81 protein-coding genes, 1 tRNA gene, 1 other RNA gene and 1 pseudogene are annotated in these 81,345 nt (G+C 51.9%); 35 read left to right on the top strand and 49 right to left on the bottom strand.

Going from position 1 to position 81,345, the window contains the following annotated elements; translation table 11 throughout:
- Positions 1–192 precede the first annotated feature (192 nt).
- Together HED65_RS20525 and yjdI are read right to left on the bottom strand one after the other, a co-directional pair.
- A complete protein-coding gene (locus HED65_RS20525) occupies positions 193–465 on the bottom strand; it encodes a GNAT family N-acetyltransferase (protein ID WP_114979952.1) in 273 nt (90 codons plus the stop codon).
- A gap of 10 nt (positions 466–475) precedes the next feature.
- Positions 476–706: a 4Fe-4S mono-cluster protein YjdI gene (yjdI, locus tag HED65_RS20520; protein ID WP_014071635.1), complete on the bottom strand. Its 231-nt coding sequence runs from the start codon at positions 704–706 to the stop codon at positions 476–478.
- A 178-nt stretch (positions 707–884) separates the two neighbouring features.
- Between yjdI and HED65_RS20515 the strand changes: the two genes are divergently transcribed.
- The 6 genes from HED65_RS20515 to HED65_RS20490 all read left to right on the top strand — a co-directional run bounded on the left by HED65_RS20515 (position 885) and on the right by HED65_RS20490 (position 7,933).
- Positions 885–2,525, top strand: a complete 1,641-nt coding sequence (locus tag HED65_RS20515) for an ATP-binding protein (protein WP_114979951.1) — start codon at positions 885–887, stop codon at positions 2,523–2,525.
- The gene (locus HED65_RS20510) at positions 2,509–3,204 is read left to right on the top strand and encodes a response regulator (protein ID WP_114979956.1); all 696 of its coding nucleotides are present in this window, start codon (positions 2,509–2,511) and stop codon (positions 3,202–3,204) included. The genes HED65_RS20515 and HED65_RS20510 overlap by 17 nt, the downstream gene beginning before the upstream one ends.
- Before the next feature lie 168 nt (positions 3,205–3,372).
- A complete protein-coding gene (locus HED65_RS20505) occupies positions 3,373–4,461 on the top strand; it encodes an ABC transporter substrate-binding protein (RefSeq protein WP_114979950.1) in 1,089 nt (362 codons plus the stop codon).
- Positions 4,462–4,543: 82 nt separating this feature from the next.
- On the top strand, positions 4,544–6,313 hold the full coding sequence (locus HED65_RS20500) for an ABC transporter permease (RefSeq protein ID WP_114979949.1): 1,770 nt from the start codon (positions 4,544–4,546) through the stop codon (positions 6,311–6,313).
- Entirely contained in the window at positions 6,306–7,376 is a 1,071-nt protein-coding gene (locus HED65_RS20495) for an ABC transporter ATP-binding protein (RefSeq protein ID WP_114979948.1), read from the top strand. The genes HED65_RS20500 and HED65_RS20495 overlap by 8 nt, the downstream gene beginning before the upstream one ends.
- A gap of 158 nt (positions 7,377–7,534) precedes the next feature.
- Positions 7,535–7,933 (top strand): KPN_03583 family lipoprotein, encoded by a 399-nt coding sequence (locus HED65_RS20490; protein WP_114979947.1) that lies wholly within the window; start codon positions 7,535–7,537, stop codon positions 7,931–7,933.
- Between the two features lie 58 nt (positions 7,934–7,991).
- Here HED65_RS20490 and HED65_RS20485 read toward each other — a convergent pair whose 3' ends face one another.
- The 3 genes from HED65_RS20485 to HED65_RS20475 form a co-directional block, all read right to left on the bottom strand.
- Complete coding sequence (locus HED65_RS20485) at positions 7,992–8,591, bottom strand: outer membrane beta-barrel protein (protein WP_114979946.1); 600 nt, start codon at positions 8,589–8,591, stop codon at positions 7,992–7,994.
- 99 nt (positions 8,592–8,690) lie between these two features.
- Entirely contained in the window at positions 8,691–9,320 is a 630-nt protein-coding gene (locus HED65_RS20480) for a helix-turn-helix domain-containing protein (RefSeq protein WP_114979945.1), read from the bottom strand.
- A 53-nt stretch (positions 9,321–9,373) separates the two neighbouring features.
- Positions 9,374–10,537, bottom strand: coding sequence for an OmpP1/FadL family transporter (locus HED65_RS20475; RefSeq protein ID WP_114979944.1), 1,164 nt, complete (start codon positions 10,535–10,537; stop codon positions 9,374–9,376).
- Positions 10,538–10,867: 330 nt separating this feature from the next.
- On the opposite strand from HED65_RS20475, the gene HED65_RS20470 reads away from it, so the two are divergent.
- Positions 10,868–11,680, top strand: coding sequence for a LecA/PA-IL family lectin (locus HED65_RS20470; RefSeq protein ID WP_114979943.1), 813 nt, complete (start codon positions 10,868–10,870; stop codon positions 11,678–11,680).
- A gap of 338 nt (positions 11,681–12,018) precedes the next feature.
- Here HED65_RS20470 and HED65_RS20465 read toward each other — a convergent pair whose 3' ends face one another.
- Positions 12,019–12,363 (bottom strand): putative T6SS immunity periplasmic lipoprotein, encoded by a 345-nt coding sequence (locus HED65_RS20465; protein WP_114979942.1) that lies wholly within the window; start codon positions 12,361–12,363, stop codon positions 12,019–12,021.
- 565 nt (positions 12,364–12,928) lie between these two features.
- Between HED65_RS20465 and HED65_RS20460 the strand changes: the two genes are divergently transcribed.
- Positions 12,929–13,738, top strand: coding sequence for a DUF4225 domain-containing protein (locus HED65_RS20460; protein ID WP_114979941.1), 810 nt, complete (start codon positions 12,929–12,931; stop codon positions 13,736–13,738).
- Here HED65_RS20460 and HED65_RS20455 read toward each other — a convergent pair.
- Positions 13,735–14,049, bottom strand: a complete 315-nt coding sequence (locus tag HED65_RS20455; protein WP_114979940.1) for a hypothetical protein — start codon at positions 14,047–14,049, stop codon at positions 13,735–13,737. The two genes, HED65_RS20460 and HED65_RS20455, sit on opposite strands and share 4 nt — an antisense overlap.
- Positions 14,050–14,863: 814 nt before the next feature.
- Here HED65_RS20455 and HED65_RS20450 point away from each other — a divergent pair.
- Together HED65_RS20450 and HED65_RS20445 are read left to right on the top strand one after the other, a co-directional pair.
- Entirely contained in the window at positions 14,864–16,090 is a 1,227-nt protein-coding gene (locus tag HED65_RS20450; RefSeq protein WP_114979939.1) for a tyrosine-type recombinase/integrase, read from the top strand.
- A gap of 48 nt (positions 16,091–16,138) precedes the next feature.
- A complete protein-coding gene (locus tag HED65_RS20445) occupies positions 16,139–16,747 on the top strand; it encodes a hypothetical protein (protein WP_114979938.1) in 609 nt (202 codons plus the stop codon).
- Positions 16,748–16,769: 22 nt separating this feature from the next.
- Here the strand turns inward: HED65_RS20445 and HED65_RS20440 are convergent, their stop codons facing one another.
- From HED65_RS20440 to HED65_RS20405, 8 genes are all read right to left on the bottom strand, one after another.
- Complete coding sequence (locus tag HED65_RS20440) at positions 16,770–16,985, bottom strand: hypothetical protein (RefSeq protein WP_114979937.1); 216 nt, start codon at positions 16,983–16,985, stop codon at positions 16,770–16,772.
- Between the two features lie 62 nt (positions 16,986–17,047).
- Entirely contained in the window at positions 17,048–18,064 is a 1,017-nt protein-coding gene (locus HED65_RS20435) for a major capsid protein (RefSeq protein ID WP_048994113.1), read from the bottom strand.
- A gap of 18 nt (positions 18,065–18,082) precedes the next feature.
- The gene (locus HED65_RS20430) at positions 18,083–18,427 is read right to left on the bottom strand and encodes a hypothetical protein (RefSeq protein ID WP_114979936.1); all 345 of its coding nucleotides are present in this window, start codon (positions 18,425–18,427) and stop codon (positions 18,083–18,085) included.
- A 702-nt stretch (positions 18,428–19,129) separates the two neighbouring features.
- Entirely contained in the window at positions 19,130–21,325 is a 2,196-nt protein-coding gene (locus HED65_RS20425) for a tape measure protein (RefSeq protein WP_114979935.1), read from the bottom strand.
- A complete protein-coding gene (locus HED65_RS20420) occupies positions 21,325–21,750 on the bottom strand; it encodes a hypothetical protein (RefSeq protein WP_114979954.1) in 426 nt (141 codons plus the stop codon). The genes HED65_RS20425 and HED65_RS20420 overlap by 1 nt, the downstream gene beginning before the upstream one ends.
- Positions 21,751–21,863: 113 nt before the next feature.
- A complete protein-coding gene (locus HED65_RS20415) occupies positions 21,864–22,337 on the bottom strand; it encodes a hypothetical protein (RefSeq protein ID WP_114979934.1) in 474 nt (157 codons plus the stop codon).
- 44 nt (positions 22,338–22,381) lie between these two features.
- Positions 22,382–23,536 (bottom strand): DUF6945 domain-containing protein, encoded by a 1,155-nt coding sequence (locus HED65_RS20410; protein WP_114979933.1) that lies wholly within the window; start codon positions 23,534–23,536, stop codon positions 22,382–22,384.
- Positions 23,537–23,777: 241 nt separating this feature from the next.
- The gene (locus tag HED65_RS20405; RefSeq protein ID WP_039263133.1) at positions 23,778–24,224 is read right to left on the bottom strand and encodes a hypothetical protein; all 447 of its coding nucleotides are present in this window, start codon (positions 24,222–24,224) and stop codon (positions 23,778–23,780) included.
- 2,109 nt (positions 24,225–26,333) lie between these two features.
- Between HED65_RS20405 and HED65_RS20400 the strand changes: the two genes are divergently transcribed.
- Positions 26,334–26,543: a hypothetical protein gene (locus HED65_RS20400; RefSeq protein ID WP_114979932.1), complete on the top strand. Its 210-nt coding sequence runs from the start codon at positions 26,334–26,336 to the stop codon at positions 26,541–26,543.
- A 40-nt stretch (positions 26,544–26,583) separates the two neighbouring features.
- Here HED65_RS20400 and HED65_RS20395 read toward each other — a convergent pair whose 3' ends face one another.
- The 3 genes from HED65_RS20395 to actS all read right to left on the bottom strand — a co-directional run bounded on the left by HED65_RS20395 (position 26,584) and on the right by actS (position 28,841).
- Positions 26,584–27,267 carry a hypothetical protein gene (locus HED65_RS20395; RefSeq protein WP_114979931.1) on the bottom strand — a complete coding sequence of 228 codons (684 nt, stop codon included), beginning with the start codon at positions 27,265–27,267 and terminating at the stop codon, positions 26,584–26,586.
- Positions 27,268–27,943: 676 nt separating this feature from the next.
- Positions 27,944–28,017: transfer RNA gene (locus HED65_RS20390), tRNA-Gly, on the bottom strand.
- Positions 28,018–28,097: 80 nt separating this feature from the next.
- A complete protein-coding gene (gene actS / locus HED65_RS20385; RefSeq protein ID WP_114979930.1) occupies positions 28,098–28,841 on the bottom strand; it encodes an amidase activator ActS in 744 nt (247 codons plus the stop codon).
- 164 nt (positions 28,842–29,005) lie between these two features.
- On the opposite strand from actS, the gene idi reads away from it, so the two are divergent.
- Positions 29,006–29,548: an isopentenyl-diphosphate Delta-isomerase gene (gene idi / locus HED65_RS20380; protein ID WP_114979929.1), complete on the top strand. Its 543-nt coding sequence runs from the start codon at positions 29,006–29,008 to the stop codon at positions 29,546–29,548.
- Between the two features lie 37 nt (positions 29,549–29,585).
- Here idi and lysS read toward each other — a convergent pair whose 3' ends face one another.
- The 5 genes from lysS to xerD form a co-directional block, all read right to left on the bottom strand.
- Positions 29,586–31,103, bottom strand: a complete 1,518-nt coding sequence (gene lysS, locus HED65_RS20375; protein WP_028016946.1) for a lysine--tRNA ligase — start codon at positions 31,101–31,103, stop codon at positions 29,586–29,588.
- 9 nt (positions 31,104–31,112) lie between these two features.
- Positions 31,113–32,211, bottom strand: a protein-coding gene (prfB, locus tag HED65_RS20370) for a peptide chain release factor 2 (RefSeq protein ID WP_096151315.1) whose coding sequence is annotated in 2 segments (ribosomal slippage) — positions 31,113–32,135 and positions 32,137–32,211 — 1,098 coding nt in all. Because the reading frame shifts where the segments join, the coding sequence is not laid out codon by codon here.
- Positions 32,212–32,301: 90 nt separating this feature from the next.
- Positions 32,302–34,035, bottom strand: a complete 1,734-nt coding sequence (gene recJ / locus HED65_RS20365; RefSeq protein WP_114979928.1) for a single-stranded-DNA-specific exonuclease RecJ — start codon at positions 34,033–34,035, stop codon at positions 32,302–32,304.
- Between the two features lie 5 nt (positions 34,036–34,040).
- A complete protein-coding gene (gene dsbC, locus HED65_RS20360) occupies positions 34,041–34,754 on the bottom strand; it encodes a bifunctional protein-disulfide isomerase/oxidoreductase DsbC (RefSeq protein ID WP_114979927.1) in 714 nt (237 codons plus the stop codon).
- 28 nt (positions 34,755–34,782) lie between these two features.
- Entirely contained in the window at positions 34,783–35,679 is an 897-nt protein-coding gene (xerD, locus tag HED65_RS20355; protein WP_114979926.1) for a site-specific tyrosine recombinase XerD, read from the bottom strand.
- Between the two features lie 101 nt (positions 35,680–35,780).
- Here xerD and fldB point away from each other — a divergent pair, with 101 nt between their 5' ends.
- Complete coding sequence (gene fldB, locus HED65_RS20350; RefSeq protein ID WP_114979925.1) at positions 35,781–36,302, top strand: flavodoxin FldB; 522 nt, start codon at positions 35,781–35,783, stop codon at positions 36,300–36,302.
- 6 nt (positions 36,303–36,308) lie between these two features.
- Here the strand turns inward: fldB and HED65_RS20345 are convergent, their stop codons facing one another.
- Positions 36,309–36,719, bottom strand: coding sequence for a protein YgfX (locus HED65_RS20345; protein WP_114979924.1), 411 nt, complete (start codon positions 36,717–36,719; stop codon positions 36,309–36,311).
- Positions 36,700–36,966, bottom strand: a complete 267-nt coding sequence (gene sdhE, locus HED65_RS20340; protein ID WP_010435322.1) for an FAD assembly factor SdhE — start codon at positions 36,964–36,966, stop codon at positions 36,700–36,702. The genes HED65_RS20345 and sdhE overlap by 20 nt, the downstream gene beginning before the upstream one ends.
- A gap of 294 nt (positions 36,967–37,260) precedes the next feature.
- Here sdhE and ygfZ point away from each other — a divergent pair, with 294 nt between their 5' ends.
- Positions 37,261–38,241: a tRNA-modifying protein YgfZ gene (gene ygfZ, locus HED65_RS20335; protein ID WP_114979923.1), complete on the top strand. Its 981-nt coding sequence runs from the start codon at positions 37,261–37,263 to the stop codon at positions 38,239–38,241.
- 84 nt (positions 38,242–38,325) lie between these two features.
- On the opposite strand, the gene trhA is transcribed toward ygfZ, so the two are convergent.
- Positions 38,326–38,985, bottom strand: a complete 660-nt coding sequence (gene trhA, locus HED65_RS20330) for a PAQR family membrane homeostasis protein TrhA (protein ID WP_114979922.1) — start codon at positions 38,983–38,985, stop codon at positions 38,326–38,328.
- A 265-nt stretch (positions 38,986–39,250) separates the two neighbouring features.
- On the opposite strand from trhA, the gene HED65_RS20325 reads away from it, so the two are divergent.
- Both HED65_RS20325 and bglA read left to right on the top strand, forming a co-directional pair.
- Positions 39,251–39,982, top strand: coding sequence for a MurR/RpiR family transcriptional regulator (locus HED65_RS20325; RefSeq protein WP_114979921.1), 732 nt, complete (start codon positions 39,251–39,253; stop codon positions 39,980–39,982).
- Positions 39,983–40,098: 116 nt separating this feature from the next.
- Positions 40,099–41,532, top strand: coding sequence for a 6-phospho-beta-glucosidase BglA (gene bglA / locus HED65_RS20320; protein ID WP_114979920.1), 1,434 nt, complete (start codon positions 40,099–40,101; stop codon positions 41,530–41,532).
- A 32-nt stretch (positions 41,533–41,564) separates the two neighbouring features.
- Here the strand turns inward: bglA and HED65_RS20315 are convergent, their stop codons facing one another.
- The 8 genes from HED65_RS20315 to HED65_RS20280 all read right to left on the bottom strand — a co-directional run bounded on the left by HED65_RS20315 (position 41,565) and on the right by HED65_RS20280 (position 51,594).
- Positions 41,565–42,308 carry an SDR family oxidoreductase gene (locus HED65_RS20315; protein ID WP_114979919.1) on the bottom strand — a complete coding sequence of 248 codons (744 nt, stop codon included), beginning with the start codon at positions 42,306–42,308 and terminating at the stop codon, positions 41,565–41,567.
- A 70-nt stretch (positions 42,309–42,378) separates the two neighbouring features.
- Positions 42,379–45,252, bottom strand: coding sequence for an aminomethyl-transferring glycine dehydrogenase (gene gcvP / locus HED65_RS20310; RefSeq protein ID WP_114979918.1), 2,874 nt, complete (start codon positions 45,250–45,252; stop codon positions 42,379–42,381).
- A gap of 124 nt (positions 45,253–45,376) precedes the next feature.
- Positions 45,377–45,766, bottom strand: a complete 390-nt coding sequence (gene gcvH / locus HED65_RS20305) for a glycine cleavage system protein GcvH (RefSeq protein ID WP_114979917.1) — start codon at positions 45,764–45,766, stop codon at positions 45,377–45,379.
- 23 nt (positions 45,767–45,789) lie between these two features.
- Complete coding sequence (gene gcvT / locus HED65_RS20300) at positions 45,790–46,884, bottom strand: glycine cleavage system aminomethyltransferase GcvT (RefSeq protein WP_049004941.1); 1,095 nt, start codon at positions 46,882–46,884, stop codon at positions 45,790–45,792.
- A 396-nt stretch (positions 46,885–47,280) separates the two neighbouring features.
- Positions 47,281–48,483: an FAD-dependent 2-octaprenylphenol hydroxylase gene (gene ubiI, locus HED65_RS20295; protein WP_114979916.1), complete on the bottom strand. Its 1,203-nt coding sequence runs from the start codon at positions 48,481–48,483 to the stop codon at positions 47,281–47,283.
- Between the two features lie 12 nt (positions 48,484–48,495).
- Positions 48,496–49,674 (bottom strand): 2-octaprenyl-6-methoxyphenyl hydroxylase, encoded by a 1,179-nt coding sequence (gene ubiH / locus HED65_RS20290; protein ID WP_114979915.1) that lies wholly within the window; start codon positions 49,672–49,674, stop codon positions 48,496–48,498.
- Positions 49,671–50,984, bottom strand: coding sequence for a Xaa-Pro aminopeptidase (pepP, locus tag HED65_RS20285; protein ID WP_114979953.1), 1,314 nt, complete (start codon positions 50,982–50,984; stop codon positions 49,671–49,673). The genes ubiH and pepP overlap by 4 nt, the downstream gene beginning before the upstream one ends.
- 31 nt (positions 50,985–51,015) lie before the next feature.
- Entirely contained in the window at positions 51,016–51,594 is a 579-nt protein-coding gene (locus HED65_RS20280) for a YecA/YgfB family protein (RefSeq protein WP_028016963.1), read from the bottom strand.
- Between the two features lie 168 nt (positions 51,595–51,762).
- On the opposite strand from HED65_RS20280, the gene zapA reads away from it, so the two are divergent.
- From zapA to HED65_RS20265, 3 genes are all read left to right on the top strand, one after another.
- Positions 51,763–52,092, top strand: a complete 330-nt coding sequence (zapA, locus tag HED65_RS20275) for a cell division protein ZapA (protein WP_006811891.1) — start codon at positions 51,763–51,765, stop codon at positions 52,090–52,092.
- 41 nt (positions 52,093–52,133) lie between these two features.
- Positions 52,134–52,317: non-coding RNA, 6S RNA (gene ssrS, locus HED65_RS20270), on the top strand.
- A 25-nt stretch (positions 52,318–52,342) separates the two neighbouring features.
- The gene (locus HED65_RS20265; protein ID WP_114979914.1) at positions 52,343–52,939 is read left to right on the top strand and encodes a 5-formyltetrahydrofolate cyclo-ligase; all 597 of its coding nucleotides are present in this window, start codon (positions 52,343–52,345) and stop codon (positions 52,937–52,939) included.
- Between the two features lie 41 nt (positions 52,940–52,980).
- Here the strand turns inward: HED65_RS20265 and serA are convergent, their stop codons facing one another.
- Both serA and rpiA read right to left on the bottom strand, forming a co-directional pair.
- Complete coding sequence (gene serA / locus HED65_RS20260) at positions 52,981–54,213, bottom strand: phosphoglycerate dehydrogenase (RefSeq protein ID WP_114979913.1); 1,233 nt, start codon at positions 54,211–54,213, stop codon at positions 52,981–52,983.
- Between the two features lie 267 nt (positions 54,214–54,480).
- The gene (gene rpiA / locus HED65_RS20255; protein ID WP_003860091.1) at positions 54,481–55,140 is read right to left on the bottom strand and encodes a ribose-5-phosphate isomerase RpiA; all 660 of its coding nucleotides are present in this window, start codon (positions 55,138–55,140) and stop codon (positions 54,481–54,483) included.
- Positions 55,141–55,267: 127 nt separating this feature from the next.
- Between rpiA and argP the strand changes: the two genes are divergently transcribed.
- Positions 55,268–56,161: a DNA-binding transcriptional regulator ArgP gene (gene argP / locus HED65_RS20250; RefSeq protein WP_008499727.1), complete on the top strand. Its 894-nt coding sequence runs from the start codon at positions 55,268–55,270 to the stop codon at positions 56,159–56,161.
- Between the two features lie 41 nt (positions 56,162–56,202).
- Here the strand turns inward: argP and HED65_RS20245 are convergent, their stop codons facing one another.
- The 7 genes from HED65_RS20245 to tkt form a co-directional block, all read right to left on the bottom strand.
- Positions 56,203–56,925 (bottom strand): oxidative stress defense protein, encoded by a 723-nt coding sequence (locus tag HED65_RS20245; protein WP_114979912.1) that lies wholly within the window; start codon positions 56,923–56,925, stop codon positions 56,203–56,205.
- A gap of 93 nt (positions 56,926–57,018) precedes the next feature.
- Entirely contained in the window at positions 57,019–57,654 is a 636-nt protein-coding gene (gene argO / locus HED65_RS20240; RefSeq protein WP_021242063.1) for an arginine exporter ArgO, read from the bottom strand.
- Positions 57,655–57,799: 145 nt separating this feature from the next.
- Complete coding sequence (locus tag HED65_RS20235; protein ID WP_114979911.1) at positions 57,800–58,654, bottom strand: small-conductance mechanosensitive channel MscS; 855 nt, start codon at positions 58,652–58,654, stop codon at positions 57,800–57,802.
- A gap of 187 nt (positions 58,655–58,841) precedes the next feature.
- On the bottom strand, positions 58,842–59,921 hold the full coding sequence (gene fbaA, locus HED65_RS20230) for a class II fructose-bisphosphate aldolase (RefSeq protein WP_028016969.1): 1,080 nt from the start codon (positions 59,919–59,921) through the stop codon (positions 58,842–58,844).
- Between the two features lie 92 nt (positions 59,922–60,013).
- Entirely contained in the window at positions 60,014–61,177 is a 1,164-nt protein-coding gene (gene pgk / locus HED65_RS20225) for a phosphoglycerate kinase (protein ID WP_114979910.1), read from the bottom strand.
- A 49-nt stretch (positions 61,178–61,226) separates the two neighbouring features.
- Positions 61,227–62,246, bottom strand: a complete 1,020-nt coding sequence (epd, locus tag HED65_RS20220; protein ID WP_114979909.1) for an erythrose-4-phosphate dehydrogenase — start codon at positions 62,244–62,246, stop codon at positions 61,227–61,229.
- A gap of 341 nt (positions 62,247–62,587) precedes the next feature.
- On the bottom strand, positions 62,588–64,579 hold the full coding sequence (gene tkt / locus HED65_RS20215; RefSeq protein ID WP_049004948.1) for a transketolase: 1,992 nt from the start codon (positions 64,577–64,579) through the stop codon (positions 62,588–62,590).
- Between the two features lie 272 nt (positions 64,580–64,851).
- On the opposite strand from tkt, the gene loiP reads away from it, so the two are divergent.
- On the top strand, positions 64,852–65,610 hold the full coding sequence (gene loiP, locus HED65_RS20210; RefSeq protein WP_021242066.1) for a metalloprotease LoiP: 759 nt from the start codon (positions 64,852–64,854) through the stop codon (positions 65,608–65,610).
- 86 nt (positions 65,611–65,696) lie between these two features.
- Here the strand turns inward: loiP and speB are convergent, their stop codons facing one another.
- The 4 genes from speB to yqgG all read right to left on the bottom strand — a co-directional run bounded on the left by speB (position 65,697) and on the right by yqgG (position 69,183).
- Entirely contained in the window at positions 65,697–66,617 is a 921-nt protein-coding gene (gene speB / locus HED65_RS20205; protein WP_025757725.1) for an agmatinase, read from the bottom strand.
- A 211-nt stretch (positions 66,618–66,828) separates the two neighbouring features.
- A complete protein-coding gene (gene speA / locus HED65_RS20200; RefSeq protein ID WP_114979908.1) occupies positions 66,829–68,805 on the bottom strand; it encodes a biosynthetic arginine decarboxylase in 1,977 nt (658 codons plus the stop codon).
- A gap of 8 nt (positions 68,806–68,813) precedes the next feature.
- The gene (yqgB, locus tag HED65_RS20195) at positions 68,814–68,945 is read right to left on the bottom strand and encodes an acid stress response protein YqgB (protein WP_127312443.1); all 132 of its coding nucleotides are present in this window, start codon (positions 68,943–68,945) and stop codon (positions 68,814–68,816) included.
- Between the two features lie 94 nt (positions 68,946–69,039).
- Complete coding sequence (yqgG, locus tag HED65_RS23060) at positions 69,040–69,183, bottom strand: small protein YqgG (protein ID WP_431603072.1); 144 nt, start codon at positions 69,181–69,183, stop codon at positions 69,040–69,042.
- A 425-nt stretch (positions 69,184–69,608) separates the two neighbouring features.
- On the opposite strand from yqgG, the gene metK reads away from it, so the two are divergent.
- From metK to ruvX, 8 genes are all read left to right on the top strand, one after another.
- A complete protein-coding gene (gene metK / locus HED65_RS20185; protein WP_114979907.1) occupies positions 69,609–70,763 on the top strand; it encodes a methionine adenosyltransferase in 1,155 nt (384 codons plus the stop codon).
- Positions 70,764–71,121: 358 nt separating this feature from the next.
- Positions 71,122–72,519, top strand: a complete 1,398-nt coding sequence (galP, locus tag HED65_RS20180; RefSeq protein ID WP_114979906.1) for a galactose/proton symporter — start codon at positions 71,122–71,124, stop codon at positions 72,517–72,519.
- 59 nt (positions 72,520–72,578) lie between these two features.
- A complete protein-coding gene (locus HED65_RS20175; RefSeq protein ID WP_114979905.1) occupies positions 72,579–73,076 on the top strand; it encodes a SprT family zinc-dependent metalloprotease in 498 nt (165 codons plus the stop codon).
- Positions 73,077–73,170: 94 nt separating this feature from the next.
- Positions 73,171–73,878 (top strand): deoxyribonuclease I, encoded by a 708-nt coding sequence (gene endA / locus HED65_RS20170; RefSeq protein WP_114979904.1) that lies wholly within the window; start codon positions 73,171–73,173, stop codon positions 73,876–73,878.
- Between the two features lie 52 nt (positions 73,879–73,930).
- Positions 73,931–74,662, top strand: a complete 732-nt coding sequence (rsmE, locus tag HED65_RS20165; protein WP_114979903.1) for a 16S rRNA (uracil(1498)-N(3))-methyltransferase — start codon at positions 73,931–73,933, stop codon at positions 74,660–74,662.
- A 19-nt stretch (positions 74,663–74,681) separates the two neighbouring features.
- Entirely contained in the window at positions 74,682–75,629 is a 948-nt protein-coding gene (gene gshB / locus HED65_RS20160) for a glutathione synthase (RefSeq protein WP_114979902.1), read from the top strand.
- Positions 75,630–75,716: 87 nt separating this feature from the next.
- Entirely contained in the window at positions 75,717–76,277 is a 561-nt protein-coding gene (locus HED65_RS20155; RefSeq protein ID WP_028018381.1) for a YqgE/AlgH family protein, read from the top strand.
- Positions 76,277–76,693, top strand: a complete 417-nt coding sequence (ruvX, locus tag HED65_RS20150; RefSeq protein WP_114979901.1) for a Holliday junction resolvase RuvX — start codon at positions 76,277–76,279, stop codon at positions 76,691–76,693. The genes HED65_RS20155 and ruvX overlap by 1 nt, the downstream gene beginning before the upstream one ends.
- On the opposite strand, the gene HED65_RS20145 is transcribed toward ruvX, so the two are convergent.
- Entirely contained in the window at positions 76,687–77,685 is a 999-nt protein-coding gene (locus tag HED65_RS20145) for a type IV pilus twitching motility protein PilT (protein ID WP_114979900.1), read from the bottom strand. The genes ruvX and HED65_RS20145 overlap by 7 nt on opposite strands.
- A gap of 17 nt (positions 77,686–77,702) precedes the next feature.
- On the opposite strand from HED65_RS20145, the gene HED65_RS20140 reads away from it, so the two are divergent.
- The 6 genes and pseudogenes from HED65_RS20140 to HED65_RS23055 form a co-directional block, all read left to right on the top strand.
- Entirely contained in the window at positions 77,703–78,404 is a 702-nt protein-coding gene (locus HED65_RS20140; RefSeq protein ID WP_114979899.1) for a YggS family pyridoxal phosphate-dependent enzyme, read from the top strand.
- Between the two features lie 21 nt (positions 78,405–78,425).
- Positions 78,426–78,992: a YggT family protein gene (locus HED65_RS20135; protein ID WP_028018384.1), complete on the top strand. Its 567-nt coding sequence runs from the start codon at positions 78,426–78,428 to the stop codon at positions 78,990–78,992.
- A complete protein-coding gene (gene yggU, locus HED65_RS20130; RefSeq protein WP_114979898.1) occupies positions 78,989–79,285 on the top strand; it encodes a DUF167 family protein YggU in 297 nt (98 codons plus the stop codon). Before HED65_RS20135 ends, yggU begins: the two co-directional genes overlap by 4 nt.
- Before the next feature lie 3 nt (positions 79,286–79,288).
- Complete coding sequence (locus HED65_RS20125; protein ID WP_114979897.1) at positions 79,289–79,882, top strand: XTP/dITP diphosphatase; 594 nt, start codon at positions 79,289–79,291, stop codon at positions 79,880–79,882.
- Positions 79,875–81,017 carry a radical SAM family heme chaperone HemW gene (gene hemW, locus HED65_RS20120; protein ID WP_114979896.1) on the top strand — a complete coding sequence of 381 codons (1,143 nt, stop codon included), beginning with the start codon at positions 79,875–79,877 and terminating at the stop codon, positions 81,015–81,017. The genes HED65_RS20125 and hemW overlap by 8 nt, the downstream gene beginning before the upstream one ends.
- Before the next feature lie 54 nt (positions 81,018–81,071).
- Positions 81,072–81,251: pseudogene (locus tag HED65_RS23055) on the top strand (hypothetical protein); the annotation flags it as partial.
- Between the two features lie 10 nt (positions 81,252–81,261).
- On the opposite strand, the gene HED65_RS22805 reads toward HED65_RS23055, so the two are convergent.
- On the bottom strand, positions 81,262–81,345 hold an 84-nt coding region (locus HED65_RS22805), incomplete at its 5' end, for a hypothetical protein (protein ID WP_223256819.1).

Here is an 81,345-nt window from a genome sequence, read left to right as displayed (position 1 = left end):
AAGCTCTTTTCGTCCCCCATTGGGACCCCCTTTTGATTTCTTGTTTCTCTCTTGCAGTTGCCAGACCGCAAGTTGTTTTAACAAATCAAAAGGGGTTTTTATAACTGGCTTAAAGCTGAAAGCTTTCCGGAACCCCCAGCCTAGCTGGGGGTTTTCTGTGCACAAAAAAACACCGGCCATCGCCGGTGTTATTTACGCCAGAATATCGTCATATTCCCGCGTATTATCAAACTCATGTTTAGCAAACGGACACAGCGGAATAATTTTACGGTTCTCACCGCGCATCTTCTCCACCACTTTCGCCACCAGCTGTTTGCCAACGCCCTGCCCTTTCAGGCTCGGATCGACGTCGGTGTGCTCAATAATACTCAGGTGCTCGCCGGTCGGTACGAAGACAATCTCCGCGACCTGATTTCCGTGAGCATCGTTCACGTAAAACTTGTTATGGCCTTCCAGAATATCCATGGTTCCTCGCTTATTTTTGGCGATACTTCAACGCACCGCTCGGGCAGGTATCAATCACACGTATCACTGTTTCAACGTCCACTTCATCCGGAATGATCCACGGTTTACGTTTCAGGTTAAACAGCTTAGCGCTTCCGCGTACACAGTTACCTGAGTGTTTACAGATCCCGGTGTTGAAGTAAACATCAATTTTCTCGCCGGTATAGGCCCGGTAACCTGCATCCAGTAGTTCTTTATCCATGACATTGCCTCTGTAATTATTCTGGTATGAAATGAAGCATAGCCTTACGAGATCCTGATGGCTATAACGCCGAAAACGAAAATCCAGGTCACAACTCTTTTCATGCCAGATTGCGTCCCCCTATTACGCATGTCAGGCTCCGCAAATGTCTCACGTTTAAATGGCTATCGCAGGTTGAATGAAACGCAGACTCTCTTTTCAGGTAAAGCTTTTTTTAGCGCTGGTGTGCTTCTCCTGCCTGCTGTTAGTTTTGTTGGGAACGATCCTGTTTCATTTTATTGACCGCCAACTCCATCACGATCTTGGCCAGCGAGCCCGGGTTCAGGCCAGTCAGATCGCGCTGATGCCAGGTCTGGCGACAATGGTTGCGGCCAGAGATATCCCCGGTATCGCCCGGCTAATCCAGCCGCTGCGTGCCGAAAGCGATGCCAGTTATATTGTGATTGGCGATACCCGGGAGCAGCACCTCTATCATTCAGAATCCCCGGAGCGCATCAATTTACCGATGATCGGTGGGGATAATGCGGAGGTATTAAAAGGAAAAACCATTATTTCCGTGCGTCAGGGTGGAATTGGCGTGTCGCTACGCAGTAAAGCGCCCATCTTCAACGCGCAGCATCAGGTGATTGGGATTGTCTCAGTCGGCTATCTGACCTCGTATATTGCCAATATTAACGCCCGCATTCTCTGGCAATCCGGGTTATACGGTATTGGCCTCCTGTTGTTGCTGTTTATTTTCTCCTGGCTGTTTACCCGCAATCTTAAAAAGCAGATGTTCCGGCTTGAACCGAAAGATATCGCTCAGTTGGTCTTGCAACAAAGAGCATTGCTGGAAGCAATGTATGAAGGAATTTTTGCCGTCAATGAAGAGAAGCAGTTGATTCTCATTAACCGCGCCGCACGAGAAATGCTGGATATTCGGCAAAGTGAGAAAGAACTTATCGGCAAACCACTGGAAGAGGTTCTGCAAACCTCTCCGGGATTCCTGTCTCAGCGCTACGCTTCAGTGAGCAGCGGCAGCCATGACCAGATTGCGGTGCTTAATCAGCGGGAGGTGATCGTTAACCGCGTGGGGATTGAGGTAGAACCGGGTGTCGAGAGTGGTTGGGTATATAGTTTTCGCGACAAAAATGACATTAACACACTCAGCAGTCAGCTCAGTCAGATCAAGCGCTATGCGGATAACCTGCGCATTATGCGCCACGAACAGCTGAACTGGACCGCCACGCTGGTGGGCTTGCTGCAGATGAAACACTATGACGAGGCGATCCGATACATCCAGTTGCAGTCAGAAGGTGCCCAAAAAGTGCTGGACTTTGTCTCGGCCCATTTTGCCTCTCCGGCACTGTGTGGGTTGCTGTTAGGGAAATATGTCAGCGCACGTGAAAAAGGCATTGAACTGCTGTTTGATCCCGCTTGCCAGCTCACCCGCATGCCGGCCGCCATCAACGAAACGGAGCTAATGTCCGTGATCGGTAATTTGCTGGATAACGCCGTGGATGCCACCCTGAAGGCCTCCGTGCACGCCCCGGTGGAGATCTACATTTCTGACCGCAACCAGGAGCTGCTGATTGAGGTGGCCGACAGGGGCTGCGGGGTGGATGATGCACTGAAACCGCATATTTTCCGCCATGGTTTCAGCAGTAAACCAGAAAGCGAGAACGACATTGTGGGTACAGAGCACGGTATTGGCCTGTTTCTGGTGGCAGGCTATATCGAGAAAGCGGGCGGCAGCATAGAGATCGCCGACAACACGCCACAAGGCACTATTTTTTCTGTGTTTATTCCGAATGGGCAACAGCATGACCCGAGCACTTGATGTTGTGATAGTTGAAGATGAACCGCACCTGGCGGAGCTGCATCGTGAGTACATAGAGCAGAATTTTCACTTACGTGTGGTGGGCATCGCCGCGTCGATTGAGCAGGCCTGTAACCTGATTAGTGAGCATCAGCCGCGGCTGATATTGCTGGATAACTATCTCCCGGACGGTAAAGGCGTGGAGTTAATCGACAACCCACTGCTGAAAAGCTACGAATGCTCGGTGATCTTCATCACCGCCGCCAGCGATATGCAGACCTGCAGCCATGCCATGCGCAGCGGTGCGTTCGACTACCTGATTAAGCCCGTCTTTTTCCAGCGTCTGCATGCCTCCCTTGAGCGGTTTATGCGCTTCATCCATACCGTGCAGCAGGTGAAGGTCGTCGACCAGCATGCGCTGGATCGCCTGTTTAATCTACCTGCCGCGGAATCCTCTCTCACCCCGTCGACGAAAGGTATTGAGCCCCAAACGCTGGAACGGATGAAACAATTTTTCGCCGATAATCCCGACAGTGCGATGTCGGTGGAAGAGGTCGTGGAGAACGTCGGGATCAGCAAAACCACGGGACGTCGCTATCTTGAATACTGCGTGGAAAGTGGGTTAATCAGCGTCGAGATGCTGTATGGCAACATTGGTCATCCACGAAGGTTATACCGCAAAGCCCCCGATAAACCGTAATCCGCAACCGTTCACAGGCTAACGTTCGCGGATTTTATGGTGTTAATTGCTGAAACGACGGCAACAATCACACTTCGGAATCATTGCCCGCTTCACCCTATTGTGGGTGGAGCCCACTGCGCTATGTTGACAATTAGTTCCTCAAATGTAACTAAAAGGTTAACTATAATGTCGAACACATTCCGAATTTCTCTGATTACCGCTACTGTACTGTTCTCTGCTTCTGCACTGTCTGCCTTGCCGCAGGGCTATCCTGCTGAGTATCAAAACGTTGTCAATGGCGCAACGAAAGAGGGCAAGGTTGTCATTTACTCCACCACCGACATCAAAGCTGCCGGGCCGCTGATCCAGGGCTTCGAAAAAACCTACCCGGGCATTAAAGTTGAATACAACGACATGAACAGCACCGAGCTGTACAACCGTTTCATCAGTGAACAGGCCTCCGGCGGTGTAAGCGGCGACGTAGTCTGGAGCTCCTCCATGGACACTGGTCTGAAGCTCGCCACCGACTACGCCATGGAGTACAAATCGCCGGAGCAAAGCCAGCTGCCGAAATGGGCGGTCTGGAAAGACAAGGCATACGGCACCACCTATGAGCCGGTGGTCTTTATCTACAACAAACGCCTGATCCCGGCCGGCGACGTGCCCGATTCTCACGCCGCGCTGGCGAAACTGATTGCCAGTCAGACGGACAAATTCAAGGGCAAAGTCACCACCTATGACATCGAGAAGTCGGGTCTGGGCTTTATGCTCTCAGTGCAGGATCACAACGCCGATCCTAATTACTTTAAAACCCTGGCTGACGTCGCCAAAGGTGGTTTATCAGTACAGTCGTCTACCGGCACCATGATGGAGCGCGTCTCCTCCGGTGAAAACCTGATCGGCTTTAATATCCTCGGATCTTATGCTGAAGCACGTGCGAAGAACGATCCGTCGCTCGGCATTTCCTATCCAAAAGATTACACCCTGGTGCTGTCGCGTGTGTCGTTCATCAGCCAGCAGGCACAAAACAGTAATGCGGCAAAACTGTGGCTCGACTATGTGCTGTCTGAGCAAGGGCAAAACATTCTGGCGAACCAGGCAGACATTCCGTCCATTCGTAATGATATCGAAGGGAAAAATGATATCGACGGCCTGACCAAAATCCTCGGCAACGCGCTGAAGCCGATCCCGGTTGATGAAACGCTGCTGGAATACCTGCAGCCGAAAAAACGCCTGGAGTACATCAAAGAGTGGCGTACTGCCGCCGGTAAATAAGCGTCTGAGCGCGGTGCAGGCCGCCGCGCTCCAGTTCATCGACTGAGTTCGTTTTTCTGGGCTGCAACACCAGGGATACCCCATGAATACATTACGCAGAAAGTGGCAAAGCCTGCCGCGAGGCATCGTCGTGCTGATAACCGCCCTGGTTATCTACACGCCGCTGTCGTTTATCGTGATACAGAGCTTCCTGTCCGCCCCGTTCTTTTCTCCGTCAAAAGAGTGGAGCTTTGAATCATTTGATTTTATTTTCACCGACCCTGATTTTTATAAGGCCCTGAAAAGTGGTTTTATTCTCGCCTTCGGGCTGGTTTTTATCTCCATTCCGCTGGGCGGCGTGCTGGCATTTCTGATGGTGCGTACCGACCTGCCCGGTCGCCGGTTGATTGAGCCGCTGATCCTGGTCCCGATTTTCGTTTCACCGATGGTACTGGGCTTCGGCTACGTGGTAGCCGCGGGTCCGGTGGGTTTTCTCTCCCAGTGGGCGGAAGCGCTGGTTGGCTTTGTGCCGTGGAATATCTACGACATGTCGAGCATTGTGGTCATTGCCGGCCTGACGCACGTCCCGCACGCCTATCTGTATATTTCGTCAGCGCTGCGTAGCGTAGGCTCCGATGTAGAAGAGGCCGCGCGCACCGCGGGTGCGTCGCCCTGGCAGGTGATGACCTCCGTCAGCCTGCCGATGGTGCGCCCGTCCATTCTGTACGCCACTGTGCTGCTCTTCTTCCTGGGGCTGGAAGTGTTCGGCCTGATGCTGGTGCTCGGCGACCCGGAAGGCAACATGGTGCTGGCGACCTATCTCTATAAGCTGACGAACAAGATGGGTACCCCATCCTATCACCTGATGGCGGCGGTTGCCGTGGTGCTGATCTGCATCACCATCCCGCTGGTGATGCTCCAGCGACGCCTGATGCGCACCGCCAACCGCTTCGTCACCATGAAGGGCAAAGCTTCTCAGGCCCGTGCGTTACCGCTGGGTAAATGGCGCTGGGTTGCTGGCGCGGTGATTGCCTTCTGGCTTACCGTTACCATCGGTGTTCCACTGCTCGGCGTGGTATTGCGTGCGTTTATCTCTAACTGGGGCGTCGGCGTTTCGTTGTGGGATGAGCTCTCTCTGAACACCTTCCGCACCATCTGGGCGCAGCCCAACCTGCTGCGCGCCATCATCAACTCCATGGCGATTGGCGTGATTGGCGGTGCGCTGGCGGTAGTCTGCTACCTGTTTGTCGGCATTGCCATGCACCGCAAACCGGACAACACCACGCGCTTCCTGGATTACAGCGTGCTGGTGCCACGCGCCGTGCCAGGCCTGCTGGCGGGGCTGGCATTTTTGTGGGTGTTCCTGTTCCTGCCGATGTGGCTGGATAACGCGCTGAAATCCGGCTGGCTTTCCGGGTTTGCCTGGACCGACTGGATGCGCGAAAACGTCATCGTCTGGCTGCGTTCGCTGCGCAGCACCATTTTCAGTGTCTGGCTGGCCTATACCGTGGTGTGGATGGCTTATGGACTCAGACTCATCTCCTCAACGCTGTTGCAAGTGGGACCGGAGCTTGAAGAAGCGGCGCGCAGCACCGGGGCAACACGTGGCCAGATCACCCGTCACGTTACTATTCCGCTCTCCCGCTACGGTCTTATCGGTTCCTGGCTTCTGATGTTCCTGATCTTTGAACGCGAATACTCAACGGGTGTGTACCTGCTTTCACCCGGGACGGAAACCATCGGCTCGATGCTGGTTTCCCTCTGGGCTGCGGGTGCCATTGATATCGTGGCGGCGCTCTCTTTCATTAACATCCTGCTGGTCGTGGTAGGTCTGGGCATTGCCCTTCGTTTCGGAGTCAAAATACATGATTGAATTAGCGGTTGACGATCTGCACTTAACCTACGGCGACAATCCTGTTTTAAAAGGGGTCTCCATGAACCTGAAGCGCGGTGAGGTTGTTTCCCTGTTGGGGCCCTCCGGTAGCGGCAAGACCACCCTGCTGCGTGCGGTGGCGGGTCTGGAGAAACCCACTCAGGGTTCGATTGTCATTGGCAAAAACAAAGTTTACGACGGCACACCGCGCAGCGAGATCCCCGCGGAAGAGCGTAACCTGGGCCTGGTGTTCCAGTCCTATGCCCTGTGGCCGCACAAAACCGTGTTTGAAAACGTGGCTTACCCGCTCAAACTGCGTAAAGTCCCGGCCAAAGAGATCCAGCAGCGCGTGCAGGATGTGCTGGACCAGCTTGGTCTGGGTCATCTGGGTAAACGCCACCCGCACCAGCTCTCCGGCGGACAGCAGCAGCGCGTGGCGATAGGTCGGGCGCTGGTCTATAACCCACCGGTAATTTTGCTGGACGAACCGCTTTCTAACCTCGACGCCAAGCTTCGCGAAGAGGCCCGTGTGTTCCTGCGTGAGCTGATCATCAAACTCGGTTTATCCGCGCTCATGGTGACGCACGACCAGAACGAAGCGATGTCCATCTCCGACCGTATCCTGTTACTCAATAACGGTAAAATTGAGCAACAAGGCACACCTCAGGAGATGTATGGCTCACCCAAAACGCTGTTCACTGCTGAGTTTATGGGTAGCAATAACCGTCTGCACGGTAAGGTCACCGAAGTACGCGACGGCAGAGCGCGTATCGAAGGAAAAGGCTGGGTGCTGTGGGGCCAGGCCGGTGAAGGGGTGCAGAGTGGTGCTGAGGCCACGGCGGTGATCCGCGTCGAGCGTGTGGCGGTGGTCGACGGTCCAGGGGAAAATCAGCTTGAACTGCCGCTGCTCACCAGCATGTATCTCGGCGACCGTTGGGAATATTTGTTCCGTACGACGGGGGATGATTTTGTGATCCGAGCGTATGGGCATGAGGTTCGCGACCCGCAGCACTGCCATCTTTCGCTGCCTGAGAAGCATGTTTGGATCTTCCCGAAAGGGTGATAAAAAAGGCTGCGCAATGCAGCCTTTTTTGCAACTCCAGTTTGTATTTTCCGTTTCATTATCCATCGCTATTACGTTTAAAAATAAACAACTTTAACCTGAAGCTGCCATCGTTGTTTTAGATAATACCTACCTCATTTATCCATTCAGAGTTCCCCATGAATAAACTCTCGCTATTAGTGGTTGTTTTCAGCCTCGGTTCATTAACCGCATGCAGTCATTCCCAGCCAGATAAAGTTGAACAAATAAACCATCTAAATATCCCGTTAGTCCTTCCCGGTGAAAAACCACCGATGGTGCAGACCTCACACATTGCCGCGCTTTACCAGAGCAACAAACAGCAGATTGATAAACTAACGAATAACATTAAAGTGAGGTATTTACAGGATGCGACAGCGAGAGATATTTTTACTGAGGACAGTCCCATCCAGCCAGTTTATGCCTCTCTGACAAAGCTGGAACAGTTAGAGATGGTCAACGAGCAATATCTGAAAGATAAAAATGAGGCTGGTCTGAGTACTATTAATGTCCTGCTTCAACCTTTAATGAAAGGATAAACGTCAAAAGCCCGACTACGCCATAGCCGGGCTTGTATTAGTGAAATGCGGGTAAATATTAGTCGTGCTGTCCAAAGCGGTAAGTTACCCCTGCCGTAACGGAACTTACGTCACTGCTCACCCCGATCTGGTTCGCGTTACCTACATTACTGACCCACTGATATTCCAGGCGCCCCGCCCAGTTTTTGTTGAACGCATACTCCGTCCCCACAGCCACAAGCGGACGTACACCGGTTTCAAAGCGATTGTGACCACTTACATCAGACTCAGCACGATACCCCATCGCACCGGCTCGGCCATAAAGATCCCAGTTGTCCGTCATGGCGTAGCTGGCTTTTAAGGACATTTGCAAACCCTGAGCCTTCATTTGCGCGCCTGCGCCATGCTGCCCTTTGATCTGCATATTACCTAAGTAATCGTAGCCACCCTCAACAGCAAGCCAGGGTGTAATTTGGTAACCGGTATAAACACCGCCACCGACATTATCCTGATCAAAGCTGTTATTGGCGTCGTGTGCTTTAGCTCCAGTGTTGGTGTCAAAATAATGTGACCAACCGAATTTAGCACCGCCATACCAGGTACCTACATCGGCTGCCGCAAATGCGGTGGTTGCGGTAAATGCGTTAGCAAGAATTAAAGCGACAAGTATCTTTTTCATAGAAAATCCCGTTTACACTGTTGAATGTTTTTCAGTAAACAAACAATAGCGGTAAACGAGATGGTGGTTAATTGATTTTATGTTTAATTTTAAACTTCACTAAAATGACTCTGGTAAATTACCAAGAGTTAATAAATATCCGCCGCGTTTAAAAGAGATGTATTCTCCTTGTTTAAGGGCTGATAAGACATTGAGAATACTACTACGGGATAATAGTGTACGGTCCTGAATATAGTCAAGAATTGTCGTGCGCATACGCGCCTCTTCAGGCAGTAATATCATCTCCTGCAGATGGTTACGAATAACAGAATAGGTTCGCTGCTGAACAACCTGAGCATCGCGATAAATTAAATAGGCCGTGTGATATGAAAGCAATGCCGACACATCTTCCCATACCCCCTCCTCACGAAAAAGATCGGCGGCCTGTTCTGCATCAACACGCAAGATGGTTGATTCTGTTTCAGCGCGAAGAATATGCCCCTGAGTGGGCTGGATCATCTCTGCAATACCAAACAGATGAGGCTCGTAAACCGTGACCAACAACAAACCATCCTGGGCACGAAGTATGGACAGTTCGCCCTCCAGAAACAGGTACATTTGCTGGCGACCTTTATATGCCCAGGTGATCCGTTTACGTGGGATAACTTTTACTTGTTCAGCAATCGGTTCGAGGATCGCGGTCAGTCGTTCAATGGATTTTTCCGGTCGAACAGGCGGTAAAATATGCATAGTACAACCTTCTAACATGGGATAATTTCCAGTATAGACCAACGATAAACTGCTCAAAATTGATAGCTATAGTTGACGCTGGCAAACCAGAGATGGGGGTGATCGTAACTTCCCGCGAAGGCAGACGGCGAGCTCACCTTTGATGACTGCATATGAAGGTACTCTACTGCGATACCGATATTGCTGGCCGGAGAGATCTGATACTGTGCCCCCGTCCCGAAGCGCCACTCGTCGCCAGTGGGAAGTGTCATGGCCACATCATCCTGACGACGATAAGGTGAACTGTCAAATGCCACGCCAGCATTCAGACGCCATTGTGCCGTTGGCCGGTATTGCACGCCCAGCGCACTATGCCAGGTATCTTTCATGCGGTTAGCCTGGTTTACTTTCCGTCCGTTCACCGTCACCTGCGGTGCGCCAAACTGGCTCCAGTCCTGCCAGCCGAGATCGGCCATCAACGACCACTGCTGATTCACATCATGCACGACGCTGAGCATAAGTTGCTGCGGTGCACGGACCTGGGCTGAGAGCGGCAGAGTGTCTCCACGTACTTTACCGTTAATATTGAAACCGTAGTCGGTTTGGCTATTCCAGGTGATCCCGGCACGCGTCTGCCCGGACAACTCCATGAGTAGCCCCAGACGATAGCTCATGGCCCAGTCATGATCATGCTGCTGGCGATCATTATCGTTAACGTTACGGGTCAGCGACAAAAAACCGTAATTCACATTGGCAGATGCACCGATTGAAAGCCTGTCGTTCAGTTTGTACGCCAGAGAAGGACTGAGGGTCATCGCTGCCATTGTGCTCTTTTTGATCAGCCTGTCACCCGCCCAGTTACCATAATCGATCCCCAGACCATAGTTGCCATAAAGCCCGATCCCGGCATAGAGATTGTCGGTCACTTTTTGGCTGTAAAAGGCGCTGGTATTCGGGAAGGTTTTCATCACATCACCAGGACTACGCTGCGCGGTGTTATTCAGTTGGTAGTCGATAGACCCATCCATCACCTGTAACCCACCAGTGAACATGTGATCCGGTAACTGTGTCATACCCGCCGGGTTGGTCATTATCGTTGAGGCATCCTGGGCGCGAGCAGCCTGCCCTGCCCCGGCCAGAGCGGTATCCTCGGTACCTGTTTCATAAAAATAGAGGCCGCTGGCATGGGTGCAGGAACTCACCAGCAGGCCCACACTCAGTAATATTCGTATTTTCATATCTGACTCGTTAAAGATAAACAACGCGGAAGGTATATCAGCGAATAAAGAACGAGTAAAAAGAAAGCATGTTTATTTTTGAATTTTGCCCGTTTCATGATATATGGGGTATCTTATTAAGATTATTCTTAATATCGTAAAAAATAGTTGTTAGTTTTTAATAAATTAAAAAATAACAATCAAAATTATCATTTTTATAATTTTGAATTCTATATACACCCTGACTATTCTCATTCGAGCCGTTAACTGACGGAGAATCACAAATAAACACATTCCGTATGGATAATTTTCAATGGCGAATTTATCCGCCAAATGTCACAGGAGTCAGACATGAGCACTAATTTAATCTGGTCAGGAAAAGTGGAAGCAAAAAATGCCGAAGCGATAAATACCGGCATTACTCTTAAACCAGGAGAGATCATTACCATTCTGGCCAGTGGTTGGGCCAAAAATGGGAGTGAAACTTTTGCTCTGACCGCACCACAAGGTCGTATTCCCCGGGAAGGTGAAACGCTGGCAGTTCGCAACCCTTCGCTGCTTGCACGGATTGGTAAAGAAGAATATCCAGTTGGCAACCATAAATATCGCTGGTCAGTTCCTGCGGAAGGTGCACTGTCACTGATTTTTGCAGACGGTAAAGACCAGTATAAAGACAACTCCGGTGAATTCAGTGTTGAAGTATATCGTGAGGCGGATATTACAGCAGCACCATCAGAACCATATGAAGATTTAACCAACTTTGAACGTGATAACTGGAATAACTGGCAGGCGGGACCGGCCGGGCACGATCTCTACCTGGTCGATACCAGCACGAGAGCGGTAGAATTCATTACCAAACCTGGCAAAAACCATGCCGGAGAGATCCTCAAAAAGACACTTTCAGGTCTTACCGCCGGGCATGAATATACCTGGACGGTGAAAGTTGCGCGCATTATCGGAAAATATGAAGCACCAAAAATTTCGCTCCGGGCGGATGGCAAAGATATTTCCGCACCGCTGGAACTGAAGCAGGCGAATGAATGGGTAACCCTGAGTGGAAAATTTAAAGCCACGGGCAGTAATGCACAACTCGTTATTGTTAGCCATGTTGCGGCAAGTATGGGCAACGATTTCCGAATTAAAGAGCTTAAAATTAAGGGTTAATTGCTAATTTAGCGGACGGCTATTCAATGGAAATACAGAATAGTAGATTTTTCTTCGCAAGGCGATAGATGGTTTGAAAAATTGTGTAGCACATATGATGAACATATGTGCTACACCAACAGGCAATAAACACACTCTATTACTCTTTATTATGTTCCCTATCTTCTCACTGTCAGCGACCGTCTGGAACAAGACGCGTCTCAATAAATGCTATTCTGAAAACATAACATCATTGTTGCCACGACTCTGAATCACCACAGGTTTAACAGACAACTCAAAGTCATTTATGCATTGCCTCCCACCGGTAGATGAGCCTGCCCTCTTGTTTGGACAGCCCCTTATCCTTTAGGATAAGAAAAATCAGCAGTGATTAAATGTGACACTGATTTATCAGACTGGACTTCATATGCGATGCTATATCGTTTTCCAGAAGTAAACTTAAATCCGAACACAGGAAGACACTCACCTTTAGGTACATAAACAGGCTTGTCATCAAAAACATTGTGAAAAGAGTCGCTTTTATCGCTGTTGATTTGAATCGCGGTAATCCGTTCCTGTGGTTCCAGTGGCGACACCACACAAACATGATTGTCTTTGATAAATGTCTTTGTAGATTCTCGATCTACCATTCTGTCACCAGGCCCAGGGCATCCCGTTAAGAGAAATACGACACCCAGCAACATACCTACTCCTCTGTACATCCCCATTCACTCAGCTCTCAATAGTAAGACCATTTACTGATCCCATAAACCAGCAGTACCCAGTAAGCTTTTCTTGAACCAGTCTATAAGTATATTCAGCAACCCAGCTAAAAGTACCCCTATTCTTACCTATTGCTCATGTTGATGTTGCCACTAATGCTCTAGTTCATGGATGAAAATATCTTTATCTTCAATGAAAACCAACTTTGCAGAAAAGTCTTATCTGTACATAGACTCTCTGTACCATAACTCCTCGTTGGGAGTCATCGCGGATGATAATGATGATCTGTTCGTCGGAAAATGGCTTCTTAATAGGGATGTCCTCATGTGTCTTATGAAGACATTGCTAACATCGCGGTGTATTAATCAACGGGGAGCAGGTCAGTTTGAAACGTCGGACAATGAAAAATAGAGAATTGCCGCGTGGAGTCTCAGAGTTTGATTATGTGTTCGTTCCGCTAAAATCAAACGTTGGGAAAGCATTTCCTGTTGTTTTCGACTTTATTGCACGTAAAATGACCAGACACATTTTGGGAAGGAGTCTTTAATGGATATCGCGCTGCTCAACAGGGGGTGGAACAGAACATGGTCAGATACCATGGTGAATCTGGAAGCCCGGAAACTCGTCGAAACAGCAAACCGGCTGTCAGCATTCTATTTGCAAGATGGTCTTACACGTATCAAGTTTGTCGAAGAGATAAAACAGGTTGTAGAGAAAGAATTTGAAACCGCACGACGAGCTAAAACCGATGAAGAATGCATTATATGCATCAAAAATCTGCGTGCCGAAACGGATAATCTGCACGAACAAGAACGTCTGTTAAGAACCAGAGCCGCACAGCTTTACGCGAAAATCGAGTTTGTTAAGGAAAATAATAAAATCGTCGGTTATGTTATATCCGCTGTAAATGTGGTGCTATCAGGCGTGGTTCTCTTTGGTGGCTTTATGATGTTATCCACTATGGGGCCGATTGGTATGCTGGCTGGGGCAGTCCTGATTGCCGATGGAATGAACGGATTAACGAAAGAAGTGCTCAACTTTGATCAGCCTGCAGGACATAAACCCTCGCAAGGTATCATTGCTGACTCCGCGATGCATACGGCCCAGTTCATGGGATTTAATCCTAACACGGGCTTGGCTCTCTATAATGGTGTTACTCTTGGCGCCAGTGTGTATAGCATTGTAGGACTCGCTCGAAAAACTGGAGCCTGGAGATTATTCCGCTGGCTTCCACACGATTACTATCGCAAAGTCAGCACAATGAGCACTCCTAAACTAACAATGAAGATTGTCGGTTATGGTGTTAAAGCAAAAGTGATTTTCGACCTATTGACAACAGAAAATGGAACCAGTTAATCCTTGATAGTTTTTCGGTAACGCCAGGATTTATAGGAAATTACCGGCGGCTGTGCGAAAGAGATAATGGCAACCCCAAAGATCATCGCCAACCCCCATGCAACTGCTCTATCAGGTGAGCTGAAGATGATAAGTAACAGTAGGATAAAGGCACACACAGCCACCACTCCCACCAAGGTAATAAATCGCCTGGCGAGGTCATTTATGGCCTCTCCAAGCGTTCCTCCATATTTTTCAATATTGCTTTTTATCTTCTGCAATTCGGGCTGCGTAAACCCTGAACGTAACAAAGCCTCATCAGTTACTTTCATATCGTGTCGTCCCTTATCTCCCTGGAGTGTTTTCTCAATCGCTGATTGTGCAAGCAATCATACTGATGAACTTTACAGCAATCCAGCCGAAACTTTTCGGCATATTACATCTCCCCCCTTTCTTATCTTCTGGATGATGCCAAGACATTGAGACGATATAAGGTTAACGATCACATGATGTTTGTGCTATTTAACAGATTTCAGGCAATAGCAGCCATAAAGCCCCGTTAGCGGTACAAGCAACAAGCGGAGCGTAGCGACTTCATCAGGCCAACCCAGTTGGTTTCGCTTTTCGAAAGTCACCAGTGACCAAATTAGATTGTCAGAGGGATCACACCTTATCAGGATGCCCGTGTACTTTTCGGAGCGTGAGCGAAGCGCTGGCAGAGCCTGCATGTTGTGTGCAGGTACGTTTACCACTATTCACCTGTTTACGTGGCTCACAGGCCACACATCGGGCTTAAATGCGTGTGATCAATCTGTTCGGGAGTTATGCCAGGTATGGGGCTTTTTGTTCGTTGTTTTGCTGTCGCGGTAAGAACCTGGAACCTCCGCCAGCGTGATGATATGCACCCTTGTACCACAGACCAATCACGCGACAGATGCGGGCGTAGAACAATGGGTAGTTTAAGTTGTACCTGCTAAAGTGGGGGATCGTAACTAACTGATAAATCATAATCAGTTGATTTATCGGGAGATTGGAGCGGGCGAAGGGAATCGAAGAGGCCGACTCTAAGCACCGGAAAGGACAAGGCAAACAGACGTTTACGTAAATCCACGGTAACTAGTAGCGGTAGCTTACTAGGTTAAGACCATGACGATCAAGGGCAAAGGAACAAATTATCTTTACGTAAACAGTGACGGGATTTATATCATCCAGCTTCATATTCCCGTTTACATGCGCCACCTCTGGAACGGTCGCAAGATGCTTAAAAAATCAACAGGCACTCGCGATCTTGTGTTGGCTCGTAGGTTTCGTGATCAGTACCTGATGGAGTTCAGAAGGCTACAGGCGCAATTCAACCCAAATGCTTATCTTCTCAAGATTCAGTCAGCCATTACCGATCTACGTTTCGTTGGTGCTACATCTACTAATCTCGTTCCAGATTTTCAGACAGCCACCAAAGGGAAACCTTCAACGCCAAAGTTAAAAGACCTTTGCGACGAATACATGAAGGTGTATTCAGACAGGCGGAGCTATTCCACTTTGCAAAAGTCTGCCCGTGCTGTCGAGGCGTTTACGAAATCCATCAAAAGACCAGCGATTACAATTGGCGGTATTGGTCGCCGTATGGTGACGGAGTTCCTGGAGGCTAACCAAGGCAAGTTTTCACCTCAAACGTTGCAGAACTGGCTAACCTCTTTGGGGAGTCTGTACGAGTTCGCCAAACGTCGATATGACGCAATCCCGGACAGTAACCCGTTTCACGGTCATAACCTCGAAGCACGTCGCACGATAGAGAGTTATCAGCCGTTTGAACCTGAACAATTGCAAACACTTGTCAGAGAAGCGGATAACGTTCTACGCGATGTCATACTGATTGGGCTGTACTCAGGCATGAGGTTAGACGAAATCGCCAGCATTAAGCGGGCGGAGATTGTGATGATGGAGGGTGTACGGTGTTTCTTCGTAAGCAAGTCTAAGACGCTTGCCGGGGTGCGTTATGTTCCAATCCACTCTCTACTGATCGGCATTGTTGATAAGCATCTGGCAAACAACAGCGGTGAATATCTGCTGGAACAGTCAAACAAAATCATTCGTAAGGATGGCAAGCGGGGTCCATGGTATAGCCAAAAGTTCACCCGGCTGCGTGATAGCGTTTTGCCAACAGCTACAGATCGGCAATGTTTCCACAGCCTACGGGGAATGTTCATCACCTGCTTAGACCGTGCGGGGGTGCCAGAACAACGGATCGGTGCTATCACCGGACACACCGAACAGAAAGCGAAAACCGAAGCATTCAGAACCTACAGCAAAGGCGCGGGGATGAAGGAACTATCGGAGTATGTGGAGTTAGTGAGTTACGGTAATATAGAGTAAAAACAAGGGGCAAGCCCTGCCCCTTTCACAACGGGAGAGTTAAGAAGTATGGACCTACAAGCATGGGATAACGTTATCTCTATCGCTTCGAATGCAGTCACAGCGCTGGGTGTGGTTGGAGGGGTAGTTTTTGGCGGTTCGAAACTGAAAGACTATCTTGATGTAAAAAAGAATGATGTTGCTTTTCAGACAGCGTTAGCATTATATGATGAATTTGGTGCGCTACGTAAAAAGCATCTTAAAATAAGAGTTAACTTTAATGTGGTTCTAAATCATATGGATGAATCATTTGATGGACAGCATCCAATAACAGCAACGAAGTATTTCGAATTACAACGATTAGGGATTGATTGTATTGATGATTCTCTTTCAATAACTCGCCTATTAATCAAAGCAGATAACTTCAACACATTATTTAATGAAGAACTGCATGATAAAATTATAGAAATTACATATCTTACCAACAGCATAACTGAGAACCTGGACTCGTTTTTCAACTTAACCCTTAATTCTTTGAAAAATAAAATAGTACAAGATACTGATATTGATAATGCTCATATTTTATGCGAAGAATACGAAAAATTAACATCAAAATGCCATGAACTTTGCTCAGAAATAAGGGGGATTAGATTCAAGGATTTTTGTAAATTCGCATAAAAAAGGCCGGGTTGCCCCAGCCTCATTTGGTTTTGATTTTTCGTTGTCGCTTTTCGTTCAAATAGTACCTAATAGCACTGTCGAATCCGTGGTTTTGAATGCGGTCAAGTAGGCTGGAGCGACTACACTCAAGCCGACGCGCCAATGCTGACATGTTGATAATCGCATCATCGCCCTTGCCATCTAGAATCCACTGCATCAGCGGCATGTTACCAGTACCGATCAAAGCTAATTTCATATGTATCTCCTTTCCTTTGCCTCGCCAGCAGCGGGGGCAATGCGCCCCCAACATCTGCTGTCTTACGCTGCGTCGTCCATAGTGATCTTCAGAACGAAGTCCGGACGCATTGGGATCTGAATCTGTGATAACTCACTGACCACCTCATAGTTCATGAACTTATCACGCAGAACGTAATGGTAAGATGGATAAACCGGACCATTAGCAACTTCAGCATGACGGCTCGCCGGAGTCTGGTAAGTCATATACGGAGACAGGTCACCTTCTACGATGTTGGAGAATGTCGCCAGCATGTAGCCTTCACCATCTGCAATGCCGTACAGCGGGTCATCTACCTGTACCACGGTTACGCGCCCAATGTTATATCGGTCATATGCACCCAAAGTGTCAGGGAAAATGATATCGCGGGACGTGGCTTGGAATAATGCTGCCTGATATGCGGTTGGGTTCGCCTGAATAGCGGCGAATAACGAAGGTGAAGCTAGCAGATAAACCTGTTTAATGCTGGAAGACCAACCACCCAGATTTTTCTTCAGCAGAGTGACAGCATTCTGCATCTCAGTAATAACGTTGGCACTGGTGCCAGTCTTCACGGTTGTTGTTGGCTGGCTAATGCCCCAGAAGGTTTGCCAGTTCAGATCAGGGCCTTCGCGTAGGTGTGTCGCCTCTACGGTATTGTGAAGCAGACTCTGCGCCATTGCATATTCAACGTCACGGCGGGTTTGCAGGTAGTGCTTCAGGGTATGATTAGCAACAACATCTTCAGCGGTCATTTGACGGTTTGTTCCCGGCTGACGTTTCCCCTGCCAATCCTGGCTAGTGATGGTTGAGCTGTAAACATGAAGTGGAGCCTGAACAGTCACGTTAGCCGCTTTAGGGAAGTTTAGACCGGACATTTCAGAACCATAACGGGCAACAGATTTAGTCACTTCACGCTGCACATCTTCCAGGGTATCGAGCGCAATGATTTGCGTGTCGCTTGGACGGCTGGTAAAAATCCCCAGGCTGGACAGAAGGAACCCCTCGCCGCTTGGCTTCACGAACTGACCTGAAAGGTTAGTAAAATCACTTAATTTCATATAGTTATCTCTCCTTGATTAGATTGCGGTGTTTGCATCAGCAATGCGGTTGCCTTGCTTAACAAGGGCAGCGTATGCAGCATCTTTTGCAGCAGCCGCTACAACCAGACCAGATGGGTTGAACACGCATTGGGTATCACTGATAACAAGGCTACGGACATCACCTGCAATTTGGTTTTGCAGTGCAACAGCACAGTTATCAGCATCGGCTGCAACGTATGCCGCGCCAGTGGTCGGGTTAATCACATCACCACAAGTCACGTCAGCAGCCAGATCAAGGATCACGGTGCGCTTATGAAAGATCGGTGAATCGGTATAAACCAATACATCCTGTGGGGTTTTGCTTTCGTATTCGAATGCCATATTTTGTATCTCCATACAGTTTTTATAATCCGGCGAATATGCCGGGTAGAGTTGAAAAAATACCGTCCATCGGACGGCATTCTTCTATTCGTATTCCCAACAGAAAAAGAGCCGGAGGCAGGAAAACGCCTGCCCCGGTTGGTAGATCATCGGAGATGATGAAATTCACCCGTTTACGGGTTAGCAACATGCGTTGCTAATCGCTTCACGATGGTGTTTTCTGATGGAGAGATTTGGAAAGCATGATCGGTAAGTCACGCTTCAGGAATGAGGGAGCACAGCAGCGGGAGACCTCATATCTTCGCTGCCGCACTCAATGCCAGTTTTCGTCTGGCAAGACGGCCTTCCGAGGATGAAAGGGCTTGGCAAATCCCCGATCCAAGGTCGGAGAAAATTCTTCTACACCCGTTTACGGGTTAGCAACATACGTTGCTAATCGTTCTACGATGCTTTTCTGATACAGCCAGCGGCAATGGCCTAACCTTACCGTGAGAGGGTGCGGATATTGGCTGTATGAGAAAAGGCGCTCTGGGAAAAGCGCACTTTGATTCCTAAGGAGAAGGGAATAACATTTGGCCGTTGTAATTCACCTTGTATATTATTTTATCATGGGATTATTTCTTTTGCAACAAATTTCACGGAAAATATTGACTTCTCGATAAATTTGATATATGAGCGGCAGATTCGCCGCCAATATATTAATTAGCCAGAAACCCCAAGGATGAGATTAGTATTTCTTCTATCCTGCTCTTCGACTTCGGCCTTAATAGCATCGCTGAACTTGCTATCATCAATGCTGAGTTTAACCTCGTTGGTGACAGTCAGATCGGCCTTACCTTCTAGGCTTAACGGCTTGCCAAGGTTCATGCCATACGCAAGATTATCAATTCCTGGTAGCTGTGCCATGCCTGCGGTAGCTGGCTGCAATCCTGGCAAAGTATTCATGCCCGAAAACGCATTGGTGAAACCTTGGGCATGATCAGCAAAGAAGTTTTTGATATCAGTCCAAAGTGTTGGCCTATTATTGTTGGCCTGCACCCTCTTCATAAAGGCATCAGGATCAGCCTGAATCTCATCGAGACGATTGTTGAGACTTACGCCAGCAATGATTGCAGGAAGACCGATTGATAAGCCGCCACCTTTACCGCCTTTAGCTGGTTTGCCGTCTTTCCCTGGTTTGGTGTTGTCGGTTCCTGGGTTGGCAATGCCACCAAGAGCACCGATCCCGGCAAGAGTACCAAGCAGACCTTTCAACGGATTCGCGAAGCTGACAAGCCACCTCAACGCGCCAGCCAACTTGAAGACCGCACCAGTGAAGATCGCAATTCCTGCCGCATACGCTGCTGTATTGCCGAATCCCTCGAATGTCTTGGACAATTGAGGAACATACTTTTTGATCAGCGCTTCAATGAGAATGAAGCTGTTATAGACCGTGTAACCAGCATCAGTGAAACCTTTAATCACGTTGCCTGCAATGGCTCCCAGCGTCTTAAATGCATCCTGGTTGCTGTCAATTGCATCTGTCAGACCGTTAAACGTATCGGTAAGCTGACTGCCGAAGCCCGATTCAAAGAAATTCTTCTGTGCAAGCTGCATCGTTGTACGCAAGCGCATCATAGCAACACGGTTAGATTTCAGTGACTTCTCGAAAGCTCCGCCCTTCTGTGCTGCCGCTTTGAACTCATCACCAACAAGGGGAAGAATATCCTTCGCCAGCAGTTCACCGTTTTTCATCATTGCCATGAGGTCTTTTTCGGTAAGGTCCGTCCGGCCTTTTAGCTTATTCAATGCCTTGACGAAGATCCCGACTGCGTTTGGTAAAGCGTCCCCGAGCTGACCTTTTAACTCCTCAGCCTGCACTGTGCCTTTAGCGTACATCTGATTAAGCGCGAGCAAGGCGCGGCTCTGCTCCTCTCCAGTGGCCCCTAATACGGTTCCGTACTGGCTGACACCCTCAAACAGGTTTTTGATCTGGCTGTCGGTCGCCTTGCCAGCGGCTGAGGCGTAGAACTTAACGAAGTCTTTCGATGTCTGTTGCAGGTCAAGACCGAGGGAAAGCGCCTGTTTCTGGAGATACGCCATTTCCTGAGTGGCTTTCTTACTGTCGCCTGTCACCGCCTGGAGACCAGAGGCCATTGATTCGAAGTCTTGCCCGGTCTGCATGATGGTTTTGCCGATACCAATAGTGGCCCCAATGGTGATCGCTGTGCCAGCATGATCAAGAAGGGATGTATCAAGGCCCGTCACTTTAGCTTTAACTGGGAGCGTTATCGGCTTTTTGATTAGCCCGCCCTGCTGTCTCAGCCCGTGCTGTAGCTTGCTCACCCTGGCGTTGTACTCTCCAAGTGCCATTGAACCAGCATGATATTGTTTCGTTAATTGAGCGAAGTCGCTGATTGCTTGCGCTCGCTGGCGTGGTGTCAGGTTGTAACCGTTGGTGGCAGTGCTAAAGCGAATACTTTTGGTGCGGATCTGCTGAGTGCGTTTCTCTAGGCCGGCCTGTTCACGCTGTGCTCTGATTGCCTTACTGAGACCACGGACACTTTTAGGAACCAGACCGCCCGCTGCTGGGTTACGTGCTGCAATCGCAGCCATACGTTGAGCATGGCGCTGTTCGTTGGTCGCCATACGTGCATTGATAGCACTTTGTTTCTGAGCCTCAGCGGTTAATCGCTGATTGAGCTTCAATCTCTGCGTTTCTGCTCGCGCCTGCTGTAGCTGGGTCTTGCCGTTGGCTTGTTGTAGCTTTCGTGTCGCCTGGTCGAAAGATTTTCCCGCTGACTCCGCATATTTTTTCAGGCTATTGATTTTGTTGCGGGCGCGGTTGAAGGAGTTTTGATCGACCTGCCAGGAGACTGTATTAATCAGGCTGGAGACAATCTTATTGGTCCCACTCATCACACCCCCTGCTGCTTGATGATATTGCCGTAACGATCAGGATCGGATTTTGCGAGTGCAGCAGCCGCTGCTTTAGCTTTCGCCAGCATTTCAGGATCGATGTGGTCAGCGGTATGTGAGACAACCGGACGGCTATCAGCGCCCAAAGATTTTTTAATCCGTTGTTCAGCACCAAAGGTGTCTCGCATTGGCGAGAGGGCTTCGCCCCGTTTACCCGTGGGTGTGTCAGCCGGGGCTGATTTGAGCAATTCTAACCCGTTAGCGGGTTTGCCTTCGGCAAATCTCCTTCGGAGATATTCCGGATGTTGATCCAGAAAGTTATCGGTGACGTTCTTCAGATTGTCCCGCGCCTTTTCTAATGCATACTGTTCTGCTGACATGTCATGTATAGCGGCAAAAATCCGATCTCGGATGCTTAGTGTCATTTTATGGTATCTCCAGAGTAGGATTAGCCCGCCGATCAGGACGTGACGAAGCGCCAGCCAGACCACGGGCAGGAAAAAGATGTAATTAAGGGTCAAGTTTCCCCGTCAGGGTGTTAGTAGTGCAGGCGTGGTGAACGTCGCTGTGGGTTCTTCTGTTTTCTGGCGACCGTTTCCCGATAGGCCACAAACAACGGATCAGTATGATCCGGCATTCGAGATGCCATTTCCTTTTCGGTTATTCCTTCACGCTTAAGCAGCGTTACCACAGTGAAAAGGGGCAATTGAAGGTCAGCACAGATTTTTGCCAGCATTGCGCCGCTGTCGAAATACATTCGGGCCATTCGCTTAGTAGCGTACTGACTTGTATTGCTTATCTTGCGACAACGAGGATTCCACGAGTTATCGTAAAGGCCTTTTACCAGGTCATACGGCAAGCGTAGGAGTAGCGCCGTTTTGCCTGGGGTGTAACCGTGAACGAGCATTTTTTTAGCAGTCTCGATCAACGAGGTATCACGAGAGCGGGATTTGTAAAAACGGGACAAATCGGGGGTTTCAGCCTTTAGGCCGTTGCATTCAACATTGTTCAATTCTTCTCCGTATCATCAAAAAGGTATGGTTCTCTAGAAAAATCTCATACAGGTTCAGATTTTGGCAGTAAGTGCACAGGGATGTATTCGGGCAAAGCCGCCTCGATCCAAACGGGGATACTGCGCTGGATCTCCTCTTCAGACTTTCCTTCCCGATGTGCCTGGTAAGCCTGAGCCATCGCATAAGCAAACCCGTATTTTTTAAGAGTTCCATCATCATTACGCTTGGGAGCTTCACCACGACTCAGGCCATTGATAAACTCTTCAGTGACCACTCTGTTTTCATCGAAAATCGTTATCTGATTCAGTGCTTCAAAATAATGCTGGTCAATCAGAGCAGCGATCCTGTCAACATCAGTTTCACCGTGTTCCTTGCCGTACTCCATAAATCCGAAATCACCGGGACCATTTTCACGCCAGCACTTCAAGGAGTCGAGGTCAGCTATCTCGGGGGATTCTTGTTTTTTGACTTTTGGAACTGGGATAACATTTCCACCATTCACCGCATCATGAGCGGAAACATCATCGCTGCTATCACTAGCAGGCTGTGAAAAGCCAGATCGCTGTTCAGGATCATCCTCGGCAGATGCAGAGGCCACACTATCAGCCTGTTGCACGGGTTTACTCTCTGAGTAAATCGCCGTGGGCGACATACCAGGGGATTGCTGTTCGTGCTCTTGCTTCTGTACGCCATCTTCTCTCTCCTCGATTTTTGGCTGTGCTGCTTTTTTCGTCTTTTTAGTTTTCAAACCACTGACACGAACATGATCGTAAGACGGCTGACCGTTCGGCAATTCCTGATAGATGAATTCCAGGTTGTGGGCGATATCGATAAGCTGTTTAACAAAATATTCACAAGCGTGACCTGACTTCTTCGCCTTGGGCGTTTTCCAGTCAATAAGACCCAGCGCCTTAAGATCCTTCTTCACTTTCTTGAAGGTTGATTTAGAAACATCATTCTTGATAGCAAGGTTTTCATCTGAATCGTAGAAGTGACCAGTTGACCTACCAGCCGCAATGTTTTTCGGATTCGTCAGACCACGAAACTGATCTTCCAGATAGGCATAAATTATTCTGTGGTCGTTCGTTACTCTGATCACTTCACCTGTACTTTTTACGGCCATTGTACGAGCGTCCAAGCGCTTAGGAATAATGCGTGATGGTTCCTTGATAACGTTAGTTTCTACTGTCTCGGTCATTGTTCTCTCCTTCAATGGGATTCTTCATGTTGGTTCGGATGCGTTCGGCCTCGGCATCCACGAGTCTGTTAATGAACGTTGCTACAGGTATCCCAGTTCGGCGGCATTCCTGCATAATTGCGTCCATCGTTGAATTACTGAATGTCAGTTTCATCCAATTGCCCTCCTCGTTTTGGGTACAAAAGAAACCTCTCCAGTGGTCACCAAGAAGGCGAACCGGATCAAGTTTTGTTCAGTGTTGTTAGACTGCGGTTGCGGTCGGGAAGTCACCCGCACAGGTGTAACCGTAAGATTCCAAGCGCTCTACACCATCAGTGGCGACCAACAGCATAATTACCTGCTCTGGTGCCAGGTCCAGATTGAGGTTTTCACGGTATAGAGTGCGGTAGCCTTGGAGCACTGGTGCCAGGATTTCAGTCAGGCTGTGACCCTCGGCGTATTTCTCGCTTAGCGGCTTAAGCACCGTTTTAAACGCTCGCGCCTGCTTCGCCTTCTTCCGTTCCTGTCTCAGAATTTGCAAGCAGACGGCGACCTGTGGGAAGCGAGCATGTACAGCATCCGCGCCACCATTTCTACTAATGAAGGCCCATAATGCGGACTTGGTGTATTTGCCGTTCAGGATGAGATCAGCGATCTGCTCGCCTGTCATAGTGGTCAGGTCGAGACGTTGGGATTTTGGTTTATTCATTGGGTTCTCCGTTTCTGTTGAAAGAATTATTCGCGGAGGTTCTATTTGTAACCCATTTTGTATTGCCGTGAGATTGACAAGAGATGTCGTGATGACGGCAAAATTATTCGAGGATTCGTAGGTAAATCATCACCCTACTAGGATCTATTGTATCAGATCACTTTGAAAATAGCAATCATTATCATTTATGTTTTTATAATACATAATAATCATTATCACATTATCAGCAAAAGAAATCTTTGCCAATAGGGCTAAATCGCTCTATAACGCATTCTGCGGGGACTCGTCGTTATAGCAGTACCATCGTGTTACCCACACCATTTAAACGCCGTAGAGAGGCGCTGAGGAAGTCAGTTAGACAACCCGCGCCGCCCCGGAGTGAACCGGACAGATGCGAGGCAGTCCTCTACGCCGTGCTCCGATCCACATTGACTGACGCGCCTTGCGGCTTGTCTCCCACACAGTGCATCGTTACACGCTGTTGCCGCAGGCTGTCGGGTTACCCGAGTCGCAGAGCGTAGCGAGGGGTTAACGAGGGTTAGAAGGTCACGAGATGACGGGTCTGTTCACGTCATCGAATAGAGCTTCTTACCACCAGATATGTGTAAACGGGCCAAGCCTGTCCACCAACTGGCAACACCAACCAGTTAAACGCAGGTTTAACCCTGCCTTTGAACTTGGTGGTTTAAAGATCTTATTAAAGATTAGGATCTTATCGTAGAGGTTTATTTATTTTCTTCTTGGTGGTCGTCTGACGACCTTATAAATCCCATTCTACGGTTGTCTGACGACCTTAGAAAATGGTTATTAGGTTGTCTGACGACCTTAAAAACCGTGCTGGTAGCACCGGGTGAGAATTTTCCAAGTCATCCACGCGACCAACTTCTAGTTTGATGCGTCCGCGTCATGCTCCAATGGCACAACCAACGGCAACACCTGAGGCGGTCCAGACACCTGATCCGCTTCGAGAATTGATCATCTCCCTCCCCCGCTTTCATCTGAAAGTACCGACCATTCTCCGCGCTGGCTGAAGATTGGCAACCCTATACTGGTTTTCTGTCAAAATTTGGTGGATGATCTTTACCATTGGCTATCCTGTAAACAAAATAGATTAAATGCACCTCAAATAGCCTATAATCCGTAGTTAATCATGCTAAAGCGGTCGCTAAACGTACAAATCACAAGTCTGTACCTATGGGCGTTATGGTGTGTTGCATGCAGCGAAGCCAGTAATGGTGCGGCCTAGGCAAATCCGCCAATTGAATGGGTGCTAAACACAAACCAATTTCTGAACCATCTTTTCACAAAAAATAAAAAATACACATAAAAACCAAAACAGATGCCCTCTGGTGGCTGCTGTATCGCGCTGTGGGATGTCGTGGATTATCGGTGTGTTAGTTTACATATGGTGGGAGATAACGCCGTAGAGCAGCGCTGAGAGCGTATGCTGGGCTATTGGTGGGTTGGCTGTTTACATTGTTGTGGGAAATGGCACGAAACAGTGGCGGTCAGGCTCGGTGAATATCACCAGGTGATGGCAGACCTTCAGCCCGTTGTGGTAACGTCGGTATAGTGGCTTTGTGTCTGCTGGTAAACAGAAAAAAGTGCTTTTATGGCGTTTGACACACTGGCAGCCTCAAAGGCCTGAAACCTGAAATTGTGTGGTGACCAGGCAAACTCATCCAAAATCCTTGAACAAGAGAACTCACCTCGAATCCTCCTGAATGCTTTCCTTCTGTTGGTGAAATCGCTGTTGTGTACCCAGCTTCGCGTCAACGTTCCGAAAAGTAATACCTGACCATTCCAGTCAAGTACTTATAAGATACAATATGTTAAATGGCTGTACAATTAGTGAACACAGGCACTTCAAAACATCAAGTTATCTCTCTTGCGTCAGCCTAAAGCAGCATTGTGTAGCTGCACTGCTTGTTGCAGTGAGGCGTGTCGCTGAAGGCATCACGTAGAGATATTTGGCGAAGAAAAGCGCTTTTCACCGAGGGCCTGGGCTGACGGTCTAGCAGATCACCAACAGAGCTGGGGATATTTTCAACAGGAGAATGTAAACTTGGAGGATAAAGAGCCGGGACACTTACGGGGCAGGTTGTGGAAATGAAGAAAATTTTACTATTTGTTGTGGCACTGCTGCCGCTGGCGGCTCATGCAGGAAAAATCACCATGAGCAACCCCGATGAACAAGAGTTAAAGGGCGGGAAGCGGCTTTGTACTTATGAAAACAGCATTTATCTGTTTACGCTGGTGACGCGCTCGCAGTCCTGCCCGTATTCGAAGACGTTCTCAACCTGGGACAACGAAAAGTAGCCAGTCAATAATATTGACTGGCTGGACTATCTACAGAAAGTTAACCTTCAGCCTCTAACGGTTCATAATCGCGCCAAGACTCATCAGGCCATATAAAGCATTCAGTGCTATCATCTAACAACACTAAGCCAGCACGACCTGCCTTTGCAAAAATGAACTTACCTTTAACATTTAAGGTATGTCCGTTATACATCCGATCCCCCTCAGGATCGTATTCGCCTGAGAGCGTACCAGTATCTGCAATTGACCATTCATCAACTGAAGCCCAGAGATTGCCACTGGTTTCAAGCTTATAATCCATGTCAGGAGGATAGTCGAAGTAAGCGTTACTCTCATCCATCGCCCCTGATTCTCCTGCTTCTTGATATATTGCTTCTTCGAGCAGTTCCCGAACCTTATCATCATAAAAATCCTCTACGGACTCAAATACGGGTACAGGCATCCCTGACTTTAGTTCCAAGACACAAATGCGGAAAATTTCATTGGTGAGAAGAAACTTACTCGCTCTTTCTGTACCCATCGGTAGATTCAGCACCACAAATTCAGCATCAGAGAATTCATATTCTTGTGAGGCTTCTTTTCCTTCCTGGATGAGTGCCGCATGACTGGCATACCCTAAAAGAGCAGCAATCACCTCGTGAAGGTGAGAACGTTTCAACGTGGTATTACTGACTTCAGGATGTTGGGAAATGTTGTAGCAGATAGATTGGATAGCAGCATTCATGATAAACCACTCCGACGTATCAGATCACTTGGCAATCATTTAAGGTTTGGTATTGGACATTTTGTTACCCTCAACCATTTGCCAGATCCGACACTATGAAGAAGGTTTAAAATCAATGTGGGGGTACTGCTACCTTTTTTAAGCTGTCCAAAACTTAGGCGGGTGCCTAAGTTCACTATACCGCCTAAGAAATAAAATGCAATAGCAGCCATTTAGCGCCGTGTTGGGCATACCTACATTAAGCGCCGAAGGCGTATCATCAGTTTGTCAGTTAACCGTTCTCTTATCGAGTACCGATCATTTATGGCTCGGTGAACACCACGGCAGAGCCAGCCCCTTTCCCGGACTGGTTAGGCTTCCCAACATTTGCTCGTTTATCCGTGGCGTGTCATCACGACAGGCTCTAACGGGACACCGCGCTAAGTGTGGAACGATTAAAAGTTTCAGGAATGGTTTACAGCCGTAGTGAAAGGCTTTGTTTTCTTGTTGGACTATCGCGGTAAGACACTGGAACGACCGCCAGCGTTTTGATAAGCTTCCTGATCACTACTCACCAAATCGCGGTAGTTACCAAGGTAGAACGTCGAGAGGGTTCTCAACAGCGCTTACTGAGCGCCTCCCTCTAAGCACCGGAAACGTAACGATTTTTTAGCTGATTTTTAGCGTAAAAAATCGCTGGAGCGGGCGAAGGGAATCGAACCCTCGTATAGAGCTTGGGAAGCTCTCGTTCTACCATTGAACTACGCCCGCTTTGAGGTGCGTAAGGCATTATAGACCTTACGCCTCTTCATACAAGCCTCTTCACAACTAAATGGCGATTAAATAATCACTTAGCACTTCGGTTTGCTGCCAGGAGCCGGAAGATAACGCTGCGGATCGATGGCCGTCGCCTTATAGCGGATCTGGAAGTGCAATTTCACTGAATCTGTTCCGGTGCTACCCATGGTGGCAATTTTCTGCCCTGCTTTGACGTTCTGCCCGTTGTTAACCAGCATCGTGTCGTTGTGAGCATAAGCCGTGATGTAATCTTCACCATGCTTAATCATGATCAGATTGCCGTAACCGCGCAGCTGGTTACCGACGTAAACCACCTTCCCCGCCCCGGATGCATAAACCGGCGTACCGCGTGCAGCAGCAATATCAATGCCTTTGTTACCGCCCTCTGACAAGGAATATGGCAGCACCACTTTCCCACTAGCAGGCCAGATCCAGCAGCGTTGACCGACCGGTGGCCAGGACGACTGCGGTACCGCGTAAGACGGCGTCACTTTGGCAGTTTTGCCCTTCGACGAGGATTTTTTACCAGAAGACGATCCACCGCTAACCTTCAGTTGCTGTCCCACCTCAATGGTGTATGGCGGAGAAAGCTTATTCAGCCGCGCCAGATCCTTCACGCTGGTCCCCGTTGAGCGCGAAATCCGATACAGCGTATCCCCGCGCTTAACGGTATAGACCGAACCGGAATAGCTACCCATATCCGAAGATTTGCTCCCTGAACAACCTGCCAGCAATAGCGTTAGCGTCAGGCAAATAATGGCGGTGATGGGGTTTCTCGTCAGGCTTCCTGCAAACAAAACAGATCCTCGATCAGCGTGAATGACGCTCTATGATAACAGTCCGGAGAGATATGGGTCAGCCCTTTTCCGCTCTGTGGAACAAACCGTTCCTGTAAGAATGCCGTATAATGCTGCTCTGCTGATGGTGCAGAACCATCCGCATCGTTGGTACTGGAGCATGAATGAGTATTCAAGAACACGTTATTTTGGTAAATGACCAGGGAATGGTGATTGGCACTCAGGAAAAGTACGCCGCTCACACCTCGCATACCCCACTGCATCTGGCTTTCTCCTCCTGGCTGTTTAACGCCAAAGGCGAATGTCTGGTGACCCGACGCGCGTTAAGCAAAAAAGCCTGGCCAGGTGTCTGGACTAACTCCGTGTGCGGACATCCGCAATCGGGTGAAGAGACGGAGCAGGCTATTATCCGACGCTGCCGCTATGAGATCGGTGCCGAAATCACCGATATAACCCCTGTCGCATCAGAGTTTCGCTACCGCGAAACTGATCCTTCCGGGATCGTGGAAAACGAAGTCTGCCCGGTATTTGCTGCCCGCATCACCAGTAAAGTGACGATAAACGAAGATGAAGTGATGGAGTATCAGTGGGTTGAACTGGACACGTTATTCAGCGCGCTTGACGCGACGCCCTGGGCCTTTAGCCCCTGGATGGTCATGGAAGCGACGACCGCCCGCGAAAAACTCAAAGCCTTCGCAGCGCAATAAAAAAGCCCCTTTCGGGGCTTTTTAACAACTTAACGACTTATTTCACCGGGCGCATCGCCGGGAACAGGATCACGTCACGGATGGTGTGGCTGTTAGTGAACAGCATCACCATACGGTCGATACCAATACCCAGACCAGCAGTTGGTGGCAGGCCGTGTTCCAGTGCAGTTACGTAGTCTTCGTCGTAGAACATTGCTTCGTCATCGCCTGCCGCTTTCGCGTCAACCTGATCCTGGAAGCGCTGAGCCTGATCTTCCGCATCGTTCAGCTCGCTAAAGCCGTTGCCGATTTCACGGCCACCGATGAAGAATTCGAAACGGTCAGTGATTTCCGGGTTCACGTCATTACGACGCGCCAGCGGAGAAACTTCAGCCGGGTATTCGGTGATGAAGGTCGGCTGAATCAGGTGCGCTTCGGCCACTTCTTCGAAGATCTCGGTCACGATACGGCCCAGACCCCAGCTCTTCTCAACCTTGATACCGATGCTTTCCGCGATTGCTTTCGCAGAGTCGAAGTTATCCAGATCAGCCATGTTGGTTTCCGGACGGTATTTCTTGATCGCTTCGCGCATGGTCAGTTTTTCGAACGGCTTGCCGAAGTCGAACACTTCTTCACCGTAAGGTACCTGCGTGGTACCCAGAATATCCTGAGCCAGGGTACGGAACAGAGATTCGGTCAGTTCGATCAGATCTTTGTAATCCGCATACGCCATATAGAGTTCCATCATGGTGAACTCTGGGTTATGACGAACGGAGATACCTTCGTTACGGAAGTTACGGTTGATTTCGAACACGCGATCGAAACCACCGACCACCAGACGCTTCAGGTACAGTTCCGGCGCGATACGCAGGTACATGTCCAGGTCCAGGGCGTTGTGATGGGTGATGAACGGACGTGCAGAAGCACCGCCAGGGATCACCTGCATCATTGGGGTTTCCACTTCCATAAAGTCGCGGTTAACCATGAACTGGCGGATACCAGCCATGATCCGGGAGCGAATTTTGAAGGTATTGCGGGATTCATCGTTAGAGATGAGATCCAGGTAACGCTGACGATAACGCGCTTCCTGATCCTGCAGGCCGTGGAATTTGTCCGGCAGCGGGCGCAGCGCTTTGGTCAGCAGACGCAGTTCGGTACAGTGGATAGACAGTTCACCGGTCTTAGTTTTGAACAGTTTACCTTTCGCGCCCAGGATATCGCCCAGGTCCCACTTTTTGAACTGCTCGTTGTAGATGCCTTCTGGCAGATCGTCACGGGAAACGTACAACTGAATACGGCCGCCAACGTCCTGTAAGGTCACGAAAGAGGCTTTACCCATGATACGACGGGTCATCATACGGCCTGCCACTGACACTTCTACGTTCAGAGCTTCCAGCTCTTCATTCTCTTTACCGTCGAAATCAGCGTGCAGTTGGTCTGAGGTATGGTCACGACGAAAATCGTTCGGGAACGGTACGCCCTGCTCACGCAGTGCTGCCAGCTTCTCGCGGCGGGTTTTCAGTTCGTTGTTAAGATCGACTACCGCATCAGCGCCCTGTGCTTGTTGTTCAGACATGTTGGTTCCTCATAACCCTGCTTTCAAACTTGCTTCGATAAATTGATCCAGGCTGCCATCCAGCACCGCCTGCGTGTTGCGGGTTTCAACCCCGGTACGCAAGTCTTTGATGCGGGAGTCATCGAGGACATAAGAACGGATCTGGCTGCCCCAACCGATGTCAGACTTGTTATCTTCCATCGCCTGTTTCTCAGCATTTTTCTTCTGCATCTCCAGTTCATAAAGCTTCGCTTTCATCTGCTTCATGGCCTGGTCTTTGTTTTTATGCTGGGAACGGTCATTCTGGCATTGCGTTACCAGCCCGGTTGGAATGTGGGTGATACGCACCGCAGATTCTGTACGGTTAACGTGCTGACCACCCGCGCCGGATGCGCGGTAAACGTCAATACGCAGGTCAGCCGGGTTAATTTCGATATCAATATCTTCGTCAACTTCCGGGTAAACGAATGCGGAACTAAAGGAGGTATGACGACGGCCGCCGGAGTCGAACGGGCTCTTACGTACCAGGCGGTGAACGCCGGTTTCAGTACGCAACCATCCGTAGGCGTAATCGCCAATGATTTTGATGGTCACGGATTTCAGACCCGCAACTTCACCTTCAGATTCTTCGATAATTTCGGTTTTGAAGCCGCGCGCTTCTGCCCAACGCAGATACATACGCGTCAGCATACTGGCCCAGTCCTGCGCTTCAGTACCGCCAGAACCGGCCTGAATATCGAGATAACAGTCAGCGCTGTCATATTCACCGGAGAACATACGACGGAACTCAAGCTGCGCCAGCTTCTCTTCCAGAACGTCGAGTTCTGCCACGGCTTCGTTAAAGGTTTCTTCGTCGTCGGCTTCTACGGCCAGCTCCAGTAAACCGGAAACATCTTCCAGCCCCTGAGCCATTTGATCCAGCGTATCTACGATAGCTTCGAGAGAGGAACGCTCTTTACCCAGCGCCTGTGCACGCTCAGGTTCGTTCCAGACGTCAGGCTGTTCAAGCTCGGCGTTTACTTCTTCAAGACGCTCTTTCTTGGCATCGTAGTCAAAGATACCCCCTAAGAACGTCAGAGCGCTCCGTGAGGTCCTGAATACGGTTTTTTACCGGATTAATTTCAAACATGGTCTGTTTTCTTTTATGGACTTGTCAAAATGCGGTGATAAGAGCGGGATTGTACCGAATCCACGCCCTTTTTTATAGAGATTACTGCCGCTAAATTGGCCAGATATTGTCGATGATGATCTGGAGGCTGCGGTTACCGCGAAACTCGTTGATGTCCAGTTTGTACGCCAGCTCAACCTCGCGAACGCCGTTGTCCGGCCATATCGCCGTGTCAACGTTGAAGGCAATACCATCCAGCAACGGACCACCGCCCACGGGTTCAACCATCACTTTCAGATGGCGTTCGCCGACAATACGTTGTTGCAACAGGCGGAAACGGCCGTCAAACAGCGGTTCCGGGAACATCTGCCCCCAGGGACCGGCATCACGGAGCATTTGTGCCACATCCATCGTCATCTCAGCAGGGGCAAGCTCGCCATCAGATACCACTTCCCCTTGCAGCAGGGCCGGGTCGATCCAGTCGGTCACCAGCTCGCCAAAAAGACGCTGAAACTCATCGAATTTCGCCTCTTCCAGCGACAAGCCTGCCGCCATCGCGTGGCCACCAAACTTGATCATGAGATTCGGGTAAAGCGTATCAAGACGCTCCAGCGCATCGCGCATGTGCAGGCCCTGAATCGATCGACCGGAGCCTTTCAGCGTGCCGTCACCTGCCGGGGCAAACGCTATAACCGGACGGTGGAAACGCTCTTTAATGCGCGACGCCAGAATCCCGACCACCCCCTGATGCCACTCAGGGTGATACATCGCCAGACCGCCAGGCAGCGTATCGCCACTCCGTTCAAGTTTTTCGCACAAGGTCAGCGCTTCTGCCTGCATTCCCTGCTCAATCTCTTTACGGGTCTGGTTCAGAGCGTCCAGTTCATTGGCAAGGACACGCGCTTCACCAATATTGTCGCAAAGCAGCAGTGCGACGCCGACGGACATATCGTCCAGCCTTCCGGCTGCGTTCAGACGCGGTCCGATGGCAAAGCCCAAATCACTGGCCGCCAGTTTGAGCGGGTCACGGTTGGCAATCTCCAGCAAGGCCTTAATTCCCGGACGGCATTTGCCCGCCCGAATGCGGCTTAAACCCTGCCAGGTCAAAATACGATTATTGGCATCAAGCGGCACCACGTCTGCAACTGTTCCCAGCGCCACCAGGTCGAGATACTCGGCCAGATTGGGTACGGCAATCCCGCGGGAGTCAAACCAGCCTTTGTCGCGCAACAGCGTACGCAGCGCCAGCATCAGATAAAACGCCACCCCTACACCCGCCAGTGATTTCGACGGGAAATCACAGTCGCGCAGGTTTGGGTTGATGATCGCTTCCGCTGCTGGGAGTGTGTCACCCGGCAGGTGGTGATCGGTGACCAGCACCGGGATCCCAAGCTTATGGGCATGATCGACACCCGCATGGGAGGAGATCCCATTGTCCACGGTCATGATCATCTGTGCACCGCGGGCATGGGCCTGATCGACCACTTCCGGGCTGAGGCCGTAGCCGTCTTCAAAACGGTTCGGCACCAGATAGGTCACGTTATCGCAGCCCAGCGCCCGCAGACTGAGTACACTCAGCGCAGTACTGGTTGCACCGTCTGCATCGAAATCCCCCACCACCACGATTCGCGTTCCTTCCTGGAACGCGTTGTAGAGCATTTCTACGGCTTTTTCGATGCCATTCAGCTGTTGCCAGGGCAGCATCCCTTTCACGCTCCGCTCAAGATCTTCAGCGGTACGCACGCCACGGCTGGCGTAGAGCCGTTTCAGCAATGGTGGAAGATCGTCTGGCAAATCAATCTGCTCGGCCGCCTCACGACGGCGCAATTTTATTGGGGCTTTCACGCGGTTTATTTACCACCAAACTGTTTCTGGTGCGCGTCGAGGAACTCTTTCATCTCTTTTGGTCCCTGGTAACCTGGAACAACATAACCGTTGCTCAGGACAATAGCTGGCGTACCGCTCACGCCAAATTGCACGCCCAGTGCATAGTGGTTGGCAATGTCGATGTCACAAGATGCAGGTGCAACAGCTTTACCGTTCATCGCATCATCAAACGCTTTGTTGCGGTCTTTTGCACACCAGATAGCTTTCATATCCTGCTCTGGCTGGCTCTGCACGCCTGCACGTGGGAAAGCCAGGTAACGCACGGTAATGCCCAGCGCGTTGTAGTCTTTCATCTCTTCATGCAGTTTGTGGCAGTAGCCACAGGTGATGTCAGTGAAGACGGTAATGACATGTTTTTCCTGCGCCGCTTTGTAGACAATCATCTCTTTTTCGAGCGCGTTCAGGTTTTTCATCAGCAGCTGATTAGTGACGTTTACCGGCTGCGCGCCGCTCACATCGTACATTGGCCCCTGAATAATGTGTTTACCGTCTTCGGTGACATACAGCACGCCGCTGCTCGTCAGCACCGTTTTCATACCGGCAACTGGTGCTGGCTGAATATCGCTACCGGTGACGCCAAGCTTTGCCAGCGACTGTTTGATTGCGGCGTCATCCGCATGGGCGAAACCGGTAAATGAGGCTGCCAGCAGGGTGAACAGCGCAAAAGACTTTTTCATATTTGATCCTGTTACAATTCGTCGGCACTCACGCACGAGGGTGGTGCTGTTGGTGTAGCTGCCGCAGGCGTTCCGTCGCGACATGAGTATAAATTTGCGTCGTGGAAAGGTCGCTATGCCCCAGCAACATCTGCACCACGCGTAAATCAGCGCCGTGGTTTAACAGATGCGTCGCGAAAGCATGACGCAATACGTGCGGCGAAAGCTTTTCACTGTCGATACCCGCCAGTGTGGCGTAATGCTTGATGCGATGCCAGAACGTTTGCCGTGTCATCTGCTGCGCACGCTGGCTCGGGAAAAGAACATCGATAGAAGCGCCATTGAGCAACCACGGACGGCCGTGCTCCAGATACGTTTCCAGCCAGTAAACTGCCTCTTCTCCCAGCGGAACCAGCCTTTCCTTGTTTCCTTTACCGATGACACGGACCACCCCCTGACGCAGGCTGATGTCGCTCATCGTCAGGCCAACCAGTTCAGAAACACGCAAGCCGGTAGCATACAATAGCTCAAGCATGGCTTTATCGCGTAACTCCAGCGGCAGGTCAACTGCGGGTGACTGTAATAATCTCTCAACTTGTGCTTCGCTGAGATCTTTCGGCAGCCGTTGCGGAAGTTTCGGGGATGCTAGGAGTGCGCTGGGATCATCTTCGCGAATTTTCTCACGATAGAGGTGCTGGAACAGACGACGCATTGCGCTGAGCAAACGGGCGGAGCTGGTCGCTTTATAGCCCCCTGCGATACGTTCCCCGAGCAGTGCCTGGAGGTCGTCACTTTGTGCGCTCGCAAGAGACAGCCCACGGTGTGTCAGCCACTCCACCAGCATGGTGAGATCGCGCCGGTATGCACTGAGCGTATTCTCAGCCAGGTTTTTCTCCAGCCACAGCGCGTCGAGAAACTGTTCGATCAGTGCGAGATCCTTTTCCACATCAGCCCCTTTGATTCTGCAGTCAGGCCATTATGCCTGATTGCTACAGGTTTCTGGTACACTACGCGCAAAGTCAAAGCAAGAATTGAGATAGTTACGCGATGAATATTGGTCTGTTCTATGGTTCCAGCACCTGCTACACCGAAATGGCGGCAGAGAAAATTCGCGACATCATTGGCCCGGAACTGGTGACGTTGCATAACCTGAAAGATGACGCACTCACACTGATGGAGCAGTACGACGTGTTGATCCTCGGTATCCCAACCTGGGATTTCGGCGAGATACAGGAAGACTGGGAAGCCATCTGGGACCAGCTTGATACGCTCAACCTCAGCGGCAAAATTATCGCCATGTACGGCATGGGTGATCAATTAGGTTACGGAGAATGGTTCCTGGACGCACTCGGCATGCTGCACGATAAACTGGCACCGAAAGGCGTTACGTTTATCGGCTACTGGCCAACCGAAGGGTATGAGTTCACCAGTAAAAAGCCGATAATTGCCGATGGCGAGCTGTTTGTTGGACTCGCGCTGGATGAAACCAACCAGTACGATCTCAGCGATGATCGCCTGCAAACCTGGTGCGAGCAGATTCTGGGCGAAATGGCAGAACAGTTTAGCTAACGCGCATTACTCCTGCGTCGACTGTTGTAATAACATCCGGCGCAGGTCTCGCCACTCTGAAGCATCCATACTGTCAGCCGCCAGCCACAGATGCTGGCAACGCCCACCGTCCACATTGCGTAACCGTAACATCATGCCGGAGTTGAGCATCCAGGGCATCCCGAGAATATCCCACTCTTTACCCTGCCAGCGCAGGCGGGAATCCATCAGGAGTTTAATTTCTCCCTGACGGGCATTAATGCGACGCTGGCTGCGTACGCTGTCAAAAACGACAAACGACAGTAACAGCAGCCACAGAGGCGTATAGCTCAGCGGCCATGGCATCAGTAATACAAAGGCCGCAACCAGACCGTGGAGCAATAAAGACATCCACTGAGAGCGCCATGAGACGCGAAGATCAGATTGCCACAGGACCACGTTCCCGATTCCGTGTTTGAATTAATTGCACCATCCGTTGCAACTCGGTGTCGGCGGGTTTGCCGTGGTTCATCAGCCAGTTGAATAAATCTGGATCGTCAGACTCAAGCAGGCGAACAAACAGACGCTTATCATCATCGCTTAAGCTGTCATACTCATATTCGAAGAAAGGCATGATGGAAATATCAAGTTCACGCATGCCGCGGCGGCATGCCCAGTGAATACGGGCCTTGTTGTTAATATCCATGTTCTGTTTCCTGCATTACGTTTGGCACAGTCGGTACCCCGTTCAGTGTTCTTGATTTCTCTACGGGGACACCAGCTAGTGTAACGTGTTTTTGACCGTTTCTTTACTGGAATCTTGCGATCTACAAGCAGGCTTCCAGAATAAACCCCACGAAGACAGCGGATTACACTATTTTGCGTGGCGTTACGCAGAACCAGTTTATGGCACAAATGGCCTGCTGAAAGCGCTTGCATTGCCAGCAGGCTCTTTTACCATTAGGCATTATCAAAGCGTTAAGCAATTCAGGATATCGTTATGGCATTTACACCATTTTCTCCTCGCCAGCCCGCCGCCTCTGCGCGTCTGCCGCTGACGCTTATTTCTCTTGATGACTGGGCGCTGGCAACACTCACCGGTGCCGATGCCGAAAAATACTTGCAGGGTCAGGTGACCGCCGATGTCAGCCAGATGACTGAACATCAGCACCTGCTGGCAGCACATTGCGACCCTAAAGGCAAAATGTGGAGCAACCTGCGTCTCTTCCGTCGTCAGGACGGCTTTGCCTTTATTGAGCGCCGCAGCCTGCAAGACGCCCAACTCAAAGAACTGAAAAAGTACGCTGTCTTTTCCAAAGTCACTATTACCCCGGACGACGAACATATCCTGCTGGGTGTGGCGGGTTTTCAGGCGCGCGCCGCGCTGAAAAATCTTTTCAGCGAATTGCCCGATGCAGAAAAACAGGTGGTCAGCGAAGGTGCTACCTCTATCCTGTGGTTCGAACACCCGGAGGAGCGTTTCCTGTTAGTGACGGATGCCGCCACAGCAGAGCGCGTGACCGAGGCGCTACGCGGTGAGGCTCAGTTCAACAACAGTCAGCAGTGGTTGGCACTGAACATTGAAGCAGGTCTGCCAGTGATTGACGCAGCAAACAGCGCGCAATTTATTCCTCAGGCAACCAACCTCCAGGCTCTGGGTGGTATTAGCTTTAAGAAAGGTTGTTACACCGGCCAGGAGATGGTGGCTCGTGCAAAATTCCGCGGGGCAAACAAACGTGCGCTGTGGACACTGGCGGGTCATGCCAGCCGTGTACCTGAAGCGGGTGAAGATTTAGAGCTGAAGATGGGTGATAACTGGCGCCGCACCGGCACCGTGTTAGCTGCCGTACAGCTTGAAGATGGTCGTCTTCTGGTTCAGGCCGTTATGAATAATGACATGGAAGCCGATAGCGTGTTCCGCGTGCGTGACGATGCCAATACATTAAGTATTGAGCCACTACCGTATTCGCTGGAAGAGTAATCCTGTATCGCCCGGTGGTACTGCGCTTACCGGGCCTACAGATCCTGCAGGTCGGGTAAGGCGCAGCCGCCACCCGACTAAAAACTACACCTGCCCCACGTACAAATAAATCGCCAGGAAGTGACACACGCTGCCGCCCAGCACAAAACCGTGCCAGATGGCATGATTGTAGGGGATACGCTTGCAAACGTAGAAAATCACCCCCAGCGAATAGACCACCCCGCCAACAGCCAGCAATGTTACCCCGCCCGTCGCCAGTTTGATTGCCAACTGATAGACCACAATCAGCGACAGCCACCCCATCGTCAGATAGGTCACCAGTGACAATATCTTAAACCGGTGGGCAATCGTCAGCTTAAACAGGATCCCCAGCAGTGCCAGGCTCCAGATAACAATCATCAGGCCGCGGGCGAGCGGTGAATCGAGCCCCACCAGTAGAAAAGGCGTATAGGTACCAGCAATAAGAAGATAGATGGCACAGTGGTCAAATTTCTTAAGCCACATCTTGGCTCGTTGATGTGGAATTGCGTGATACAGCGTAGAGGCCAGAAACAGCAGGATCATACTCCCGCCATACAGGCTATAGCTGGTAATGGCCATTGCGCTGGCATTGGTGTCTACCGCCTGTACCAGCAATAATACTAAACCGACAATCCCAAACACCAGGCCAATACCGTGGCTGATGCTGTTGGCTATTTCCTCAGCCAGCGAATATCCCTGTGCGATTAATGGTCTGCTCGCCATACAAAACTCCGGGAAAACAAAAGATGATTATTCATCGCATGACTATGCTAACTGAGAATGATTCCAGTGAACACCTGTTAGCTAAAATATTTTCACCATGAATTTTATTCATAAAAATCATATATATAAATAACTTATTCACCTAACATTTGTTCACATAAAAATTTAGTCATTATGAATCAATAGCATAAAATTGGATCCCGCCTTCTGGCTGCATGTTATGATGGACAGATGAGGTCCGAATGAGAGTTTTGCCATTGTGAGTATGTTCACCCACGCCGCCATTGCCAGTCTCAATAACCTGGAGATGATGGTCTACAACTATGTCATTAAAAATCGTGACAAAGTCATGTACATGACCATCCGTGAGCTGGCGGATGCGGCTGGTGTCTCAACCACTACGATCCTGCGCTTTTGCCGCAAGCTCAACTGCGAAGGTTATTCTGAATTTCGCGTACGCTTCAAACTCTATCTGGAGCAAAACGAGCCTCAGCAGGCAAACTTCGGTACCAGCGAAATTATCAGCTTCTTTAAAAGCGTGAATAATGAAGAGTTCGATGCGTTATTAGATAGCGCGGTAGATATTATTTTGTCTTCTGAGCGAATTATATTCGTCGGCGCGGGTACGTCAGGCTCTCTGGCAAAATATGGCGCACGATTCTTTTCAAATATTGGTAAATTCAGCAACCATATCGACGATCCTTATTTCCCGGTCACCAATGATATGGCGAAAAATGCGCTGGCCATTGTGCTTTCTGTCTCCGGTGAGACCGAGGAGATCCTGCGTTTCGCCAGCCAGTTCAGCCTGCATCACTGCAAGGTGCTCTCCATTACCAGCCACGAACACTCGCGCCTGGCAAAACTGGCAGACTTTAATCTCTCATGGCACGTCCCCCAGACGCGTATTGGGGGCGTTTATGATATCACCACGCAAATCCCCGTTATCTATATTCTGGAATCTCTCGGCCGCAAACTGGCGAAGAAATTGACAGAATAAAACACCCTGTTTTTTGGAAGTGACAAATCACATTTCACACAAATTGTTATATCGTGACATTTAATTTCGCTTTGCTAGACTCGAAATCAATAAGCCATATATTGAGAATAGTAATGATGAAAAAATTGACCTTACCAAAAGATTTTTTATGGGGTGGCGCAGTTGCCGCTCACCAGGTTGAAGGCGGCTGGAACAAAGGCGGTAAAGGGCCAAGTATCTGCGACGTATTGACCGGTGGCGCACACGGCGTTCCGCGTGAAATCACCCAGGAAGTGGTGCCGGGTAAATACTACCCAAACCATGAAGCGATTGATTTCCACGGCCACTACAAAGAAGACATCAAGCTGTTTGCGGAAATGGGCTTCAAGTGCTTCCGTACCTCTATCGCCTGGACGCGCATCTTCCCGAAAGGGGATGAGACGCAGCCAAACGAAGAAGGGCTGAAGTTCTACGACGACATGTTCGACGAGCTGCTCAAATACAACATCGAGCCGGTCATCACCCTCTCCCACTTCGAAATGCCGCTGCATCTGGTGCAAGAGTATGGCAGCTGGACTAACCGTAAAGTGGTCGATTTCTTTGTGCGCTTCGCGGAAGTGGTATTTGAGCGCTACAAAAACAAGGTCAAATACTGGATGACCTTTAACGAAATCAACAACCAGCGCAACTGGCGTGCGCCCCTGTTCGGCTACTGCTGCTCCGGGGTGGTCTATACCGAGCACGACAACCCGGAAGAAACCATGTATCAGGTGCTACACCACCAGTTCGTGGCCAGCGCTCTGGCGGTGAAAGCCGCCCGTCGTATTAATCCAGAGATGAAAGTCGGCTGCATGCTGGCGATGGTTGCACTCTATCCATTCTCCTGCAAACCAGAAGATGTGATGTTTGCTCAGGAGTCCATGCGCGAACGCTATGTCTTTACCGACGTCCAGCTGCGTGGTTACTACCCGTCTTATGTGTTGAACGAGTGGGAACGCCGTGGTTTCTCTATCAAAATGGAAGCGGGTGACGAACAGATCCTGCGTGAAGGAACCTGTGACTATTTAGGTTTCAGCTATTACATGACCAATGCCGTGAAAGCGGAAGGCGGCACCGGTGATGCCATTTCCGGCTTTGAGGGCAGCGTACCAAACCCACATGTGAAAGCATCTGACTGGGGCTGGCAGATTGATCCGGTTGGCCTGCGTTATTCCCTGTGCGAGTTGTACGAGCGTTATCAGAAACCGCTATTTATCGTAGAAAACGGTTTTGGTGCGTACGACAAAGTAGAAGAAGACGGCAGCATCAACGACGACTATCGCATCGACTATTTGCGTGCTCACGTGGAAGAAATGATGAAGGCAGTCACGCACGATGGCGTGGATTTGATGGGGTATACCCCTTGGGGCTGCATCGACTGCGTGTCATTCACCACCGGCCAGTACAGCAAGCGCTACGGCTTTATCTATGTGAACAAACACGACGACGGTACTGGCGACATGTCGCGTTCCCGTAAGAAAAGCTTCGAGTGGTATAAAGGCGTGATTGCCAGCAACGGCGAGGCGCTGTAATTTTTTCCGGGTGGCGCGACGCTACCCGGCATTTATTTCCCGCCAGCCAACTCGATAAAACTACCCGTGACGTACGACGCCTTTTCGCTCAGTAGCCAGACTATCGCCTGTGCTACCTCTTCCGGCTGGCCGCCGCGCTGCATCGGTAGCATCGACTTAACCCGGTCCACGCGCCCCGGTTCACCGCCCGATGCATGAATATCGGTATAGATCAGACCCGGACGCACGCAGTTGACGCGGATCCCCTGTCCGGCGACTTCCAGCGACAGCCCCGTTGTCAGTGAATCCACCGCCCCTTTGGACGCGGCGTAGTCAACATATTCTCCCGGCGCGCCCAGGCGCGATGCTGCGGAAGAGACATTCACTATCGCCCCACCCTTGCCGCCATGCTTGAAAGACATGCGTTTTACTGCCTCACGACAACAGAGAAAGTAACCCGTGACGTTGGTCGCCAGTACGCGATTAATACGTTCTGCGGAGAGATTTTCGATAGTAGATTGCTCAAACAGAATCCCTGCATTATTGACCAGCGCGGTAAGCGGCTCACCTTCACGATCGAGGCTGTCGAACATCGCCATCACCTGGGCTTCATCGCTGATATCTGCTCGTACGGCAAAGGCTTTACCCCCCGCATCCACAATCTGTCTGATGACGTCCGTCGCGGCTTTAATGTTGTGATGATAATTCACCGCCACAGTGTAGCCTTCGCGTGCCAGTTGCAGCGCGGTGGCTTTCCCGATACCGCGGCTGGCGCCTGTTACAAGTGCAATGCCCATACGCTTCTCCCAATAAAAAAGCCGGGTGGCGGCTTCGCCTTACCCGGCCTACGTTACTACACCAACGCGATTACTGGTATTCGCTCATCGGTACGCAAGAGCAGAACAGGTTACGGTCGCCGTAGACGTCATCAAGACGCTTCACGGTCGGCCAGTATTTGTTTGCCACACCTGCCGGGAAGACGGCCAGTTCGCGGGAATAACCGTGGTTCCACTCTGCCACCATCTCATGCTGGGTGTGCGGTGCGTTAACCAGCGGGTTATCTTCCAGTGTCCACTCGCCGTCCAGTACGCGATCGATCTCCATGCGGATCGCCAGCATCGCATCAATAAAGCGGTCCAGCTCGGCTTTGCTTTCGGACTCCGTTGGCTCCACCATCAGCGTACCCGCTACCGGGAACGACATGGTCGGGGCGTGGAATCCGTAGTCGATCAGACGCTTGGCGATATCCAGCTCGCTGATTCCGCTCTGCTCTTTCAGTGGACGAATATCCAGAATGCACTCGTGCGCCACGCGACCATCACGGCCGGTATAGAGCACCGGGAAAGCAGACTTCAGACGAGTCGCAATATAGTTAGCGTTCAGGATCGCCACCTGGCTTGCCTGCTTCAGCCCTTCAGCACCCATCATGCGGATGTACATCCAGCTGATTGGCAGAATAGAGGCGCTACCAAATGGCGCCGCAGAGACCGCGCCCTGACGGGTCAGCATCCCCTCGATTTGCACTACGCTGTGACCCGGAACAAACGGTGCCAGGTGCGCTTTTACGCCGATTGGCCCCATACCCGGGCCGCCACCGCCGTGCGGAATGCAGAAAGTTTTATGCAGATTCAGGTGCGACACATCCGCGCCGATAAAGCCCGGAGAGGTAATGCCGACCTGGGCGTTCATGTTCGCGCCATCGAGGTAAACCTGGCCGCCAAACTGATGCACCACTTCGCACACTTCACGGATTGTCTCTTCATACACACCGTGAGTAGACGGGTAGGTCACCATGATGCAGGAGAGCTTGTCGCCAGCCTGTTCGGCTTTTGCACGCAGGTCCGCGAGGTCAATGTTACCGTTCTTATCGCAAGCAACCACCACCACTTCCATGCCCGCCATCTGGGCAGAGGCCGGGTTGGTACCGTGTGCAGAGCTTGGGATCAGGCAGATATCACGATGCCCTTCGTTACGGCTTTCGTGATAATGACGAATCGCCAGCAGACCAGCATATTCACCCTGCGCACCGGAGTTTGGCTGCATACAGAGAGCATCATACCCCGTCAGTTTCACCAGCCAGTCAGAAAGCTGATTGATCATCAGGTGATAACCTTCCGCCTGCTCAGGTGGGCAGAACGGGTGCAGTTCAGAGAACTCAGGCCAGGTGATAGGGATCATCTCAGCTGCTGCGTTCAACTTCATGGTGCAAGAGCCCAGTGGGATCATAGCCTGATTCAGCGCCAGATCTTTACGCTCCAGAGAGTGCATATAGCGCATCATCTCAGTTTCGCTGTGATAGCGATTGAAGACCGGATGCGTCAGGATCGCATCATCGCGCAGCATGCTTTGCTGGATAGAACGGCTGTCGAGGGCAACCTCTTTGTCGAGCGTATCAATGTCCAGGCCGTGTGCATCACCCAGCAACACGTTAAACAGGTTCAGGATATCGTCGCGGGTGGTGCTTTCATCCAGCGTAATGCCGACCGCATTGTGAATGTCGCTGCGCAGGTTGATCTCCGCGGCATCCGCACGAGCCAGCACTGCCGCTTTGTCTGCCACTTCAACACACAGGGTGTCAAAGTAATGGGCATGACGCAGTTTGAGGCCTTTCTGTTGCAGACCGCAGGCCAGAATATCCGCCAGGCGGTGAATGCGGCTGGCAATACGTTTCAGGCCAACCGGACCGTGGAACACCGCATACAAGCTGGCAATGTTGGCCAGCAGAACCTGCGAGGTACAAATGTTGGAGTTCGCTTTCTCGCGGCGGATATGCTGCTCACGAGTCTGCATCGCCATGCGCAGCGCAGTGTTACCGGCAGCGTCTTTCGAGACCCCGATAATACGACCCGGCATGGAGCGTTTGAATTCATCTTTTGCAGCGAAGAACGCCGCATGTGGACCACCGTAGCCCATCGGCACGCCGAAGCGCTGTGCAGAGCCGAAGACAATATCCGCGCCCTGTTTGCCCGGCGCAGTCAGCAATACCAGTGCCATAAAATCAGCGGCGACGCTGACAACGACTTTGCGGGATTTCAGCTCGGCAATCAGTGCGCTGTAGTCGTGAACTTCACCGGTGGTGCCAACCTGTTGCAGCAGCACGCCAAAGACATCCTGGTGATCCAGCACTTTGTCTGCATCGTCGACAATCACGTCAAAACCGAAGGTTTCCGCACGGGTGCGAACAACGTCCAGGGTTTGCGGATGAACATCGGCGGCCACGAAGAAGCGGTTCGCATTTTTCAGCTTGCTTACGCGTTTGGCCATTGCCATGGCTTCTGCCGCGGCAGTCGCTTCATCCAGCAGAGACGCGGAAGCGATATCCAGGCCAGTCAGATCCAGCGTTACCTGCTGGAAATTCAGCAGCGCTTCAAGACGACCCTGGGACACTTCTGGCTGATAAGGGGTATAAGCGGTGTACCAGCCTGGATTTTCCAGCATATTGCGCAGGATAACCGGCGGTAACTGCACGTTGGTGTAGCCCATGCCAATGTAAGACTTGTAGCGCTTGTTCAGGCCGGCAATGGCCTTCAGCTCCACCAGTGCGGCGAATTCCGTCGTGGCTTCCCCTACCTGAGGCGGCGTGGCAAGCTGGATGTCTTTTGGCACAATCTGGCCGATCAGTGCGTTTAATGAATCCGCGCCAACTGTCTTCAGCATCTCCTGCTGTTGCTGAGCATCCGGCCCAATGTGACGTTCAATGAAAGCGCCACGGTTTTCAAGCTGGCTTAAAGTCTGTGTCATGAGCGATGGTTCCTGAAACGTGCAGTGAATTTAAGTTCCCTCTCCCTGTGGGAGAGGGTTAGGGTGAGGGGAAGATGAGCACCCTCACCCCTGCCCTCTCCCGAAGGGAGAGGGGGATTAACAATTACTCGTCTTCTAGCAGTGCTTCGTACGCGGTCGCATCCAGCAGTGCGGCAACTTCCGCTTCGTCGCTGGCTTTGATCTTAAAGATCCAGCCTTCGCCGTAAGGCTCGCTGTTGACCAGCTCCGGGGAGTCGCTCAGCGCGTCGTTCACCGCAACAATCTCACCGCTTACCGGTGCATAGATATCAGATGCTGCTTTTACGGACTCCGCCACGGCGCAGTCGTCGCCCGCGCTAACGGTCGTGCCCACTTCTGGCAGATCAACAAACACCATATCGCCCAGCAGCTCTTGCGCGTGCTCGGTGATCCCTACGGTGTAAGTGCCGTCCGCCTCTTTGCGCAGCCATTCGTGTTCTTTGCTGTATTTCAGTTCTGCTGGCACATTGCTCATTGAATTTCTCCTGATAAAAATGATTAGGCGACCGGCTTACCGGCGCGAACAAAAATCGGTTTGGTCACGTTGACCGGCATTTCACGGTTGCGGATTTGCACCACCGCCGTTTCGCCAATACCTGCCGGCACGCGTGCCAGTGCAATACTGTAGCCCAGCGTTGGGGAGAAGGTACCGCTGGTGATCACGCCTTCACGCGGATTGCCATCAGCATCGGTAAAACGCACCGGCAGTTCACCGCGCAGTACGCCTTTCTCGGTCATCACCAGACCCACCAGTTGTTCAGTACCCTTCTCACGCTGAATTTCCAGCGCTTCGCGGCCAATAAACTCACGGTCAGCAGGTTCCCATGCGATGGTCCAGCCCATATTGGCCGCCAGCGGAGAGACACCTTCATCCATCTCCTGACCGTAGAGGTTCATACCCGCTTCCAGACGCAACGTATCACGCGCGCCCAGACCCGCTGGCTTCACACCGGCTTCCACCAGCGCACGCCAGAAATCTGCGGCTTTCTCATTTGGCATCGCAATTTCGTAACCCGCTTCACCGGTATAGCCAGTGGTAGCGATAAACAGATCGCCTGCCTGCACGCCGAAGAACGGCTTCATGCCTTCAGTCGCTTTACGCTGCTCGTCGCTGAACAGAGAAGCGGCTTTCGCCTGCGCGTTCGGTCCCTGTACGGCAATCAGCGACAGATCATCACGAACGGTGATGTCGATGGCATAAGGTTCAGCGTGTTGGGTAATCCAGGAGAGGTCTTTTTCGCGGGTAGCGGAGTTAACAACGAGGCGGAAGAAATCTTCTGTGAAGTAATAGACGATGAGGTCGTCAATCACGCCGCCGGAGGCATTTAGCATGCCGGTATAGAGCGCTTTACCCGGTGTCTTGAGTTTGGCGACGTCGTTTGCCAGCAGATAACGCAAAAACTCCCGGGTGCGGCTACCGCGCAGATCGACAATCGTCATGTGGGACACGTCGAACATACCGGCATCAGTGCGCACCGCGTGGTGCTCATCAATCTGCGAGCCGTAGTGCAGCGGCATCATCCAGCCATGGAAGTCCACCATGCGGGCGCCGCATAACACGTGTTGTTCGTACAAAGGAGTCTGTTGAGCCATCTTGTCCTCGTTGAAAAATTCACCGTGAAACCCGGTATCGACCTCGTTTTCAGGGGCCGACGCAAACGTTCTCTTTTACCTGAACTTACCACCGAAACCGGCGATTAACCATAAGGTAAAATGGGTCATCACATTAGCTTATGACCAAAAAACGCAGAAAAGCCTACAGAGTTATTCACTGGAAAAATGCGATTAACTCCGCACAAAATTAACAATGATCTAACAGGATTTAGCACATGGTGATATTTCCTGCGGAAAAATGGGCCAAATTTCCGCAACATAAAATTAGCCAGATTAGATTATCTAATGCGAAAAATGAGGTGAAATTAGAATATTTCAAACGAGGAAATTTCCCCGGCACAGAGGCCGGGAAATAAAGTGTGATGGGGGTCTAAATTAGCGCAGCCAGTCCGGTAGGTCGTTAAGACCCATCGCCTGACGAAGAAGCTGAGGTTTAACACCGGGAAGCGTATCAGCGAGCTTGAGGCCGATGTCACGTAGCAATTTTTTCGCCGGATTGGCACCGGCAAACAACTCACGGAAGCCCTGCATGCCCGCCAGCATCATTGCCGCGCTATGCTTGCGGCTGCGCTCATAGCGACGCAGATACAGATGCTGACCAATGTCTTTCCCTTCGCGATGCAGACGACGCAGTTCTTCAACCAGTTCAGCCGCATCCATAAAGCCAAGGTTAACGCCCTGCCCGGCCAGCGGATGAATTGTGTGTGCCGCATCCCCCACCAGCGCCAGACGGTGCGCCGCAAACTGACGCGCGTAGCGTCCGGTTAATGGGAACACCAGACGCTCGCTCTCAAGCGTGCATAACCCAAGACGGTTATCAAACGCCATGCACAGTGCCTGGTTGAACGCTTCTGGCGTGGCCTCCTGCATCAGCTGTGCTTTTTCTGGCACCAGGGACCAGACAATCGAGCACAGATGCGGATCGCTTAACGGCAGGAAGGCCAGAATGCCGTCATTGTGGAAGATCTGACGCGCGACACCGCCGTGCGGCTCTTCAGTGCGGATCGTCGCAACCAGAGCATGATGGCGATAATCCCAGAACGTCAGCGGAATATCGGCTTTATTACGCAGCCAGGAGTTCGCACCATCAGCGCCAACAACCAGACGTGCAGTCAACATGTCGCCGCTTTGCAGGGTAATAAACGCCTCGTTTTCACCCCACGCGACCTGCTGGATCTGCGCAGGCGCAATCAATGTCACGTCGCTGCACTGCTGTGCTTTCTGCCACAGCGCGTGATGGATCACCGCGTTTTCAACGATGTGACCCAGATGACTATAGCCCATACTTTCGTCATCAAAAGCGATATGACCAAAGCTGTCTTTATCCCATACTTCCATGCCGTGATAGCAGCTGGCGCGCTGCGCCACGATATCTGACCAGACACCAAGGCGCGTCAGCAGCTTTTCGCTGGCCGCATTAATTGCCGAGACGCGGAGTTCCGGCGGCGCATCCTGTGCGACACGCTGGGGCTGCTTTTGCTCCAGCACGGCCACGCGCAGGCCGCTGCCCTGTAAGCCACAGGCCAATGCCAGTCCTACCATTCCGCCGCCAACGATGGCGACATCAACATTTTGCACGGTGATAACTCCTTAACGCGCGACCCAACCAAGGGTCCGCTGCGCCAGCACGTCACGTGCCGGAATGAATAATTCCATCGCCATCAGCCCGAGGTTACGGCCTGCAACCAGCGGCGCCCAGTGATTGGCAAAAAGATGAACCAGGCCATCAGTGACACCAATCGTCGCCTCTTTATCCGCCTGACGTCGCTTCTGGTAATGGCTTAGCACTGAGTATGCACCGCAATCTTTTTGCTCACCCCACGCTTGCGAAAGGGTTTCTGCAAGGCTCATGACATCACGTAACCCGAGGTTAAAGCCCTGACCCGCAATCGGATGCAGCGTCTGCGCGGCATTACCCACTAGCACAACACGATGGGAGATGGATTGAGATGCTGTCGTCAGCGACAACGGATATACCGTCCGCTTGCCTGCATGGGTGATTCGTCCCAGCCGCCAGCCAAAGGCTTTTTGCAACTCAGTGCAAAAACGTTCGTCGGACCATGACTGAATCTCTTCAGACTTACTCTGGGGATGGCACCACACCAGCGAGCAGCGTCCGTTCGACATCGGCAACATCGCCAGCGGGCCATGCTGTGTAAAACGTTCAAAAGCCCTGCCGCTGTGCGCTCCGGCAGTGGAGACATTCGCAATGACCGCCACCTGCCCATACGCCTGCTGACGCCACTCGATACCACACTGGGTGCCGAGCGCAGATCGAGAACCATCTGCAGCAACCAGAAGCTGGCCTTCGAGAACAGTGCCATTTTCCAGCGTCACACTGACCGCCCCTTCACTGCGACTAAAACTGGCCACACGCGCCGGACAATGCAGCGTGACGCCAGGTGCATCCTGAAGCTGACGGAACAGACGTAATCCGACGTCGTGCAGCTCAACAACCTGCCCCAGGGCATCAATACGATAATCCTGCGCATCCAGCGTGACAAAACCCGCATGCCCGCGATCGCTAACGTGAACGGTGTTGATCGCCGTCGCACAGTCGGCAATCGACTGCCAGATACCGATGCGCGACAGCTGCTGGCATGTCCCCTGCGCCAGCGCAATGGCTCGGGCATCAAAACCGGGGTGATCAGAAGCCTCTGGAGCAACGGCTTCCACCAGATGCACCGGGAGTTTCCCCTGTGTCATGTGCGAAATAGCGAGTGCCAGCGTGGCCCCCGTCATTCCGCCACCAACAATGATCACGCTCATTTGTGTGCCGCTGCCATCAGCGCCTCGATATCGTCAGCATTTTTGACCACGCTGGCCGTCAGGTTCTCGTTGCCACTTTCGGTAATGACGATATCGTCTTCAATGCGGATGCCAATCCCGCGATACTCTTCAGGCACATCGGCATCAGGCGCGATATACAGCCCAGGCTCTACGGTTAATACCATGCCCGGCTCCAGCACGCGCGAACGTTCTGCGCCATACGCCCCCACATCATGCACATCCAGCCCCAACCAGTGGCTCAGGCCATGCATAAAGTATGGTCGATGCGCATTTTCAGTAATCAGGGTACCTACATCGCCTTTCATAATACCGAGCTTAACCAGGCCGGTAATCATGATGCGCACCACTTCGCCGGTCACTTCCTGAATGGAGGTGCCAGGACGATACAATGTGAGTGCCGTCTCAAGGGATTCCAGAACGATGTCGTAAATCGCGCGTTGTGCCGGCGAGAACTTACCATTCACCGGGAAGGTACGAGTGATGTCTCCCGCGTAGCCCTGATATTCGCAACCGGCGTCAATCAGCACCAGATCGCCGTCACGCAGCGCGCTTTCGTTTTCGGTATAGTGCAGAATGCAGCCGTTCTCCCCGCCACCGACAATGGTGTTGTAAGAGGGATAACGTGCGCCGTGACGGTTAAATTCATGGTGAATTTCGCCTTCCAGCTGGTATTCAAACATACCCGGGCGGCATTTCTCCATGGCGCGGGTATGCGCCAGAGCACTGATTTCACCTGCCCGACGCATCAAATTCAGCTCTTCTTCTGACTTGAACAGGCGCATCTCATGCACGACCGGACGCCAGTCTATCAGCGTGGCGGGGGCAGACAGGTTCTGCCGTGAGCCTTTGCGCAGCTTATCCAGGGCGGTAAAGACAATTTCATCGGCATACGCATATTCGCCCTGAGCGTGATAAAGCACATCCAGGCCATTCAGCAACTGATAGAGCTGCTGATTGATTTCGCTAAACGCCAGCGCACGGTCAACGCCCAGCTTCGCCGGTGCGGCCTCCTGGCCTAAGCGGCGACCAAACCAGATTTCGGCCGTCAGATCGCGTACGCGGTTGAAAATCACGCTGTGGTTGTGGGTGTCATTACTCTTGATCAGCACCAGCACCGCTTCCGGCTCGTTAAAGCCGGTGAAATACCAGAAATCACTGCTCTGACGATAGGGGTATTCACTGTCGGCGCTGCGCGTCACTTCGGGCGCGGCAAAAATCAGCGCGGCGCTGCCCGGCTGCATTTTGGCCAGCAGCGCCTGGCGGCGGCGCGAATACTCTTGATTTGAGATAACCATGACACCCTCCTGTGCGTTATTTTTCTTAATGTAAGGTTGGTTTGCGGACTTCCGGTGCGGTCGGCTGCGAGCGCGTAAAGTTGTCGTGGCACAGCAGCGCCGCCACGCGCACATACTCGATGATCTCTTCGAGAGACATTTCCAGCTCTTCCTGGTCTTCGTCTTCATCGTAACCAAGCTGTGCAATGTTACGCAGATCGTCGATCGCCTCACCGGCTTCGCCGGTCACTTTATCGAGTTTAGGCTGTGTCACACCCAGCCCCAGCAGATAGTGGTTTACCCAACCTGCCAGCGCATCAGCGCGATCAAACACGCTTACGTCATCGCCCTCAGGCAGATAAAGCTGAAAAAGGAAGCCATCGTCTTCCAGTGAATCGCTGATGGCGGCGTGCATTTTACGCAGTGCCTCCGCCAGCTCGTGACCAAACGCCAGCCCTTCGTTCGTGAGGTCGTGGATCAGCGGCTGCCATGAGCTGTCGCTGTTTCCGCCGCACAGCATGCCACTGATCAGACCGTGCATTTCGGCTGGGGTTAAACCCACTCCCTGCTGGTTCAGTAACTGGTTTAAATCGTTGTAACCAGGCATTTCGTTCTGTATAGACATGAGCATTCGTCATCAAAGGGGGGAAGTTTCATGATATGCTACCACTTTGGACCCTGGTGATACCAGAAAAGGGCTTGTATCTTCACATCAGGGTAGCTATAGTGTCGCCCCTTCGCGGCCCCCGGGGCAGTAAGCGAAGGCAGCGCAGTCAATCAGCAGGAAGGTGGCATGTCTGCACAACCCGTCGATCTCCAGATTTTTGGCCGTTCACTGCGAGTGAATTGTCCACCTGAACAAAGGGATGCCCTGAATCAGGCTGCGGACGATTTGAATCAGCGGTTGCAAGATCTAAAAGAACGCACTAGAGTCACAAATACTGAGCAGCTGGTTTTCATCGCCGCGTTGAACATCAGCTATGAACTGACTCAGGAAAAAGCGAAGACCCGCGACTACGCGGCAAGTATGGAGCAGCGCATTAAAATGCTCCAGCAGACCATAGAACAAGCATTGCTTGATCAAGGTCGCAATCCCGAAAGACCGGGACCAAAGTTTGAATAACACTTCTCAGTTGACTATGGTAGAGTAACTGTGAAGACAAAATTTCTCTGAGATGTTCGCAAGCGGGCCAGTCCCCTGAGCCGATATTTCATACCACAAGAATGTGGCGCTCCATGGTTGGTGAGCATGCTCGGTCCGTCCGAGAAGCCTTAAAACTATGACGACACATTCACCTTGAACCAAGGGTTCAAGGGTTACAGCCTGCGGCGGCATCTCGGAGATTCCCTCTCTTTTTCTTCTACCGACTACCATGACTCAATTCCCTGAAGTTTCTGCTTCACGCCAGGACATTCGTCAGTTAATTCGTCAACGCCGTCGTGCGTTAACCTCCGATCAGCAAGCACATTTTGCCCAACAGGCTGCCGCGCGCATGATGGCGTATCCGCCTGTTGTGATGGCGCATACTGTCGCGCTGTTTCTCTCATTTGATGGTGAGCTGGATACGCAACCGCTCATCGAGCAACTCTGGCGCGCCGGGAAGAAGGTTTACCTGCCAGTGCTGCATCCGTTTAGCGAAGGTAATCTACTTTTTCTCCACTACCACCCGCACAGCGAGCTGGTCGTGAATCGTCTGAAAATCACTGAGCCGAAACTGGATGTGCGTGACGTACTGCCACTGTCACAACTGGACGTACTGGTTACGCCGCTGGTTGCGTTTGATGAACAGGGCCAGCGCTTAGGAATGGGTGGTGGTTTTTATGACAGAACGCTGCAAAACTGGCAACAGTATGGGCTACAGCCAGTGGGTTACGCGCATGATTGTCAGGGCGTGGAGGCATTGCCGGTGGAGAAATGGGATGTGCCGTTACCGGCGGTGGTAACGCCCAGTAAAACCTGGTCCTGGTAGAATAAAGCCGGGTGGCACTGCCGCCACCCGACACCACACAATCAGTACAGCAGACGCGCGCGAATCGTCCCCGGAAGCGCCTTCATGCTCTGCAGTGCTTTCTCGGCAACATCTTCATCCGCTTCAATATCAATCACCACATAACCCATCTGAGAATTTGTCTGCAGATACTGCGCGGCAATGTTGACGCTCTGTTCGGCAAAGATCTGGTTAATGGCGGTCAGCACACCCGGACGGTTTTCGTGAATGTGCAGCAGACGACGACCACCGTGCAGTGGCAGAGACACTTCCGGGAAGTTCACCGCAGAGAGCGTAGAACCGTTGTCAGAGTATTTGCTCAGTTTGCCAGCCACTTCCAGACCGATGTTCTCCTGTGCTTCCTGAGTCGAGCCGCCAATGTGTGGCGTCAGGATCACGTTGTCGAATTCGCACAACGGAGAATTAAACGGATCGCTGTTGGTCGCAGGCTCCGTCGGGAAGACGTCAATGGCAGCCCCGGCCAGATGTTTACGTTTCAGCGCATCGCACAGTGCCGGAATGTCGACAACCGTACCGCGTGCAGCGTTGATCAACAGTGAACCTGGCTTCATCAGCGCCAGCTCTTCCGCACCCATCATGTTTTTGGTGGAGGCATTTTCCGGTACATGCAGGCTGACCACATCGCTCATATTCAGCAGATCAGAGAGATGCTGAACCTGCGTCGCGTTACCCAGAGGCAGCTTGCTTTCAATATCGTAAAAATAGACATGCATACCGAGAGATTCAGCCAGAATCCCCAGTTGAGTACCAATGTGACCATAACCAATGATACCCAGTTTTTTACCACGGGCTTCATATGACCCCGCAGCCAGTTTATTCCAGACACCGCGGTGTGCTTTGGCGTTAGCTTCAGGGATACCGCGTAGCAGCAGCAACAACTCGCCAATCACTAACTCCGCCACGGAACGGGTGTTGGAGAACGGGGCGTTGAACACAGGAATACCGCGTTTGGCAGCTGCATTCAGATCGACCTGATTGGTGCCGATACAGAAACAACCAATGGCAACCAGCTTTTCCGCCGCAGCAATTACATCTTCAGTCAGGTGAGTACGGGATCGCAGGCCAATGAAGTGGGCATCACGGATGGCCGCTTTCAGCTCTTCGGTGTCCAGCGCGCCTTTGTGAAATTCGATGTTGGTGTAACCCGCTGCACGAAGGCTATCAAGCGCTTTCTGATGCACGCCTTCTACCAGCAGGAATTTAATCTTGTCTTTCTCCAGTGATACCTTTGCCATTTACCCGACCCTGTATTTTATCTGAACTGATGTTGTGCTGGATTTAAATCCGCTATAGCCAACATATCAAAAAAAACTATTGCAGCAATATGAACGTTTGCGTCGGCACTCTGAAGAAAAGTCATACAGGGTAAAATGACAGAGGAAAATGCTACAGAAATTTGTGAATGCGGCAGGATCGGCAAAAGAGGCACAAAAACGTGACACAAGTCACCGAATTTGGCTTTTCAAAAATTTTTTAGCGGGGGGAAGGCTCCCCCCGTCAGATCATTTTACGATGGTTTTCACGCCATCAGCGGTGCCAATCAGCGCCACATCCGCGCCACGGTTGGCGAATAGCCCTACGGTTACTACGCCCGGAATGCCATTGATGGCATTTTCCAGCGCGATAGCATCAAGGATTTCCAGACCGTGAACGTCGAGGATCACGTTACCGTTATCAGTAACTACGCCCTGACGATATTCCGGACGACCACCCAGCTTCACCAGTTGACGGGCAACCGCGCTACGCGCCATCGGGATCACTTCCACCGGCAGCGGGAAATTACCCAGGATATCGACCTGCTTGGAGGCATCCGCGATGCAGATGAACTTGTCCGCAACGGAGGCGATGATTTTTTCACGCGTCAGCGCTGCACCACCGCCTTTGATCATCTGCATATGGCCGTTAATCTCATCCGCGCCATCAACGTAAATACCCAGACGGTCTACTTCGTTCAGATCGAAAACGGTAATGCCGAGGCTTTTCAGCTTTTCCGTGGAAGCATCAGAGCTGGATACTGCACCTTCGATTTGTCCTTTCATCGTGCCCAGCGCATCGATAAAGTGCGCCGCGGTCGACCCGGTACCGACACCGACAATCGTACCCGGCTGTACATACTGGAGTGCGGCCCATCCTACTGCTTTTTTCAGTTCATCCTGCGTCATGATCGTTTTGCCTGTGGTGTGAAAACTTAGGCCGCATTATAGAACACGTGAGGTGGAATTCGTCTGTCACAAAGGGAAAATTGTGTCATAGTGCAGAATAAGCCAAATTAAGGAGTCAGCCAGAGCGATGAAACGTCCGGACTACAGAACACTACAGGCACTTGATGCAGTTATTCGTGAACGAGGTTTTGAGCGCGCAGCGCAAAAGCTTTGCATCACGCAGTCCGCCGTATCACAGCGTATCAAACAGCTTGAAAACATGTTCGGCCAGCCGCTGCTGGTACGTACCGTCCCCCCTCGTCCAACCGAGCAAGGGCAAAAGCTTCTCGCCCTGCTGCGTCAGGTTGAACTACTGGAAGATGAATGGCTGGGTGACGAACAAACGGGCTCCACACCGCTACTGCTCTCTCTGGCGGTTAACGCCGACAGTCTGGCAACCTGGCTGCTGCCTGCCCTGGCCCCCGTATTAGCAGATTCCCCTATCCGCCTGAATTTGCAGGTTGAAGATGAAACCCGTACCCAGGAGCGCCTGCGTCGTGGTGAAGTGGTTGGCGCGGTCAGTATCCAGCCTCAAGCGTTGCCGAGCTGCCTTGTCGATCAGTTAGGTGCTCTGGATTACCTGTTTGTCGGTTCAAAAGCCTTTGCCGAGCGCTACTTCCCTAATGGTGTGACCCGTGCTGCACTGCTCAAAGCACCAGCAGTAGCGTTCGACCATCTGGACGATATGCATCAGGCGTTCCTGCAGCAAAACTTTGATCTGCCGCCGGGCAGCGTACCGTGCCATATCGTCAACTCATCCGAAGCGTTTGTGCAGCTTGCGCGACAAGGCACCACCTGCTGCATGATCCCACATCTGCAAATTGAGAAAGAGTTGAAAAGTGGAGAGCTGATTGATTTGACGCCGGGGCTGTATCAGCGCCGGATGCTCTACTGGCACCGTTTTGCGCCGGAAAGCCGCATGATGCGCAACGTCACCGATGCGTTACTGGCGTACGGACATAAGGTGTTGAGACAGGATTAAAAAATAAGCCGGGTGGCGGCTTCGCCTACCCGGCCTACTGGTTACTGAGCGGGCTTTTGAGTCGGTTCCAGCTGGAACACCACATCAACCTGATCGTCGAACTGAATCGTCGGCTGCTCGTAAGTTTCCTGAGCAGATACTGGCGCCGCATCGGCTTTCATCATCCGTACCATCGGGCTTGGCTGATAGTTTGAGACGTGGTAACGCACGCTGTAAACCGGGCCGAGCTTGCTGTTAAAGCCAGCGGCCAGCTGCTGCGCCTGATGCATCGCATCATCAATCGCCGCTTTACGCGCTTCGTCTTTGTATTTCTCCGGTTGCGCAACGCCCAGCGACACAGAGCGAATTTCGTTCAGCCCCGCCTTCAGCGCGCCATCCAGTAATGCATTCAGCTTGTCCAGTTGACGCACCGTCACTTCGACAGTACGCACAGCACGGTAGCCTTTCAGAATGCTTTTGCCGTTCTGGTAGTCGTAATCGGGTTGAGTACGCAGGTTAGCGGAGTTGATATCTTTTTTACCTACACCGTTCTGCTCAAGAAAAGAGAGATATTGCGCAACACGATCGTCAGCCTGCTTCTTGGCAGATGCCGCATCTTTCGCAGCCACATTGACTTCAATCGCCAGGGTTGCAACATCCGGTACCGCATCCACACTTGCGGTGCCTGAAGTGACGATGTGCGGACCATCTGGCAGTTCACTTGCCTGCACCGACACCGCACCTAAACTCACTAATGCCGCCAGGGCCATCACTTTAAACTTCACTGTCATTCCTCCATGTTGCGAAGAGTGCCCCAACAACAGGGCGCATGCCAGCAAGCTTAGCGGGTCTTGTTCAGTTGTCCATAAGACAATGGCTTAGTTGAACAATTCCTGGACATGATGAATGCCCTCTTTTGCCAACTGGAAGGCAATAAACCACATCACGAGACCCACCAGTGTGTTGATGATCCGCTGCGCTTTAGCGGTGCGAAGACGAGGGGCCAGCCACGCCGCCAGGATCGCAAGACCGAAGAACCAGAGGAAAGAGGCGCTGACCGTGCCAAGCGCAAACCAGCGCTTCGGCTCAACATCCAGCTGTCCGCCCAGGCTCCCCAGCACCACAAAAGTATCGAGATAAACGTGCGGGTTAAGCCAGGTAACCGCCAGCATGGTGACGATGATCTTCCAGCGCCCCTGCTTCATGACTTCAGCGCTTGCCAGTTCAAGATTGCTGCTCATGGCCGTTTTCAGTGCACCAAAACCGTACCACAGCAGAAACGCCACGCCGCCCCAGGTAACCAACGCAAGAAGCCAGGGTGACTGCATCAGCAATGCACTACCACCAAAAATACCGGCGCAAATCAGCAGCAGATCGCTTACCGCGCACAGCAGGGCAATCATCAGATGGTACTGACGGCGGATGCCCTGATTCATCACGAACGCATTTTGTGGGCCAAGCGGAAGGATCATGGCCGCACCTAAGGCAAGCCCTTGAAAATAATAGGATAACATGACGCAATTCTCACAGTGTTGTTCTGGAAGCAGACTATACTGTGCGAATCACATTAGAGGAAATTGATAATATTAATTGGGGATTAGTCGTGCTTATAAAAATAAAGCCCGGTGGCGCTAGCGCTTACCGGGCCTGGTGGTGAAGTTATTCTGCTTCTTTGACTTTTTTGACGTTTACGTCCATCTGTGGATACGGGAAGCTGATGCCGTTAGCATCGAACTCACGTTTGATACGCTCCAGCACATCCCAGTAAACGTTTTGCAGATCGCTACTTTTGCTCCAGATACGCACCACAAAGTTAATGGATGAAGCGCCCAGTTCGTTCAGACGTACAGTCTGCTCTTTGTCTTTCAGAATGCGATCGTCTGAGGCAATGATATTGGCGATCAGTGATTTAACCTGATCGATATCGGAATCATATGCCACGCTGATGATCAGCTCATTTCGGCGCACTGGTTCGCGGGAAAAGTTGATGATGTTGCCGGCGATGATTTTCCCGTTTGGCACAACAACGATACGGCCATCAACGGTACGCAGGGTGGTAGAAAAAATCTGTACCTGCAGTACCGTTCCGGCAATCCCACCAAGATCAACGTACTCCCCGGAACGGAATGGACGGAAGGTGACCAGCAGTACACCAGCGGCCAGGTTCGAAAGCGAGCCCTGCAACGCAAGACCAATAGCCAGACCTGCCGCACCAAGCACGGCGATTACCGATGCGGTCTGTACGCCGACACGTCCCAGCGCTGCAATTAGCGTAAAAGCGATAATACCGTAACGCACCAGTGCAGAGAGGAAATCTGCAACCGTGGCATCAATGTTTCGGGCGCGCATCACGCGGTTAACGGTGTTTGATACGATACGTGCCACGATCATCCCGACGATGAGGATGGCAATAGCCGCTACGATGTTTACAGCGTAGCTCAGCAGCAACTCCTGGTTACGCACCAGCCAGGTACCGGCGTTATTGATGCTGTCTACGACATCGAGTTGTTCCATTTATTCTTCCTTTTGTTAAACCAAAACACAAAAATCCATCCCCCATGGAGACAGGCAGGTCAGTAAAGGGTAAACAAAAAGCACTGGTTTTGCCAAACAGATCACAAAAACCGGTATAGCAGGCTCTTGAAAAGGCATAAAAAAAGGCCCGCATTTGCGGGCCTTCTGATGCTGTTAGCAGCTCAAATTACAGAACGTCAACCGCGTTCAGTTCTTTGAAAGCCTGCTCCAGACGAGTCACCATGGAAGTCTGCGCTGCGCGCAGCCATACGCGTGGATCGTAGTATTTCTTGTTCGGCTGGTCTTCGCCTTTCGGGTTGCCCAGCTGGCCCTGCAGGTAAGCTTCGTTAGTTTTGTAGTACTGCAGAATACCGTCCCAGGTTGCCCATTGGGTATCGGTATCAATGTTCATTTTCACTACACCGTAGCTTACGGAATCTTTGATTTCCTGAGCAGAAGAACCGGAACCGCCGTGGAAGACGAAGTTCAGGCTGTTGTGCGGCAGGTTGTGTTTCTTAGACACATATTCCTGAGAATCACGCAGGATAGTTGGGGTCAGAACCACGTTACCTGGTTTGTAAACGCCGTGTACGTTACCGAAGGACGCTGCGATGGTGAAGCGTGGGCTGATTTTGCTCAGCTCGGTGTAAGCGTAATCAACATCTTCTGGCTGGGTGTACAGTGCAGAAGCGTCCATGTGGCTGTTGTCCACGCCGTCTTCTTCACCACCGGTGCAACCCAGTTCGATTTCCAGGGTCATGTCCATTTTGGCCATGCGCGCCAGGTATTTGGAGCAGATTTCGATGTTTTCGTGCAGTGACTCTTCAGACAGGTCGATCATGTGAGAAGAGAACAGTGGCTTACCGGTAGCAGCAAAGTGTTTTTCACCCGCGTCCAGCAGACCGTCGATCCACGGCAGCAGTTTCTTCGCGCAGTGGTCAGTGTGCAGGATAACTGGAACACCGTAGTGTTCAGCCATCTGGTGTACGTGGTGCGCACCAGAGATAGCACCCAGGATTGCAGCACCCTGCGGAACGTCAGTTTTCACGCCTTTACCTGCGATGAACGCAGCACCACCGTTAGAGAACTGAACGATAACCGGCGCTTTAACTTTTGCAGCGGCTTCCAGTACGGCGTTGATGGAGTCGGTACCTACGCAGTTAACTGCTGGCAGAGCGAAGTTGTTTTCTTTAGCTACCTGGAACACTTTCTGTACGTCATCACCAGTGATAACGCCAGGTTTTACGAAATCAAAAATTTTAGACATGTTGCTTAGTCCTGTATCTTCGGCCGTTAGAAAAGGTGCGAGCTCTTAAAAGCGCGCTGAAAATTGGGCAGGTTTCCCTGCCCTTGAATGGCTTACTTCTTAGCGCGCTCTTCGAGCATTGCTACTGCTGGCAGTACTTTGCCTTCCACGAATTCGAGGAATGCACCGCCACCAGTGGAGATGTAGGAGATCTTGTCAGCGATACCGAACAGGTCGATTGCCGCCAGGGTGTCACCACCACCTGCGATAGAGAACGCTTCGCTGTCTGCAATAGCGTTAGCAACGATTTCAGTCCCTTTGCGGAAGTTCGGGAATTCGAACACGCCAACAGGACCGTTCCACAGGATAGTTTTTGCGTTTTTCAGGATTTCAGCCAGTTTCTGTGCAGAAACGTCGCCCAGGTCCAGAATTTGCTCTTCGTCTTTGATGTCGTTTACAGACTTCAGGGTCGCCGTTGCAGTTTCAGAGAACTCAGTGGCAACACGAACGTCTGTTGGAACTGGAATATCACAGGTGCTCAGCAGGCGTTTAGCTTCGTCAACCAGGTCTGCTTCGTACAGGGATTTACCCACGTTGTGGCCTTGAGCGGCAACGAAGGTGTTCGCGATGCCACCGCCAACGATCAGCTGGTCAGCAATTTTAGACAGGGAGTCCAGAACAGTCAGTTTGGTAGAAACTTTAGAACCACCAACGATAGCAACCATTGGACGAGCAGGTTCTTTCAGTGCTTTACCCAGCGCTTCCAGTTCGTCAGCCAGCAGAGGACCTGCACAGGCTACGTCTGCGAATTTACCGATACCGTGGGTAGAAGCCTGCGCACGGTGAGCAGTACCGAAGGCATCCATTACGAATACGTCACACAGTGCAGCGTATTTTTTGGACAGTGCTTCGTCGTCTTTCTTCTCGCCTTTGTTGAAGCGAACGTTTTCCAGAACAACCAGTTCACCGGCAGCAACGTCAACGCCATCCAGGTAATCTTTCACCAGGCGAACCGGATTGGACAGTTTGTCTTTCAGGTAATTAACAACTGGCAGCAGAGAGAACTCTTCGTTGTACTCGCCTTCGGTTGGACGACCCAGGTGGGAGGTTACCATCACTTTAGCGCCCTGCTTCAGAGCCAGTTCGATGGTTGGCAGAGATGCACGGATACGCGCGTCGCTGGTCACTTTACCATCTTTAACCGGTACGTTCAGATCAGCACGGATGAAAACGCGTTTACCAGCCAGATCCAGATCGGTCATCTTAATTACAGACATGGTGAATCCTCTCGTTGATTCTTAAAGTTTTGCAGACGCACAATGCGTCTTACCTGAAACCTTGAGCGGCCATTGCTAACGTAGTATCGAGCATTCGGTTAGCAAAGCCCCATTCGTTATCACACCAGACCAGCGTCTTGATAAGGTGTGCGCCACTGACGCGTGTTTGAGTGCCATCAACGATGGCGCTGTGCGGGTCGTGGTTAAAATCTACTGAGACCAACGGCAATTCCGTATAGTCAACTATACCATGAAATGCACCCAGTGCCGCTTTTTGCAGCAACATGTTGACTTCACTGGCTTTTACCGGTTTTTTCACCGTCACACTAAGGTCGATTGCGGTGACGTTAATCGTCGGAACGCGCACGGCAATCGCTTCAAAACGGTCATTAAACTGCGGGAAAATACGTGTGATCCCTGCTGCCAGTTTTGTGTCCACCGGAATGATTGACTGGCTCGCCGCGCGAGTGCGTCGTAAATCCGGATGGTAGGCGTCGATCACCTGCTGATCGTGCATGGCGGAGTGAATCGTGGTCACTGTGCCGGATTCAATGCCATATGCATCGTCTAACAGTTTAATGACCGGAATAATGCAGTTAGTGGTACAGGAGGCGTTGGAGACAATGCGATGTTCAGCTTGCAGCTCATGCTGATTGACGCCAAACACGACGGTCGCGTCGAGATCGTTGCTGCCGGGATGAGAAAACAGGACTTTTTTCGCACCTGCTGCCAGATGGGCTTCACCATGTTCGCGGCTGCCATACACGCCGGTACAGTCAAGCACCACATCCACACCCAATTCACGCCAGGGTAGCCCGGTAATGCTGTTCTCATGCAGCACACGGATAGCGTCATCACCCACAAAAAGCTGATCTCTTTCCTGGCGTACATCCCAGGCAAAGCGTCCGTGGCTGGTGTCATATTTCAACAAATGCGCCATGCCCGTAGCATCCGCCAGTTCATTGATTGCCACCACGGTCATTTCCGCCCGACGTCCGGATTCATACAAAGCACGAACCACATTACGTCCGATGCGACCGAAGCCATTAATCGCTACGCGTACGGTCATAGATCTCCTGCAAAGCTATCCCTGGGTTTGAGGTGGCTGAAAGAGTAATCCAGCTACGCCCGAAGGGGAATCCTTGCTGTCACAAACTGCGATTGATTGGTCAATTGTCGAACATTTAATCGACTGAAACGCTTCAGCAAGAATAAGCGAATCGGGGAATAAAAGGAATGTCTGTCCAGATGAATAAGCGAGCTATATGACTTGCGTCACATTTTAGGTGGAATAATTTACGACGAGGTAAAAGCAAAACGGTAACCGAGAGGTTACCGTTTTTAGTGTTTGCACCCTCTCCCTGTGGGAGAGGGCCGGGGTGAGGGCATCAGTCCGCACCGCACAAACGATTACAGCAGTTCTTTCGCTTTCGCTACAACGTTCTCAACGGTGAAGCCGAACTCTTCGAACAGCAGCTCTGCCGGTGCAGACTCACCGAAGGTGGTCATACCGACGATTGCGCCATTCAGGCCCACATATTTGAACCAGTAGTCAGCAATACCCGCTTCCACTGCCACACGAGCGGTAACCGCTTTAGGCAGTACGGACTCGCGGTATGCAGCATCCTGCTTGTCGAACGCATCGGTAGACGGCATGGAGACCACACGCGCTTTAACGCCTTCGGCAGACAGTTTGTCCCATGCCGCAACAGCCAGCTCAACTTCAGAACCGGTGGCGATGAAGATCAGCTCTGGCTGACCTGCACAATCTTTCAGAACATAACCACCGCGAGCGATGTTCGCCAACTGCTCTGGAGTACGATCCTGCTGTGCCAGGTTCTGGCGGGAGAGGATCAGTGCGGTTGGGCCGTCCTGACGCTCAACACCGTATTTCCATGCCACTGCGGATTCAACCTGGTCACATGGACGCCATGTGCTCATGTTCGGAGTCACACGCAGAGAAGCCACCTGCTCTACCGGCTGGTGAGTTGGACCATCTTCGCCCAGACCGATGGAGTCGTGGGTATAGACCATCACCTGACGCTGTTTCATCAGCGCAGCCATACGTACGGCGTTACGTGCGTACTCTACGAACATCAGGAAGGTAGAGGTATACGGCAGGAAACCACCGTGCAGGGAGATACCGTTAGCAATTGCCGTCATACCGAATTCACGTACACCATAATGGATGTAGTTACCGGCAGTATCTTCGTTGATCGCTTTAGAACCGGACCACAGGGTCAGGTTAGAAGGCGCCAGGTCAGCAGAGCCGCCCAGGAATTCAGGCAACAGTGGGCCAAATGCTTCAATCGCATTCTGAGACGCTTTACGGCTGGCGATTTTAGATGGGTTCGCCTGCAGCTTAGCGATAAACTCGTTCGCTTTCGCATCGAAGTCAGACGGCATATCGCCTTTCATGCGACGGGTGAACTCAGCAGCTTCCTGTGGGAAGGCTTTAGCATACGCAGCGAACTTCTCGTTCCATGCAGCTTCTTTCGCCTGACCTGCTTCTTTGGCATCCCACTGAGCATAAATGTCAGATGGGATTTCGAATGCCGGGTGTTTCCAGCCCAGCGCTTCACGCGTCAGTGCAATTTCCGCGTCGCCCAGTGGCGCACCGTGGGAATCGTGGGTACCGGCTTTGTTCGGTGAACCGAAGCCGATAATGGTTTTGCACATCAGCAGGGATGGTTTGTCAGTGACAGCGCGCGCTTCTTCTACTGCACGTTTAATCGAGTCAGCATCGTGGCCATCAACACCACGCACAACGTGCCAGCCGTAGGCTTCAAAACGTTTAGCGGTGTCATCGGTGAACCAGCCCTCAACGTGACCGTCAATGGAGATACCATTGTCGTCGTAGAATGCAACCAGTTTGCCCAGCTTCAGGGTACCCGCCAGGGAGCACACTTCGTGAGAAATGCCTTCCATCATGCAGCCATCACCCATGAACGCGTAGGTGAAGTGGTCTACGATGTCGTGGCCAGGACGGTTGAACTGCGCCGCCAGGGTCTTCTCAGCAATCGCCATACCCACAGCGTTCGCAATACCCTGTCCCAGTGGACCGGTTGTGGTTTCAACACCAGCGGTGTAACCCACTTCCGGGTGACCTGGAGTTTTGGAGTGCAGCTGACGGAAGTTTTTCAGCTCTTCAATTGGCAGATCGTAGCCAGTGAGGTGCAGCAGGCTATAGATCAGCATAGAGCCGTGGCCGTTGGACAGCACGAAACGGTCGCGGTCAGCCCATGCCGGGTTCTGCGGGTTGTGGTTCAGGAAATCACGCCACAGGACTTCGGCGATATCAGCCATACCCATAGGGGCCCCTGGGTGGCCGGATTTGGCTTTCTGTACTGCGTCCATGCTCAGCGCACGAATAGCATTAGCAAGCTCTTTACGTGAGGACATTTTAACTCCAGATCGGACTGTTAAAGGCCATGCCCTTGACGACAGCGCGTTTTGGGCTACGCCGGAAAAAAGTGCCAACAATGTAACCCAAGCGGCATGCCATGTACATGGAGCATTCTTTTGCAGCTTAAGAAATCTCTGGATCATGCTCGCATGTTGCGCAATCTGCTCGCCCGGCCCCGTAGATATTCCTTATACTTAGCCCGACCCCGGCTTCGTTGCCGGTGTACTTTTCGGATTTTATTCAGATTAACGAGTACGGAAGCAACCTCATGAAAATGCGTGCAATAGTGCTGGCCCTGGGAACAACGCTCCTGTTGAGTGGCTGTCAGAATATGGATTCTAACGGCCTGATGACCTCAGGCGCAGAAGCTTTTCAGGCTTATTCCCTGAGCGACGCGCAGGTAAAAGCGCTGAGCGACCAGGCCTGTAAAGATATGGACGGAAAAGCCACACTTGCCCCTGCTAACAGTACCTACACGCAGCGTCTGAATAAGATTGCTTCCGCGCTGGGCGATAACATCAACGGCCAGCCGGTAAACTACAAGGTTTACATGGCCAAAGACGTGAACGCTTTCGCAATGGCGAACGGTTGTATCCGCGTCTATAGCGGGCTGATGGATATGATGACTGACAACGAAGTTGAAGCGGTGATCGGCCATGAAATGGGCCACGTTGCGCTCGGCCATGTGAAAAAAGGGATGCAAGTTGCCTTAGGTACCAATGCTATTCGCGCAGCGGCGGCTTCAGCGGGCGGTATTGTTGGTAGCCTGTCGCAGTCTCAGCTTGGCGATGTCGGAGAAAAGCTGGTTAATTCTCAGTTCTCCCAGCGTCAGGAGTCCGAAGCGGATGACTACTCCTACGATCTGTTGCGCAAACGTGGCATTAATCCATCAGGTTTAGCCACCAGCTTCGAAAAACTGGCCAAACTGGAAGCAGGGCGTCAAAGCTCAATGTTTGATGATCACCCAGCCTCAGAAGAGCGCGCGCAGCATATTCGCGACCGTATGGCCGCAGACGGAATTAAATAATTTCAGAAGGAGGCTGATTTACCTCCTTTTAAAAAGCACAAAAAAGCCCTCACCAGCTGGTGAGGGCTTTTACTTAACCGCTAAACTTACTCGCCTTTTTTCGCAGCCTGGATGTAGAGCATTTCCAGTGCCAGCGTCGCCGCAGCCAGAGCGGTAATTTCGGACTGATCGTAAGCCGGAGCCACTTCCACTACGTCCATCCCGACGATGTTCAGATCTTTCAGACCACGAACCAGTTTGATGGCACGGTCAGAAGTCAGGCCGCCGATCACCGGGGTACCGGTACCCGGAGCAAACGCTGGATCCAGACAATCGATATCGAAGGTCAGGTAGACCGGCATGTCACCCACGATCTGCTTCACCTGTGCAATGATGTCGTCAACACCGCGATCGTTTACCTGGCAGGCATCCAGCACGGTAAAGCCGTTATCTTTATCGAACTCAGTACGAATACCGATCTGCACGGAGTGGTTTGGATCGATAAGACCTTCGTTTGGCGCGGTAAAGAACATAGTGCCGTGATCAAATTCACAGCCGTTCGCATAAGTGTCTGTATGGGCATCAAAGTGCACCAGCGCCATTTTACCGAAGTGTTTTGCGTGCGCACGCAGCAGTGGCAGAGTCACAAAATGGTCACCACCGAAGGAGAGCATACGCTTACCTGCTGCCAGCAGCTTCTCGGCGTGCGCCTGGAGTTTTTCGCTCATCTCACGCGCGTCGCCAAAAGCGTAAACCAGGTCACCACAGTCAACTACGTTAAGGCGCTCACGCATGTCGAAGTTCCACGGGAAGCGATTGTGCTCCCAGGCCAGGTTAGTCGATACCTGACGGATGGCTGCCGGGCCATGACGCCCACCAGCACGGCCAGAGGTAGCCATATCAAATGGCACGCCAGTGATAACCCAGTCGGCATCGCTGTCGTACGGCTGGAAGTTCATCGGAAGGCGTAAAAAACCAAACGCGTTAGATACCAGAGAGTTATCGTACTGATGACCTAAAGTGCTCATGTCCTGACCTCTTTTAAAGTCGATACATTAAAAACAGATGAAAAAAAATCCCCTCCGCGTCGTTAAACCCGACGAGGAAGGGATTGATTCGTAAATAGCATATTGGGGCGAATTATCACCGTTAATTCATACGGGTTCAAGAGAGTATAGGTGATGGAGCGGTCTTTGCCCCTCACCTCACCCCTCTCCCCATGGGAGAGGGAAAAAGATCTTACTCGTCTTCCAGGTAGGTGTACCCGTACAGACCCGCTTCAAACTCTTCCAGGAACTGCTGCTGTAGTGCATCGTCCAGACCGGTGTTTTTCACCTGATCGCGGAACTGGGTTAGCAACGTTTTCGGATCCAGCTGAACGTATTCCAGCATGTCCGCCACGGTGTCGCCTTCGTCAGACAACTCCACTTCCACACTTCCGTCAGGGAAGACAAACACGTCAACCGCTTCAGTATCACCGAACAGGTTGTGCATGTTACCGAGGATCTCCTGGTATGCCCCAACCATGAAGAAGCCCAGCATTGGCGGGTTCTCCGGGTCGTATTCTGGCATTGGCATGGTAGTCGCAATACCATCGCCATCCACGTAGTGGTCGATAGCACCGTCGGAATCACAGGTGATGTCCAGCAGCACCGCACGACGTTCCGGAGCATGGTTCAACCCTTCCAGCGGCAGAACCGGGAACAGTTGATCGATACCCCAGGCATCCGGCATCGACTGGAACAGGGAGAAGTTGACGTAAATCTTGTCCGCCATACGTTCCTGCAGCTCGTCGATAATCGGACGGTGCGCGCGGTTGCTCGGGTCGAGCTGTTTCTGCACTTCATGGCACATGTTCAGATAGAGCTGTTCGGCCCACGCGCGCTCCTGCAGGCTAAAGTTACCAGAAGAGTAGCCAACGTGAATATCGTGCAGATCCATCTGGCTGTCGTGCAGCCACTCACGCAGGGAACGGCGCGTACCCGGTTCGTGCATCTCCTGCCAGGTTTCCCACATATTTTGCAGGGAACGAGGTGCATCAGCCTGCGGCGGCGTGGCTTCGGAAATTTCGCTACGCTCTACGCCGATAATGTTGGACACCAGCACCGTATGATGCGCGGTTACTGCGCGGCCAGATTCAGTGATCACCGTCGGATGCGGCAAACCGTGTTCTTCACACGCATCGCCAATCGCCCAGATGATGTTGTTAGCATATTCGTTCAGGCCGTAGTTCACAGAGCAGTCGGACTGAGAACGTGTGCCTTCATAGTCCACACCCAGGCCGCCACCCACGTCAAAGCACTGAATATTGACGCCGAGCTTGTGCAGCTCAACGTAGAAACGCGCGGACTCACGCACGCCGGTGGCGATGTCGCGAATGTTAGCCATCTGCGAACCGAGGTGGAAGTGCAGCAGTTGAATGCTGTCCAGACGACCGCGCTCACGCAGAATTTCTACCAGTTGCAGAACCTGGTTTGCCGCAAGGCCGAATTTGGATTTTTCGCCGCCGGAAGACTGCCATTTACCGGAACCCTGCGAGGCCAGACGCGCACGCACACCCAGGCGAGGCACCACATTCAGACGCTCAGCTTCTTCCAGCACAATAGCGATTTCGGTCATCTTCTCGATAACCAGATAGACCTTATGGCCCATCTTCTCGCCAATCAGCGCCAGACGAATGTATTCACGGTCTTTATAGCCGTTACAGACGATTACAGAACGGGTCATGCCCGCATGCGCCAGCACGGCCATCAGCTCTGCTTTTGAGCCCGCTTCCAGGCCAAGCGGTTCACCGGAGTGGATCAAAGATTCAATTACGCGGCGGTGCTGATTTACCTTGATAGGGTAAACCAGGAAGTAGTCGCCTTTATAACCATAGGATTCACGCGCACGTTTGAACGCGGCGTTAATCGAACGCAGACGATGTTGCAGGATCTGCGGGAAGCAGAACAGTGCAGGCAAACGCTGGCCCTGTGCTTCGCGGGCTTTCACCAGTTTGGCGAGATCCACGCGCGCTTCAGGGACGTCGGGATCCGGGCAGACGCTGATGTGGCCCAGTTCGTTGACGTCGTAGTAGTTATTGCCCCACCAGGCAATATTGTAAGTGCGCAGCATCTTGCTGGCTTCCTGGGAGCTCATCGCAACCTCCTGCATAGAACGTAGTACACCCTGTTCGCCCGCTGACGAAGGCGAAAAAGAAGACATGTCGTCAGACATAGCGAACCTCAACTCTTTGTATTAAGTGTAAAACAGTTGACTACTATCGCAGCGTTATACGGCGATAACAACCCATAAACGGCTCCGTTTCCCAGCAGAGTATGCTGAAATCCAGACCGTGCGACCGGTTTCTTATTCATATCATTGTAAAACACGTATCCGAACTCTGTATGACAAGGTTCGGCGAAACCACGAGAAAACTCTTGTATTAACAAGAGCGCCCTTGTTCAGTTTTCACAAAGCGTTACCGGCCCTGGAATCCTGAGAAGCGCCGAGATGGGTATAACATCGGCAGGTTTGCAGACTAGAAATGCGGGTTGCGGGAATCAAATGCGCGCCAGAACGGCTGCGCTGAATTAGCGGAAAACGATGGTTCATTATCTCGTATCACCTCCACGGCCGCTCCTGCTGAAACGGACCACAAGCCAAAGCTAAAAGTTCACTGCTTAACCCGGCTGGAAGTGGCGACACGATGAGTTCATCGAGCGCTTTTTTTGTATGAGCCGCGCGCCGCGTTTTATACCGAGAAGGGGGCTAAAAAGCAAAACAAAAATGCGCGTGTTGCCAGTACCGTCAGGAAAAATTTCCAGTAGCCTTTTCAACTCAGCGAGAGGTTAGTCAAAAAAAACTGGAAATCGGGTGAAGAAGTGACCTAAAATAGACGTCCAGATGTTAATCCATCCATACTGATTAACACTCAGACTGCCAGTGTCAAAAACCTGCAGGCCTTGGTAGAATTATCTCCTTTGGCTATTCTACACAGCAGCTTGAGCTAACCAAATTCCTCTTAGGTGAAATAAAACATGGCAAAACACCTGTTTACGTCCGAGTCCGTATCAGAAGGACATCCTGATAAAATTGCTGACCAAATCTCCGATGCGGTGCTGGATGCGATCCTGACCCAGGATCCAAAAGCGCGCGTAGCGTGTGAAACCTATGTCAAAACCGGCATGGTTCTGGTTGGCGGTGAGATCACCACCAGCGCATGGGTTGATATCGAAGAGATCACCCGTAACACGGTGCGTGAAATCGGTTATGTCCATTCTGATATGGGCTTTGATGCCAACTCCTGCGCGGTACTGAGTGCAATTGGCAAACAGTCTCCAGACATCAACCAGGGCGTGGACCGTGCCGATCCGCTGGAACAGGGCGCGGGCGACCAGGGTCTGATGTTCGGTTATGCAACCAACGAAACTGACGTGCTGATGCCAGCACCTGTGACCTACGCACACCGTCTGGTGCAGCGTCAGGCTGAAGTACGTAAAAACGGCACCCTGCCGTGGCTGCGCCCGGATGCGAAAAGCCAGGTCACCTTCCAGTACGACGATGGCAAAATCGTCGGTATCGACGCGGTAGTTCTGTCTACCCAGCATTCCGAAGAGATTGACCAGAAATCCCTGCAAGAAGCAGTGATGGAAGAGATCATCAAGCCAGTTCTGCCTGGTGAATGGCTGAGCTCAGCAACCAAATTCTTCATCAACCCAACCGGACGCTTTGTTATCGGCGGCCCAATGGGTGACTGCGGCCTGACCGGTCGTAAAATCATCGTTGATACTTACGGCGGCATGGCACGTCACGGTGGTGGTGCGTTCTCTGGTAAAGATCCATCAAAAGTTGACCGCTCTGCTGCATATGCCGCGCGTTATGTTGCGAAAAACATCGTTGCTGCAGGTCTGGCTGACCGTTGTGAGATTCAGGTGTCCTACGCTATCGGCGTAGCTGAACCAACCTCCATCATGGTTGAAACCTTCGGTACTGAGAAAGTACCTTCAGAACAGCTGACTCTGCTGGTGCGTGAGTTCTTCGACCTGCGTCCATACGGTCTGATCCAGATGCTGGATCTGCTGCACCCTATCTACAAAGAAACTGCTGCATACGGTCACTTTGGTCGTGAACATTTCCCATGGGAAAAAACCGACAAAGCCGCTCTGCTGCGTGAAGCTGCCGGTCTGAAATAATCGACTGACGGCGTTAAACAGGCCAGCCTTTGTGCTGGCTTTTTTTTTGTCGGCTGGTGGCTCAAAGCCGCACCCTATGTAATCGATTCCACCTCTATTTTCATGCTTTTCTTTCAGAACAATCTCTTTGCATGAGCATCTTTTTTCTGCCGTTACATTCCATTTAAGTTAAGTCTGAAATCTCGTCTTCCGCGATGCATATCACTCCGTTTACCTCTATATTTTCAACGCGTTAATATTATTGACGGTTATAAGTTAGTGTAAGCGATTACACCATTGTGATTAATCTCACATATTTTTGCGGGTCACTCACCTACCCTTAATATCAATAAAACTGATAACCCAACTGGAGGGCATAATGCCTGACAATAAAAAACAGGGGCGTACGTCCAACAAGGCGATGACTTTCTTCGTCTGCTTCCTCGCCGCCCTGGCAGGATTACTCTTTGGCCTGGATATCGGCGTGATAGCCGGTGCGCTCCCCTTCATCACCGATGAGTTTCAGATAAGTGCCCACACTCAGGAATGGGTGGTGAGCTCCATGATGTTCGGCGCAGCGGTTGGTGCAGTCGGCAGCGGCTGGCTCTCCTTCAAACTGGGCCGTAAAAAAAGCCTGATGATCGGCGCTATCCTGTTCGTGGCCGGTTCACTGTTCTCGGCAGCGGCGCCAAACGTAGAAGTGCTGCTGGTTTCCCGCGTGCTGCTCGGCCTGGCCGTAGGGGTGGCGTCATATACCGCCCCACTCTACCTGTCTGAAATTGCACCGGAGAAAATCCGCGGCAGTATGATTTCCATGTACCAGTTGATGATCACCATCGGTATTTTGGGCGCGTACCTTTCTGATACCGCATTTAGCTACAGCGGCGCATGGCGCTGGATGCTCGGCGTGATCATCATCCCGGCCATTCTGTTGCTGATTGGCGTTTTCTTCCTGCCGGACAGCCCACGCTGGTTTGCCGCCAAACGCCGCTTCGTTGATGCAGAACGCGTGCTACTGCGCCTGCGTGATACCAGTGCAGAAGCGAAAAACGAGCTGGAAGAGATCCGCGAAAGCCTGAAAGTGAAACAGTCCGGCTGGGCGCTGTTTAAAGAGAACAGCAACTTCCGCCGCGCGGTGTTCCTCGGCGTGCTGCTGCAGGTAATGCAACAGTTCACCGGGATGAATGTCATCATGTATTACGCGCCAAAAATCTTTGAACTGGCGGGTTACACCAATACCACCGAGCAGATGTGGGGTACCGTCATCGTGGGTCTGACCAACGTGCTGGCAACCTTTATCGCCATCGGCCTGGTTGACCGCTGGGGACGCAAACCAACGCTAACACTGGGCTTCCTGGTGATGGCTGTTGGGATGGGTGTGCTCGGCACCATGATGCATGTGGGCATTCACTCATCGTCAGCACAATACTTTGCCGTGGCCATGCTACTGATGTTCATCGTTGGTTTCGCGATGAGTGCAGGTCCACTGATCTGGGTGCTGTGCTCCGAAATTCAGCCGCTGAAAGGGCGTGATTTTGGTATCACTTGCTCAACCGCGACCAACTGGGTGGCAAACATGATTGTCGGCGCAACCTTCCTGACCATGCTCAACAGTCTGGGGAATGCCAACACATTCTGGGTCTACTCTGGTCTGAACCTGTTCTTTATTGTTCTGACTATCTGGCTGGTTCCAGAAACCAAACACGTTTCGCTGGAACATATAGAACGTAACCTGATGAAAGGTCGTCCGCTGCGCGAAATCGGCGCCCACGACTAATCCCCTCACGGGGAGGTGCCCCTTGCACCTCCCCGCTTCGCGTTTTATGCTCTGCCCCTATGAAAGCACCCCGTCTCCCCATTGCCATCCAGCAAGCCGTTATGCGCAGCCTGCGGGAAAAACTCGCCCAGGCGAACCTGAAGCTCGGCCGCAATTATCCTGAACCCAAACTCGTCTACCAGCAGCGTGGAACCGCAGCGGGTACCGCGTGGCTGGAGTCTTACGAGATCCGCCTTAATCCGGTGTTAATGATGGAAAACCAGCAGGCGTTCATCGAGGAAGTGGTTCCGCACGAGTTGGCACACCTTCTGGTATGGAAACACTTTGGCCGCGTCGCACCTCACGGAAAAGAGTGGAAATGGATGATGGAAGCCGTGCTCGGTGTTCCGGCTCGCAGAACCCATCAGTTCGAGCTGGAATCAGTACGACGCAATACCTTTTCTTACCGCTGCCAGTGTCAGCAGCATCAGCTCACCGTTCGCCGTCACAATCGCGTGGTGCGAGGCGAAGCAACCTACCGCTGCGTCAAATGCGGCGAACCGCTGATCGCGGAATAATCAGCTGAACTTTCAGGAACTTTTCTGATCTGACTGATTGCATACAGGAACAACATTCGTTACGTTGCGGGCTCGTTTTGACACGGAGTGTAAGATGTCCCGTAATTTCTCTCTCGCGGTCGCTTTTCTGACGACGGCGCTCTCAGGCCATGCTCTGGCCGACGGTATCAATAGTTTCTCTCAGGCTAAAGCCGCAGGTGTAAAAGTTAACGCGGACGTTCCCGGTGATTTTTATTGTGGCTGTAAGATTAACTGGCAGGGTAAAAAAGGGATCGTTGACCTGGAGTCCTGCGGCTATAAAGTGCGTAAAAACGAGAATCGAGCCAGCCGCATCGAATGGGAACATGTGGTGCCGGCATGGCAGTTTGGCCACCAGCGTCAGTGCTGGCAGGATGGCGGACGTAAAAACTGCGCCAGCGACCCGGTTTATCGCCAGATGGAAAGCGATATGCATAACCTGCAACCCGCCGTGGGTGAAGTGAACGGCGACCGCGGCAACTTTATGTACAGCCAGTGGAACGGTGGCGAAGGCCAGTACGGACAGTGCGGTATGAAGGTTGATTTCAAAGAGAAAGTTGCCGAGCCCCCAGCCCGCGCGCGCGGCAGTATCGCCCGCACCTACTTCTATATGCGTGACCGTTACGACCTCAACCTTTCGCGTCAGCAAACCCAACTGTTCAATGCATGGGATAAGCAATACCCGGTAACGGAGTGGGAATGCCAGCGCGACGAACGTATCGCCAGAGTTCAGGGGAATCATAACCCTTATGTCCAGCGGGCTTGCCAGGCGCAAAAGAGCTAACCTACACTAGCGGCAATTCGCTTACATCGCATGACTAATGGAATTTCTGACTATGCGCATTCCTCGCATTTACCACCCTGAACTGATTACCGCAGGTCGCGAAATCGCCCTGTCTGATGAAGCCGCCAACCACGTTGGCCGTGTGCTGCGCATGGGTGCAGGCCAGGCCATACAGTTATTTGACGGCTCTAATCAGGTTTTCGACGCCGAAATCACGCGAGCGGATAAGAAAAGTGTGCACGTAAATGTGTTACGTGGCGAAGTGGATGACCGTGAATCGCCGCTGCATATTCATTTAGGCCAGGTGATGTCGCGCGGTGAAAAGATGGAATTCACCATCCAGAAATCGATTGAACTGGGTGTAAGCCTCATTACGCCACTTTTTTCTGAGCGCTGTGGCGTTAAACTGGATGCGGAACGTCTGAACAAAAAGATCCAGCAGTGGCAGAAAATCGCCATTGCTGCCTGTGAACAGAGTGGCCGCAACCGTATTCCGGAGATCCGCCCGGCGATGGATCTGGAGGACTGGTGTGCTGAAGAAGAGAACGGGCTGAAGCTCAATCTTCATCCACGCGCCAGCGCCAGTATCAATACGCTGCCGCTACCCGTTGAACGTGTACGCCTGTTGATTGGCCCGGAAGGCGGCCTGTCGGCCGACGAAATTGCGATGACGGCACGTTACCAGTTTACTGATATTCTGTTGGGACCTCGCGTTCTGCGCACTGAGACAACGGCACTCACGGCCATTACCGCGCTACAGGTACGGTTTGGCGATCTGGGTTGAAGCATTAACGGAGAAGCACATGATAAAGCTCGGCATCGTGATGGACCCCATCGCAAACATTAATATCAAGAAAGATTCCAGCTTCGCAATGCTGCTGGAAGCACAGCGTCGCGGCTATGAACTCCACTACATGGAGATGAACGATCTTTATCTGATCAACGGTGAAGCTCGCGCACGCACCCGCATCGTTAACGTCGAGCAGAACTACGACAAATGGTATGAATTCGGCACCGAGCAGGATATCCAGCTTGCCGATCTTAATGTCATCCTGATGCGTAAAGATCCGCCGTTCGACACCGAATACATCTACTGCACCTACATTCTTGAGCGTGCCGAAGAGAAAGGCACCCTGATCGTCAACAAACCGCAGAGCCTGCGCGACTGTAACGAGAAGCTCTACACCGCCTGGTTCTCTGACCTGACGCCGGAAACCCTGGTAACCCGCAGTAAAGCGCAGTTGAAAGAATTCTGGCAAAAGCACGGCGATATCATCATGAAACCGCTGGATGGGATGGGTGGTGCGTCAATCTTCCGCGTGAAAGAAAGCGACCCGAACATTGGTGTGATTGCTGAAACGCTGACCGAACTCGGCACTCGTTACTGCATGGCCCAGAACTACCTTCCTGCCATTAAAGATGGGGATAAACGCGTTCTGGTCGTGGATGGCGAGCCGGTTCCTTACTGCCTGGCACGTATCCCGCAGGGTGGCGAAACCCGTGGCAACCTGGCGGCTGGCGGCCGTGGTGAGCCGCGTCCATTGACCGAAAGCGACTGGGAAATTGCCCGCCGCGTCGGCCCGACGCTTAAAGCCAAAGGTCTGATTTTTGTTGGTCTGGATATCATCGGTGACCGCCTGACTGAAGTGAACGTTACCAGCCCGACCTGCATTCGTGAAATCGAAGCGGAATTCCCGATTTCGATTACCGGAATGCTGATGGACGCGATCGAGAAACGTATCCAGAAATAACTTACTAATACTATTAGTGACAGCCCCACAGTTTGTCCGCATACTGGGCGCTGTCGCTTTTTAAACCAGGAAACAGTACCTCTGACAATGAATTTACAGCATCACTTTCTTATTGCCATGCCTGCTCTCCAGGATCCGATTTTTCGCCGCGCCGTGGTTTATATTTGCGAATACAACGAAGACGGTGCGATGGGTATCATCATCAACAAACCGCTGGAAAACCTCCAGGTTGAGGGGATTCTGGAAAAGCTGAAAATTTCGGCTGAAGCGCGCCTGCCGGAAATCCGGCTTGATAAACCGGTGATGCTGGGCGGACCTCTTGCAGAAGACCGTGGTTTTATCCTGCACACGCCGCCAGAGTTCTCTTCCAGTATTCGAATCTCTGACAATACTGTCATCACAACTTCACGCGACGTGCTTGAAACGCTGGGTACTGCAGAGCAGCCTTCTGAAGTACTGGTGGCGCTGGGCTACTCGTCATGGGAAAAAGGCCAGCTTGAGCAAGAGCTACTCGATAACGCCTGGCTTACGGCACCTGCGGACATGAATATCCTGTTTAAAACCCCTATCGCCGATCGCTGGCGTGAGGCGGCGAAACTGATTGGCATTGATATTCTGACTATGCCTGGCGTAGCGGGGCACGCCTGATGAGCGGAACACTTCTGGCCTTCGATTTTGGTACAAAAAGCATCGGTGTCGCCGTGGGTCAGCGCATCACGGGTACCGCCCGTCCGCTCGCGGCACTGAAGGCCAACGACGGCACGCCTGACTGGAATCTTATTGAGCGTCTGCTCAAAGAGTGGCAGCCGGATGATGTTATCGTTGGACTGCCGCTGAATATGGATGGTACAGAGCAGCCACTGACCGCCAGAGCGCGAAAGTTTGCCAATAAAATCCATGGCCGCTTTGGCGTTTCTGTAAAGCTTCACGACGAGCGTCTTAGCACTGTCGAAGCGCGTGCAGGCCTGTTTGAGCATGGGGGCTTCCGGGCACTCAACAAAGGCAGCGTAGACTCTGCTTCTGCCGTCATCATTCTCGAAAGCTATTTCGAACAGGGCTACTGAGCACAGGGAGCCTGAAGTCTCCCCTGTGCCCGCCTTTCTGCCAGGCTCTGGTCAAAGTTCTGCATCCCCACCTGTTGACCGGTTTGAATGATGCCGGGCAGTTGCCACGTTTTTCCTTCACGGATGAGATTCGCTGCGGCCGCTGTGTTCACCAGCAGTTCATACAGCGCCACGCGCCCGCCCTGTAGATCGGGGAGTAGCTTTTGCGCCAGTACCGCCCGCAGGCTGCCGGCCAGTTGATTACGCACCGGATCTTTCTCCTGAGCTGGGAACGTATCGACCAGCCGTTCAATCGCCTGAGATGCACCGCGCGTATGCAAGGTTGCCAGCACCAGATGCCCGGTTTCCGCCGCCGTCAGCGCCAGACGGATCGTTTCGCTGTCGCGCAGTTCCCCCAGCAGAATAATGTCAGGATCCTCGCGTAACGCGCTGCGTAGCGCCTCGGCGAATGACGGACTGTGCTGGCCAATCTCTCGCTGCTGTATCAGGCAGCGTTCACTCTGGTACATAAACTCCACCGGATCTTCGAGCGTCAGGATATGGCCGTCAGTATTACGGTTGAGAAAATCGACCATCGCCGCCAGCGTGGTGGATTTGCCGCTGCCGGTCGCGCCCGTGACCAGAATCAATCCGTTGTCGTTCGTCAGCAGTTCCGGCACAGCCCGTGGCACCCCCAGCGAAGCGAGTTGCGGACAGCTTCGCGGCAACAGCCGTAGCGTCACAGAGACCCCTTTCATCTGTTTAAAGGCACTGCCGCGCAAACGCTGGCCTCCTGCAATGGTTACGGCAAAATCCACCTGCCCGTTTGCCCACCATGCTCCCTGCTGCTCATCATTCAGCCACCCTTTTAACAATGCCTCGACATCAGGAGGCGGAAACGGTGCCGGTTCAAGACGGCCTAATCTACGCCAGCGAGGTGGCGAATCACTGCACAGGTGTAGATCGGAGACATTATGCTTTACACTAAGGGCCACAATTTCTTCCACATCCATAGACTACTCCTCGGAAAATGAACGACATTGCGCATAACCTGGCACAGGTCCGGGACAAAATCTCAGCTGCAGCAACACGTTGCGGCCGTGCTTCAGAAGAAATTACGTTACTTGCAGTCAGCAAAACTAAGCCTGCGAGCGCCATCGCAGAAGCAATTGATGCTGGCCAGCGGGCGTTTGGTGAAAACTATGTGCAGGAAGGCGTGGATAAAATTCGCTACTTCCAGGAACAGGGGATTACGGATCTGCAATGGCACTTTATTGGCCCACTGCAGTCGAACAAAAGCCGACTGGTCGCGGAACACTTCGACTGGTGTCATACCATTGACCGTCTGCGCATCGCTACCCGTCTGAACGAGCAGCGTCCGGCTGAAATGCCCGCTCTTAATGTGCTGATTCAGGTCAACATCAGTGACGAAAACAGCAAGTCCGGCATTGCCTTGGACGAACTGGATGCACTGGCCGCAGAAGTCGCCGAATTGCCGCATTTAACACTGCGTGGATTGATGGCAATACCGGCGCCCGAGTCAAGTTATGAAAGGCAGTTTGCCGTGGCACAGCAAATGGCTGTAGCATTTGAGGCGCTTAAAACGCGCTATCAAACGGTAGACACGCTTTCTCTGGGCATGTCGGATGATATGGAAGCCGCCATCGCGGCAGGCAGCACTATGGTGCGCATCGGTACGGCAATTTTCGGTGCGCGCGACTACTCAAAATAATAAGGAAACCTGAGGAACGCCATGAAGACGTTGACTTTCCTGCTCTCAACGGTCATTGAGCTGTATACGATGGCGCTTTTGCTGCGCGTCTGGATGCAGTGGGCCCGTGTTGATTTTTACAACCCATTCTCGCAGTTTGTCGTGAAAATCACGCAGCCTGTTGTCGGACCGCTGCGCCGTATTATCCCGGCGATGGGCCCCATCGACAGTGCTTCTGTGCTGGTGGCGTTTATTCTGAGCATTATCAAAGCGATTGTGCTGTTTATGGTCATCACCTTCCAGCCGATTATCTGGATTGCGGCGGTACTGATCCTGATTAAAACCGTCGGTCTGCTGATCTTCTGGGTGCTTCTGGTCATGGCAATCATGAGCTGGGTGAGCCAGGGTCGTAGCCCGGTGGAGTACGCGCTGATGCAACTGGCCGAACCTCTGCTGCGCCCGATCCGTAACCTGCTTCCGTCTATGGGCGGCATCGATTTTTCCCCAATGATCCTGGTTCTGCTGCTCTATGTGATCAACATGGGCATCGCTGAACTATTACAGTCCACGGGCGATATGCTGCTGCCGGGGCTGTGGATGGCGCTATGAGCGCCGTAAGCACCTGCGCTGACGGGCTGGTTTTGCGGCTGTATATTCAGCCAAAAGCCAGCCGTGACTGTATTGTTGGACTGCATGGCGACGAGTTAAAAGTCGCCATCACTGCCCCACCCGTTGACGGTCAGGCGAACGCGCATTTGACCAAATATCTGGCAAAACAGTTTCGCGTGGCGAAAAGCCAGGTCATCATCGAAAAAGGCGAACTTGGGCGGCATAAACAGGTAAAAATCCTCAACCCGCAATCTATCCCGACGGAAGTCGCGGCACTGACAGAACAGGACTAAACCATGCAGAAAGTTGTTCTCGCGACCGGTAATGCCGGTAAAGTACGCGAGCTGGCCTCGCTATTAAATGATTTTGGGCTGGATGTGGTTGCCCAGACCGAACTCGGTGTCGACTCCGCCGAAGAAACAGGCCTGACGTTTATCGAAAACGCGATCCTGAAAGCGCGTCATGCCTCGCAGATAACAGGCCTGCCCGCAATTGCCGATGATTCCGGCCTGGCCGTGGATGTTCTCGGTGGGGCACCGGGGATCTACTCCGCGCGCTATTCTGGCGTAGACGCAACCGATCAGCAGAATCTGGAAAAGCTGCTTGTCGCCCTGAAAGATGTGCCTGCCGAACAGCGTTCCGCGCAGTTCCACTGTGTGCTGGTGTATATGCGTCATGCTGAAGACCCAACACCCATCGTCTGCCACGGTAGCTGGCCGGGTGTGATTACTCGTGAAGCAGCAGGCAACGGCGGCTTTGGTTATGACCCGATTTTCTTTGTTCCGTCTGAGGGTAAAACCGCGGCGGAACTGACCCGTGAAGAGAAAAGCGCGATATCCCACCGTGGACGCGCACTGAAACTGTTACTGGAAGCATTACGTAATGGCTAATTTGCCACCTTTGAGTCTTTATATTCACATCCCGTGGTGCGTGCAGAAATGCCCGTACTGCGATTTCAATTCGCACGCGCTGAAAGGTGAAGTGCCACACGATGACTACGTTGCACATCTGCTGGCCGACCTGGATACCGATGTACCTTACGCGCAGGGACGTGAAGTTAAGACCATTTTTATTGGTGGCGGTACACCGAGCCTGCTGTCAGGTCCGGCGATGCAAACACTGCTGGACGGCGTGCGTGCGCGCCTGAACCTGGCAGCAGATGCTGAAATCACAATGGAAGCCAACCCCGGCACTGTTGAAGCTGACCGTTTTGTCGATTATCAACGTGCAGGCGTGAACCGTATTTCCATCGGCGTGCAGAGCTTTAGCGAGCCGAAGTTAAAACGTCTGGGGCGTATTCACGGCCCGGAAGAGGCGAAGCGTGCGGCAAAGCTGGCTACAGGGCTGGGCCTGCGCAGCTTTAACCTCGATCTGATGCACGGCCTGCCGGACCAGTCGCTGGACGAGGCGCTGGACGATTTGCGCCAGGCGATTGAGCTGAACCCACCGCATCTTTCGTGGTACCAGCTCACTATTGAGCCGAACACGCTGTTTGGTTCCCGCCCTCCGGTACTTCCGGATGACGACGCGCTGTGGGATATCTTCGAGCAGGGCCATCAGCTTCTGACCGCTGCGGGTTACCAGCAGTATGAAACGTCTGCCTATGCAAAGCCGGGCTACCAGTGTCAACACAACCTGAACTACTGGCGTTTTGGTGATTACCTGGGGATTGGCTGCGGCGCTCACGGTAAAGTGACGTTCCCGGACGGGCGTATTCTGCGCACGGCCAAGACTCGCCACCCGCGTGGGTATATGGAAGGTCGCTACCTGGAACGTCAGCATGACGTTGAGGCGGCGGATAAACCTTTTGAGTTCTTTATGAACCGTTTCCGCCTGCTTGAGGCTGCACCGCGTGCAGAGTTTGCGCTGTACACCGGATTGCCGGAGTCGGTGATTCGCCCGCAAATTGACGAGGCGCTGGCGCAAGGGTACCTCACAGAATGCGAGGAGTACTGGCAGATCACCGAGCACGGCAAACTGTTCTTAAACTCTCTTCTTGAGCTGTTCCTTGCTGAAGATCCCTGAAGGCTGATTCAGGATTTTGCATCCCGTTCTGCCAGCTGAGGGAAAGGCTGGCATGTCATTCGATTCTGGAACAGCGAACTCTGGAATGACGAAGAGGCTGTGTTAGAAAAGATCCTTGAGAGACTGCAAACACTTCCCGGCTATCTACCTGAAAGGGAGAGGGAACAAACCATCCCCTCACCCCTTTGGGGTGTACAGTCCGGGGACATGGTAGACAGGTGTTCGGGGACATAGTGAACACTTTTTAACATCCTTTACCCATGGTGATCGACTGTTTCCTCAGGTCGATCACCCCCACTTTCGTGCTGTACCACCACACTTCATAGCA

The organism is Pantoea sp. LS15, from assembly GCF_012241585.1.
In the GTDB taxonomy this organism is placed as follows: domain Bacteria; phylum Pseudomonadota; class Gammaproteobacteria; order Enterobacterales; family Enterobacteriaceae; genus Enterobacter.
The sequence above is the reverse complement of the archived record's forward strand: the minus strand, read 5'-3'. Positions and strand labels throughout refer to the sequence as shown.

Coding starts and splice junctions, on each gene's coding strand:
- HED65_RS20495 (WP_114979948.1), top strand. CDS start 6,306: ATGATTGAATTAGCGGTTGACGATCTGCACTTAACCTACGGCGACAAT.
- HED65_RS20410 (WP_114979933.1), bottom strand. CDS start 23,536: ATGACCGAGACAGTAGAAACTAACGTTATCAAGGAACCATCACGCATT.
- HED65_RS20470 (WP_114979943.1), top strand. CDS start 10,868: ATGAGCACTAATTTAATCTGGTCAGGAAAAGTGGAAGCAAAAAATGCC.
- HED65_RS20430 (WP_114979936.1), bottom strand. CDS start 18,427: ATGGCATTCGAATACGAAAGCAAAACCCCACAGGATGTATTGGTTTAT.
- serA (WP_114979913.1), bottom strand. CDS start 54,213: ATGGCAAAGGTATCACTGGAGAAAGACAAGATTAAATTCCTGCTGGTA.
- HED65_RS20515 (WP_114979951.1), top strand. CDS start 885: ATGAAACGCAGACTCTCTTTTCAGGTAAAGCTTTTTTTAGCGCTGGTG.
- HED65_RS20395 (WP_114979931.1), bottom strand. CDS start 27,267: ATGAATGCTGCTATCCAATCTATCTGCTACAACATTTCCCAACATCCT.
- idi (WP_114979929.1), top strand. CDS start 29,006: ATGAGTATTCAAGAACACGTTATTTTGGTAAATGACCAGGGAATGGTG.
- zapA (WP_006811891.1), top strand. CDS start 51,763: ATGTCTGCACAACCCGTCGATCTCCAGATTTTTGGCCGTTCACTGCGA.
- epd (WP_114979909.1), bottom strand. CDS start 62,246: ATGACCGTACGCGTAGCGATTAATGGCTTCGGTCGCATCGGACGTAAT.
- HED65_RS20435 (WP_048994113.1), bottom strand. CDS start 18,064: ATGAAATTAAGTGATTTTACTAACCTTTCAGGTCAGTTCGTGAAGCCA.
- HED65_RS20475 (WP_114979944.1), bottom strand. CDS start 10,537: ATGAAAATACGAATATTACTGAGTGTGGGCCTGCTGGTGAGTTCCTGC.
- dsbC (WP_114979927.1), bottom strand. CDS start 34,754: ATGAAAAAGTCTTTTGCGCTGTTCACCCTGCTGGCAGCCTCATTTACC.
- HED65_RS20445 (WP_114979938.1), top strand. CDS start 16,139: ATGGACCTACAAGCATGGGATAACGTTATCTCTATCGCTTCGAATGCA.
- HED65_RS20465 (WP_114979942.1), bottom strand. CDS start 12,363: ATGTTGCTGGGTGTCGTATTTCTCTTAACGGGATGCCCTGGGCCTGGT.
- gcvP (WP_114979918.1), bottom strand. CDS start 45,252: ATGACACAGACTTTAAGCCAGCTTGAAAACCGTGGCGCTTTCATTGAA.
- HED65_RS20420 (WP_114979954.1), bottom strand. CDS start 21,750: ATGACACTAAGCATCCGAGATCGGATTTTTGCCGCTATACATGACATG.
- yqgG (WP_431603072.1), bottom strand. CDS start 69,183: ATGAACCATCGTTTTCCGCTAATTCAGCGCAGCCGTTCTGGCGCGCAT.
- yjdI (WP_014071635.1), bottom strand. CDS start 706: ATGGATAAAGAACTACTGGATGCAGGTTACCGGGCCTATACCGGCGAG.
- HED65_RS20400 (WP_114979932.1), top strand. CDS start 26,334: ATGAAGAAAATTTTACTATTTGTTGTGGCACTGCTGCCGCTGGCGGCT.
- HED65_RS20125 (WP_114979897.1), top strand. CDS start 79,289: ATGCAGAAAGTTGTTCTCGCGACCGGTAATGCCGGTAAAGTACGCGAG.
- argO (WP_021242063.1), bottom strand. CDS start 57,654: ATGTTATCCTATTATTTTCAAGGGCTTGCCTTAGGTGCGGCCATGATC.
- metK (WP_114979907.1), top strand. CDS start 69,609: ATGGCAAAACACCTGTTTACGTCCGAGTCCGTATCAGAAGGACATCCT.
- HED65_RS20135 (WP_028018384.1), top strand. CDS start 78,426: ATGAAGACGTTGACTTTCCTGCTCTCAACGGTCATTGAGCTGTATACG.
- speA (WP_114979908.1), bottom strand. CDS start 68,805: ATGTCTGACGACATGTCTTCTTTTTCGCCTTCGTCAGCGGGCGAACAG.
- tkt (WP_049004948.1), bottom strand. CDS start 64,579: ATGTCCTCACGTAAAGAGCTTGCTAATGCTATTCGTGCGCTGAGCATG.
- HED65_RS20500 (WP_114979949.1), top strand. CDS start 4,544: ATGAATACATTACGCAGAAAGTGGCAAAGCCTGCCGCGAGGCATCGTC.
- yqgB (WP_127312443.1), bottom strand. CDS start 68,945: ATGAATAAGAAACCGGTCGCACGGTCTGGATTTCAGCATACTCTGCTG.
- HED65_RS20510 (WP_114979956.1), top strand. CDS start 2,509: ATGACCCGAGCACTTGATGTTGTGATAGTTGAAGATGAACCGCACCTG.
- bglA (WP_114979920.1), top strand. CDS start 40,099: ATGAAAAAATTGACCTTACCAAAAGATTTTTTATGGGGTGGCGCAGTT.
- HED65_RS20450 (WP_114979939.1), top strand. CDS start 14,864: ATGACGATCAAGGGCAAAGGAACAAATTATCTTTACGTAAACAGTGAC.
- galP (WP_114979906.1), top strand. CDS start 71,122: ATGCCTGACAATAAAAAACAGGGGCGTACGTCCAACAAGGCGATGACT.
- HED65_RS20485 (WP_114979946.1), bottom strand. CDS start 8,591: ATGAAAAAGATACTTGTCGCTTTAATTCTTGCTAACGCATTTACCGCA.
- pgk (WP_114979910.1), bottom strand. CDS start 61,177: ATGTCTGTAATTAAGATGACCGATCTGGATCTGGCTGGTAAACGCGTT.
- yggU (WP_114979898.1), top strand. CDS start 78,989: ATGAGCGCCGTAAGCACCTGCGCTGACGGGCTGGTTTTGCGGCTGTAT.
- trhA (WP_114979922.1), bottom strand. CDS start 38,985: ATGGCGAGCAGACCATTAATCGCACAGGGATATTCGCTGGCTGAGGAA.
- HED65_RS20460 (WP_114979941.1), top strand. CDS start 12,929: ATGGATATCGCGCTGCTCAACAGGGGGTGGAACAGAACATGGTCAGAT.
- HED65_RS20325 (WP_114979921.1), top strand. CDS start 39,251: ATGTTCACCCACGCCGCCATTGCCAGTCTCAATAACCTGGAGATGATG.
- HED65_RS20315 (WP_114979919.1), bottom strand. CDS start 42,308: ATGGGCATTGCACTTGTAACAGGCGCCAGCCGCGGTATCGGGAAAGCC.
- ygfZ (WP_114979923.1), top strand. CDS start 37,261: ATGGCATTTACACCATTTTCTCCTCGCCAGCCCGCCGCCTCTGCGCGT.
- HED65_RS20280 (WP_028016963.1), bottom strand. CDS start 51,594: ATGTCTATACAGAACGAAATGCCTGGTTACAACGATTTAAACCAGTTA.
- HED65_RS20480 (WP_114979945.1), bottom strand. CDS start 9,320: ATGCATATTTTACCGCCTGTTCGACCGGAAAAATCCATTGAACGACTG.
- HED65_RS20145 (WP_114979900.1), bottom strand. CDS start 77,685: ATGGATGTGGAAGAAATTGTGGCCCTTAGTGTAAAGCATAATGTCTCC.
- gcvT (WP_049004941.1), bottom strand. CDS start 46,884: ATGGCTCAACAGACTCCTTTGTACGAACAACACGTGTTATGCGGCGCC.
- HED65_RS20175 (WP_114979905.1), top strand. CDS start 72,579: ATGAAAGCACCCCGTCTCCCCATTGCCATCCAGCAAGCCGTTATGCGC.
- HED65_RS20455 (WP_114979940.1), bottom strand. CDS start 14,049: ATGAAAGTAACTGATGAGGCTTTGTTACGTTCAGGGTTTACGCAGCCC.
- HED65_RS20140 (WP_114979899.1), top strand. CDS start 77,703: ATGAACGACATTGCGCATAACCTGGCACAGGTCCGGGACAAAATCTCA.
- HED65_RS20405 (WP_039263133.1), bottom strand. CDS start 24,224: ATGAATAAACCAAAATCCCAACGTCTCGACCTGACCACTATGACAGGC.
- hemW (WP_114979896.1), top strand. CDS start 79,875: ATGGCTAATTTGCCACCTTTGAGTCTTTATATTCACATCCCGTGGTGC.
- endA (WP_114979904.1), top strand. CDS start 73,171: ATGTCCCGTAATTTCTCTCTCGCGGTCGCTTTTCTGACGACGGCGCTC.
- HED65_RS20425 (WP_114979935.1), bottom strand. CDS start 21,325: ATGAGTGGGACCAATAAGATTGTCTCCAGCCTGATTAATACAGTCTCC.
- HED65_RS20265 (WP_114979914.1), top strand. CDS start 52,343: ATGACTCAATTCCCTGAAGTTTCTGCTTCACGCCAGGACATTCGTCAG.
- rsmE (WP_114979903.1), top strand. CDS start 73,931: ATGCGCATTCCTCGCATTTACCACCCTGAACTGATTACCGCAGGTCGC.
- fldB (WP_114979925.1), top strand. CDS start 35,781: ATGAATATTGGTCTGTTCTATGGTTCCAGCACCTGCTACACCGAAATG.
- lysS (WP_028016946.1), bottom strand. CDS start 31,103: ATGTCTGAACAACAAGCACAGGGCGCTGATGCGGTAGTCGATCTTAAC.
- argP (WP_008499727.1), top strand. CDS start 55,268: ATGAAACGTCCGGACTACAGAACACTACAGGCACTTGATGCAGTTATT.
- HED65_RS20440 (WP_114979937.1), bottom strand. CDS start 16,985: ATGAAATTAGCTTTGATCGGTACTGGTAACATGCCGCTGATGCAGTGG.
- HED65_RS20155 (WP_028018381.1), top strand. CDS start 75,717: ATGAATTTACAGCATCACTTTCTTATTGCCATGCCTGCTCTCCAGGAT.
- gshB (WP_114979902.1), top strand. CDS start 74,682: ATGATAAAGCTCGGCATCGTGATGGACCCCATCGCAAACATTAATATC.
- rpiA (WP_003860091.1), bottom strand. CDS start 55,140: ATGACGCAGGATGAACTGAAAAAAGCAGTAGGATGGGCCGCACTCCAG.
- HED65_RS20235 (WP_114979911.1), bottom strand. CDS start 58,654: ATGGAACAACTCGATGTCGTAGACAGCATCAATAACGCCGGTACCTGG.
- HED65_RS20490 (WP_114979947.1), top strand. CDS start 7,535: ATGAATAAACTCTCGCTATTAGTGGTTGTTTTCAGCCTCGGTTCATTA.
- ubiH (WP_114979915.1), bottom strand. CDS start 49,674: ATGAGCGTGATCATTGTTGGTGGCGGAATGACGGGGGCCACGCTGGCA.
- loiP (WP_021242066.1), top strand. CDS start 64,852: ATGAAAATGCGTGCAATAGTGCTGGCCCTGGGAACAACGCTCCTGTTG.
- HED65_RS20505 (WP_114979950.1), top strand. CDS start 3,373: ATGTCGAACACATTCCGAATTTCTCTGATTACCGCTACTGTACTGTTC.
- sdhE (WP_010435322.1), bottom strand. CDS start 36,966: ATGGATATTAACAACAAGGCCCGTATTCACTGGGCATGCCGCCGCGGC.
- speB (WP_025757725.1), bottom strand. CDS start 66,617: ATGAGCACTTTAGGTCATCAGTACGATAACTCTCTGGTATCTAACGCG.
- fbaA (WP_028016969.1), bottom strand. CDS start 59,921: ATGTCTAAAATTTTTGATTTCGTAAAACCTGGCGTTATCACTGGTGAT.
- HED65_RS20525 (WP_114979952.1), bottom strand. CDS start 465: ATGGATATTCTGGAAGGCCATAACAAGTTTTACGTGAACGATGCTCAC.
- ruvX (WP_114979901.1), top strand. CDS start 76,277: ATGAGCGGAACACTTCTGGCCTTCGATTTTGGTACAAAAAGCATCGGT.
- gcvH (WP_114979917.1), bottom strand. CDS start 45,766: ATGAGCAATGTGCCAGCAGAACTGAAATACAGCAAAGAACACGAATGG.